The sequence below is a fragment of the Brevibacterium atlanticum genome, assembly GCF_011617245.1.
GTDB lineage: Bacteria > Actinomycetota > Actinomycetes > Actinomycetales > Brevibacteriaceae > Brevibacterium > Brevibacterium atlanticum.
This window is the reverse complement of record NZ_CP050152.1, coordinates 630,577-745,919: the sequence shown is the minus strand read 5'-3', so window position 1 is coordinate 745,919 and position 115,343 is coordinate 630,577. Positions and strand designations below refer to the sequence as shown.

General features: G+C 63.3%; 91 protein-coding genes (2 of these 91 only partly in view). 39 read left to right on the top strand and 52 right to left on the bottom strand.

The genetic code is table 11. The features are described 5' to 3' along the window. Both GUY23_RS03200 and GUY23_RS03195 read left to right on the top strand, forming a co-directional pair. Positions 1 to 1,213, top strand: partial view of a DUF3500 domain-containing protein gene (locus GUY23_RS03200; RefSeq protein ID WP_166969678.1) — the 3' portion only. The gene continues 44 nt to the left of window position 1, outside the view; 1,213 of the gene's 1,257 nt are visible here — the last part of the coding sequence; the start codon falls outside the window, past its left edge; its stop codon occupies positions 1,211 to 1,213. Positions 1,214 to 1,290: 77 nt separating this feature from the next. Then, positions 1,291 to 2,466, top strand: coding sequence for a YbfB/YjiJ family MFS transporter (locus GUY23_RS03195; RefSeq protein ID WP_228282694.1), 1,176 nt, complete (start codon positions 1,291 to 1,293; stop codon positions 2,464 to 2,466). Positions 2,467 to 2,739: 273 nt separating this feature from the next. Here the strand turns inward: GUY23_RS03195 and GUY23_RS03190 are convergent, their stop codons facing one another. Beyond that, positions 2,740 to 4,173: a 2-hydroxycarboxylate transporter family protein gene (locus tag GUY23_RS03190; protein WP_228282692.1), complete on the bottom strand. Its 1,434-nt coding sequence runs from the start codon at positions 4,171 to 4,173 to the stop codon at positions 2,740 to 2,742. A 74-nt stretch (positions 4,174 to 4,247) separates the two neighbouring features. Here GUY23_RS03190 and GUY23_RS03185 point away from each other — a divergent pair, with 74 nt between their 5' ends. The 5 genes from GUY23_RS03185 (at position 4,248) to GUY23_RS03165 (ending at position 9,475) form a co-directional block, all read left to right on the top strand. Beyond that, positions 4,248 to 5,468, top strand: coding sequence for a CaiB/BaiF CoA transferase family protein (locus tag GUY23_RS03185; protein WP_166969676.1), 1,221 nt, complete (start codon positions 4,248 to 4,250; stop codon positions 5,466 to 5,468). Continuing rightward, a complete protein-coding gene (locus tag GUY23_RS03180) occupies positions 5,468 to 6,403 on the top strand; it encodes a hydroxymethylglutaryl-CoA lyase (protein ID WP_166969674.1) in 936 nt (311 codons plus the stop codon). The genes GUY23_RS03185 and GUY23_RS03180 overlap by 1 nt, the downstream gene beginning before the upstream one ends. A 6-nt stretch (positions 6,404 to 6,409) precedes the next feature. Then, positions 6,410 to 7,111 carry a GntR family transcriptional regulator gene (locus GUY23_RS03175; protein ID WP_166969672.1) on the top strand — a complete coding sequence of 234 codons (702 nt, stop codon included), beginning with the start codon at positions 6,410 to 6,412 and terminating at the stop codon, positions 7,109 to 7,111. A 377-nt stretch (positions 7,112 to 7,488) separates the two neighbouring features. Further along, positions 7,489 to 8,427 (top strand): YceI family protein, encoded by a 939-nt coding sequence (locus tag GUY23_RS18805; RefSeq protein ID WP_166969670.1) that lies wholly within the window; start codon positions 7,489 to 7,491, stop codon positions 8,425 to 8,427. 118 nt (positions 8,428 to 8,545) lie between these two features. After that, positions 8,546 to 9,475 carry an LCP family protein gene (locus GUY23_RS03165; protein WP_166969668.1) on the top strand — a complete coding sequence of 310 codons (930 nt, stop codon included), beginning with the start codon at positions 8,546 to 8,548 and terminating at the stop codon, positions 9,473 to 9,475. Here GUY23_RS03165 and GUY23_RS03160 read toward each other — a convergent pair. Then, a complete protein-coding gene (locus tag GUY23_RS03160) occupies positions 9,472 to 10,914 on the bottom strand; it encodes a hypothetical protein (protein ID WP_166969666.1) in 1,443 nt (480 codons plus the stop codon). The two genes, GUY23_RS03165 and GUY23_RS03160, sit on opposite strands and share 4 nt — an antisense overlap. Before the next feature lie 507 nt (positions 10,915 to 11,421). After that, positions 11,422 to 12,975: an IS1634 family transposase gene (locus GUY23_RS03155; protein WP_166969664.1), complete on the bottom strand. Its 1,554-nt coding sequence runs from the start codon at positions 12,973 to 12,975 to the stop codon at positions 11,422 to 11,424. Positions 12,976 to 13,919: 944 nt separating this feature from the next. Between GUY23_RS03155 and GUY23_RS03150 the strand changes: the two genes are divergently transcribed. Together GUY23_RS03150 and GUY23_RS03145 are read left to right on the top strand one after the other, a co-directional pair. Then, positions 13,920 to 15,944 (top strand): CDP-glycerol glycerophosphotransferase family protein, encoded by a 2,025-nt coding sequence (locus GUY23_RS03150; protein ID WP_166969662.1) that lies wholly within the window; start codon positions 13,920 to 13,922, stop codon positions 15,942 to 15,944. Between the two features lie 155 nt (positions 15,945 to 16,099). Next, entirely contained in the window at positions 16,100 to 17,839 is a 1,740-nt protein-coding gene (locus GUY23_RS03145) for a hypothetical protein (RefSeq protein WP_166969660.1), read from the top strand. A gap of 13 nt (positions 17,840 to 17,852) precedes the next feature. On the opposite strand, the gene GUY23_RS03140 is transcribed toward GUY23_RS03145, so the two are convergent. From GUY23_RS03140 to GUY23_RS03110, 7 genes are read right to left on the bottom strand one after another with little or no spacing between them, the layout of a single operon-like run. Continuing rightward, entirely contained in the window at positions 17,853 to 18,713 is an 861-nt protein-coding gene (locus GUY23_RS03140) for a DUF6270 domain-containing protein (protein WP_166969658.1), read from the bottom strand. Then, positions 18,710 to 20,017 carry an ABC transporter ATP-binding protein gene (locus GUY23_RS03135; protein ID WP_166969656.1) on the bottom strand — a complete coding sequence of 436 codons (1,308 nt, stop codon included), beginning with the start codon at positions 20,015 to 20,017 and terminating at the stop codon, positions 18,710 to 18,712. Before GUY23_RS03135 ends, GUY23_RS03140 begins: the two co-directional genes overlap by 4 nt. Next, positions 20,004 to 20,903 carry an ABC transporter permease gene (locus GUY23_RS03130; RefSeq protein WP_166969654.1) on the bottom strand — a complete coding sequence of 300 codons (900 nt, stop codon included), beginning with the start codon at positions 20,901 to 20,903 and terminating at the stop codon, positions 20,004 to 20,006. The genes GUY23_RS03135 and GUY23_RS03130 overlap by 14 nt, the downstream gene beginning before the upstream one ends. Beyond that, entirely contained in the window at positions 20,900 to 22,636 is a 1,737-nt protein-coding gene (locus GUY23_RS03125) for a glycosyltransferase family 4 protein (protein WP_166969652.1), read from the bottom strand. The genes GUY23_RS03130 and GUY23_RS03125 overlap by 4 nt, the downstream gene beginning before the upstream one ends. Then, entirely contained in the window at positions 22,633 to 23,994 is a 1,362-nt protein-coding gene (locus GUY23_RS03120; RefSeq protein WP_166969650.1) for a glycosyltransferase family 4 protein, read from the bottom strand. Before GUY23_RS03120 ends, GUY23_RS03125 begins: the two co-directional genes overlap by 4 nt. Next, positions 23,991 to 25,028: an MraY family glycosyltransferase gene (locus GUY23_RS03115; RefSeq protein WP_166969648.1), complete on the bottom strand. Its 1,038-nt coding sequence runs from the start codon at positions 25,026 to 25,028 to the stop codon at positions 23,991 to 23,993. The genes GUY23_RS03120 and GUY23_RS03115 overlap by 4 nt, the downstream gene beginning before the upstream one ends. Beyond that, a complete protein-coding gene (locus GUY23_RS03110; RefSeq protein WP_166969646.1) occupies positions 25,028 to 26,905 on the bottom strand; it encodes a polysaccharide biosynthesis protein in 1,878 nt (625 codons plus the stop codon). Before GUY23_RS03110 ends, GUY23_RS03115 begins: the two co-directional genes overlap by 1 nt. 411 nt (positions 26,906 to 27,316) lie before the next feature. Here GUY23_RS03110 and GUY23_RS03105 point away from each other — a divergent pair, with 411 nt between their 5' ends. The 7 genes from GUY23_RS03105 (at position 27,317) to GUY23_RS03075 (ending at position 37,923) form a co-directional block, all read left to right on the top strand. Then, positions 27,317 to 29,140, top strand: coding sequence for a glycosyltransferase family protein (locus GUY23_RS03105; protein ID WP_166969644.1), 1,824 nt, complete (start codon positions 27,317 to 27,319; stop codon positions 29,138 to 29,140). 164 nt (positions 29,141 to 29,304) lie between these two features. Next, positions 29,305 to 29,640 (top strand): hypothetical protein, encoded by a 336-nt coding sequence (locus GUY23_RS03100; RefSeq protein ID WP_166969642.1) that lies wholly within the window; start codon positions 29,305 to 29,307, stop codon positions 29,638 to 29,640. Beyond that, a complete protein-coding gene (locus GUY23_RS03095) occupies positions 29,637 to 32,270 on the top strand; it encodes a glycosyltransferase (RefSeq protein ID WP_166969640.1) in 2,634 nt (877 codons plus the stop codon). Before GUY23_RS03100 ends, GUY23_RS03095 begins: the two co-directional genes overlap by 4 nt. After that, positions 32,263 to 33,162 (top strand): hypothetical protein, encoded by a 900-nt coding sequence (locus tag GUY23_RS03090; protein WP_166969638.1) that lies wholly within the window; start codon positions 32,263 to 32,265, stop codon positions 33,160 to 33,162. The genes GUY23_RS03095 and GUY23_RS03090 overlap by 8 nt, the downstream gene beginning before the upstream one ends. Then, a complete protein-coding gene (locus GUY23_RS03085; RefSeq protein WP_166969636.1) occupies positions 33,155 to 35,704 on the top strand; it encodes a glycosyltransferase in 2,550 nt (849 codons plus the stop codon). Before GUY23_RS03090 ends, GUY23_RS03085 begins: the two co-directional genes overlap by 8 nt. Beyond that, positions 35,701 to 37,110: a polysaccharide pyruvyl transferase family protein gene (locus tag GUY23_RS03080; RefSeq protein WP_166969634.1), complete on the top strand. Its 1,410-nt coding sequence runs from the start codon at positions 35,701 to 35,703 to the stop codon at positions 37,108 to 37,110. Before GUY23_RS03085 ends, GUY23_RS03080 begins: the two co-directional genes overlap by 4 nt. A gap of 24 nt (positions 37,111 to 37,134) precedes the next feature. Then, positions 37,135 to 37,923 (top strand): hypothetical protein, encoded by a 789-nt coding sequence (locus tag GUY23_RS03075; RefSeq protein WP_166969632.1) that lies wholly within the window; start codon positions 37,135 to 37,137, stop codon positions 37,921 to 37,923. 10 nt (positions 37,924 to 37,933) lie between these two features. Here GUY23_RS03075 and GUY23_RS03070 read toward each other — a convergent pair whose 3' ends face one another. Both GUY23_RS03070 and wecB read right to left on the bottom strand, forming a co-directional pair. After that, positions 37,934 to 39,103, bottom strand: coding sequence for a glycosyltransferase (locus GUY23_RS03070; protein WP_166969630.1), 1,170 nt, complete (start codon positions 39,101 to 39,103; stop codon positions 37,934 to 37,936). 17 nt (positions 39,104 to 39,120) lie between these two features. Then, complete coding sequence (gene wecB / locus GUY23_RS03065) at positions 39,121 to 40,284, bottom strand: non-hydrolyzing UDP-N-acetylglucosamine 2-epimerase (protein ID WP_228282689.1); 1,164 nt, start codon at positions 40,282 to 40,284, stop codon at positions 39,121 to 39,123. Between the two features lie 299 nt (positions 40,285 to 40,583). Between wecB and wecC the strand changes: the two genes are divergently transcribed. Beyond that, positions 40,584 to 41,843, top strand: coding sequence for a UDP-N-acetyl-D-mannosamine dehydrogenase (gene wecC / locus GUY23_RS03060; protein ID WP_166969627.1), 1,260 nt, complete (start codon positions 40,584 to 40,586; stop codon positions 41,841 to 41,843). 193 nt (positions 41,844 to 42,036) lie between these two features. Continuing rightward, on the top strand, positions 42,037 to 44,010 hold the full coding sequence (locus tag GUY23_RS03055; RefSeq protein ID WP_166969625.1) for an acetoacetate--CoA ligase: 1,974 nt from the start codon (positions 42,037 to 42,039) through the stop codon (positions 44,008 to 44,010). A 1,127-nt stretch (positions 44,011 to 45,137) separates the two neighbouring features. Here GUY23_RS03055 and GUY23_RS03050 read toward each other — a convergent pair. From GUY23_RS03050 to GUY23_RS02980, 15 genes are all read right to left on the bottom strand, one after another. Continuing rightward, positions 45,138 to 46,808 (bottom strand): APC family permease, encoded by a 1,671-nt coding sequence (locus GUY23_RS03050; protein ID WP_208085455.1) that lies wholly within the window; start codon positions 46,806 to 46,808, stop codon positions 45,138 to 45,140. Between the two features lie 193 nt (positions 46,809 to 47,001). After that, positions 47,002 to 48,405 carry an FAD-dependent oxidoreductase gene (locus GUY23_RS03045; protein ID WP_208085454.1) on the bottom strand — a complete coding sequence of 468 codons (1,404 nt, stop codon included), beginning with the start codon at positions 48,403 to 48,405 and terminating at the stop codon, positions 47,002 to 47,004. Between the two features lie 40 nt (positions 48,406 to 48,445). Beyond that, positions 48,446 to 48,772, bottom strand: a complete 327-nt coding sequence (gene fdxA / locus GUY23_RS03040; protein WP_166969623.1) for a ferredoxin — start codon at positions 48,770 to 48,772, stop codon at positions 48,446 to 48,448. Next, positions 48,769 to 49,569, bottom strand: coding sequence for a uroporphyrinogen-III C-methyltransferase (cobA, locus tag GUY23_RS03035; RefSeq protein ID WP_166969621.1), 801 nt, complete (start codon positions 49,567 to 49,569; stop codon positions 48,769 to 48,771). The genes fdxA and cobA overlap by 4 nt, the downstream gene beginning before the upstream one ends. Further along, on the bottom strand, positions 49,566 to 50,909 hold the full coding sequence (locus GUY23_RS03030) for a sulfate adenylyltransferase subunit 1 (protein WP_166969619.1): 1,344 nt from the start codon (positions 50,907 to 50,909) through the stop codon (positions 49,566 to 49,568). Before GUY23_RS03030 ends, cobA begins: the two co-directional genes overlap by 4 nt. Continuing rightward, positions 50,909 to 51,874, bottom strand: coding sequence for a sulfate adenylyltransferase subunit CysD (cysD, locus tag GUY23_RS03025; protein ID WP_166969617.1), 966 nt, complete (start codon positions 51,872 to 51,874; stop codon positions 50,909 to 50,911). Before cysD ends, GUY23_RS03030 begins: the two co-directional genes overlap by 1 nt. Next, the gene (locus GUY23_RS03020) at positions 51,871 to 52,677 is read right to left on the bottom strand and encodes a phosphoadenylyl-sulfate reductase (protein ID WP_166969615.1); all 807 of its coding nucleotides are present in this window, start codon (positions 52,675 to 52,677) and stop codon (positions 51,871 to 51,873) included. The genes cysD and GUY23_RS03020 overlap by 4 nt, the downstream gene beginning before the upstream one ends. After that, complete coding sequence (locus tag GUY23_RS03015) at positions 52,674 to 54,467, bottom strand: nitrite/sulfite reductase (protein WP_166969613.1); 1,794 nt, start codon at positions 54,465 to 54,467, stop codon at positions 52,674 to 52,676. Before GUY23_RS03015 ends, GUY23_RS03020 begins: the two co-directional genes overlap by 4 nt. 192 nt (positions 54,468 to 54,659) lie before the next feature. Continuing rightward, positions 54,660 to 55,610: a sirohydrochlorin chelatase gene (locus tag GUY23_RS03010; protein ID WP_166969611.1), complete on the bottom strand. Its 951-nt coding sequence runs from the start codon at positions 55,608 to 55,610 to the stop codon at positions 54,660 to 54,662. Between the two features lie 536 nt (positions 55,611 to 56,146). Further along, a complete protein-coding gene (locus GUY23_RS03005; RefSeq protein ID WP_166969609.1) occupies positions 56,147 to 57,418 on the bottom strand; it encodes an MFS transporter in 1,272 nt (423 codons plus the stop codon). A 400-nt stretch (positions 57,419 to 57,818) separates the two neighbouring features. Then, entirely contained in the window at positions 57,819 to 58,637 is an 819-nt protein-coding gene (locus GUY23_RS03000; protein WP_166969607.1) for an ABC transporter ATP-binding protein, read from the bottom strand. Then, on the bottom strand, positions 58,630 to 59,487 hold the full coding sequence (locus GUY23_RS02995) for an ABC transporter permease (protein WP_166969605.1): 858 nt from the start codon (positions 59,485 to 59,487) through the stop codon (positions 58,630 to 58,632). The genes GUY23_RS03000 and GUY23_RS02995 overlap by 8 nt, the downstream gene beginning before the upstream one ends. A 73-nt stretch (positions 59,488 to 59,560) precedes the next feature. Then, positions 59,561 to 60,898: an FAD-dependent oxidoreductase gene (locus GUY23_RS02990; protein WP_166969603.1), complete on the bottom strand. Its 1,338-nt coding sequence runs from the start codon at positions 60,896 to 60,898 to the stop codon at positions 59,561 to 59,563. Between the two features lie 33 nt (positions 60,899 to 60,931). Then, the gene (locus GUY23_RS02985) at positions 60,932 to 61,276 is read right to left on the bottom strand and encodes a cupin domain-containing protein (RefSeq protein WP_166969601.1); all 345 of its coding nucleotides are present in this window, start codon (positions 61,274 to 61,276) and stop codon (positions 60,932 to 60,934) included. Next, positions 61,273 to 61,563, bottom strand: a complete 291-nt coding sequence (locus GUY23_RS02980) for a DUF4287 domain-containing protein (RefSeq protein ID WP_166969599.1) — start codon at positions 61,561 to 61,563, stop codon at positions 61,273 to 61,275. The genes GUY23_RS02985 and GUY23_RS02980 overlap by 4 nt, the downstream gene beginning before the upstream one ends. 189 nt (positions 61,564 to 61,752) lie before the next feature. Here GUY23_RS02980 and GUY23_RS02975 point away from each other — a divergent pair, with 189 nt between their 5' ends. Continuing rightward, entirely contained in the window at positions 61,753 to 62,082 is a 330-nt protein-coding gene (locus GUY23_RS02975) for a rhodanese-like domain-containing protein (protein ID WP_166969597.1), read from the top strand. A 149-nt stretch (positions 62,083 to 62,231) separates the two neighbouring features. Here GUY23_RS02975 and GUY23_RS02970 read toward each other — a convergent pair whose 3' ends face one another. Together GUY23_RS02970 and GUY23_RS02965 are read right to left on the bottom strand one after the other, a co-directional pair. Then, positions 62,232 to 62,720, bottom strand: a complete 489-nt coding sequence (locus GUY23_RS02970; protein ID WP_166969595.1) for a pyridoxamine 5'-phosphate oxidase family protein — start codon at positions 62,718 to 62,720, stop codon at positions 62,232 to 62,234. 113 nt (positions 62,721 to 62,833) lie between these two features. Next, the gene (locus GUY23_RS02965) at positions 62,834 to 63,082 is read right to left on the bottom strand and encodes a hypothetical protein (protein ID WP_166969593.1); all 249 of its coding nucleotides are present in this window, start codon (positions 63,080 to 63,082) and stop codon (positions 62,834 to 62,836) included. Positions 63,083 to 63,212: 130 nt separating this feature from the next. Between GUY23_RS02965 and GUY23_RS02960 the strand changes: the two genes are divergently transcribed. Continuing rightward, a protein-coding gene (locus tag GUY23_RS02960; protein WP_228282687.1) for an IS5 family transposase occupies positions 63,213 to 64,125 on the top strand; the annotation gives its coding sequence in 2 pieces (ribosomal slippage) (positions 63,213 to 63,584 and positions 63,586 to 64,125; 912 coding nt in all). A 99-nt stretch (positions 64,126 to 64,224) separates the two neighbouring features. Here GUY23_RS02960 and GUY23_RS02955 read toward each other — a convergent pair. Next, entirely contained in the window at positions 64,225 to 65,847 is a 1,623-nt protein-coding gene (locus GUY23_RS02955) for an MFS transporter (RefSeq protein WP_228282685.1), read from the bottom strand. Further along, entirely contained in the window at positions 65,844 to 66,860 is a 1,017-nt protein-coding gene (gene glsA, locus GUY23_RS02950; protein WP_166969591.1) for a glutaminase A, read from the bottom strand. Before glsA ends, GUY23_RS02955 begins: the two co-directional genes overlap by 4 nt. A 328-nt stretch (positions 66,861 to 67,188) precedes the next feature. Here glsA and GUY23_RS02945 point away from each other — a divergent pair, with 328 nt between their 5' ends. From GUY23_RS02945 to GUY23_RS02935, 3 genes are all read left to right on the top strand, one after another. Next, the gene (locus GUY23_RS02945) at positions 67,189 to 67,500 is read left to right on the top strand and encodes a hypothetical protein (protein ID WP_166969589.1); all 312 of its coding nucleotides are present in this window, start codon (positions 67,189 to 67,191) and stop codon (positions 67,498 to 67,500) included. A gap of 133 nt (positions 67,501 to 67,633) precedes the next feature. Then, a complete protein-coding gene (gene pgm / locus GUY23_RS02940) occupies positions 67,634 to 69,274 on the top strand; it encodes a phosphoglucomutase (alpha-D-glucose-1,6-bisphosphate-dependent) (RefSeq protein ID WP_166969587.1) in 1,641 nt (546 codons plus the stop codon). Positions 69,275 to 69,899: 625 nt separating this feature from the next. Then, positions 69,900 to 70,370, top strand: coding sequence for a hypothetical protein (locus GUY23_RS02935; RefSeq protein WP_166969585.1), 471 nt, complete (start codon positions 69,900 to 69,902; stop codon positions 70,368 to 70,370). A 257-nt stretch (positions 70,371 to 70,627) separates the two neighbouring features. Here GUY23_RS02935 and GUY23_RS02930 read toward each other — a convergent pair whose 3' ends face one another. Beyond that, the gene (locus tag GUY23_RS02930; protein ID WP_166969583.1) at positions 70,628 to 71,671 is read right to left on the bottom strand and encodes an LCP family protein; all 1,044 of its coding nucleotides are present in this window, start codon (positions 71,669 to 71,671) and stop codon (positions 70,628 to 70,630) included. A 321-nt stretch (positions 71,672 to 71,992) separates the two neighbouring features. Here GUY23_RS02930 and GUY23_RS02925 point away from each other — a divergent pair, with 321 nt between their 5' ends. The 3 genes from GUY23_RS02925 (at position 71,993) to GUY23_RS02915 (ending at position 74,260) form a co-directional block, all read left to right on the top strand. Next, on the top strand, positions 71,993 to 73,231 hold the full coding sequence (locus tag GUY23_RS02925) for an MFS transporter (RefSeq protein WP_166969581.1): 1,239 nt from the start codon (positions 71,993 to 71,995) through the stop codon (positions 73,229 to 73,231). A 247-nt stretch (positions 73,232 to 73,478) separates the two neighbouring features. Beyond that, entirely contained in the window at positions 73,479 to 73,691 is a 213-nt protein-coding gene (locus GUY23_RS02920; RefSeq protein WP_166969579.1) for a helix-turn-helix transcriptional regulator, read from the top strand. Continuing rightward, on the top strand, positions 73,688 to 74,260 hold the full coding sequence (locus GUY23_RS02915) for a hypothetical protein (protein WP_166969577.1): 573 nt from the start codon (positions 73,688 to 73,690) through the stop codon (positions 74,258 to 74,260). Before GUY23_RS02920 ends, GUY23_RS02915 begins: the two co-directional genes overlap by 4 nt. A 223-nt stretch (positions 74,261 to 74,483) precedes the next feature. Here GUY23_RS02915 and dld read toward each other — a convergent pair whose 3' ends face one another. The 3 genes from dld to GUY23_RS18895 all read right to left on the bottom strand — a co-directional run bounded on the left by dld (position 74,484) and on the right by GUY23_RS18895 (position 78,451). Further along, positions 74,484 to 76,193, bottom strand: coding sequence for a D-lactate dehydrogenase (gene dld / locus GUY23_RS02910; protein ID WP_166969575.1), 1,710 nt, complete (start codon positions 76,191 to 76,193; stop codon positions 74,484 to 74,486). 101 nt (positions 76,194 to 76,294) lie between these two features. After that, positions 76,295 to 77,635 carry a GntP family permease gene (locus GUY23_RS02905; RefSeq protein WP_166969573.1) on the bottom strand — a complete coding sequence of 447 codons (1,341 nt, stop codon included), beginning with the start codon at positions 77,633 to 77,635 and terminating at the stop codon, positions 76,295 to 76,297. 81 nt (positions 77,636 to 77,716) lie between these two features. Continuing rightward, entirely contained in the window at positions 77,717 to 78,451 is a 735-nt protein-coding gene (locus tag GUY23_RS18895; RefSeq protein ID WP_166969571.1) for a GntR family transcriptional regulator, read from the bottom strand. A gap of 113 nt (positions 78,452 to 78,564) precedes the next feature. On the opposite strand from GUY23_RS18895, the gene GUY23_RS02895 reads away from it, so the two are divergent. Together GUY23_RS02895 and GUY23_RS02890 are read left to right on the top strand one after the other, a co-directional pair. Then, positions 78,565 to 79,785: a CaiB/BaiF CoA transferase family protein gene (locus GUY23_RS02895; protein ID WP_166969569.1), complete on the top strand. Its 1,221-nt coding sequence runs from the start codon at positions 78,565 to 78,567 to the stop codon at positions 79,783 to 79,785. Continuing rightward, complete coding sequence (locus GUY23_RS02890) at positions 79,782 to 80,549, top strand: enoyl-CoA hydratase (RefSeq protein WP_166969567.1); 768 nt, start codon at positions 79,782 to 79,784, stop codon at positions 80,547 to 80,549. Before GUY23_RS02895 ends, GUY23_RS02890 begins: the two co-directional genes overlap by 4 nt. 387 nt (positions 80,550 to 80,936) lie before the next feature. Here the strand turns inward: GUY23_RS02890 and GUY23_RS02885 are convergent, their stop codons facing one another. Together GUY23_RS02885 and GUY23_RS02880 are read right to left on the bottom strand one after the other, a co-directional pair. After that, a complete protein-coding gene (locus GUY23_RS02885; RefSeq protein ID WP_228282822.1) occupies positions 80,937 to 81,563 on the bottom strand; it encodes a GntR family transcriptional regulator in 627 nt (208 codons plus the stop codon). Between the two features lie 297 nt (positions 81,564 to 81,860). Further along, positions 81,861 to 83,252: an MFS transporter gene (locus tag GUY23_RS02880; RefSeq protein ID WP_166969563.1), complete on the bottom strand. Its 1,392-nt coding sequence runs from the start codon at positions 83,250 to 83,252 to the stop codon at positions 81,861 to 81,863. Between the two features lie 371 nt (positions 83,253 to 83,623). Between GUY23_RS02880 and GUY23_RS02875 the strand changes: the two genes are divergently transcribed. The 4 genes from GUY23_RS02875 (at position 83,624) to GUY23_RS02860 (ending at position 87,600) form a co-directional block, all read left to right on the top strand. Continuing rightward, a complete protein-coding gene (locus tag GUY23_RS02875; protein WP_208085453.1) occupies positions 83,624 to 84,796 on the top strand; it encodes an amidohydrolase family protein in 1,173 nt (390 codons plus the stop codon). A gap of 4 nt (positions 84,797 to 84,800) precedes the next feature. Beyond that, entirely contained in the window at positions 84,801 to 85,937 is a 1,137-nt protein-coding gene (locus tag GUY23_RS02870) for an amidohydrolase family protein (protein WP_166969561.1), read from the top strand. Further along, positions 85,934 to 86,455, top strand: coding sequence for a Rieske (2Fe-2S) protein (locus GUY23_RS02865; protein WP_166969559.1), 522 nt, complete (start codon positions 85,934 to 85,936; stop codon positions 86,453 to 86,455). Before GUY23_RS02870 ends, GUY23_RS02865 begins: the two co-directional genes overlap by 4 nt. A gap of 158 nt (positions 86,456 to 86,613) precedes the next feature. After that, positions 86,614 to 87,600, top strand: a complete 987-nt coding sequence (locus GUY23_RS02860) for a PDR/VanB family oxidoreductase (RefSeq protein WP_166969557.1) — start codon at positions 86,614 to 86,616, stop codon at positions 87,598 to 87,600. Between the two features lie 56 nt (positions 87,601 to 87,656). On the opposite strand, the gene GUY23_RS02855 is transcribed toward GUY23_RS02860, so the two are convergent. Beyond that, positions 87,657 to 88,478 carry a GntR family transcriptional regulator gene (locus tag GUY23_RS02855; RefSeq protein WP_166969555.1) on the bottom strand — a complete coding sequence of 274 codons (822 nt, stop codon included), beginning with the start codon at positions 88,476 to 88,478 and terminating at the stop codon, positions 87,657 to 87,659. Positions 88,479 to 88,657: 179 nt separating this feature from the next. Continuing rightward, the gene (locus GUY23_RS02850) at positions 88,658 to 89,596 is read right to left on the bottom strand and encodes a LysR family transcriptional regulator (protein ID WP_228282682.1); all 939 of its coding nucleotides are present in this window, start codon (positions 89,594 to 89,596) and stop codon (positions 88,658 to 88,660) included. A 103-nt stretch (positions 89,597 to 89,699) separates the two neighbouring features. On the opposite strand from GUY23_RS02850, the gene mmsB reads away from it, so the two are divergent. After that, the gene (gene mmsB, locus GUY23_RS02845) at positions 89,700 to 90,587 is read left to right on the top strand and encodes a 3-hydroxyisobutyrate dehydrogenase (protein ID WP_323127147.1); all 888 of its coding nucleotides are present in this window, start codon (positions 89,700 to 89,702) and stop codon (positions 90,585 to 90,587) included. A 105-nt stretch (positions 90,588 to 90,692) separates the two neighbouring features. After that, positions 90,693 to 92,168 (top strand): aldehyde dehydrogenase family protein, encoded by a 1,476-nt coding sequence (locus GUY23_RS02840; RefSeq protein WP_166969552.1) that lies wholly within the window; start codon positions 90,693 to 90,695, stop codon positions 92,166 to 92,168. Between the two features lie 248 nt (positions 92,169 to 92,416). On the opposite strand, the gene GUY23_RS02835 is transcribed toward GUY23_RS02840, so the two are convergent. Together GUY23_RS02835 and GUY23_RS02830 are read right to left on the bottom strand one after the other, a co-directional pair. Further along, complete coding sequence (locus GUY23_RS02835; RefSeq protein ID WP_323127146.1) at positions 92,417 to 92,767, bottom strand: CarD family transcriptional regulator; 351 nt, start codon at positions 92,765 to 92,767, stop codon at positions 92,417 to 92,419. 650 nt (positions 92,768 to 93,417) lie between these two features. Continuing rightward, entirely contained in the window at positions 93,418 to 94,887 is a 1,470-nt protein-coding gene (locus GUY23_RS02830; protein ID WP_166969548.1) for a DHA2 family efflux MFS transporter permease subunit, read from the bottom strand. Between the two features lie 102 nt (positions 94,888 to 94,989). Here GUY23_RS02830 and GUY23_RS02825 point away from each other — a divergent pair, with 102 nt between their 5' ends. Continuing rightward, positions 94,990 to 95,637: a TetR family transcriptional regulator gene (locus GUY23_RS02825; protein WP_166969546.1), complete on the top strand. Its 648-nt coding sequence runs from the start codon at positions 94,990 to 94,992 to the stop codon at positions 95,635 to 95,637. Between the two features lie 412 nt (positions 95,638 to 96,049). On the opposite strand, the gene GUY23_RS02820 is transcribed toward GUY23_RS02825, so the two are convergent. Continuing rightward, entirely contained in the window at positions 96,050 to 96,751 is a 702-nt protein-coding gene (locus tag GUY23_RS02820) for an SDR family oxidoreductase (protein ID WP_166969544.1), read from the bottom strand. A 68-nt stretch (positions 96,752 to 96,819) separates the two neighbouring features. Between GUY23_RS02820 and GUY23_RS18890 the strand changes: the two genes are divergently transcribed. After that, on the top strand, positions 96,820 to 97,212 hold the full coding sequence (locus GUY23_RS18890; RefSeq protein WP_407647376.1) for a TetR family transcriptional regulator: 393 nt from the start codon (positions 96,820 to 96,822) through the stop codon (positions 97,210 to 97,212). Between the two features lie 212 nt (positions 97,213 to 97,424). Here GUY23_RS18890 and GUY23_RS02810 read toward each other — a convergent pair whose 3' ends face one another. The 10 genes from GUY23_RS02810 to GUY23_RS02765 all read right to left on the bottom strand — a co-directional run bounded on the left by GUY23_RS02810 (position 97,425) and on the right by GUY23_RS02765 (position 112,464). Then, complete coding sequence (locus GUY23_RS02810; RefSeq protein WP_228282681.1) at positions 97,425 to 98,729, bottom strand: MFS transporter; 1,305 nt, start codon at positions 98,727 to 98,729, stop codon at positions 97,425 to 97,427. A gap of 73 nt (positions 98,730 to 98,802) precedes the next feature. Further along, positions 98,803 to 99,456 carry a GntR family transcriptional regulator gene (locus GUY23_RS02805; RefSeq protein WP_228282821.1) on the bottom strand — a complete coding sequence of 218 codons (654 nt, stop codon included), beginning with the start codon at positions 99,454 to 99,456 and terminating at the stop codon, positions 98,803 to 98,805. Between the two features lie 145 nt (positions 99,457 to 99,601). Next, positions 99,602 to 100,621, bottom strand: coding sequence for a CNNM domain-containing protein (locus GUY23_RS02800; protein ID WP_166969538.1), 1,020 nt, complete (start codon positions 100,619 to 100,621; stop codon positions 99,602 to 99,604). After that, a complete protein-coding gene (locus tag GUY23_RS02795) occupies positions 100,618 to 102,066 on the bottom strand; it encodes a hemolysin family protein (RefSeq protein WP_166969536.1) in 1,449 nt (482 codons plus the stop codon). The genes GUY23_RS02800 and GUY23_RS02795 overlap by 4 nt, the downstream gene beginning before the upstream one ends. 288 nt (positions 102,067 to 102,354) lie before the next feature. Next, positions 102,355 to 103,035 carry a response regulator gene (locus tag GUY23_RS02790; RefSeq protein ID WP_166969534.1) on the bottom strand — a complete coding sequence of 227 codons (681 nt, stop codon included), beginning with the start codon at positions 103,033 to 103,035 and terminating at the stop codon, positions 102,355 to 102,357. Then, the gene (locus GUY23_RS02785; protein ID WP_166969532.1) at positions 103,032 to 105,803 is read right to left on the bottom strand and encodes a DUF4118 domain-containing protein; all 2,772 of its coding nucleotides are present in this window, start codon (positions 105,801 to 105,803) and stop codon (positions 103,032 to 103,034) included. The genes GUY23_RS02790 and GUY23_RS02785 overlap by 4 nt, the downstream gene beginning before the upstream one ends. Continuing rightward, complete coding sequence (kdpC, locus tag GUY23_RS02780) at positions 105,803 to 106,375, bottom strand: K(+)-transporting ATPase subunit C (protein ID WP_166969530.1); 573 nt, start codon at positions 106,373 to 106,375, stop codon at positions 105,803 to 105,805. The genes GUY23_RS02785 and kdpC overlap by 1 nt, the downstream gene beginning before the upstream one ends. Positions 106,376 to 106,459: 84 nt before the next feature. Next, a complete protein-coding gene (kdpB, locus tag GUY23_RS02775; RefSeq protein ID WP_166969528.1) occupies positions 106,460 to 108,703 on the bottom strand; it encodes a potassium-transporting ATPase subunit KdpB in 2,244 nt (747 codons plus the stop codon). 1 nt (position 108,704) lies between these two features. Beyond that, positions 108,705 to 110,435 carry a potassium-transporting ATPase subunit KdpA gene (gene kdpA / locus GUY23_RS02770; RefSeq protein ID WP_166969526.1) on the bottom strand — a complete coding sequence of 577 codons (1,731 nt, stop codon included), beginning with the start codon at positions 110,433 to 110,435 and terminating at the stop codon, positions 108,705 to 108,707. A 271-nt stretch (positions 110,436 to 110,706) separates the two neighbouring features. Next, on the bottom strand, positions 110,707 to 112,464 hold the full coding sequence (locus GUY23_RS02765) for an FAD-binding protein (RefSeq protein WP_166969525.1): 1,758 nt from the start codon (positions 112,462 to 112,464) through the stop codon (positions 110,707 to 110,709). Between the two features lie 100 nt (positions 112,465 to 112,564). On the opposite strand from GUY23_RS02765, the gene GUY23_RS02760 reads away from it, so the two are divergent. The 3 genes from GUY23_RS02760 to GUY23_RS02750 all read left to right on the top strand — a co-directional run. Next, a complete protein-coding gene (locus tag GUY23_RS02760; RefSeq protein ID WP_166969523.1) occupies positions 112,565 to 113,506 on the top strand; it encodes a LysR family transcriptional regulator in 942 nt (313 codons plus the stop codon). Positions 113,507 to 113,576: 70 nt separating this feature from the next. Next, positions 113,577 to 114,767: a choice-of-anchor A family protein gene (locus GUY23_RS02755; protein ID WP_166969521.1), complete on the top strand. Its 1,191-nt coding sequence runs from the start codon at positions 113,577 to 113,579 to the stop codon at positions 114,765 to 114,767. 432 nt (positions 114,768 to 115,199) lie between these two features. Beyond that, positions 115,200 to 115,343, top strand: partial view of a GOLPH3/VPS74 family protein gene (locus GUY23_RS02750; RefSeq protein ID WP_166969519.1) — the beginning only. Its footprint extends 576 nt past the window's final position; only the first 144 of its 720 coding nucleotides appear in the window; its start codon is at positions 115,200 to 115,202; its stop codon lies off the right edge, out of view.

The window sequence follows — 115,343 nt, the reverse complement described above, 5'->3', positions numbered from 1 at the left end:
GCCGGGACATCCGCGCATCGACGACCTCAAAGGACTCGATGCCTACGAATACCGCGAGGTCGCCAAGACCCCGGGCACGTTCACCGGAGGTCTGATCGCCGGGTGGGAGCCGCTCTACCTCAACGACTTCACCGGCATCACCGCGGACGGGCAGGTCATCGACGGCCTGTATCCGCTGACGCCCGCGGATCCGGGCGAGGAAGCGCCTGTCGCCGACATGCTCAGCGCTGCCGAGGCACTGTTCGCGGCCTGCTCCGCCGACGAGGCGGAGAAGCTGCGTTATCCGGTCGACGCGGTCGAGTGGCAGACCTGGGCCAATCCCGAGTTCATGCAGTTCGACACCGGCCTGCGACTCGAGTTCGCCTCGGAACAGGTGCAGCAGGCTGCGCTCGGCCTCGTTCGGGCCAGCCTGAGCGACGAGGGGTTCGCACTCACCCATTCGATGATGCTCATCAACGGATTCCTCGGCGAGGTCGTGGGACTGGAGAACATCCTCGGCGAGTTCTCCTACAACTTCGCCGTCTACGGCACTCCGGATCTCAGGGCTCCCTGGGGGTGGCAGCTCTACGGTCATCACTGTGCGGTCAACTGCCTCGTCGTCGAGGGGCGGATGACCATCTCGCCCGTCTTCCACGGGGCCGAACCGAACGAGATCGATGCAGGACCGCACGCCGGTCTGCGTTCGTTCGACGATCGTGTCGACGCGGGCACCGACCTCATAGCGTGCATGAGCGAGAGTCAGCGCGCCGAGGCGGTCATCTACGAGCAGATCGTCGATCCGGCAATGCCCGAGGGGCGCATTCATCCCGGCGATGAGCGCCATCTTGCCGGGGCGTTCCAAGACAACCGGGTCATCCCCTATGAAGGGGTGCGGGTGGGCGCGCTGGACGCTCGGGCACAGGAGGCCGTCGTCGATCTTGTCGGAACCTTCCTCAGGATTCTGCCCGAGGGACCGCGGCGTGCGAAGGTGCGCGAGGTGAGAAATCACCTGAACGAGTCGTACTTCAGTTGGATCGGCGGGACCGAGCCGGGGGATGTGTTCTACTACCGCTTCCAGTCGCCGGTCCTCCTCGTCGAACTCGACCACCACTGCGGAGTGTTCCTCGACTATGACGTCCCCCAGCGTTTCCATGTGCATACGCTCATGCGTGTGCCCAATGGCAATGACTATGGCCGTGCCTGGGTCCGTCAGTGGCAGCGATCGAGGACCTGAGGGCGAGTCGGGCATAGAGTGGCCGATGGCGGCTCGACCGCCTCGCCCAGTTGCCACCGACCGAAGGGGTCACATCAGTGAACACGTCTGCCGGTCTCACCCCCATCCGCGGCGCCCTGGGCCTGTCGGTGGCGATGGGCATGGGCCGCTTCTTCTACACCCCGGCCCTGCCGCTCATGGTCGCGGCGCTCCATTGGGGCTCGGCGCCCGGGGCGTGGATCGCGACCCTGAACTATGTCGGCTACTTCATCGGCACCCTCGTCATCGCCCGCGGCTGGGTCGAACCCAACCGCTTCGTCTACCGCCTCAGCCTCATCGTCTCCACCCTCGGATTGGCGGCGGTGGCACTGACACCGGACCTGCTGTGGCAGGGCTGCATCCGCACCATCGCCGGGATCGCCTCGGGGCTGATCTTCGTGTGCGTGACCCAACGGATCCCCGCGAACTCTACCAAGCCCCGCGACGGCGGCATCTCCTACGGCGGAGTGGGCTTCGGCATCCTCGTCTCCGGGACCATCGTGCTCATCGCCGGCAGCGTCGCCGACTGGCGTCAGCTCTGGCTCATCTGCGCGGCCGTGTCCGCCGTGTTCTCCGTCATCGCCTGGACCTGGCCGATCCCGACTCGTGTCCCGGTCGCACCTTCAGCACAGCCGCAGAGCACCGACCCAAACCCCGACACCCCCGCCGAGGCGGTCTCCCCCTTCGACGCCAACCGCCGCCGAGCCATGGCCATCCTTTCGACCGGCTATTTCTTCCAAGGTGGCGGCTACATCATCATCGGCACCTACCTCGTCGTGCTCGCCGGTCCTGTCTTCGGAGCCACCGCAGCCGCCTCGACGTGGCTCATCGCCGGGATCGCCACGGCGGTCTCTCCCCTGACCTGGTCGGCGGTCGTTTCCCGCATCGGCACGGTCAAGGCGCTCACCGCCTGCTACTGCCTCCAGGTTGTCGGCGCCCTGCTCGCCGTCTTCGGCTCGACCCCGATCGTGCTGATCTTCGCCGCGGCACTCTTCGGCTTCACGTTCATCGGGGCGGTGATGATGACGATCGGCGTCGGCACGCAGATGGGAGTCGCGAACGCCTCGGCGAAGCTGACGTCCTGGTACAGCATCGGTCAGATCGTCGGGCCCGCCATCGTCGCCGCCGTCCTGAGCGAGCACATCGCCGCCGCCTTCATCGCCTCGGCGATCGCGTTGGCCGTCGCTATGGCCCTGACCCTCATCGGCGTCCTCACCGCGAACATCGACCGCTGACCGCCCGAACCCAGCGTGATTGGCGACGACGGCAAGCGTGCTGCTTCCCCGCACCGTCGGGCACGCTCGGGCGTTTGCGAGGCGTGTACTTGATGAGTGGCCCACCGGCGCAGATGCCCAATCGCGAACGCCCTGGTACCCGCGGAGAATTTGGATGCGAGGGCTAGTCAGATCGCAGACACGATCGCCGCCATACCGTCCGAGCCGTTCTAGGCTGATCTTGCCTGCCGAACTTCAAACTGACGGTTGCTCCCAACTTCACCACTCCGTGCACTACAGCAGATAGGGAGCCAGCGCGGAGAGCGCGACAAGCACCAACCCACCGCCGATGCGTGAGGAGATCGAGAGAAACGGGAGCAGGTTAAGGCGCTGCGAGGCCTGAAGCACCGCCAAGTCACCGCTCGAGCCGAAGTCGGCTAGGCCCAATCCTGCCGAGATGGCTGATTCGACCCAATAGAGCTTGACCAGCCAACCGACAAATCCGGCCACGACCGTCGCAACCACTACGGTCAGCAGAGTCATCGTCATATATCCCGGGTCGGAGACCAAGGAAAGGACTTCGTCGATGTTGATGGCAATGATGCTGATGGCCACCAGGATCGCTGGAATCATCGCATTGGCGACGAAAACATACCAGAGGTCGACGGACTCCTCCACATATTGCGGCAGCGGAACGAAGATCTTGGCCAGCGCACAGATGAGAATGAGGAAGACATAGGCATGCAGCACCGGGAACAGATCGCTGAGCAGGTTCGACACCGCGAAGAGTGCCCCGGCGATGAAGAAGCCCATCGCAGCCAGCTTGATCGCCGCAGTCGGCGACGAGAGCTTCTCGGCGGTTTCCTCAGGGAGGCGAACTCCCTGCGCGAGGACTCCGTTGCCGTTGAATGCCTTGAACTTGTGCCCGTGCTTTTTGCCCAAGTTGTTGAGTACCGCAGCGATGATGATGCAAAGGATGTTGGCTACCGCGACCGCCGGGACCAGCGCGGTCAGGTACTCCGCCGGCGACTTGTCACCGTTCTGTGCAAGGATCTCCGAGATCGGAATGGCACCCGCAGCGACACCGCCGCCTAAGACCGGGCCAGCGACGAAGAAGATCGCATAGCCGGCACCGACTCCGGTGACCGCGCCGATGAGTCCCAGCAGACCGAAGCACACGACGATCGTCGCAATGATGGGGATGAGGATTCGGGCACCGGCCTTGATGAGCAGTCCGCGCGGCATCCCGAGGATACTGCCCGTGATCAGCGCCGCCACCACGAACTCGCCGAACCCAGAGGTGTCGTAAAAGCTGGTAACCAGCCCCTCGATCGACCCTGGCAGGACTCCGAAGTACTTGAAGACCGCAGGTATGAGTATGCAGAGGATGACTCCCCCGCCGATGACTTTGAAATAGGGGATCGAGTTTCCGACCCACATGAGCACGCCACCCAAAGAGATGACAACAGCGAAGGCCGCGGTCATCCCCGTCCCCTCGGCCGTCAGGCTCACGGCGACGAGGGCGATGATCGCCATTGGGATGAACGCAAGGACCGGCAGCCCCATGATCGTCCGGTCGACTTTACTCGTGCTCTCCTGGGTGGCCTCCGCCTGGACAGAGTCCTCTTTGACTTCTCGGCTCGTCATGATCGTTCCGGTCCTACCTGATAGACAAACATCATTGATTGCATACAGTTCAGTGTATGGTGTTTCCAGAATCCGCTCCATTGCTGGGAACAATTGAAAGCATACAGTACATTCTGAGATAATTGTATGCAACTTAGAGTTTTGGAGGAGAACCAGTGAACGATACGACGACGAAGCCTGCGGGCACGGGACCCCTGCGCGGAGTCCGGGTTGTGGAGATGGGCCAGCTCATCGCCGGGCCTTTCTGCGGACAGCTGCTCGGCGACCTCGGCGCGGAGGTCATCAAGGTCGAGGACCCGAAGAACGGCGACCCGATGCGGCAGTGGGGCCAGGCGAGCGTCAAGGGCTCATCGCTCTGGTGGTCAGTCCTGGCACGCAATAAGAAATCCGTGACGCTGAACCTGCGCACTCCCGAGGGCCAGGCAGCCGCCCGGTCGCTGGCCGAGTCCGCCGACATCGTCGTCGAGAACTTCCGTCCCGGCTCCCTCGAGAAGTGGGGGCTGAGCCATGACGAGCTCAAGCAGACCAACCCCGGTCTCGTAATGCTGCGGGTCTCTGGATTCGGCCAGACCGGCCCCTATTCCACGCAGGCCGGCTACGGTTCGATCGGCGAAGCCATGGGCGGTCTACGCTACGTCGTCGGCGACCCCTCCACTCCCCCGTCGCGGGTCGGAGTCTCGATCGGTGATTCTCTGGCGGCCCTCTTCGGCACCATCGGCGTCCTCGCGGCTCTCCAGGAACGGCACAACAGTGGACTCGGGCAAGTCGTCGACTCCGCCATCTACGAATCCGTCCTGGGCATGATGGAATCCCTTGTCCCCGAATGGGCGGAAGAGGGAGTCCAGAAGGAACGAAGCGGCTCGACCCTGCCGAAGATCGCCCCGAGCAACGTCTACCCCACCGCTGACGGTCAGTGGCTCATCATCGCCGCCAATCAGGACACGGTCTTCCGGCGCCTGGCCCAGGCCATGGGCAATCCAGGTCTGGCCGATGACCCCGAGTACGCCACCCACACTGCCCGAGGCGAGCGCCAAGCCGAACTCGATGAGCTCGTCGCAGAGTTCTCCCTCCAGTTCACCGCCGATGACCTCGTCGCTCGGCTCAATGAGCATTCCGTCCCGGTCGGCAAGATCTTCCGGGTCGAAGACATGCTCTCGGATCCCCAGTACAAGGCCCGACGCTCCGTCATAGAGGTCGAGAGCGACAATTACGGATCAGTGACGATGCAGAACGCCTTTCCTCGCCTCAGCCGCACCGACTCCGCCGTCCGATGGGTCGGCCCCGAACTCGGTCAGGACACCGAGGAAGTGCTCGCCGCGGTCGGCTATGACCAGAACTCCCTCGCCGATCTGAGAGCCAAAGGAGTGATCCGCTGATGTGGAATCTGCCGGAGCACGCAAGCGTCGTCGAGGTCGGGCTGAGGGATGGCCTCCAAGCCATTGAGACACCGCTGTCGACCGAGGCCAAGATCGACATCGTCACCGAGATGATCGCCGCAGGGTTCAAAAGGATCGAGGTCGCGTCCTTTGCCCATCCGAAGGTTCTGCCGCAGTTGGCCGATGCCGAGGCCGTCCTGGCCGGTGTCCCCCGCCCGCCGGATGTGTCTTTCCGCGCCCTCGTTCCGAATACGCGCGGATCCCACCGCGCCGCCGCCTGTCAACTCGACGAGGTGACCTTTGTTGTCCCCGCCGAAAGCGGGATGGCCCTGAAAAACCAGGGAACGACGACCGACGGTCTGCTCGACCAGCTAGCGGAGATCCGCGACGTCACTCGCGCAGCGGGGCAGCGGCTCATCGTGGCTGTCGCTTGCGCATTCTTTTCGCCCTGCTTCGGGCCAGTGTCGAAGGCAGCCCGCGACACGGTCGTGAGAAGAGCACGCGAGGTCGGAGCCGACGGCGTCTACCTCGCCATGACTAGCGGTGAGGAGACTCCGCTGGAGGTCTTCACCGGGATCAGCGAAACCAAAGCCGACTTCCCCGAACTAACCGTCGGCGCCCATCTGCACAATCGCAATGGCTTTGCCCCGGCGAACGCGCTGGCGGCCCTGTCGGCCGGGGCCGATTGGCTCGAATCCTCGGTGGCCGGGCTCGGTGGGGACATGTGGTTCCCCGGTGATCCGACCGTCTTGGGCAACATGGCCACAGAGGATCTCATCCATCTACTCGACGGCATGGGCATTGCCACCGGCATAGACTTAAACCGTGTCAGACACATATCTGAAGGGCTCATCGATGAGACGAAGTTCCCCGTCAGCTCATTCGTTAGCCGGGGCGGCACCCGTGAGGAACTCGCCAACGCCTCCTGGGACTAGTCAGTCATGACTGCAGACGACAACATCATGCCGCCCCAGTTCGGCGAAGCACATTGGAGTGAGGTCAGCTCCCGCATTCTCGGTCTGGTGGTCTCCGGGGATTTGCCACCGGGAGCATGGATCCGGGAGAACGATCTGGCCGGCCGCCTCGGCGTGAGCAGGACCCCTATTCGTGAAGCCTTTCGCGAATTGGTGGGCGTCGGTGTCGTCGAAGTCGTGCCGCGACGAGGGACGCGAGTGCGCAGCTATGACGCAGAGGAGATCGAGCAGATCTATCGGTCACGCGCGGTCATTGAGCCCTATGTCATGTCGGAAAGCGTCGGTCGCCTCACTGAGAAGGATTTCGCCGCCCTGGACGCGCTCACTGAAGAGATGAAGAGTCTGGGCTCGGATGCTGCGACGCGGCATCGTATCGCCACGGTTAACAACGACTTCCACGCCATCTTCATTCGCAACAGCGCGGCTCAGTCGCTTATCTCGACGACGTTCAATCTCATGATCCCCATCGTCGTGGCAAAGCTGTTCTCCTCGTATTCGGGCAGTGATGTGTCCTCGAGCATGAACCACCATGATGAGCTCATCGCCGCGGCACGGGCCGAGGACAAGGAGTGGGTGGCAGCGGTGAGCAAAACCCACATCATCAGCGGGCTTAATCGCTTCAAGGCTATGTTGAGAGATCAAGCGAGCGACGACGAGGGCAAAGCATGACCGTTGCGTACCTGGTCTGGCACGGGCAGGCGTCGTTCGGCACTGGACCGTGTCTCGGCTCTCGGCGAGGATCAGAGTCATATCACCGGCGAATACTTCGCCTATCACGCGGTCAGTCCCGAACGCATCGTTCAAGGTGAGCTGCTGCGTCAGCGTCAGACCGCGGCCAGCGGTCGTGCGGGGTCAAGTCTTTGAAACTCACAAGCCAACTCCGCACCCCACACCCACGAAACACCCCTGGTGAGGTGGCACACAGACACCCGTGCATGTAAGACTACGTAGGCGATTGCTGTTTCACCGATCACATAAACCGGAGCAGCCTCACCGAGAACGACTGCCTCCCATCACGGAGCGCGGAGAAACCGAAGGAGCTACCCATGTCAGCAGCACCCGGGCTCACCGGTCATTGGGACATCGATCCTGCCCACTCCCGGCTGGGCTTCTCCACTCGCCATGCGATGATCTCGCGTGTGCGCGGAGCATTCAACGACGTCACCGGTTCGGCCGAGATCGCCGATGATCTCTCGGCGTCGACCGCCACGGTCGTCATCAAGACCGCGAGCGTCGACACCCGCAGCGAGGACCGGGACAATCACCTGCGCTCGGCGGACTTCTTCGACGTGGAGACCTACCCGGAGATCCGATTCGTCTCCTCGGCCATCGACGAGGTGGACGAGAACTCCTTCATCGTCACCGGTGAGCTGACGATCCGCGACATGACGAAGACCGTGTCGGTTCCGCTCGAGCTCATCGGCATCGAGACCGACCCCTTCGGCAGCCTGCGCGCTGGCCTCGAGGGCACCCGCCGCATCGACCGCAAAGACTGGGGCGTGACCTGGAATACGAAGCTCGATTCCGGCGGCGTGCTCGTCAGCGACAAGATCACCCTGGAGTTCGAACTCTCCCTGATCAAGGAGGCCGACGAGGCCGCCCCCGCCGATTCCGCGGACGATGCTGCCGAATCCTCAGAAGAGACCACCCCGGCCGAGGCCCCGACTGACGAACCGACCCCGGAGCCCGCAGACGAATCCAAGAACGCTGAGTCCGCGGACGCCGAGAAGCCCGCCCCCGAGGCGGCGCCCGATCCGAAGGCCGACCCACAGTCCCCCGAGGCGCCTCCCGCGCCGGAAACGGACGGACCCAAGCCGGCCCCCGAGACTCGGACCGCCCCGAAGGCCGACGACATCCTTCCTCCCCCACCGCCCGTCGCGCCCGCCGAAAAGCAGGTCGGGCAGCCCGTTGACAAGCGGGTCGAGCCGCAGCCCAAGGAACAGTCGTCCGGTAAGCCGCTGGGTAAGCTCTTCGGCCTCCGCTGAGCCGAACAAGCCTCCACAGCAGTCCTCACCGCGGGTGGGATCGGTGTACGTACCGATCCCAACCGCGGCTATTATTGTGATCATCATCGTCTGACCAGACAGAGGAAGTGGGACTGCCATGGCCAAGCTGACGAAGATGGTCTCTGCCATCGGGTCCCTCAAGGACCTCAACTCCGCCCGGGCAGAGTTCGACGATCCCGCGAAGACGATCCCCGCCGAGGCGGCCTTCCCTCCCGACGACATCCGCCCTGCTGCCAGCAAGGCTCGCACCCTCCTGCTGAGGGTGAAGAACAATGAATCCCTCGCCGAGGCGGTCCCGCAGTCGCGTACGAACAGCCAAGGTGACACCTTCGCCGTCCTTCATGTGCCCGGTACTGGTGACTTCGCTGCGGTTCTCGTGTTCAACCCATCGACGCTCATCGAGTCGGGGCAGACCTTCGGCGCTATTGCCGATGAAGGCGGTTGGCCGGTCATCGTCGCTATGGCCGAAGAGTTCCTCGGCATCCGCATCGACCACATTGCCGAGCTCGAATCAGAGGCACTAAGCAAGGTCATCGACGAGCTCGGCGGTCTTCAGGTCTACAGTCGCACAGCCTTCAGCGTGACTGGAACCGAGTTCGTCGAAGGCACGAACAACCTCGACGGAACGGCAACACAGGTCTTCACTGCGGCCGACCCGGTCGATGATGCCGGCCAGACCCGCACCCGCAACCAGCGTGCAGTCCTCCGGGCGCTCATTCAGGCACTCAAGTCCGGCGGACTGGTCAAGGACCCGAACAAGGGCGCGGCCGTCCTCGGGCACTTCGCTGCGGGCATTCGGCACAATGCCGAGTTAACCACGCTCGAGCTCGGCAAGATCGGCAATAACCTCCGCAGCCTGCAGTCAGATGACATCGCTGTGGTCACCGTGCCCTCCAACTCGAGTCGAGAAGACGACGGCAATGTCAAGGTCGATTTCGACCCAGAGGCTGTGCCGGCACTTAAGCAGGCACTTGCCGGTACCGAACTCCAGGACTTCTTCCGATACCTGGTGTCGCTGGGGTATTAGGTTCCGGGCTCCACGGAGTCGCCGTGCAGCGACGATCCGGGAACTGCTGCGGCGCTTGTCGTCGCGTAACCCAGGTTCAAGGGACCTCGTCTCTCCCAGTAGCCAGTTACAGGTTCCATGATGGTGATGAAACACCGAGACGCCCGGGACCATGACTCAGTAGTCACCGTGCGAATAGATGGGACCCCGAGACTCACTGTGTCGCCGGGACGAAGCCCGTACACGACCCAGTAGCTGGTGTCCTGCTCGAACCCGATCTTGTTCCCGACGAGGGTCTTCCCATTGATCACGACCTCAAAACGCATATAGTCGGTGCCCCTGGGATTAACGTAGTTGCTGCGAAGACTGAACGTGAGAACGTTGGATTTCTCGTCCGACCAGGTCATTCTCCTACTAGCGAATGCTCCCACTCCCAACTCGCCTGCCGGAATCTGGATTTCGCTTCGGGGACAGTCGACTAGATGGTCGTTGGACTCCATTGACAGGACCCCGGCCCATAAAGGGTGGTCCAGTACGTCGCTGTCCTGTCCGATCCACGAAGGCACAGCGGCAACCCGAGCTTTCACCTCTGTGAGTGACTTCCGAAGGATAGTGCTCTGTTTGTATAGGTTGTTCCAGTTGTTGATTCCGGGGAAGTTGAGTTCGGGCCAATTGCGCTCGATGAGTTCGGTGAACATGATGCCGGATCGGCGTTCATCCTCCGGACCGGCAAGCCCAAGCTCGACGATGGCTCGCATGTTCATAGGCGAGATCGAGTCGAAAGCCGGATCAGTTTCACTGTAGGTCTCGGCCAGCCATCGCCCCATACGAACTTCCCAGTAAAACATGTCTGAAGCCACGAAGTCGTGCAGTGCACCCGGGTAACCGAAACGTTCCAGGGTCGAATCGAGTTTCTCCGCGTAACCCTTGAACTCCTCGTCCCCGAGGTTGATGCTCTTGAGCCGTGAGTTCATGAGGCGGTTGATCAGATCGATAGGGTCTCTGTGCTTAGTCGACCCGTAGTACGCACGAATCGTCTCTTGGGTATTGCCCTTGAAATGCAGCCCCGTCTTCTCACCGAAGTTCTCGACGTAGCGAGCGACCAGCCATCGTCCGTGTTCGACAAGCGAGTTCTTGTCAGCGATGATTTTATCTTCCTCAGTGACTTTCGCGCCCTGACCATACAAGGTCGGGACATGGTTCACACGCGCGAGCGCAAGGACCTGACCCGCGAGATCTTGGTCCATCTGCATGGCCTGTGCCCAGTTGCTGGTCACATTGTTTGTGAAATAAGTGAATGCATCGACTCTGTCCTTGTACTCGCGCAATGCCGCCAGCACAACCCACGAGTCGAGTCCCCCAGACAAGGACACGAAGAAGCGATCGGTGCTCTCAGCGAATGCACTCATTTGGTCGATCCACAGCCGGTTGATCTCAGTTGCGCGCTCTTCAAAGCTCATATTGGTGAAGCGATTGCGTGCGCGAGGGAGGTACCGGTAAGCGCGCTGCGATTCGCAGCTCGAGCATATGGTTCGGCAGGAGGGCCAGGATCTCTGGATACAGAGTTTCGTCCCAGGCAAACGACAAAGGCAGCGCGGCCCAGGACCTCGCGGCGTTCAGCTCATTCGGATCGCGAGCTTGGGCTCCGATCAAAGATGCAAGTGGATGAGCGTGCGTAGAAACGGCTGCCGTCCAGGAGCGTAATAGATCGTTCGAGTCCCATATGCGTCGTGAAATACCCGGACGCAACCATCCGCCTTTACGATGACCAAGTAGCGACCGCCAATTCGATCGAGTGTTTCGAGAAATCGATCGTAGCTTTCACCCATTTCGGTGCCCAGCATCTCAGCGATGACTGCTAGATCGCTAGTTGGTCTTGTTCCGAAAGAGCACGGAGGCACATAAGCGGCAATGCCATAGATCACCTGAGTTGCACAACTTTAGTTACCCACCGCCGAAGACCGAATTTACGATTTTTCCAGCGCCTTGAGCATGTTCTCGACGGCCTTGGGCACTTCGGGTGTGAACGTGATGTCTTGGCCACTCACGCGGCCGGTGAACTCTCGCAACGGCCGTAGACTCGTGATGATCTTCTTCAACGATGCCCCAGTCGCCTCTTGCATGAACCTCGATACGGCTAAGGAGGTGAACACGAGCGTCAAGTGCGCCTCGATCGCGTCCCTTTTCCGGTGAAAAATCGGCCTGGCTCTCAAGTCGGTCTTCGACATCCGGAAAGACTGCTCGACATGCCACAAGTCGTGATAACTGCCGATCACCTCAGCAGCCGACATAGTCCCGGCTGGAATGTTCGTGACATAGCCTTTGAACCCTGTCAGCTTCATCGCCCGCTCGTAAGCTTTCTCGTCGAAGGATTTCTCCTCCTCGGTGACCTTCACAAACCGGGCCTTCTTCGCCGGCTTATCCCCATCGATGATCGCCAACGCCCGGTTACGCTGCAGGTTCAACGTCTGCTCATCACGCATCGCTCGTTTGCGGCGGTATTGCCACACCACTCGCCACGCATCCGGATGCTCTTCTGCTGACCAGACGGGTTCGCGTCTCTTCTTCACCCGGTCTGGGTCGAGTCGCTTCACTCCCTTCGGGGTGATCGTGTCGATGATCTGCCCATCGGTGGTGTACTCACCATTCCACCGAAAATGGGTAGCCAGATCGTGTGGGGCTTTCGTCTGCCTGGACCCGACGATGAACCGCAAACCGGCATCATCGAGTTCCTTGAGGTTCTTGGCTGAGAGCATCCCGGCATCGGCGGCGACGACCATGTCAGTGACGTGATGCCGTTCTTGGAAGGCTTTGATCACGGGAATGATCGTGTGAGTCTCGGCCTTCGATCCTTCGAAGCACCCGATCTCGAGTGGGAACCCAGTCCGGTCGACGAGGAGCCCGACGACGATCTGCGGGTCGACACGGCGTTCTTTCGAGTACCCGACCTGACGCAGAGCATCTTCCTTCTCAGCCTCAAAATATAAGGTCGTGACGTCATAGAGCAGCAGGCTGATGCCGGTAGTGGCGACACTGTGAGCGAAGCATTTCTCAGCGATCTTCGCCCGGTAGTCGCGTTCGTTGGCCCGCACTAGGCAGTTGAGGAACGTGTTGCGGTGAACAACCTCGACACCGAGCTCGTCGAGGACTCTGACACTGTCAGACTTCGACGTCGGCTCAACCAACCTGGCAGCAACGAGCTGGAAGAACGCTTCATCGTCAATAACGTCGAACCCGAGCCTTTCGTACACGCTGCGGATCGTGTCGATAAGAAGCCCGGACCTGCTGGACTTCACGACTGCCGATGACACCCGCGGTTTGTCCGCGGTATCGAAGTCGAGTGTGGCCTGTCCGGGGTCCCGCAGTTTAGCTTTGCCAGCTTCGACGAGAGCGGCGAGGTCCTCGGGCGTGTGGGCGGACCCGAGGTGCTCGACGATGCGGTACTTCCCGCCGGTCTTATCGGCGATCTGTACTGCCGTGGCGCCCGACGCGGTGGGTACCTTGCGCACGAATGGGCTCATTCCCCCATGATACGGCGAGAATTAGTTACCCAAACCTGAGACCAGCAGCCGCCTGACCAGGGTCGATATGTTCGGGAACCCTGAAAACCTCATCCACTTGTGCAAGTCAGGACAAAGGCAGCGCGGCCCAGGACCTCGCGGCGTTCAGCTCATTCGGATCGCGAGCTTGGGCTCCGATCAAAGATGCAAGTGGATGAGCGTGCGTAGAAACGGCTGCCGTCCAGGAGCGTAATAGATCGTTCGAGTCCCATATGCGTCGTGAAATACCCGGACGCAACCATCCGCCTTTACGATGACCAAGTAGCGACCGCCAATTCGATCGAGTGTTTCGAGAAATCGATCGTAGCTTTCACCCATTTCGGTGCCCAGCATCTCAGCGATGACTGCTAGATCGCTAGTTGGTCTTGTTCCGAAAGAGCACGGAGGCACATAAGCGGCAATGCCATAGATCAGAACCGATACTGAGTTCGAGCGAAATATGCCGGGCATGCACTCACTATCGAACCAGAGATTCATGCCTCCGAAACGGAGATTCCGAAAATGCGGAGGAAAGTCGTACGAGAATGAATTTTCGTTGGTGACTCGAATTCCAATAAGGCCCCGAGGATATAGCGTATTGATGACGACATAGCCCGCCCATAGTTTCTCGAAGCGCAAATTTATTTTCCGACGCCACGACTACTCCATTAGTATACTCGATGAACGTTCGACAACCCCCAAATCAGCGCCGGAGACGAGCCTCCCAACAACTGAGGCTAGCCGAAATGGATCCGCGAATCGCCCGCAGACCGGCTGCAGAGTGACCTAAACACCCGCATCAGACAACGACGGCACCGAAGGCTCCGATCCGCATCAGCGAGTCACGCCAACACCCGCGTTCATGTAAAATCAACCTAAGGTTCACATACAGGATTGTGTACCTGTAGGTACGTCGCAAGGAATGCATGATCGATATAGAACCGCTCCTCACCGTCGTGTTTGAGGCTCCCGAGGATCTAGACAAAGAGTCAACGACATATCGCAGACTAATCGCCGCACGCCTACACTGGGACTCCAAGTTCGAGCTCCGCATCGTGGACCACTTGATCTCCACCAGCGACGTCGTCGACATCTGCGGGACGATATCCAGCGACTATGTCGTCTTCATGCGCCACAACCATCAGATCTCGGCTGACTACCTACAAACACTGCTCAAGCATCTAAACTCTCGGACGGTATTTCTCGCTGAGCCGCACCTGTTCACTGGGGCAATTCCGAAAAATCCTAGTAGCACACGCGTCAATTCCGACTATCACTACCTTCGCGACACTGACATTTACGGAGTCGCTTTCAACACTCAGCGTCTTGCTGATGCGCTGGAGGCCATTGGAGATCTCGACCGAACCGGTCTGTACCTTGGCTACCGATTGTATTGGACGATCAACAACGTTAAGCCCCTTCCTACTGGTTACTCAATCGCCTCAGATACCAAGGCGGCGATCGGCATCCAGCTCGATCCACGCTCCAAGCGACTCGTACCGCTTCTGCCAAATACTTCACTGCAACTTCGTGTGAAGGCCCTTAGGTACTTGGTGCTCTTCCTCCGCGGGATACGCGAGTCGGAGCAAACCGCTGTTACGATCCCTCATCTCCGTGATGTAGTAAGCATATACCGACTGAACGAGATCACCAGTTACTCCGAACACATGCATTCGTTTGAGTGCGCCTGGATCTCATGGCTCGCCGCGCCAGAGGACAACGAGCAGCTCTTTAAAGAATTGTCTACGGAGGATTCATACATCACATTTGGGCCACCGGATCGCGTAGAACCCGGGGACACCGTACTTCACAAAATTCAGTTCAGCGACCGCGTGCTCGCGGTAAGCAAGGCCTATCGTTCGCGAACCATTCGTCCGGAGCTGAACGAACCTGGGTATTTCGACTTCTACCAGACTCCTATTACTCCACAGTCGAAGATTCTATTCTTTGATCGCCCCATGCAGGCTGACGACAACGCAGAGTATCTGTATGCCCACTTCGTCGAGCATTACCCCGAATTCGAAAACGTCTACTTCGCTCTTAACCCAAAGAGTCCCGACTGGAACCGCCTCACCGCACTCGGGTTCAACCTCATCCCGTTCTTTTCCACTGAGTTCTACGAGACCTTCCTCCGTTGCGACCTCGTCGTCGCATCCCAGATCTATAACCTTCGCTACAAGGGAAAGACGCTTTCAAACTCGCGTTTCGTCTATCTTCAACACGGAGTGCAGATCAACGATATGTCCACCTGGGTCGAGTCAAAGCTATATGACATCTTCGTCGCTACCGGCCAGGTGGAGGCCGACTACCTCAAGAAGGTCGCACCCAAAGAAACTCTCAACTCGGGGTTACCTCGACTACAGACTTTAGACAGGGCAGCCGAGAACTCAAACGACTTGCTGTTCATGCCCACTTGGCGATTCAACCTCCATCAGGTGTCTCCGGAATCCTTCAGAAAATCGAACTTCTACCGCGCGGTGAACGCTGTCCTCACTGATCGCGATCTCAACGACTACCTCGAAAGCACCGACCGCCGTCTCCTATTGAAGCTACACCCAAATATAGGCAAGAGAGCCAATCTCTTCTCATTCTCATCGCGAGTTGTCGAATCGAAAGAAAGCTATAGGACAGCGATTTCAGCAGCCGAGTTCGTTTTCACGGACTATAGTTCTGCTGTCCTAGACGCAGCGTATATCGACACCCCAATCGCCTACTACCAATGGGACTCTGAAGAGTTCTTTCTAGAACAACCGTACGAAGCTCGTCTGGACTACCGGAACGATGGTCTCGGGCCGGTATTCACATCCCACAGCGACGTTGTCGACTACATCGTTTCCGGTAGTTATCGGGACGCAGCCGCATTGTACTCAGAACGTAAGCGGCACTTCTTCGAAGGTGTGCAAACCGAACGCATTAATGACACCATCATCGAGAGGATGCTCAAGCTATGAGCCGGGCAAGCGCAAGAATCCGTAACTCGCTCTCATCTTCCGTCAAAGACCTCGCTTACGCACCCAGTCTGAGAAATGCCACGCGGAAGATCCTAAACTCCGAGCGAGCAGAGCCGATCCGCGATACATTGAAAAGGCGTGGCCTAGAGGGTCATATGAATCGCTACACGTCCGAGTCCCTCCCGGCAGGACAATTCTTCGCGAAACTGACAATCGACGATTGGGAACGTTTCAACGGACATTCCTTTCAGCTCCTCCAGGGCGATCGCGTCGTCTACGGCAACGAGATCGAGCCACCTGCCAAGGGGTTCCCGCTGGAATATCGCAACTTCGTGGTCAGCTCCTCGAAGACTTCGGATTTTCACCTGGATATTGACAGCAGTTACACACTGCAGATCGGGCACGGCGCCTTTTCCACTCCACAGCAAAGGGACTACGACAAAAAATATAGAGTCCGCCAACACGGAAAGGTTTTCTATTCACTAAGAGGTAATACCTCCTCGCCCTCAAAGGTCATCGTGACCTTCCCGGGATTCGGACCCTCCACTTCGCGAATCTCCTATGCGGTGAGCTATCTAAAAGATCTCACCGACAGTGAGCTCGCAGACACACTGATGATCTGTTTCCAAGACCGCTATCTCGCCGCGGGCTCCTACATGCTCGTCGATAGCGCTGGGCGATCACTCATCGAAGATGTCAACGCCGTCATTAGCGGCTTCTTGCAGAAGCACGAAATTGACGACAGTGAAATGCTGATGTTCGGTGCGTCGAAAGGTGGGAGCATCGCGATTCAATACGCGGATCGCTTCCCGAATGCCCAACTCCTCCTTGCTGTGCCTCAGATGCAACTTCGATACTATCTGAATAAGCCGTTTTTCCGTGACAATCTATTCAAGCAGGAAGGACTGCACAGCATCCCCCAGCCCGAGACGCTACTTCGGCGGTACTTTTCTGAAGGTCGGGCTATTCATTATTTTTATACACACGAAGATGAGCAGAGCAACTTCTCGCTGATTGAGACTGTCTCTGATGTGGAGAACTTAACGAAATACCGATTCGACGGCAAACATGGTGATGTAGCTAGGAAGGCACTTCCATCGATGCTGGGAATCATCCGTCGATTCCTCGCTAAGGGGCAGGACAGCCGTACGGTCCCTGTACTGTTCGAAAGAATCCACCATGGCGAGCGAGGCGTCGGCTTTCAAGCTCGCATCGACGACGGTCAGACCGCTCAGTTGCCTGCTAACTGGTACCTACAAGGCACGCTTGGCCGTACCCGTTTCATGCAGAGTTTGACCGACCACCTATATCCTTTCGTTAAATACACTAACGAGAAACAGCGCCTCTCGCCTGAAATTGACAATCTTGTAAGTATCGACCGCCTTGTCGCTCTGGATCGCACCGGCATGAGGTGGGAAGGCAACATTGCAAGCTTTTCAGGACTTGCGCCTGAGACTCCGGCGTACGTCACGAATACCGTCCCGCAACTTCGGGTAGATACCAGCGGTCCCCTTACACATACGATCGTTTCGGACGACAGAGTTGAGAGATTCCGATATATTTCGCGTCGCGGAATGGGAGGTGAGGACTGTATCGAAATCTACATCGTCGAGAACTTGGACGATGTAGACATTCCGGATATGTGTCAAAGGTCGTCTGCTCGTTTCATCGCAGCAGTGGAGACCGCCCAAGGTGACGAACTGGTCGACCTCCTAGTCAGCCGACTCCACATCGTCTCTAGTTGCGCGACTGTAGCCGCACATTACGGCCCCGGTCATTTGGCACTGCAGAGTCGGACAGTCTTCGCCTCATCGAGTCAAGTTGACGACAATTCAACTAGTGCCTCACTGTCGTCAACAGGGGACAGAGAAGCGGTTCGGCTGCGTGAGACGTGAGTCTTCGGATACGTCACTTAGCAAGCTGATAAATCTCTTCGACGATCGATTCGTAGTCGGCATTGCGGTAGTGGAAGGGCTGCGGTCCCCACTTATGGTCTCTTGCGATTCGAACGTCACTGCTTGCTCTCACCACGGACGACCTTGTCAGTGACTGTGCTTCTCTACGATACCGGATGTAGTCGGCATTCGCGGACAGGGCACGGTCGGCATATTCCTCTGCTTCGGTCGGTTTCACGGCTCGCAGGCTCTGCCATGCGTCGCCGACACCGCGACCGCTTGAAAGACCACGACCGGCCTCACGTGCTCCGCGTTGGAGCCGCCGCCATCCCCGGCCGAGCCTCGCGAGTCCGTCGTTCTGTGGGTGGGGAGCTCCGTCAACGGCGCCGGCCCACTCGATGTCGAGAAGGATGGTCTTCTCCCACAGTTGCGCAGCTTTGAGCTCCTCGATCAGCATCGTAAAGCCTGATTTCCACCGAGAGAAGTGCTCGTCGGTGCCGAACTCGATCAGTCGAGCTCCCTCGCGACGTGCAACGCGCGCAGCACCACAGGACTCGACCTCAATCGAGTTCGTCATAGTGGAGTCATCGCGGAACTTCCAGAAACCGCGTCGTTCATCGACGAGGTCGAGGAGGACGACATCGAGGTCTTCTGCGTTCTTAAGGATCCTGGCGATGCCGGATCCTTTAAGGTCGCTGGTGACCATCCGCTTCTGGAAAGCCGAGTTCAGATCACTGAGATCAATACCAGCTGTGCCGTGTGGCGACTCCAGACTCGTCACCGAGTGTCTGGCCACGTAGGCCACGACCTCAGCTTCAGGCATGAACTCTGCAGTATCACGGCTCACACAGGAACCGAAGATGGCGATCTTCATCGGTTCGAATCCTGGTGGACGGCAGGCACCTCGTCTTCTTGCCGCAGGCGCTGTCGCTCCTCATAGCGTTGATCAGCGATCTTACGCGCGCGAGATGCCAGCCGCCGACCTGTGAAGTCATCGGCAGCGGCAACCGACGACGCCCGATCGCTCGGATTCGCCGCCCGCAGAACGACCCGCTTCTTACTCGGGTTCAGTCGCAGCGGCGGAGCGTCGGAGATTCGTGGGGCGCTGACGGCCTGAGCGGCAGGTTTGGGCAGTGCTGGGAACTTGGCCTTCGGCATCTCGGAGTCGAAGGATGTGGGCCAGACCTGTTCCTCGGCGGCCGCCAGCATCGGAGTCGGAGTCTCTTCGACTTCCTCGACCTCATGATTCCGCTTCACATGGCGAGCAGCGACGATCTTCTGCTTAGTCGACCGTGCCGCGTGGCGTGGAATCGGATTCCTGATGAGTTCGGGCTCGAGGATGTTGATCTCTTCCTTGACAGCATTGCTCATCACATCTGAAAGGAGTTTGTCGGCAATGTCCTCCTTGCCCTTGGCAACGTTCCATGCCCACCAACGGTACTTCTCGGCCACCGCTTCAGCAGGGCCATTCATGAGGATCTCGCCTCGATGCATCCATACGGCGCGGGTGCACAGCTCCTGGATCACCTTGGCCGCGTGATTGACGAGGAGGACCGTGCCGGCTTCCGCTAAGAGTTCGTCCATCGCCCGCTCGCTGCGCTCGGCGAAGGTCGCGTCTCCCGTCGAGAGTGCTTCATCGATGAGAAGGATCTTGGGTCTCGCGGCCAGGGCGATGGCGAATCTCAGTCGGGCGCCCATACCTGAGGAGTACGTGCCCATGGGCCGGTGTATTGCCGCACCCAGTGCCGAGAGCTCAACGACATAGTCAAAGGCCTCAGCTGCTTCCTCGGGTGAGAGTCCCATCGCCAGACATCCGAGGCGGACGTTCTCACTGCCCGACAGCGCAGGTTGGAGTGCAGCGCTGACTCCGAGGAGCAATGGCTGATAGCGGACGAGGATCCGACCCCTATCGGGCTGTTCGACTCCAGCGACGTTGCGGAGGAATGTCGACTTTCCCGATCCGTTGGCACCGACGATGCCGACCATTTCGCCCTCGCGCGCGACAAAGTTGACGCCGCGCAGGGCGCGAACCGTGGTCTGGCCTTGGCGACCGACGACGGCATTCGTCAAACGGCGCAGGCCCTTGGCCCGTTGGCTCGGGTCATTCGTGTTGACGGTATAGCGAACTTGAACGTTCTCCGCAATGATGTTGGGTTCCTGGAGCTCAGATTCGACCATAGCTCTCCTCCCCTCTCCAGAAGAACAGGAAGCCGACGATGAGCAGTCCGAACGCCCAGAAGATTCCCACGAACCAGAGCCACGGGTCCGTGTCGGCACCGTAGAGCAGAGAATTGCGCACGATCGTGAGGTAGGCGTGCATCGGATTGAACTGCATCGCAGCCAAAAGGGCCGGGTGATCCGACAGCCGGTCTTCGATGGAGAAGAAGACACCAGAGCCATAGAGCCAGAATCGGCTGACGATCGACATGAAGTTCGTAAGGTCAGGAATCTTGTGGCCGATTCGAGCTAACAAGCAGGCGAGTCCGACGTTGAAGATCGTCTGCAGGATGATGACGGGAATGACGAGGACAACTCGCCACGTGATCACTTCTGCGTCTGGAAGGATCAAGATGAGAACGATCATCACGGCGAGAGTCGGAATGAAATCGAGAAAGTTCCGGACAACAACGGAGATCGGCAACGCTGCACGGGGGAATTGGAAACCTTTGATCATCGATGCTCCGGAGCGAATCGCTCCGGTTCCACCCGTCATCGACTTTCCGGTGAATTGGAAGAAGAACACTCCGATGACCAGGTAGCCGAGGAAATTGTCGATACCGCGGGAGGACTGGAGGATGAATCCGAAGATGAACCAGAACGCGAGAACTGACAGGAGCGGGTTGAGGAAGAGCCACCCGTAGCCGAGGAGGTTCTTCCTCGTTGATCCGCTCATCTTGGCCCGCGATTCGGCGAGGATGAAATGCCGGCGACTCCATAGGGCCGCCAGATAGCTGCGCAGGCTGGTGCGTCGGCCGACGGGAACGAGTCCTTCGCTCGAGACCGAAGGGATCGAACTCAGGCCGAGAGGGTTCTTCGCCTCGACCGTTTGCGACTTCTCACTCACTGCGCGGCAACTCCTGTGAGCTGGGAATAGACCTGACCATAGCGGCGACCGATGTCCTTCCATCTCCGTGTCGCGAGAACATGTTCACGTCCATTCTGTCCGAATCTCCTTCTTGCGCCCTCGTCGGAGGCGAGCTCCGACAGCACATCGGCTAATTCTCTCGGATTTTCCGGGCTCACGCACACTCCTGCATAGTCCGGGAGGAGTTCCCGCAGGGCCGGCAGGTCGGAGATGACGATCGGTCGGGCCAGGCCCATGGCTTCAATGGGTTTGATCGGGGTCACCAGTCGGCATACCGGTTCGTCCTTTCGAGGGACAACGATGGCGTCGAGGGCGAGCTGATGTTCGATCGCTTCCGCTTGAGTCACGCGTCCGGCGAATACTGCGTGCTCCCCCAACACACTGGCACGTTCGCGCAGAGAGGGAAGTGCCACACCGTCTCCGGCGATGAGCAGTCTGAGGTCGACCCCCTGGCTGCGCGCGAGAATGACAGCGTCGACGAGGTCGTCGAGTCCTTCGTAGCCGACGATCGAGGCGGCTGTGCCCACCCACGTTCCTGCGTCAGGCAAACCCAGGCCGGCCCGCACCTCGGCGGGGGTCCGGGCGACGTCGGCGTCAACGACGGATTCCGAGACAGAGTTCGGAATGAGAGTGATCGACTCCTCCGACACTCCCCCAGCAATGAGATGCTCACGCATCGTCTCACCAAGAGTGATGACGGCGTCGGCAGCCGAGGCGACCTCGATCTCCTTCGCACGCATGAGGTCGAAGCGCTGGCTCGCCCGACGAGCCTCACGCTCAGCCGGTGTGCCTCCGGCGGCAGCCCAGGTCTCTTCGAGGACGCCGCGGACTTCGTAGACCCATGGCAGTCCGGTCGCCTTGGCTGCGGCACCGGTGGCCAGTCCGTTGACATAGTGCGTGGTCGTGTGGAGAACGTCGGCTCCGCGGCTCTGCGCTTGAGCCGCGAGCCAGCTCGCCTGGTCATCGAGGCGCGCGGTCGGGGTGGACAGCGGGCGGAGGGGAATCTGCCGGAGATAGTCGACACCGTCGACGGTCTCGACCGGTCCCGAGCTCACTCTTCCGATCGTCACCGGGTAGGACGGCCGAGTTGCCGCGGCCACCTCGTGACCGGCATTCCCCAGCGTAGTGAGGATCGCATGTGACCGGTAGGCGTATCCGGAACGGGTGTGCGGCAGCGAGTTCGTCAGCACGAACAGTGCAGAGGGCAGCGGACTCGGTTTCGTCTGCTCAGCCGGGCGTGCCGTGATGTGGCTGTTCACGTCGGGCCACCAGCCGGGCTGCAGACTCCGTCTCTCTTCGATGAGACGGGTTCGGCGTGCGCCTGCAGGCAGCACGGCGATCGCTCCGTCGATGTCGCCCTTGGTCCACCGGATGCGCGAGGACAGTGCTGCCGCTCGGGGAACCGCCTCGGCGATGGTCTCGGCCTCGTCGAGCAGGCCGAGGTTGAGGGCGATCTCGCCGAGCAGTCTGGAAGGTGTTCGCGAGCAGGTGACGAGTTCCTTGGCGGTCGTCTCATGACCGAGCAGCCATGCGGACGCGGCCCGGCCGGCGTCGCCGGGAAGCCGACCGATCGCTCGTCCGACGATTCTCGAAGCCGGCCCCGGCAGGCGGCGGGCGAGCTGCATGCCGAAGAAGACGCGGTCGTCGGTGATGTGTGCAGCCGTCGTCGTGACGACGTTGGTGATCTGGCGGGCGAGGAAGCTGAGGTTCACGAGATGGCCTGCCTGAGGATGCGTTCGTAACCATGGCCCATCGCCGCGGCCGAGGCGTGCCGGACGACCCATTCGCGCGGTTCCATGCCGCCGGGTGCGTTCTGGCCGAAGGCGTCGCTGGACTCGATGCGCTCGCGCATCACTGTCATGGCGGATGCGACGGCATCCACATCGCCGGGGGCGGCGACCTCGCCGGCCGCAGTGCCGATGATGATGTCCGCAGCCTCCCCCGCGACGACTCCGAGGACTGGTATCTGCCGGGCCATGAGCGAATAGAGTTTCGACGGGACCGTGTATTCGTAGGACTCGAGCGGACTGAGGCTGACGAGTCCGGCATCTGCCCACTCCCAGTGGGCGGCGAGCTCTGCTCCCGCGTGCTGAGGGAAGAACTCGACGGGGACGCGATTGATCTCGGCATCGTCCTTGAGCGCTGCCGCGTCCACGCCGTCGCCGACGATGCGCAGACGAACCCCGTCAGTCCGTGCCAGGGCACGGATCGCGGTGGACAGGTCCTGTGAGCGCCCGACGGTGCCGACGTAGAGCAGGTTGAGTCCGCTGCGTCCTCCTCTGCCCTTCTTCGTATCGGAAGAGGGCGCGGAGAGATCCGCGGCTTCGGACGAAATGACGGGAATCGCGCCGGTCGCAGTCAGTCCCGAGGCGCCGGCGAGTTCTGCCGGAGAGACGCCGCTGCGCACCACCTCGGCGGTGACCCCACGGGCCTCGAGCCTCTGCTTGAAGCCATCGGTGGTGACGACGACGACGGCGGCCCGCCGTTGAGCACGGGTGAAGAGATTCGGCAGGACGTCCCGCTCGAGACGACCGGTGATCGAGCTGGGCAGGTACCGACCGAGAGCACCGGTGACCAGGTTCATCTCCGGGATGAGGTCAGGCCAGGCGTCCCGCACTTCGGCGACATGCGGCACCCGCAGCAGTCGTGACAGGGCGTCCCCGGCGATCAGGAACGGCAGGGCCGGGGTCGTCGAGACGATGACATCCGGTTTCATCCGACCGCGCAGCCGGTCGACGACGGCAGACCAGGCACCGGTGGCAGACACCGTCTGGTCGAGCAGCTGTCGGACCATCGACGAACCGCTGTGCAGATACGGCACACGAAGAATGCGCTCACCGTCGACTCCGGTGTCCCACGTGCCGCCGAGACGTATGTCGACTCGCTTCCGTCCCCGACCGACTGTGGAGTCGAAGAACCTGTCCCGGTCAGGGTACGGATAGTGCGGGTGCGGGGCGACGGTGATGACATCGTGTCCGGCCGTGCGCAGGTGATCGTTGAGGATCCGCCACCGACGCTGCGGGGCACCGACTTCCGGGTAGTAGTAGTGACTGAGCAGGACGATCCTCATGCGGGCACCGCCTCGGCGGAAGTGCGCTTGCGCAGCCACAGCGGCACGAGGGCATAGAGCCCGAGCAGGAAGACCCAGAACACATGAGAAGGATACGTCGAAGCCGTGTTGCCGCCCATCAACGTCGGCACGGAGAGAATGCACGCCAGCACGCTCAACGAGGCGTGGAACAGGGAGACGGCGCCGTGCGACCAGCCGGCCTGCTGGATGCGCTGGTAGATGTGTTCGCGGTGCGGCAGAAAGATGTTTTCGCCGCGGAAGAGTCGCAGGACGAGAGTGAGCCCGACGTCGAAGAACACGAAGATCATCGGAGCGATGATGACGACGATCGGCACGCCCTGGACGAACAGCCACACAGCAAGGACGAAGACGGCGGCACCGATCCCGTAGCTTCCGGTGTCGCCGAGGAACGCCTTCGCCCGGCCCAGGTTGAACGGCAGGAACCCGACGGCCGCACCGGCCACCGCCAACGCCAGGAGAGTCAGGTCGTTCTCACCGAGCCATGCGCCGACGAAGGCGAACCACCCGGTGGTGACGATGGTCCACCCGGCGACATAGCCGTTGAGACCGTCGACGAAGTTCACCGCATTGACGGTGCCGACTCCGATGACGGCGAAGGCAAGAGCATGGGCGAGGCCCTGAGTGGAGAACATCGCGATGGTGGCGCTGAAGATCAGTGCCAGAACCACCTGTCCGATGAGACGTCCTGCGGGCCGCAGGGAGTCGAGGTCGTCGCTCATCCCGATCGCCGAATAGCACCAGGTGAGCACCAGGAATCCGATCGGCAGCAGGACGCTGCCGACTCCGAACATCCCGTGTTCGATGATGCTCCAGATCATCGCCACCACCGTAGCGACGGTGATGCCACACCCGATGGCGATCCCGCCGCCGCGCACCGTCGGCTGTGTGTGAGAGGAGCGGTGCGAGGGGACGTCGACGATGCCGGCTCTGCGCAGAAGCGGGAAGGTGATGAGCGCACTGAGCGCCGTGGCCACCGCGGCCACAACGACGATCAGCAGCGGCTGAAGACCCATCAGTGGCCGACTCCGGCGTCCGGGGCATCGGCGGCGAGTTCAGCCGAGGGCGCATCGATGAGTCCGGTCAGGTGTGCTTCGAGCTCTGGACGATGGGTGAAGACACGTGGATCGCGCGACTCGGCCACGAGGTCTCTCAGCGCGGCGAGATCGATCGGGGAGATCGGCACCTGCGTGATCAGAGGATGTTTGGGTCTGTTGTCGACCTCGCCAGGTGACAGCAGTGCCTCGGTGAGTTTCTCGCCCGGACGCAGACCCGTATAGACGATACGGGCATCACTGCGACCCGAGAGTGCGATGACGCGTCTGGCGAGGTCGTCGATCCGGATCGGTTCGCCCATATCGAGCACGAGTGTCTCGCCCGGTTCCCCGATGGCAGCTGCCTGCAGCACGAGTTCGCAGGCCTCATCGGCAGTCATGAAATAGCGGGTCACTTCGGGATCGGTGACCGTGACAGGATCACCGGCGGCCACCTGTGCCACGAACGTCTCGAGGACCGAACCGCGCGAGCCGAGCACATTGCCGAACCGCACAGACATGTACCGCCGACCGGTCTCCGCCGCCACCGCGGCGACCGCCCGTTCGATGGAGAACTTCGTCCGCCCGAGCACGGAGGTTGCGCCTGCCGCCTTGTCCGTCGAAATGTGCACGAAGGAATCGACATCGTTCGCCACAGCGGCGTTGAGGAGATCGAGACTGGCTCCCACATTGGTGCGCACGGCCTGTTCCGGGAAACGTTCGAGGAACGTCAGGTGCTTGAGAGCCGCTGCGTGGAAGATGATCTCTGGTTTCGCCTCGGCGACGAGGGCGTCGATGAATGCCGGATCGCGCAGGTCGCCGAGGACGAGGTCATCGCTGGTCAGCAGCGCGGACCCTTCGAGACCGAGTTCCGTGGCGTGCAGACCGGACTCATCCCGGTCGGTCATGACGAGCCTGGCCGGGGCGAAGCGAGAGACCTGGCGGCACAGTTGGGAGCCGATGGAACCGCCGGCGCCGGTGACGAGGACGACCTTGCCGGTGATCGCTGTGGCGATGTCGTCGATGTTCGTCGAGATCGGTTTGCGCCCGATGAGGTCTTCGAGGCTGACATCGCGGAATCCGCGATGGCGCAGGCCTGCCACAGCATGAGAGTCCGGTTCGTGCCGGGAGACTTGGGTGTCCGAGAGCTTCGGCATGATCTTGATCTCGACCGGACGGGATTCGAGGTTCGAGGCGATCCGAGAGAGCTCTTCGGGCGGAAGGTCGGCGATGGCGATGATGACGACGCCGGCACCCGTGCGATCGACATGGGCGCCGATATCACTGATCGGCCCGAGAACGCGGGTGCCGTTGTAGCGCAGGTGACGTTTCGCCGGATCGTCGTCGAGGATGCCGACGGCGACATATTCGTTCCGGGTGTCCTGCGCGATCATGTCGAGCGCGAGCGTTCCCTGGTTGCCGGCGCCGACGACGAGGGTGGGCCGGGAGGATCCCGAGGAGGTGAGCGTACGCTGCCGCAGGTTGCGGCGCACCCAGTTCTCGAGGCTCTTGGCCACGATCATCATCGCACCGGCTGCGATCGGCACACTGGTGGGAATGAGCAGGCTGCTGGCCAAAGCGAATTCGGCCACCCACATCAGCCCCACGCCGAGGGCGACCGTTCCGACGATGGCCGCGAACTGGTCGGTCGATCCGCGACGGTAACGTCCGCGATAGATCGCCATCGGTCCGCCGATGAGGAAGACGATCAGAGCGATCGCCGAGCAGACGAACATCCCGGGAGCATTGACCAGGTAGGTATGGAAGTCGTATCGCACCAAAGTCATCGCCACCACGAGGAAGGCGAAGACGAATCCGTCGATAAGCGAGAGTGCCAGGACTCTGCCGTGCCGTCTCATCGGGGTCCGTGAGGGAATGGGCTCAGGAGTGCTTCCCACTGTCCTCTTTTCATCCGCTTTCATGACGTGGGGCGGTGCCTGCACCTGACGGTGCGAACTGCACCGTCGGCGCTTCTCCTGCCCACTGCAACGTCACGATTGTACTATTGGCCCTAACAGGATTCACACATCATGGACGATGCGAACATTAAGGATTGATTTCAGTTTCAACTGCCTGAAACAAGGTTCTCTGCCGTTTACCTGCGGGCCTCATTCAGGTCGTTCGACTGTCATATTCTGTGCTTCGCAGCCGCGTTTCTGATCTGATCCCTGGCCCCAGTCTGCCGCCGAGAGGACCCGTTCGTGCCCCGTTCACCGCTTCGCACCGCGAGGACCGCTCTTTGGCATCTGCGCAAGGGCGGTCTGTCGCAGATGGCACAGTGGCGACGTCGCCGATCGATCGCGCAGGGTGCTGCGGAATCCTCTGCCGAGGTGGCAACAGGCAGCCTGTCGGCAGAAGTGCTCGCCGAGCTGTTCCCTGCCCTCCCGAAGCCCCACCGCACGCCCGTCTTCGACACCCTCGAGGTCGGGGTCATCCTCGATGAGTTCTCGGCCGAGAGCTTCGGCTACGAATGGGCGACCAGACCGCTGTCGATCTCGGGCTGGTCGAGCGAGCTCGATGGGCTCGACTTCGTCTTCGTCGAGTCCGCGTGGAACGGGAACAACGGAGAGTGGAAGTTCAAACTCACCGGTCCGTCCGGCCCCGGCCCGGAGATCACGGACCTGCTGGCCGAATGCCGCCGCCGCAGCATCCCGACGGTCTTCTGGAACAAGGAGGATCCTCCGCACTTCGAGGACTTCCTGCCGCTGGCAGAACTCTGCGATGTCGTCTTCACCAGCGATGTCAGACTGGTCCCGGAATACCGTGCCCGGCTGGGCCATGACCGTATTGCGGCACTGCCATTCGCGGCACAGCCCGCGATCCACAACCCGTCCCGGCCCGCCAGGAACGCCGGGGCCAGGGACATCGCCTTCGCCGGAATGTACTTCGCTCACAAGTACCCCGAGCGCAGAGCGCAGATGGACCTGCTGTTGGGCGCTGCCGACGCAGTGTCCGGGCGGATGGAGCACGGCCTCGAGATCTTCTCCCGGTTCCTCGGCGACGATGAGCGCTACCAGTTCCCGGGCGCCCTCGCCGAGAGGGTCGTCGGTTCCCTGCCCTACCGGAATCTGCTCACGGCCTACAAGCACTACAAGGTCTTCCTCAACGTCAACTCCGTCACCGACTCCCCCAGCATGTGCGCCCGCAGGATCTTCGAGATCAACGCCGCCGGCACACCGGTCGTCACCACTCCCAGCGCGGCCACCCGTGAGTTCTTCCCGACCGACGAGGTGCCGCAGCCGGAGACCGCCGAGGACGCGGAGTGGGTGCTTCGCGCCCATGTGCGCAGCCCCGAGCTGCGTGATCGCAGCGTTCACCTCGCCCAGCGCCGCATCTGGGCCGAACACACCTACACCCACCGGGCGATGACGGTGATGGATTCGCTCGGTCTCGACTATGCACGGCCGTTCCCCACGTCGGTGTCGGCGGTCGTCTCCACGAACCGGCCCGACCACCTCGGCGAGGTTCTGACCACACATGCCGAACAGCTGCACCAGGACAAGGAACTCGTCCTTGTCGCACACGGCTTCGAGGTGCCTGCGGATCTGCGGACCCGGGCGACGAATGCTGGCATCGAGCACCTGCAGATCGTCGAAGTCGACTCCTCACAGCCGCTGGGCGTCTGCCTCAACCGCGGCATCGAGGCGGCCTCCGGTGAGGTGATCGCAAAGATGGACGATGATGACGTCTACGGAGCGCACTACCTCGGCGATCAGCTCGCGGCACTGCGCTACTCGAACGCGGAACTCGTCGGCAAGCAGGCGCACTATCTGCATATCCGCGGCCGCGACATCGTGATCCGTCGGTTCCCCGAACGCGAGCATCGCTTCACCGACCTCGTCATGGGCCCGACCCTGATGACCTATCGGTCGACGCTGCTGGACAATCCCTTCGCCGAACGCACCCTGGGCGAGGACACGGAACTTCAGCAGCGGCTCATCGCGGACGGTGCCCGCATCTATTCGGCCGACCGGTTCAACTTCGTCCAGGTCCGCGGTGACCATGCGCATACGTGGAGCGTCGATGACGATCTGCTGCTGGCGAACGGCGACGTCCATGCGTTCGGATACGCCCCGGGGCACTACTGCTTCTGAGCTCGTCTGCGGAACTCTTCGTATGCGGCAGATGAACTGTTGGTGAAATAGGGGAATTCGGCCTCCGGTGCCCAGTAGCGTAACCGTCAAGCTGTGAAGTTTCGGCAGTGGAACGCCCTTGAATCAGAGGGTTCCGCTGTGCACGTTGGACACCTGGAGCCCACTTGACGACCACCCCGACCGGGACCGAGGACATCGGTTCCGTCCGCGACAATGTCTCTCGCGTCATCGATGAGACCGCATCGCTCAATGCCGACCTCGCCCAAGAGCTCATCAGTGCCTATGACCGCGAGTCGAAGCTCCTCGGCGGCATCGGCAGACGCGAGAGGGAGATCGCTCGGCTGAAGAACGAACTCGCGAAGCGGGATGCGAAGCTCGCCTCGGTCAATGAGCGGCTCGAACGCCTGCTCGGTTCCAAGGCGATGCAAGTGCAGCGTGCGTACTGGCGCCTTCGCCGTCCCCAGCGTGGAAGCGCGCAGCAGGCAGGGGGACGCCGATGAAGGACGCTGACATCACCAAGCGGCAGGCCGAGCTCGATTCTCGGATCCGGAAGCTGAAATCGACCCGCACCCGGCAGAAGTCACTGCATGTGCACATGCAGTCGGACTACTTCCTCGACGGGGTTCTCGGGCGGCACCCCTACATCGACCTGGCGGCGGACCGAGACGAATATCTGGAGCGCCAACGAGCCTTCGCTGCTCCGGTCGAGAACAAGATCTCTGCCCTCATGGCAGAAGCCGAGCAGCTGCCCACGAGCTCCGGACAGCATTGGGATCCTCGCCGGAAGCTGCGCATCGGGATCATCGCCGACAGGTTCCTCTTCGATTCACTCAAAGACGCCGCCCACGTGGTGCCGATCGATCCTGAGACCTATGCCGACGACATGGCAGACATCGACCTCCTGCTCATCACGTCTGCCTGGCGCGGTCTCGACGACGAATGGTTCAACGTCGCCCTGTCCGGCTCTCCGGCGCGTGAGAACCTCGAATCGAAGGTCGTGCCGTTCGCCCGTGAGAACGATATTCCGATCGCCTTCTATTCGAAGGAGGATCCGCCGAACTACGTCCAGTTCGCGTCCCTGGCGAAGTTCGCCGACCACGTGTTCACCAGCGCCGTCGAATGCGTGCCGAAATACCGCCAGTATCTCAACGACCGAGTGCCGGTGTCCGTTCTGCCCTTCGCGGTGAACTTCGTTCATCACCACCCGCTCGGGAGCATGCGCCACACCGGATGCGAGTTCGTCTTCGCCGGATCCTGGTTCGAACACAAGTACCCGGAACGGAAGTCATCGGCTCAGCGGATCTTCGACGGACTCCTGTCAGCCGGGGCCGACCTCACGATCGTCGACCGCAACCTCGAGCTCGACACCGCCAAGTTCGCCAAGGCTGAGCGGTATCTGTTCCCCGAACGGTATCTGCCGCATCTGCACCGGCCGATCGATCATGAGGCACTGCTCGATCTGCAGCGGCTCCTTCCCGTGGGCATCAACCTCAACTCAGTGGTGAACTCTCAGTCGATGTATGCCAATCGCATCATCGAGCTGCAGGCGATGGGCACCTTCGTCGTGTCGAACTACAACGCCGGAGTGAACTCCCTCTACCCGCAGGTGTGTATGCCTGACTCGTCTCTCGACATGGAGCAGACGTATCGGGCCCTGACGCAACGCAGCATCCGCGACGCTCAGGTCGCGGGTATTCGCGCCGCTTTCACAGCGAACACGGCCTTCGACCGCATCGACACGATCGCCGAGGCGATGGGGCTCGATTCCGGCGCTCCCGAACACACTGTGCACATCGCCGGACTCACCGAATCCGCGTTCGAGGAGTTCCGTTCGACGCAGACCTACACAGGCCCGATGGTCGCGCTGGAGAGCGGCGGGGACAGCATCGTCGACAGCGACGGCGACGTCGTCATCGATCTCACAGGGCGCTCCGGTTTCGGCCCCAACCTCGTTCAGGACGCGGTGAACGCGTTCCGCTATACCGATGTCGACGAGGTCCGGATCTTGCCGATCGATACCGCTGAGCCTCTCTACGAGTACGTCGATCCGATCGACTCCGACCAGCAGATCACTGCCACATGGCACCCGACCGGCAGCCGCCTCGGTGATGGTGTCGGACCTGGACGAACCACTCTGGCGATCGCCTCCGATCTGGTCCTCGAACGGGTCGAGACGATCGCGGTCACGGCAGAACCCGAGATCAGCGTGGTCGTGCCGGTGTACAACAACGGCCCACATCTGAAGTTCAAGTGCTTCGAATCCCTGCGTCGATCCTCGATCTTCGACCGCAGCGAGATTTTGCTCATCGATGACGGGTCCACCGACATCGCAACGCCGGCGATCCTCGACGAGCTCGACCGCGCCTACCCCAACGTTCGAGTCCATCGATTCCCGGCGGGCGGATCGGGCAGCGCCTCACGTCCGCGGAACAAGGGTCTCGAACTCACGCGAACCCCGTACGTGACCTACCTCGATCCGGACAATGAGCAGACGAACGACGGTTATGCACTGCTGCTTCAGATGGTCGGCGAACGCGGCTTCGACTTCGCCATCGGCAATATGGTGCGGTTCAAACAGAACCGGACCACGGTGAAGAACGCAGGTATTCTGCGTCCCGTCGTCGGCGATGACGGCGTTCTCGAGGACAACGCTCTGTCCCGTGTGAAGTTCCAGCCGATGAGCATCCAGGCGCTCGTGGCGAACACCGAGTGGTTGAAGAGTCTCGGCATCTATCAGCCGATCGGTGCTGTCGGGCAGGACTCGTACTTCTTCCAGCAGATGCTCTTCCATGCTCGGAGGATCGGTCTGACGTCGACGCCGATCCACACCTACTATGCGGCGGTGACGAATTCGACGGTCAATGCGATCGGTCCGCGCTTCTACGAAAAGTATCTGCCTTTGGAAGAGGACCGGTCGGCATGGCTGCGGGAGGTCGGACTGCTTGAGGACTACAACGCGAAACGGTTAGAGCCCTTCGTCAAGGGATGGTTCGTCCAGAAGCTCGCCTTCGCCGCTGCCGAAGACATCGACGAGTGCAAGAACCTCATCCGTCGCCTCACCCAGTTCTACGGCAAGACGTCGTGGACGGACTCGGAGCTCGCCGAACTCCATGCCGTGACGCATGTCTGAGGCTCTGCTGACCGAAGAACCCCAGGGACAGACGGATGGGCATGAGGCCGTCGAGGAGCCGCCGTTCCAGAGATTGGGCACCCTGTTGCCCGGAGACCGCATCGAGCGCCGTCCGGGCCTCTTCCAGCGCTTCGACTTCCACGCGGGCACGGTGACTGTGCCCGCCCTCCTGTGGTCTCGAGAGGAACCGAGCGAGCGACTCGTCATCGCTTTCAACGGAGCTGTCCGACGCACACCAGAGAAGGATCCCCGGGAGATCTTCCAACGGCGGACCTGGGTCGAGGATATCGACGCCGATGTCCTCTTCATCGCCGATCCGACCCTGCGCCACGACAATCGGATCAGCATCGGGTGGGGACAGGGCGCTCCCGGCGGATTCGCGCTGCCGGCGATGGCTCAGACTGCGAGGTTCGTCGCGGAGTGTCTCGAGATCCCGGCGGCGGCGCGACTGTACTACGGAACCAGCGCCGGAGGCTTCCAAGCACTCCAGGCAGCCGCCCGAGACGATGGCTGCCGCGTCCTGGTGAACAACCCTCAGTTCGATTGGACGAAGTACCTCCCGATGCCCGTCGCGACGATCGCCCGCGAGATCTATGCTGGGGCCGCCCCGGAAGCGGTCGCAGAACGATTCCCCGACCGGACATCGACGGCCCACGCGTTCGCCGAGTTCGGGCACGTCCCACGCACACGCTGCCTGCTCAACGCCGCCAGCGAGAACGATGCGCTGGCCCAATTGCCGGCCCTCATCGACACTCTTCCTGCACACTCCGGTGAGCGATCCTGTTTCGACGTATCGCTGTACTCCGATGCCCGGGGCGGCCACAATCCCCTGTCGAGATCGGCCACGGCTGCCGCGATCAACGCGATCCTCAGCGAGGCGACTGATGAGTGAACGGGTCGAAGTCGACGCCCGCGAGTCCGTCGCGACCCGTGCGGTCCTCTCGACTGTCCCCGACGTTGCTTCTTTGAGCGTGGACGGCTCTGCTTCCGGAGACCCACGCCAGGACGCGGTCCTCGACGGCCTGCGTGCCTCCGCCCGGCTGCTGGCCGAGCACTCCGGAGACAGTGAGACGGCCGTGCGGAAGATCTGCACCGAGCTCAACGGCCTCACCGCCTCGGCGACGGTGTGCCGCGTCCTCTTCCACGCTGCGGTGGCCGAAGGGTCGTCGTTGCGGTCCCGGTTCGTCGCTGACCTGCTGGCCAGCCACCACCGCCCGCAGCTGGCGCGCTTTCTCACCGACAATGCGATTGCGACCGGGGCGAAGCCATGGCAGCGCAGACGGCTGCAGCCACTGATGCAGGACGCACCGAACAGCGATTTCGGTGAGGGGACCCGCCGCTCGTTTGATCTCACCGTGGCTGCCGACGGTACGGCGACGCTCGATGCGACTCTGGCATCGGACACGGACTGGCTTGCTGCTCTCGTCCGTCAGCTTGATGAGTCCCCCGTAGGCATCCACCACGACGTCATCCGGATTCGGACTGCTTCTGCCGCGCTCGCACGTGAGTCACTGAGGTCTGTGTTCGAGACCCTTGCTCTTCTGCCTGTCGTGCCTGTGGTCGTCACGGAGTCCATCGACGCTGTTTTGGAGACTTCCGAATCCGTGGGGCCGGCTCTGCTCGATCGCGCAAGGACTATTCTGCTCACGCCGAACCGATCGGGGCAGCAGACCATCATCTCGATTCGCGGTCACGAGCTCCTCGACGCAGGTCCGACTTCGGACCTCGTGCTTCCCTCAGATGCCGACGTCACCGCCCTGGGCGCCGCGCTCGGGTTGACCGAGGTCGTCGAGTCTCCGGCACTGCACAAGCACATCCGCGCCATCGTCGACGCATTCCGCATCGAGTCATCCCGACTGCTGCCCCTGGCTTCGACGACCGGTGCCTTCATCCGTCTGCTGCGGTTCCAGGACACGCGACGCCGGAACGCCCCGATCCGGAATCTGCTGACCGGCCACCTGCTGGCCGCCGGCTTCTACGCCGAAGCCCTGTCCCTCGTCGAGTCCTCGCTTCCCGACGAACGCGGAAAGGTCTACCGAGCTCGTCGCATCCGCGCTCTCTTCGGCACCGGTCGTTTCAACGAGATCGTCGAGACCGCGGATCATGCCACCACATCCACGGCTGACAGGCCGCTCATCAGTGAGGCCACCGCGGCCTCGGCGATGCTGCATGAGCTCGCCTCCGTGTCCGAGCACACTGCGGTCCCGTTCACTGCCGTACCCGGACGGATCCTCACCATCCTCCACGCGAGCGCGCCGGATCAGAGCGGCGGCTATGCCGTCCGGGCACACAGCGTGCTCAAGACCATCGTCGGCAACGGCTACGAGGTCACCGCACTCAACCGCCCCGATTTCCCCGAAGCGACCAACTCCTTGGACCCGGGCGCCACCGCCGAGGTGGTCCACGACGGCATCCGGTACCTGCGAGTAGGCAGCGATTCCGCCCGCGCCGACGGTGAGTTCGCGTACATGCGGGAGGCCATCGACCACTTCGCCGAGGTGATCCGCCGGGAGCGTCCGTCAGCAGTCCATCTGCGCTCGACCTATGTGTCGGCGCTGCCGGGTCTCATCGCGGCCAAACGCTTCGGACTTCCTGTCGTCTACGAGGTCTCGGGGATGTGGGAACTCGTCTACGAGGCCGCGAACACCGCCCGCATGGAAGGGCGTCGAGCACGCACCGTGGTGTTGGAGAACGCAGTGCTCGAGCACTCGGATGCCGTCGTCACGATCACCGAGGCGATGCGCGAGATCATCTCTTCCCGAGTGCAGACGCGCGAACCGATCCGCCTCATGCCCAACGCCGTCGAAGCCACCGAGTTCACGGCAGCGGAGAAGGATCCGGACGTGCTCTCACGTTTCGGCTGGAGCACCTCCGTTCCCGTCATCGGATATATCGGCAGCTTCGTCGGCTACGAGGGACTCGATGTCCTCGTCCGTGCAATCGACCTTGTGCGCCGCCGCGGGATCCCGGTACGAGCACTCCTCGTCGGAGACGGGGCCGAATCAGCACGGATCCGCGCCCTGGCCGACGAACTGGGACTCGACGAATCGACGCTCATCTTCACCGGACGCGTCCCGCATGAGCAGGTCGCCGCGCTCTATTCGGTCATCGATGTCTGTGCCTATCCGCGGCTGCTCACTCCGGCGACCCGCGCCGTCTCTCCGCTCAAGCCGTTCGAGGCGATGGCCGCGAAGAAGGCCGTCGTCGTCTCCGACGTTCCGGCGCTGGCGGAGATCGCCGGGCATGGCGAGCGCGGTCTCGTCGTGCCGAGCGGAGATCCAGAGGCCCTCGCCGAGGCGTTCATGACCGTCATCGCGGATCCGACGGCGACCCAGCACAGGATCGAGGCTGCCGCAGAATGGGTGGAGTCGGAGCGCAGCTGGTCGGCCGTCGGTGCGGTGATGGACTCGGTGCTCGCTAGGCTGACGTCATGACACGGACGATGCTGTTCTATGGGCATGTCGCCTCGAACTGGGGCGACCTCGCCATCAATGCCGGTGCGCTCGAGCTGATGCGGCGGGCAGATATCGATGTCGAGGACTCGACGGCCGTCCTCCTTGGTCCCTCCGACCAGTTCCGCAGACAGTCGAGCTTCACGCTCAAAGGCATGGAGCTGCTCACCGTCCCGACGGATGGAACGCAGCGGGGCGGCCGTGATGAAATCGAACTGCTCATCGACTACGTCGCCCATCCGCAGCGGTTCGCCGACGACACCGGGATGGCCGATACCGACTTCATCGTCCTCAACGCCGGCGAGCACCTCTTCGAATCGGCGACCGGTGAGAACCTCGTCGACCTGGTCTGGCGGGTCCTCCCCGCGCTGGCTGCGCAGTCGGCGGACAAACCAGTCGTTCTGCTCCCGTCGACGATCGGTCCTTTCCGTACGGCGTTCGGGACCGCCCTCGAAGAGTTCCTGCATCACGGATTCGCTGCTGCGGCCTTCCGCGACACCGAGTCCCGACGGCTCGAATCGACGCGGATGAACCCCGAACTCCCGGTCCTGCTCGATCCAGGATTCTTCGTCCCTGGTCTGCGAGCGCAGGCGGAATCGGAACGTGACGAGGACGTTCTCGGAATCGTCCTCCGGCCCGAAGATATGGGCATCCGGCCGGGATCACGACGGTCCGCCTTCGTTCAGAACAAGCTGCGCGAATCCCAGTTCCAGCAGTCCCAGGCTTTCCAGTTGTTTGCGTCGATCGCCGAAGACCATCTCGCTCACGGCGGGCGGGTGAAGATCATCGTGCAGACCCGAGCCGACCGGGAGATCTCCACGGCACTCACCGACTACCTCAGCACGGTCGCCGGTGGTGAGAGGGTCGAACTCATCGATCCGCAGGGGTTCCGAACCTTCGTCGACGAACTCGGCCGCCTCGGCTTCTTGGTGACCTCTCGATTCCACTCGGTCATCCTCGCGTCTGCTCAGGCGGTCCCGAGCGTCGGTGTGTACTCGGAGACTCACGGGCACAAGATGCCCGGCATCTTCGACCTGCTGAAGTTTCCTGACTGTGCCGTGCGATTGGACGATCGGTCCATTGCGACGGTGCGCGAGGAGGTCGACGCAGCGTTGTCCACCGTCCGCGGCTCCATCGACGAGATCCACAACCGGATCCGAGCGAATAGGAGCCTGGTTCGCCGGTGGTTCGACGACGCGATCGCCGCGCAGGACAGGCCGCAGTTCGACTCATCCGCGCTGCAGATCGAAGCGCTGTCATTGCTGTACCGAACGGGTCTGGATCGGGCTCAGAAGGAGTCCCTGTCCCAAGTCCTGCAGGCGATGAGGGACCTGCAGGATCCCGGCGCGGACTCCGTTGACGACACTCCCGGCGCAGAGCCGCGCTGATCGAGATGGCAAGGAGCTGATGAGATGATCGCACGCACCATCCCCGAGGTGGGGCACCACCACTTTGACTCTGTAACGGACTTCGCTGGCCCTCGTCCGGGTGCGTCGACTACGTACACGATCGTGCTCGACGGCATTCCCGTCGATCTGCGCTACGACGACCGCGGATTCGACACCACCATCGTCTTCTTCCACGCGGCGATCACCAAGGCTGTGCGCCGCTACCCGGTGTTCTCCGGTGCCACGTTCTCCGAGGACATTCCAGCGAATCGCCTCTTCATCAGCGACCCGTCGCTCTACGTCGATTCCCGGATCAAGCTCGGCTGGTACGCCGGAAGCAGTCGGCAGCCGACGCTGCAGGAAGCGCTGACCGAGATCCTATCGAAGTTCGAGGGACCGAACCGGCGACTGATCTTCTTCGGTGCTTCCGGGGGCGGATTCGCGTCGCTCTACTTTGCCACATACTTCCCTGGGTCGACGGCCGTTCCCGTCAATCCTCAGACGGCGATCCGTGAGTATGTCCCAGTCATCGTCAACAGGTATCTCAATTATGCGTGGGGCGGACAGTCGGTCGATGCACTGCCGGTGTGCACTGATGTCATCGATCTCTACCGTCGCCCGGTTGGGAACTCAGTGCTCTATGTGCAGAACTCCGGCGACAGTGATCATATGGTTCACCACTATTCGCCGTTCTTCGACGCTCTGCCGGACGACCACCGGGTGAAGTCCCACCTCGTCGATGCGGGCGAGGGACATGTGCCGCCGAAGCGGGCGCTGTTGGGTCAGATCCTCAAAGAGGTCGTCGGCAGCTGAGCTCGCCGACTCAGACGATGTTGAGCTTGAACGGAAGAGTGTTGGCCGCTGTCTGCCCGACGAACTGACGCAGTTCCACCGACCATTTCGCGGCTCGGAAGTTCTGCCTGATCGACCAAGAACCGTCCTCACCGCATTCGGTGGTGCCCATGCTCTTGAACTCGTTCTTTCCCTTCAGCCACAGTTCGATCCGGCTGCCGGGAGTGCCGACCCCGATGAACTCTGTCGCCCCTGCTTTCCGCGATTTCCCCGGCAACGGCGAGCGCAGGTAGAAGAACGGTTCGCTCGCACCGAAGATGTCGGAGTTGATGCGGATGCACTTCTGCTTGAGCGCCCGTGTCCGTCTGTGCAGATCGAGCAGCGCATATTGCTGCGGCTGGGTGCGACGCCAGGTCAGCCCCATGGTCTCCGGGGTCGACTCGTGTTCGACGACGCCGGCGCGAAACGCCTCGAGATCGATGCCGAATGGGCTGAGATCGTCTTGGGTCAGCGGGCGCATCGAGTCACCGAACTGGGCGATCCGCGACTCATAGTCGCCGTCGCCCTGCCGGTGATAGAGGTAGAGCCAATCATCGGTCTCGGTCTCGACCTTGTGAGCCGATCCCCCACGCTGGACCGCAGTGGTCAGCCACTTCCGGTGAGACGAGAGCATGAGGTCACCGACGTCGGCCGCCGAACCATAGAAGGTGGAGTTCGGAACATGGCTGGGGTAGACGAGTTCGCCGCGGTTGCCCCTCGGCGCGTCGATGCCCACGCCCCGTGGGGTCGTCGCCACTTGGGCGCCGTTGACACCGGGTTCGAACGCCTCGAGGTGAGAATCGTGGAGGCGTGCTGAGATCGCATCATCGTCATCGAGCATCTGCGCGTGGATGGGACGCTTCGGATGCGTCTCAGCTCTGATCGCTGCCCTCACGGTGTCGCCGAGGCGTGAATGATCGGGGACGAAGTGGAAGCGGACTGTGTCGGTGAGACCGTGCGCGTCGAAGACGTCGTGGACATCACCGAGGATGGACGGCGGCAGGTCGGAATCGAGCAGCACCGCCCAGACGAGGTCGCGTTCGCCCATGGCCGCCACACTGGCGGCTGTGATGCTGCTGAAGAGCCCGAGCCGGGTTCGCCACCAGACCGGGTCGAAGATACCGACGCCCATGCGGGTCACCAGCACCGTTCGTGAGTGCACTGCCACGATTCTTCCCGTCAGTCGGCGAAGGCCACGTCCGGAGCGAATTCGGCGATGCGATCGCCGACGCCGAGCAGCGATTCGATGGCGGCCACGGACCGTTCGGCGGCACGGCCGTCACCGTAGGGGTTGACCGCCTTCGCCATGTCTTCGTAGGCGAGGGAATCGTCGAAGAGACGGGCCACCTCGGCGACGATCGTGGTCTTGTCGGTTCCGACGAGTTTGACGGATCCCGCGGTGACCGCCTCGGGGCGCTCGGTGTTCTCTCGCATGACGAGGACAGGCTTGCCGAGGCTCGGGGCCTCCTCCTGGATGCCGCCGGAGTCGGTGAGGACGACGTCGGAGGCGGCCATGACGGTGGTGAATTCGCCGTAGGACAGCGGCTCTGTGACGAGCACATTGTCGAACTTCTCAACCCGGGGCAGGACTGCTTCGCGCACGAGCGGATTCCGGTGGGCCGGGAGCAGAATGAGCAGTTCGGGGCGTGCCGCGGCCAGCTCGGCCAGCGCATTGCCGATGTTCTCCATCGACGAGCCGAGGTTCTCTCTGCGGTGAGTCGTTACCAGCAGCTTCGGTCGGTCGGTGGCGACGTAGTCGGCGACGACCGGGTCGGCGGGAGCGACGTTCATGTCGACGGCGATGTGGAGGGCGTCGATGACGGTGTTGCCGGTGACGACGACGTCGGCGGGGTTGATGCTCTCGGCGAGCAGGTTGTCGCGCGAGCGTGCGGTCGGGGCGAGGTGAAGAGCCGAGATCTGGCTGGTGAGCTTTCGGTTGGCTTCTTCGGGGAAGGGGCTGAGCAGGTTGCCCGAGCGCAGTCCTGCCTCGAGATGGATGACAGGAATTGAACGGTTGAAGGCAGCGATGGAGGCACCCATGACTGTCGTGGTGTCTCCTTGGACGAGGACCGCGGCGGGAGTCTCGTCAGCGAGAACTGTGTCGAGCTCTCCGATGACGCGGGTGGCGATGCCGTTGAGCGTCTGCCCCTGCGCCATGATGTTGAGGTCCACGTCGGGGACGATTCCGAAGAGGTCGTTGACCTGGTCGAGCATCTCCCGGTGCTGTGCTGTGACGACGGTGCGGGAGCGCAGGGTCGCGCTCGATTCGATGGCCCGGATGAGAGGGGCCACTTTGATGGCTTCCGGCCTGGTACCGAAAACGGTGAGGACTGTGGGGGTCACGCACATACTCCTGGTCGGGAGAACCGCGGGGCCGCCTCGGCGGGCGGGGTTCTCGCATCAATGCCGATGTGGGTAATGGTATGCAGTTCCGTCGAAGTTGGACATACCGTCTCCGGCCATCTCATCATGGCTGATCTGCAGTCGCCGACCGAATCGGTGAACCTTCACAATTCGTTCACCTGAAGTTGCCGCTGCGGTCACCACAGCAGTCACTTCGTGCGTCATTGTGGTCAGGTTGCCTCGAGTCATCCTCGGGTAACATCAGTAGTCGTTCACCTTCAGTTTGGAGCACCTCGCACATGCCGCCCACCGTCACGTCACAACGCCCTTCGGTCGCCGTCATCGGTCTGGGTTATATCGGTCTTCCGACTGCCGCTGTTCTGGCCAGCTCGGGCGCGGATGTGGTCGGCGTCGACATCAACGCCGATGCGGTGGCGACCATCAACGACGGCAAGGTCCCGTTCGTCGAACCGGACATGGCGACCACGGTAGCCGGTGTCGTGTCACAGGGTTATCTGCGGGCGACGACCGAGACTCCGCATGCGGACAACTACATCGTCGCGGTGCCGACGCCGTTCAAGGACGGTCACGAGCCGGATCTGTCGTACATCGAGGCGGCGGGCAAGCAGATCGCACCTCTGCTCGAGGGCAATGAGCTCATCATTCTCGAGTCGACGTCTCCTCCCGGTGCCACGGAATTCCTCGCTGAGACGATTCTGTCGGCTCGACCGGATCTGACGCTCAAATCGGGCAGCGCGCAGACGATCTACTTCGCCCACTGCCCCGAACGTGTCCTGCCTGGTCGCATCATGATCGAGCTGCGTACGAACGACCGCATCGTCGGCACGCTCAACGGCAATGCCGGCGAACGTGCTCGGGACCTCTACGAGTTGTTCTGTGAGGGCGAGTTCCTCATGACCGATGCTCGCACCGCGGAGATGGCGAAGTTGACGGAGAACGCCTACCGCGACGTCAACATCGCCTTCGCCAATGAGCTGTCGGTGATCTCAGACGGACTCGATATCAACGTATGGGAGCTCATCAAGCTCGCCAACCATCACCCTCGCGTGAACATCCTGCAGCCGGGCCCTGGTGTCGGCGGCCACTGCATCGCCGTCGACCCGTGGTTCATCGTCGCCACCGCGCCGGACCAGTCATCGCTCATCAGGACCGCTCGCGAGGTCAACGACGCGAAGCCCGGTTTCGTGCTCGACAAGCTCCTCCCCCAGGCTCGCCGCATTGCCGACGTGCAGATCGCAGCTCTCGGTCTGGCATTCAAACCGAATATCGATGACCTCCGTGAGAGCCCTGCCCGTCAGATCGTCGGTCAGCTCGCCGACGAGCTCCCTGACGCCAAGATCATGGCTGTCGAACCGAACATCGACCGGCTGCCTGCAGAGCTCGCGGAGCGCTCAAATGTCACCCTCACCGAGGTCAACGAGGCCATTCGCGCCGCCGACATCGTACTGCTGCTGGTCGACCACAACGAGTTCACCCGCATCGACCGGACCCTGCTCACGCAGAAGATCGTCCACGATACGCGGGGTGTGTGGGGGTGAGCCTCTCTCGATCTGCCTGATGACTGCGCCGCTGAGATTTCTCAGCGGCGCAGTTGCATTACGGGCAACAGGGTCGGGCTGCGGCGGTCGCGGCGTAAGGTGGCATGAGAACCTCATCCACAGGACGACACCACCTCGTTCCTGTTGATGAGGCCCCCTACGCTGTTGCCCGCCGATGTGCTGAGGAGAAGAATTGACCGCTGAACCGATCTGGCGTCCCGACCCCGACCAAACGCCACGCCCGCAGATTCTCGACTTCACCGAGTTCGCCAACCAGCGCACCGGCCAGAACATGGTCAGCTACGACGATCTGTGGCGCTGGTCGGTAGACGACCTCGACGGATTCTGGGGTGCCATCTGGGACTTCTTTAACGTCATCGCCGACGAACCGTACACCGAGGTCCTCGCCGATCGATCCATGCCCGGCGCCACCTGGTTCCCCGGCACCCGCATCAACTATGCCGAACACGCACTCCGAGCCGCCCTCGACGACAACCTCGCTGACGAACCCGCGATCATCACCGTCACCGAAGACGGCCGCAGGTCCGAGACCACTTGGCGGGAACTGCGCCGGCAGGTCGGATCCGTCGCTGCCTGGCTGCGCAGCCTCGGCGTGGGTGAGGGCGACCGGGTCGTCGGGTACCTGCCGAACACCCACCACACCCTCATCGCCTTCCTCGCCTCCGCCTCGATCGGTGCCATCTGGTCCGCCTGCGCCCAGGACTACGCCGCCGAAGGAGCCGCCGCCAAACTCGGCCAGCTCGAGCCCACCGTCCTCTTCGCCGCCGACGGCTACCTCTGGAACGGCACCGCCCACGACCGCCGCGACCAGGTCGCGGACCTGGCGTCACGCATCCCGAGCCTGCGGGCAGTCGTGGGGGTCGGCAACCTCGGCGTGGGTGCTCTGGATGAACACCACACGATTGCGAACCTCTCCACCTGGGACGACGTCGCCTCCGGCGATACCCCGCCCGAATTCGTGCGCGTCGATTTCGACACCCCGCTGTGGGTGCTCTACTCCTCGGGCACGACGGGAATCCCCAAGGGGATCGTGCACAGCCACGGCGGGGTGGTCGTCGACCACCTGCGCATGTTCGGCCTGCACATGGACATCAGGCCCGGCGACCGCTTCTTCTGGTACACGAACACGAACTGGATGATGTGGAACTTCGTCGTCTCCGCACTGGTGGCAGGAGGCACCACCGTCTGCTTCGACGGCAGCCCCCTCTGCCCCGGCCCGGGACGGCTGTGGGAGATCGCCGCGGACACGCAGGCCAACGTGCTCGGGCTCAGCCCAGGAATCCTGCTCGCGGGAATGAAGGCCGGGCTCGAACCCGGTCGGGATCTCGACCTTTCGCAGCTGCGGCTCATCGGGGCCACCGGGGCGCCCGTGCCGGCTGCCTGCTTCCCCTGGGTTCGCGACGCCATCGGCGAGCGCGTGCAGTTGGCCTCGACGAGCGGGGGCACGGACGTGGTCAGCGGATTCGCCGGCTCCGCACCGAACCTCGAGGTGTGGGCGGGTGAGCTCTCGGCGCCGAACCTCGGCGTGGCACTCGAATCCTGGGACGACTCTGGCCATCCACTCATCGGCGAGGTCGGGGAGATGGTCATCACCGCACCGATGCCGACGATGCCCGTGAAGTTCTGGAACGACCCCGACGGGCAGCGCTACCGGGAGACGTACTTCTCGATGTTCCCCGGAGTGTGGCGCCACGGTGATTGGATCACCATCACCGACCACGGCAGCGTCATCATCTCCGGGCGCTCGGACGCCACCCTCAACCGGCACGGCGTACGCTTGGGCAGCGCGGACATCTACGACATCGTCGACGACATCGCCGAGGTGGCCGAATCCCTCGTCATCGGTGCCGAGCAGCCGGATGGCGGGTATTGGATGCCGTTGTTTGTGGTGTTGGGTGACGGGGTTTCGTTGGATTCTTCTTTGAAGGAGCGGATTGCTGGGGATCTGCGGTCGAAGGCCTCGCCGCGGCACGTGCCCGATGACATCATCGCTGTTCCTGCGATTCCGCACACTCGGACGGGCAAGAAGCTTGAAGTGCCGGTGAAGCGACTCATCCAGGGCCATCCGTTGGAGAAGGTGGCGAACCCGGATGCCGTGGATTCGTTCGAGGCGTTGGAGTATTTTGCGCGGTTTGCTGAGGGGTGAGGGCTGAGAGGTCGAGCTCCCAGGGATAGTGGATACGCAGATAGGCCAAGCTACCTCGGGATCAACGTTGATTGGACGACTTCCGTACGATCTCGACGCCGACGCGCATGCCGCGGAGTCACAGACCAGGGCGGGCCGAGAGTAGTTCTGGCACCTGCGATGTCGCCTTCAAAAGTGAGAGAAGATCGCGATCCAACATCGCCGCCAATCGCAGAAAATCCTCATAGACAGCCTGCGAGCTCACCCGCCTCCTCTGTCCCGACAGGGGAAGACCGTTCACCAATGGTTCGTGGTGAGCGACCCTATTTCGCAAATCATTGATCCGCGAAACAACGGCCAGGGCGTATTCGCGGTTCCAGCGCTGCTCATCAAGGCGTGCCTGTGCTCGGCCGCCCGGAAATGATCTATCCAGGACTCCCCTCCAGAGGACTTCGTAGTCGCATCTGACACGTCGTGGCTCCCGGCCTGCGTGATCCCCCTTATCAAGCAGTCCCCGCCAGAACCCGAACGTACATTGTGCGACAAGTTTTCCGGGAGTCTTAGGTCCACTGATTCGACGCCATGCGGTGCTGAGCGCAGATGAGGAACGGTCATCGAGAGGAACTTCCGTGTTTGCGTACCACTCAGCACCCCATTCGCGTTCCAGTTGAGTGCTCATAGCATTTCGGAGTGCTACCTCCAATATCGCCAGATCTGCGAGAAAACCGACGGACACGGCACGATCCCATAGATACAGTTCACGTCCAAGATCGACATCTCCTGATGCCGCGGAAAGGTATGTGCTCATACGCGTCGGAGTGATCGACTGGTCGAGAGCTGCAATCTGCTGAGGAGACAACTCCACTGGATTCTCCATCTGGCTTGAACTATCCTAGAAAGGAAGTCCCCGGCATAAGCCTCTGTCGAACCTGAGTCGGCATGCAGCTGGGGTTTTTCTTTTGATCAGTGTAGGCAACTGTACGTTGCATCGGGATATTGCTCGACTATCTCGGGGTATATCACCTGCCTCTTCACCTTCTTCGGATGCCCGCCTCACTGCTAGTCGCCTGCCGAACAAATAGACCCGACCCCGTACTCCACTGATCGTGGATGTACGGGGCCGGGCCGCCTCGGCGAGGATTTGGGTTTCATTCCCCGTCGATGTGTTCGGCGCTGGTCTCCTTCGTGTTCTCGACGTTGGCGACGACGTCCTCCGACTTCAGGCGGAACTTGATGCCGACGTAGAAGACGACGAGGGTGACGATGACGACGGCCAGCTCGCCCCAGCCGAAGGTGAGTACGCCCAGGGCGCCCTCGCCGTAGGTGCCGAGGTAGCTGAGCACGGCCAGGCCGCCGAGCCACAACAGCATCCACCAACCGGACCGGAACTGCAGCGGCGGGATCGTCTTGCGGTCGCTGAACATGTAGTGCAGGCCGAGGACCACGTAGCCGAGCACCATCGCGAGGAACAGCTTCCAGTTCGTGTCCCATCCGGTCCAGAACACGATGAGGTTCGCGGCGAGGAAGCCGAGGAACGGCAGGATGTCTCCGCCGGGGATGCGGAACGGACGCTCCTGATTCGGCAGCTGCCGGCGCAGCGCAGCGACCGTGATCGGGCCCGAGCCGAACGAGATGACGGTTCCGGAGGTGATGAACCCGACCATCTTCGCCCACGACGGGAACGGGAAGAACAGGAAGCAGGCGACGATGAACGTCACCAGCAGACCCAGCCACGGGATTCCGCGCTTGCTCAGCTTCGTCAGCGCCTTCGGGGCGTTGCCGACGCGCGCCTGCGAGTACGACAGGCGGGGGCTGAGCGCGGTGAAGATCAGGCCGGTGTCGGCAGGAGAGACGACGGCGTCGATGTAGAGGATGATCGCCAGCCACATCGCACCGAGCATGATCGCGATCTCCGCCCACGGACCTGCCGAGTTCGAGAACGACAGTCCGCCCCAGCCGTCCTTGAGCAGCTCGGTGGGGATGGCGCCGATGAACGCGACCTGCAGGAGGATGTAGATGATCGCGGTGAGCACGATCGATCCGATGACGGCGAACGGGACGTTCTTCTGCGGGTTCTTCGTCTCACCGGCGAACTCCACGCCCTGGCGGAATCCGAGGTAGGAGAAGATGATGCCCGCCGCCGGCAGGGAGGCGAAGATCGGGGCGATGCCGTTGGGCGCGAATCCGCCGAACTCGGGCATGTGGAAGTGTCCGGGGTTGAACGCCAGCAGTGCGAGACCGATGAAGACGAGGACGATGACGGCGAGCTTCCACCACACCAGCACGTTGTTGAACTGCGCGAAGAACTTCACACCGAACATGTTGATGATGCAGAAGACTCCGACCATCGCGATGGACACGAAGATGCCGGGGATGGTGAGGACGAGCACGCCTTCCTTCGTCTCCATCAGCCACGGCATGTAGCTCGACGCGTACTGGACGGCCGCGAGCACCTCGATGCCGACGGTGCCGGCCGCCGAGAGCCACGTGATCCACCCGCTGGTGTAGCTGGCGAACGAACCGAACGCATAGTGCGGGTAGCGCACGACACCCCCGGCGACGGGGAACATGACCCCGAGTTCGGAGTAGTTGAGTGCGACGAAGATGATGAGGATCGCGCCGACGGCCCAGGACAGGATCGCGGCCGGACCGGCCATGCTCGCGGCGTCGAAGGCACCGAAGAGCCATCCGGAGCCGATGATCGATCCGACTCCGGTGAAGAGCAGGCCGGTCTTGCCGATATCGCGCTTGAGGCCTTTGTCGTGGACGACCTTCACGCTCGTGGGCGTGCCGGACGACAGGGGACTTTGTGAGGGCACCTTGGCCTCCCAGGGTAGACAGCAGTAGTTCCGCGGACAGTCTTCTCCTGAAGATGCGTGATGTCAATCACATAGCTGGGTTATCTATCGAAGGCAAGAACGCAGACGGCCGCGGACACGGCTTTCCGTGTCCGCGGCCGGATGGTGGACCTCAGCCGCCAGGGCTTAGCGCGCAGTGCTCAGTCGGATGTGTTCAGCCCGCGTTCGCCTCCGCGGTCAGATGGGCGCGCGCCTCGGCGAGCATGGCCTCGCGGGTTGCGAGCTTCACGCGCTCTCGTCCCTCGGCCTCGCCGAGTGCCTTCTCTGCGGCCTCGAGACGGTGGTAGCCCTCCCAGTCCGCGTAGTCGACGCCCTTGGACTCGAGGAGTTCGACGATCGACTCCCGTTCCGGATACACCGGTTCGGTGAGCGCACCGGCGGCCTGATCCTCGAGGATGTGCCCGATCGTCTCCAGGGCATCACCCTTCGTGTGCCCGATGAGGCCCACCGGTCCGCGCTTGATCCACCCGGTCGCATACACGCCGGGGATGACGTCCGCCTCGGCGGCCTGCTTCTGATCGTCGGTGTCGACGACGCGACCCTCGTGATTGGGGATGACGCGCTTGGCCTCGTCGAAGGGCAGCTGCGGCAGCTTCGTGCCCGCATAGCCGACCGCCCGGTAGACGGCGTCGATGTCCCAGTCGTGGAAATCTCCTGTGCCGTTGACTCCACCGTTGCCATCGAGCTCCTGCCGTTCCGTGCGCAGCCCCGTCACCCGATCCTCGCCGAGGATGGCGACCGGTGCGTGGAGGAAGTGCAGGTGCAGGCGGCGCTTCGCTCCCGTCTCCTCGCGCATCGCAAAGTCCGTGAGCGTCTTCGTCACCTGCTTGACCTGGTTGCTCGCCTCGATCGCGTCAAGCGAACCCTGATCGAACTCGTAGTCCTCGGGGTAGACGATGATGTCGACATCGGCGACCTGCCCGAGCTCACGCAGCTCCAGCGGGGTGAACTTCGCCTGCGCGGGACCCCGGCGACCGAACACGTGCACGTCGGTGACTTTGGAGGACTTCAGACCCTCATAGACATGGTCGGGGATCTCCGTGGTGTGCAGGTCATCGGCCTGCTTCGCGAGCACTCGGGCCACGTCGAGGGCGACGTTGCCGTTGCCGAGCACGGCGACCTTCTCCGCGTCCAGCGGCCACGTCTGCGGCACATCCGGATGCGAGTCGTACCAGTTGACGAAGTCGGCGGCACCATAGGATCCGGGCAGGTCGATGCCCGGCAGCTCGAGCGGTGCGTCGACGAAGCAGCCGGTGGAGAAGATCACCGCATCGTAGCGATCGGTGAGTTCGCCGAGGCTGATGTCCGCCCCGTACTCGACGTTGCCGAACAGGCGGATGTCCCCGCGGTCGAGGACCTTGATGAGCGCGTTGATGATGCCCTTGATCCGCGGATGGTCGGGCGCGACGCCGTAGCGGACGAGCCCGAAGGGCGAGGGCAGACGCTCGAACAGGTCAATGCTCAAGTCCAGGTCGTGTTCGGCCTTCGTCAGCAGGTCCGCGGCATAGATGCCTGCAGGTCCGGCGCCGATGATGGCCACTCTCAGTGGTGTCGTCATGGGGGTTCCTCGATCAGTCGTCGGTAGTCGTCAGAGTTCGTCAGTCGTCGGTGTTCTGCGGGGGCAGGGCCGCAATGAAGGGATGGTCCTTGTCGATGACCCCGTGCGCGGCGGCCCCGCCCGGGGAGCCGATGTCGTCGAAGAAGTCGACGTTCGCCGCGTGGTAGTCCTCCCACTCATCGGGCACATCGTCTTCGTAGAAGATCGCCTCGACCGGGCACACGGGTTCGCATGCCCCGCAGTCGACGCATTCCTCGGGGTGGATGTACAGGGAACGTTTGCCCTCGTAGATGCAGTCGACCGGGCACTCCTCGATGCAGGCGCGGTCCTTCACGTCGACGCAGGGCTGAGCGATGATGTAGGTCATGGGTTCCTTGCCAGCTTCGGTTCTGGTTTGACCGCGGCGTCGAATGCGCCGGCGGCGTAGGGGCTGTGGGTGACGACATCGCCGATGACGACGATGGCCGGTGAGCGCACGCTTCGGCGGGCGGCGTGGAAGGCAATCGTGCCGAGCGTCCCGATCGTCACTCGCTGGTTCTCACCGTACCCGTCCTCGATGATCGCGACCGGGCAGTCCGCTCCACGTTCACCGCGAGCGAGCACTCCCGCCGAGTGGACGAGGGTGCCGATGCCCATGAGCACGACGACCGTGTGGTCGCGTCCCCCGCCGATCTGCTCGATCTGATCGTGGCCGGTGACCACGGTGTACGCGGTCGCCACGCCCCGGTGGGTCAGGGGAATCCCCGCGAGCGCGGGCACCGAGTTCGCACTCGTCACACCCGGGACGACCTGGACGTCGATGCCGGCCTCGCGGCACGCGAAGACTTCCTCTCCCCCACGTCCGAAGACGAAGGGGTCCCCGCCCTTGAGGCGGACGACGCGACGGCCGAGTCGGGCCTGTTCGATGAGGATCTCGTTGATCCGCGACTGCGGCACTGGGTGATGGCCCGGCTGTTTGCCGACATCGATGATCTCGGCATCCAGGGGTGCGCCCCGATCCTCGGTGAGCTGATCGATGATCGCACGCGCGCCGAGGCGGTCGGCCACGATGACGTCGGCCCGCTCCAGGGCGCGCAGACCGGTGACGGTCAGCAGCCCGAGGTCGCCGGGTCCGGCTCCGACGAGCAGCACGCTGCCCGCCACCTGGGTGGGGAAGAGACTCATGAGTTCGCCTCGGGGGTGTGGATGCCCGCCGCGAGCGTATTTCCCGACTGCGGGTCGATGATGACGAACGCCCCAGCCGAACCGTGGGCGCGGAAGTCCGCGACCGGCAGTTCGGCTGCGAGCTTCACCCTGGCCTGGCCGATGTCGTTGCCGGCGAGCACCTCGGCGGCCTCCGTCTGCGCGGTTGCGAGGTTGCGTTTGGTCTCGATCGTGACGATGCCCTTGACGGTCGTCGTCCCGGTCTTCACCAGCACCCGATCGCCCGTGCGCAGGCCCTCGGAGGTGAAGGGGAACACCTCTGCGGTGAGTTCCCGGCGGGCCGGCGGCAGTGTGCCGGCACCGGCGATGACGGTGCCGCGTGCGGTGTCGATGTCATCGGCCAGCCGCAACGCCACCGACTGCGGGGCACCTGCCGTCTCCAGCGGCCCATCGGCGGTGTCGATGCCGGTGACCGTCGTACGGATCCCGGCCGGGTGGACGTCGATCTCATCGCCGAGGCTGACCCGCCCTGACGTGATCTGACCGGCCACGGCCCGGTAGTCCCGAAAATCATCGGCGTCGAGTCCCGGTGCGAGTCCGCCCTGGGGGCGCAGCACGGTCTGGACGTCGAGGCGGAAGGGTTCGAGATCCGCGGTGGCCTCATCCTTGCTCGGCAGGGTCTCGAGCAGGTCGAGCAGTGCCGGGCCTTGGTACCAGGGGGTGTTCTCCGAGGTGGTCGCGATGTTGTCCCCGGCCAGCGCGGACATCGGGATGATGTGCGGGGAATCGAGCCCCACCTCGGCGGCGAGGTCGGCAACCTCACGTTCGACGGCCTCGATCGCGGTCTGGTCGTAGTCGAGGAGGTCGATCTTGTTCACCGCGATGATGACGTGGCGGATGCCCAGCCGGGAGACCACGGTCAGGTGACGGCGGGTCTGCTCGGTGGGACGGTTGCGCGCGTCGATGAGGACGACGACGGCATCGGCGGTCGTCGCGCCGGTGACCATGTTCCGGGTGTACTGCACGTGCCCGGGGCAGTCGGCGAGGATGAACGAGCGACGATCGGTCGCGAAGTAGCGGTAGGCGACGTCGATGGTGATGCCCTGTTCCCGTTCGGCCCGCAGACCGTCGGTGAGCAGGGCGAAGTCGAATTCGCCGCCGAGGAATCCGCGTTCCCGGCTGGTCGCGGTCACGGCTTCGAGCTGGTCGGCGAGGATCGCCTTCGCATCGTGGAGGAGCCGACCGACGAGGGTGGATTTGCCGTCGTCGACGGATCCGGCGGTGGCGAAACGCAGCAGCGTCTTCGTCTTCGCGTCCACGACGTCGGTGGCCGGTTCTGAGGGGGTGGTCGTTGTCGTCATCAGAAGTATCCGTCCTTCTTGCGGTCCTCCATGGCCGCGGCCGAGATCCGGTCGTCGGCGCGTGTGGCACCGCGTTCGGTCACAGTGGTGGCGGCCACCTCGGCGAGGATCGATTCGTAGTCGGCGGCGTCGGATTCGACGGCGCCGGTGCAGCTCATGTCGCCGACGGTGCGGTAGCGCACGGTGCGGCGGATGACGTCCTCGTCCTCGCGGGGGACGGAGAATTCGCCGGTGGCCCACCACATGTTGTCGCGGTTGAAGACCTCGCGTTCGTGGGCGAAGTAGAGCTCGGGCAGGTCGATGTTCTCTCGCGCGATGTAGCTCCACACGTCGAGTTCGGTGAAGTTCGAGATGGGGAATACGCGCACGTGCTCGCCTGGCAGGTGGCGGCCGTTGTAGATGTTCCACAGTTCGGGGCGCTGGTTGCTCGGGTTCCAGCCGCCGAACTCGTCGCGCAGCGACAGGATGCGTTCCTTCGCCCGGGCCTTGTCCTCATCCCGGCGTGCCCCGCCGAACACGGCGTCGAATCCGCCGTCGGCGATCGCGTCGAGCAGCGGCTGGGTCTGCAGGGTGTTGCGCGTCCCGTCGGGGCGTTCGCGCAGGCGTCCGTCGTCGATGTAGTCCTGGACCTTCGCGACCGTGAGATCGAGACCGAAGCGTTCGGCCGTCTCGTCACGGAAGCGGATGATCTCCGGGAAGTTGTGGCCGGTGTCGACATGGAGGAGCCCGAAGGGGATCTTCGCCGGCCAGAAGGCCTTCGCCGCGAGGTGGAGGACCGTCACGGAGTCCTTGCCGCCGGAGAACAGCAGCACAGGCTTCTCGAATTCGGCGGCGACCTCACGGATGATGTGGATCGCCTCGGATTCCAAGACGTCGAGGGTCGACAGGGTGGCCTGGGTCTGTGTGGTCTGCGTCTGTGGCTGTGACTGTGTGGTCTGTGGCTGTGTGGTCTGGTCGATAGTCATGTGTGGAGTCCGCATTCTGTTTTGTTCGTTCCTGCCCAACGGCCGGCGCGGGGGTCTTCACCTTCGGCGACGGGGCGGGTGCAGGGCTGGCATCCGATCGACGGGTAGCCCTGCGACAGCAGTGGGTTGACGGGCACATCGAAGGCGCGCGCGTAGTCGAGGAGGTCGTCGAATGACCAGGCGGCCAGAGGGTTGACCTTGACCAGGCCGTTCTTCTCATCGAAGGTGATCAGCGGCGTGTTCGCTCGGGTCGGGGCCTCGTCGCGGCGGACCCCGGTGAACCAGAGCTCATAGCCTGCCAGCGACTTCTTCAGCGGGGCGACCTTGCGGCGGGCGCAGCACAGGCCCGGGTCCCGGGCGAAGAGGTCCTTGCCGAATTCGGCATCCTGTTCGGGCACGGTCTGTTCCGGAAGGACGTCGACGATGTGGACATCGACACGGCGGGCCACCTCGTTGCGGGTGGTGTAGGTCTCCGGGAAGTGATAGCCGGTGTCGAGGAAGAGGACGTCGACGCCGGGCAGGTACTGGGCGACGTAGTGCGGCAGGGCGGCATCGGCCATCGAGCAGGCGACGGCGCAGGCGGCGGTGTCGAAGTGTCGCGAGATCCAGCGGATGACGTCGGCAGGGTTGGCTTCGGCCACCCCGTTCTCAGGGTCACCGCCGAGCTCACGAGCCCCCGCCTCGGCGATGGCTTTGAGCTCGTCGATCGGACGCGGTTCGGGACGGTGGCGCTGGGTGTCTGCTGCGGTGGTATTCGCGGTGGTCGCGTTGGTGGCGGTGGTGGCGGTGGTGTGCGTGCTCATGTCAGTTCCTCCTCGTCGACGCGGTGGGCCCATTCGGAGAACGTCTCGGTCTCGGTGCGGCCGGCGAGGAACCGGCGCACGAGTGTCTCGACGTAGTCGCTGAGGTGATCGGCGGTGACCTTGAGGCCGCGGACGGTGCGGCCGAGTCCGGCCTCGTCGCGGTCCTTCGACGCCAGTCCACCGCCGACGTGGACCTGGAACCCGGGGACCTGCTCGCCGTCGTCGGTGGTGACGATCTGGCCCTTGAGCCCGATGTCGGCGGTCTGGATGCGGGCGCAGGAGTTCGGGCAGCCGTTGAGGTGAAGGCTGATCGGGTGGGGCAGGTCGTCGATGTCGGCGAGCCGCTCTTCGAGCTTCGTGATGGTGTCGGCGGCGGTCTGCTTGGTCTCGACGATGGCGAGTTTGCAGTATTCGATGCCGGTGCACGCCATCGTCGAACGGCGGAAGAGGTCCTTGCGGCTGGACAGGCCGAGTTCGTCGAGTTCGGCGACGACGGCGTCGACATCGGATTCCTCGATGTCGAGCAGCAGGAACTTCTGGTGCGGTGTCGTGCGCAGGCGGGTCGAGCCGTATTTGTCGGCGAGGTCGGCGATCTGGCCGAGCAGGGTCCCCGAGACGCGGCCGACGATGGGAGTGACGCCGATGTAGTAGCGGCCGTCCTTCTGCTTGTGCACGCCGACGTGGTCGCCGGCGGTGATCGGTTTGGCAGGGGCCGGTCCGTCTGCGAGCTTGTAGCCGAGGTATTCGGTCTCGAGGACCTCGCGGAACTTCTCCGGACCCCAGTCGGCGAGCAGGAACTTCAGGCGGGCCTTGTTGCGCAGGCGGCGGAAGCCGTAGTCGCGGAAGATCGAGGTGACGCCGAGCCAGGTTTCGACGACCTGCTCGGGGGCGACCCAGGCGCCGAGGCGCTCGGCGAAGCGGGGCACCACGGACAGGGCGCCGCCGACCCACAGGTCGTAGCCGATGCCGTGCTCGGGGTGGTCGACGGCGACGAAGGAGCAGTCGTTGATCTCGTGGACGACGTCCTGGCTGGGGTGGCCGGTGATCGCGGTCTTGTACTTGCGCGGCAGGTTCGACAGTGACTGGTCGCCGATGTAGCGGCGCGAGATCTCTTCGATCGCCGGGGTCGGGTCGATGAGTTCGTCGGCGCCGATGCCGGCCACGGGTGAGCCGAGGATGACGCGGGGGACGTCACCGCAGGCCTCGGTGGTCTGCAGGCCGACGGCTTCGAGGCGGCGCCAGATCTCGGGGACGTTCTCGATCTCGATCCAGTGCAGCTGGATGTTCTGCCGGTCGGTGAGGTCGGCGGAACCGCGAGCGAAGTCGGTGGAGATGTCGGCGATCGTGCGCAGCTGCTCGGTGGTGAGCTTTCCGCCGTCGATGCGGACCCGGAGCATGAAGTATTCGTCTTCGAGCTCATGGGGTTCGAGCTTGGCGGTGCGACCGCCGTCGATGCCGGGCTTGCGCTGGGTGTACAGGCCCCACCAGCGGAAACGGGCGTGGAGGTCGGAGGGGTCGATCGAGGCGAACCCCTGCTTCGAGTAGGTTTCCTCGATGCGCGCGCGGACGTTGAGGCCGTTGTCCTCGGCCTTGTCGATCTCGTTCTTGTTCAACGGTTCGTGGCCGTCGACCTTCCACTGACCGTTGGACTTCTTCGGCCGGGCAGGCTTCTTCGCGCGCGCACGTGAGTCGGATGCGGGCGCGCTGGATGCGGGCGCACCGTCAGCGGGCGCACCGGCTGCGGCCGAGTCGCCTGTGGGGTTTGTGTGCTCTTCCACCTTGGTGGACATGGATCGTCTCCAAACGCTGATGGGAGTCAGTGATAGGCCACGCTACAAGAGGAAGTGATTGCTCAACACTTTGCCTTACCTAAGTTCTGACACATTGCGACACATGACGTCATAGAAAGGCGTGAATTTTGAGATTCACCGCGAGGTTGCGTTAATGGACCGTCATCGGGTGGTCGCGTCTGGACGGTCGGGTCAGAGCGCCGAGACGACTCGGTCGTAGATGATGTCGACGAGCAGGGCAGGGACAGCGAAACCGGACTCGGCGGGGATGCCGGCATCGGCCGCCTGACCCGATTGCGAGGTTGTCGGATCGGTCGGCTGGTGGGATGACTGGGGGTGTTTCTGGGCGTTTCCTTGGGACGTTTCGGTGGTGAGCAGGGGTGAGCTGAGGATGTTCTGTGTATCGGCGATGAGGCCTCGGGCGAGGTCGTCGAAGAAGCCGGGGGCGAGGAGATAGTTGGCCAGAACGAGGCGTTTCACCGCGTGTTCATTCTGCTCAACAAAGCTTTTGAGAGGGGTCCCCGCGCCTGCGAGGAAGCCGACGTCGACGGGCCGTCGGAGTTCGTTTGCCAGCAGCTCGCCCATCTCGCGACAGGAATCGTTGGCGCGTTCGTCACTTGAGCCTGCCGCGGCGAGCACGACCTCGTCGTCATCACGCAGGGCGGGCAGGCGCTCGGCGAGGATGCGGGCCAGCCGCGGGTCGGGACCGAGGGTCTTCGTCAGGCGGATGTCACGGGCGGGAGTTCCGGCGGTACGGGTGGCCGCCTCGGTGGAGTCCGCGGTTCGGGTGGCCACCTCGGCGGGGTTCGCGTCATCGGCACGATCGGACTTCAGCGCAGGATCGATGGTCTGCGCATGATCGACTGCCTCGGCGAGGTCGACGTGGACGTGATAGCCCGGCGAGAGAAGGAGGGGGACGAGAATGACGGGTCGATCGTGCGGAAGGCGGTCGACCACCTCGGCGACGGTGGGCTCCTGTACATCGACGTGTCCGAGCATCACCTCGTCGACGAGCCCTCGCCCGCGGAGATCTCGCGCGACCTCGGCGGCGAGGGCCTCGATGAGGGCCTGCCCCTGGGCCGATGAGGTCCCGTGGGAGATGAGACCGAGCGAGGGAAGCCCCCTCGATGACCTGCCCGTCACCGCAGTCGCCCCTGCGACGACGTGACGCGAGTGCACGACCGGGCGCGGGTGCACGACCAGGCGGGGGCACACGACCAGGCGGGGAACCGGACAGCAGCCGACACGACGCCCCGCCTCGGCGAAGGGCCGACGACCCTAGAGCCGAGGTGAGCACGGGCGACTCCGGTTGCGTTCATCCGAATAGGGTATCCGACCCGCGCCGCTGCCGATGACTGCGGTGTCATCTCCGCCCTCCTCGTCGGGTTCCTCGCTCAAGGCCGCGCGCACATTTCGACCCGTCGACGATTCCACATCCGCGCTGCCGCTTGATCGACGACGTGCGGCCGCCTCCGACACGTCGCTCAAGGCCGCGCTCACATTTCGACCCGCGCCACGCTCCGCCACCCTCGTTCAAGGCGGCGCGCACGTTTCGACCCGTCGACGATTCCACATCCGCGCTAGCGCTTGATCGAGCGGAATCGCAGCGCCACCTCGGCGGGAAAATACCGCGTCGAGCGGGGCGACGATGGCCACGACGCCCCACTCGGCTAGGCGACTCAGCGCCGCTTGTACACCTTTCGGGCCACGATGACGCCGATGAGCGAGAGCAGGGACAGTGCCGCGTAGTAGAAGCCGGGCACGGTCAGTTCGCCCGTCGCACTGAGCAGTGCGGTGAGGATGAGCGGGGCGAAGCCGCCGAAGATCGCGACGCCGAAGCTGTAGGCGATGGTCATGCCCGAGCTGCGGACGCGGACGGGGAACAGCTCGGACAGCAGCGCCGGCATCGGGCCGAAGTAGAAGACCATGAACAGGCCGACGATCGCCTCGCACAGGGTGAGGACGGCGATCGAGGGGTTCGCTGTCAGGAGCATGAACATCGGCCACGCGACGATGATGCCCACGATCGTCGTCGGGATCATCACGGTCGTCGGCCCCACCTTGTCGGCCAGCCTGCCGGCGAACGGTGAGCCGATCAGGGTGATGATGCCGGCGACGACGGCGCCGGGGAACGCCGCCCACGGTTCGAGGCCGAGGTTGTCGACGGCGAACTGCGGCAGGAACGTGATGAGGTAGACCGAGATCGTGGCCATGGCGATGATGAGGAACGCCGAGAACAGGCGACCGAAGTTCTGGCCGAGGAGGACGCGCAGCGGGTTGTCGGTCTTCTCGGCGGCCTTGAACTCGGGGGTGTCGTCCATCTTCGAACGGATATACCAGCCGACGGGGCCGATGAGCAGACCGATCGCGAAGGCCACTCGCCAGCCCCACGAGTGCAGGGCCTCTTCGCTCAGTGCCGAGCTGAAGATCCACGAGATACCTGCGGCCAGGAACATCGAGATGCCCTGCGTCGCGGTCTGGAAGGAGGCGTAGAAGGCCTTGCCGCGCTTGGCGTTCTCGGTGAGGAAGGCGGTGGCCGAACCGAACTCGCCGCCGGCGGAGATGCCCTGGATGATCCGGGCGATGATGAGACCGATCGCCGCCCACACGCCGATGACAGACTCGCCGGGTAGGACGACGATGATGAATACGCCGAGCGTCATCAGACCGATCGTCAGCGACAGGGCTGACTTGCGGCCGTGCTTGTCGGCGTAGCGTCCGATGAGAACGGCACCGAGCGGCCGGACGACGAAGGTGATGGCGAACGTCGCCCAGGTCATCAGCTGCGCCGACAGCCCCTCGCCCGGGTAGAAGACCACAGCAATGGAGGTCGCCATGAATCCGAAGAGGATGATGTCGTACCACTCGAGGGCATTGCCCAGTCCGGCCGCGAGGACGGCCTTCCGCGCCCGCGACTTCTCTTCGCGGGAAACCTCGATCGTCTGACTCATTGCACGCCTCTTCTGGTAGTTCCTATCGATGATGTCGATCAGAGATGCAGGCTCCGTTGCATGTCATCTGAACGCGGTGAATCTGATCCGGCCCCCGCGCTTTCAAAGAGTCACCTTACTGCTGTTTTTGCTCACGCTCACCGATCATCTCAATCGGCGGCCACGCACTCTACGCCATGGCACAAACGTCATTGCCCGTTGCCTCTATCTTTCGGCAGCCTCTCAACAGGCCGATGTTGTCCGCGCCGAGGACTCTGGGAGCTCTGCTTTCCGAGAGAGCCGAAGCGCAGGAGCGGTAGTCCCGAGAGCTCTTTGCCTGACATCCGTGGTCGATAGTCAGTCATACCTCTGTGCGACGCGTGCGAACGACTGAAATGAACGCTTTACCGGGCGGCGGGCCTCAGCCCGGCTCTTCCTCGGCTTCTCTCGCCTTCTCGGCCTTGGTGAACGCCTGGTATTCGCGAATGACCTCGAGTGCCGGGCCGTCGGCGCGCAGTTCGCCCTTCTCGATCCACAGGGCACGATTGCACGTGTCCTTGATCGTGCGCATCGAGTGCGAGACGAGGAAGACCGTACCGGCATTCTCACGGATCGACCGGATGCGACCTTCCGACCGGTCACGGAACTTCTTGTCGCCGACGTTGAGCGCCTCATCGACGATGAGGATCTCATGCTGCACCGAGGTCGCGATCGCGAACTTCAGCCGCTGGGACATACCCGAGGAATAGGTGCGCATCGGCAGATCGATGAAGTCCTCGAGGCCGGTGAATTCGACGATTTCGTCGAACTTCTCATCGATCTCGGGCCGGGTGAGCCCCAAAGCCAGGGAACCGAGGACGATGTTGCGAGCACCGGAGAGATCCGGAATGAGAGCAGCACCGACGCCGAGGAGGTTCGGCCGAGACGTCGCATAGATCGCACCCTCCGACGTCGGGGTCAGCCCTGTGATCGACCGCATGAGCGTGGACTTGCCCGAGCCGTTGCTGCCGATGATGCCGATGGATTCGTTCTTGTGGGCGACGAAGCTCACACCCTTGAGCGCATGGACCTCCCGCAGACCGCGGCGCTTCATCATGACGTCTTTGCTGCCGAGCTTGAGCTTCTTGCCGGTGGCCAGAGTCTTGTACCGGACGTGGACGTTGTCGCAGACGACGACGGGCGGATTGTTCCGAGTCACCTCGGGGAGGCTGCCGGTGTCGAACGAATTCTCGTCACTCATCGCGACCGAACCTTTCCTCGGCCTGCCAGAAGAACACGAAGCCGATGATGAAGATGCCGAACGCCCAGATGGCCAGGTGCCAGAAGTAGTCGAACGGAATGACACCGTCCTTCATAAGGATGCCGCGGGCGATCGCCAGGACGTTGTTGATCGGCTGCCAGTCGGCGAAGGGCTGCAGGGACGGATTGATCTTATCGACCATCACCTTGAGATCGAAGAAGACGCCCGAGGTGTAGAAGATCATCCGGGAGATGAACGGGGTGACCTGGGACAGATCACGGAAGTGGACAGTCGCGCGAGCGAAGATGAAGGCCACACCCTGGTTGAAGATCCAGAACAGGAAGACCAACGGGATGAAGAGGAACCAGTCCCAGCTGGGCTTCGCACCCCACAGCATGACGAGCACAGCCATGAAGATAAAGGTCGGAATGAAGTTGAGCAGGTTCTGGAAGACCGTGGCGATCGGCAGCACGATGCGTGGGAACGGCAGCGATTGGACGAGTGAGGCATTCGAGATGATCGACTTCGCCCCACCATTCATCGAGGTGTTGAAGAACTCGAGGACGAAGACGCCGATGATGACGAACGGAGCGAAGTCTGGCGGACGTGCTGTCGCGCCCTGCATGATGAAGCCGAAGACCGTGCCGTAGATGAGCGCCGAGAAACCGGGACGCAGAAGCACCCAGAGCATACCGAGGCGGTTGCGTTCGTTCTCGGACTGCATCCGATACTTCGCCAACGTGTACGTGAAGTCGCTGCGGTTGATCAGCTGTTTGACGTACTCGGGCAACGACGGCCGTCCACCCACTCTCTCGAGTCCGTGCTCGGCAGCAAGCCTGGCCATATCCATGAACAGAAGATTCTCTCGTCGGCGACTGGGGATTGAACAGATGAAAAGTCTACGTGATGAGACTAGCGCAGACTCACAGTCGGCTGTGAGCCTTGAAGTCGAAGTCGGGGTCCTCGATCTGGGCACGGGTGGGGATGTGGCTACCGCCGAGTACGCGTCGGGCGGCGGCCTGCATCGGCGGCCAGTTGAGTGTCTCGACACCGATGAGCATCGACTCCGGCCCCGGACCGTCGAAGTGGAAGACCTGGAACTTCGCCCCGGACGGGTCATGTCGGATGATCGTGTCGGTGGCGTCCGGGCTGGTCAGGCCCGCAGTGAAGACCTTCTCCGGGCCTTGGAAGCTCCAGTGCCAGGGCACGTCTGACCAGGTTTTTCGTCCTGTTTCTTCGAGTGTCGACGGGACGCCTGCGGCGGTGTCAGCGTCGCTGTCAGGGTCACTGTCGGCCACCTCGGCGGGGGCGTTGGCAGGGGTATCGGTGAGGAGTTCAGCGAGGAACTGACCGTGGCTTTCGGCCACCGGTTCGCACGCCCAGGGGTGATCGAGAGCATAAGGGCCGGCGGTGACGATCGCGCAGTCGCCGGCGGCGAAGATGCCCGGATGGGATGTTGCCAAACTCTCATTCACCTCCCACGCCTCGGCGGGTCGGTCGCCGTCGATGGGGATGAGTCGGGGCCGGGCACCGACGCTGGTGATGAACAGGTCATGAACATCTGCGGGAATATCGTCCGGGCTCGAGGTGTGCGTGACGAACTCGACACCCGCGGCCCGATGTTTCTCAAACAGCGCTCGTCGCACAGGAGCGGAAAGCTGTCTGCGCAGCGGTTCGTCCCCGCGCAGGTACACGGTGGCCCGATGTCCGGCGGCGACCGCCGAGGTGGCGACCTCCATCCCGAGGTAACCGGAGCCCAGGACCCCGATGTCGAGCGGCTCCGTGGCCCGCTCGACGCGGTCGAGGATCCATTCGGCATCGCCGAGGTTGTACACCGGAAGCGCGTCCGGATAGTTCGGGATCCGCGGGCGGTCGGCCTCCATCCCGGTGGCGAGAATGCAGTGGGTGAAGTCGATCGACTCCCCCGACGCCAGCAGGACCGTCCCGGCCGTCGCGTGATGGTCGGCAAGCGGGTGGGGGTGTCGCTGGGTTTCGGCGGTGTAGCGGGAGTCGGGGGCCGCCTCGGCGAGGGTGATCTCCTCTGCCCGGTCACGGACGAAGGTGATGTGCTCGGTGGATTCGAGGTGGTACGGCAGGTGGTGGCGGGCGCCGTCGAAGAGGTGCTTCGACAAGGGCGGACGCTCGCAGGTCTCGCCGGCGCGCGGATCGATGACGGTCACCGCCTGTCCGCGCGCGTTCAGCTCTCGCGCTGCCGTGGTCCCGGCCAGTCCCCCACCGATGATGACGATCCGCTTGCTCATTCCTCCATGCTAATCCTCGCCGAGGTGGCGCACTCAGTCCTCTTCCACGAAGTCCTGAATGATCTCGGGTGAGGCGTGGATGCACACCATTCTGAGGTTCTCGGTTCCGATGCTGCGGAAGCGATGGACCGTTTCGGCTCCGACGGTGACGATCGAACCGGCCTCGGCGGAGAGCGTCTCATCATCGGCGTCGATGCGCACCTGCCCGGACAAGACGACCCATGTCTCGGTGTAGGGTTGCCAGTGCAGGTCGGGCCCTTTTCCGGGTGCGGTGTCGACCCAGAAGAACGAGACGTCAGCACCATGTTCAGCACCCACGAACTTGGCCGTCGGCGATCCGGGCAACAGCAGCCCGCGGCGCTCCGCGACAGTGATCATGCCGGTTTGCTGGCTTTGCCGTCGAGCCGGAGCATGTCGGTCTCGTCGCTGTGGGTGCCGCCGGAACCGACGTGTTTGGCATCGATCTGCGGGCCCTTCTTGATGACATGGACCAGCGCCATGCCATGTCCGCGGCCCAGCCCGTAATCGGACTCGAGCCAGTCGAGGATGACGCCGGCCTTGACGGAGTCGTCATCGAAGCCCTTCTCCTTCGCGAGGCCGATGAACTGGCGCGGGGTGAGTCCGGTCTTGTCTTCGATGGTGTCGAGATAGGCCTGGAACGACATGGGAAACCTTCCAGGCAAGTGAGTCGAGCGACTCTGCTCGGTTGCGGTGCAGGTCAGCGATCTGCACGGACCCAATTTGAATCATAGACCGCGATCGGTCGGGGGTCTATGACAGCCGCGGGGCGCGAGTGCGGCGTCGCCCAGGCGGGACGCGTGCGTGGTGCGGACCGTCGTGTTTAGACTGAAGTCATGGATGAAGAAGCCAACGTCACAGTCAACGACATCCCCGACGGCGCCACGATCGTCGATGTCCGTGAGGACGATGAGTGGGAGGCCGGCCACATCGAGGGCGCGTACCACGTCCCGCTGGGTGAGCTGCCGTCACGCCTCGACGATCTGCCCCTCGACGACGACATGTACGTCATCTGCCGCACCGGCGGCCGGTCGAACCGTGCCGTGGCCTGGCTGAATCAGAACGGATTCGATGCGTTCAACGTCGAAGGCGGCATGGGTTCCTGGAACATCGACAACGGCAAGCCCATCGTCTCGGAGACCGGCGAAGAGCCCTGGGTCAAGTGACAGCTTCGGGTCACTGACGGTGCGCGACTGAGGACGCGCACTCTGCACGAGACACTCTTGATAAGACGGCGAGCGCCGGGCTGCGGATGTGCTGCCCGGCGCTCGTCTGTTTCGTTCCGCGTCAGAGTTCTCGCGTCAGAACTCCGAGGTCAGAGTTCTGTCGTGTCACTGCCTCCGCCAGTGCGCTGACCGGTCACCTTGGACTTGACGATCTGAGCCATGGCCGAGAGCTTTCCGCCGGTCAGGCCCCAGTGCTGCGCGGAGTCGCTGGTGACCTTGATGAGGCCGAGGTTCGGGTCGTTGCGTCCGTGTTCGAACCATGCGGCAACGGAATCGTCCCAGAGTTCGTCGACCTTGGCCGGGTCGTCGACGAATTCGACGCGACCTGCCACCGAGAGCCAGTTCCCCGCCTCGGCGACGGTGATGTTGACGTGCGGATTCGTACGCAGCGCGGTCGCCTGGTCTCCGTGCAGTCCGATGAAGAACCAGACGTCGGCATCCGCGGTGACCTGCTGCGGCACCATCGGGTGCGCGAGCAGCTTGCCGTCATTGAGCGCGGTCGTGAGCATGACGATTCTGCTGTCGTTGAGGATGCTGACGACATCGTTGAGGTCGAGATTCTTCTGGTCGTTGCTCATAGTGCTCTCCCATCGAGGGGTTGGGTGGGGTGTGGGGATCGTGCTGGCTGTCATGATTCGGCCCGGTGTCGTACTTCACGGCTGTCGTCGCACTTCATGCCCGCTGTCGCACGTCAGTCGAGGTCGGATTGCGATTCGTCGACCGCCGTGTGTGATCCGTCGGGATTGCGGTGCAGGGTCACACCGATCTCGTCCGCCACTTCCTGCAGGCGCTCGTCGCTTTCGTCTTCGGCGTAGCCGACCTCGACGCCGGAATCGACGTTCGAGGTGCCGCCGATCTTCTCGGTCGCCTCGTCGAGCTTGGCTGCGGCATCTCTCGCTGCGGATTCTGCCGCTGACTCATCGTCCTTGTTCCTACTCATGATGCTCCTTCCTCACGTGGTGATCACGTGACTGACGGGTGCGCCACCGACGTGCCGGTGTCGAACTCTCCGTCATTTCGCTAGGGCGTGTCTCCTTTATTGACCATTCCAGGACTGGCACGGTGGAGACGTGACTACACAGCAACGACACCGAGTCTTCACTGATGAGCAGTGGGAGAAGATTGAACCACTTCTGCCCTCGAATGTCGGCAAGAGAGCCCGACCATTTGAGAACAATCGCCGAATCGTCGAAGGAATCGTCTACCGCTACCGGGCCGGCATCGCCTGGCGCGACCTGCCACGTGAGCACTTCGGGCCCTGGCAGACAGTATGGAAACGCCACCGCCGCTACGCCGCCGACGGCACCTGGGACCGAGTCTTAGCTCGGGTGCTTTCCGATGCTGATGCTGCCGGTGACATCGATTGGAACATCTCCGTCGATGGCACCATCAATCGTGCTCACCAGCACGCGACGAACACGACCCGCCCTGACCAGGACACAGGGGGCTACGTCGAATTACAAGAATCTGCCTGATTCGGAATGTGAACCCGCCGGGCACGGCATCGGTCGCTCACGTGGTGGGCTGACGACGAAGATCCATCACGCCGTCGACGGCAAGGGTCGACCTTTGGCTGTCGTGGTCACCGGCGGACAGCGTCACGACGGGGTGATCCTGCCGCAGGTCCTGGCTGATATCCGAGTACCGCGGGCTGGCGGTGGTCGTCCTCGCACGTGTCCGGACGCCGTTCTGGCGGATCGCGCTTATGGGTCCAAAGGCAACCGCGACTACCTGCGTTCGCGCGGCATCCGGGCGATGATCCCGGAGAAAAAAGACCAGATCGCGACCAGGAAGAAGCGCGGCAGCAAAGGTGGCCGGCCGCCAGTGTTCGACGCCGGTGTCTACCGGAACCGCAACGTCGTGGAGCGCTCGTTTGCCTACGTCAAGCAATGGCGGGGGTTAGCGACGAGATACGACAAGCTCGCCATCACGTATCGAGCGGCTGTCGTGATCAGCGCGATCCTGACATGGCTCCGCCAATAAAGGAGACATGCCCTAGCTTAGCTTACGATGTAAACATCGAAAACGTCTGTGGACGAAGTCCCTGACCACCTCCCTGTCTGTCTCGCCCGATCGGAGATCTCATCTCGCCGGATCCGGAATCTCGTCCGGCCGATACTTCGGCAGGCGTGAGGCCGGCAGTGCTGCCGCCAGGCTGATCCCGGCGAGGATGAGGAATCCGAGCTTGAGAGTGCGCAGACGCTGCTGCGAGTTCAGGTCCACTGCGTGCTCGATCTGCTCCGGGGTTGCTGTCGTGCCAGAGAGGAGCTCCCGCAGTTCGTCGTTGCTGACGAAGTTGGCATTGTCGAGGTCGACCTGGGCGACGAGCTCCGGCGGGAGATCGGGATGATCATCGGCGGCCGATGCCAGCCCGGTCGACAGCACCGTGACCAGCAGGGCCCCCATCACCGCGGTACCGACGGCCGAAGCGAGATTCTGCGCCGTTCCGCGGATCGACCCGACGTCACCGGCCAGGTGCTTCGGAGCGGCCGTGACCAGGACGTTGAAGACCAAAGTCACCAAGGCACCCTGGCCGATGCCGAAGACGATGAGTCCGAGGATGGTCGGCAGCGTCTCCCAGTTGTTCGTCACGACGAACGCCAACCACACCAGTGCGGCGGTCGTCAGCCCGAACGAGAACAGCGCAATGGTGCGTGGGGCGTAGCGCTTGTAGAAGCGGACGATGAGCGTGGCGGTGACGAAGACCGTGAGGTTGAACGGCAGCATCGCCAGCGAAGTGTCGAAGGGCGTGCGCCCCTGTACGACCTGAATATAGGTCGGGACCGTGAAGTTCACGGCGGCTTCCATCGCGACGATGACGAACATGGCGTAGACGGCCGCACGTTCACTGGGCCGCCCGAGCACGCTGATGTCGACGAGCGGGACCTTCCCAGCTGCCTTCCGTTTCTTCGTCCACATGAAGAACAGCTGTCCGAGCACGATGCCGACGACGATGAACACCGGCGCCGGGGACAGCCCGGCGATCGCGAACAGCGCCGCCTCCTCGGCGCGGATGATGCCCCACCCATTGAGGTTGTTGAACCCCATCGTCAGCAGCACGACGGCCGCACCGATGAGAGCCGAGGCGACGAAGTCGATCCGGATCGAGGCATCACCCCGATCGGACTTGAGTGTGAAGGTCAGGGCGAAGACGACGACGGCAAGGCCCAGCGTGATGAAGAAGATCGGCCGCCACCCCACGAAGGTACCCAGCGTGCCGCCGATGAGGAACGCGCTCATCCCCGAGAACGCCCGCGCCGAGCCCAACGACCCGACGGCAGCCGCCTGTTGGGCACCGCGGTAGTTCTCCGCGATGAGCGCGACCAGCGCCGGGACGATGATCGCAGCCGCAGCGCCGGCGAGCAGCTGCCCGGCGATGACCCAGGTGACGGTGTGCGAGAAGATCATCAGCAGCGAGGAGGCCGCGAAGACGACGAGCACCACCCGGAAGATGAGCACCCATCCGACGCGCTGTCCCAGCTTCGCGCCGGTCATCACGAGTGCAGCGACGGCGAGACCGTAGACGACGATCGTCGACGAGGCGACCGTGGGCGGAACACCGAAGTCCTCGACCATTCCGCCTAAGGAGATCGGCAGCGCCGCGACGTTGAAGGACATGAGGACCTGGGCGAGGAAGAGCCCGACCATCGGGGCCCAGGACCGCCGCTCCTCCGTCTCGTGCACTGCGGACTCGGTGGTCATCATCGTCCTTTCCGTGGGCGTTGCGTGACAGCATCCGAGGCGAAGAGGTTCATCCCCAGCGCACGGGAGATGTGGAAGCAGGCGCGCTGACCGCGCACACTGTTGCCGGCGGAGTCCGACCTCGGCGAATAGGTGCCCAATGCACCCTTGCCCGGGGCGATGGCGACGATGCCGCCGGAGACCCCGGATTTCGCAGGCAGACCGATTTCGAAGAGCCACTCCCCGCTGTTCTCGTACATCCCGCACGAGGCGAGGAGGGCCAACGTGTCGCGGGCGACCTCGGCGGAGACGACGCGAGAGCCGGTCAGCGGGTTGATTCCGCCGTCGGCCAACGTCGCGCCCATCACCGCGAGGTCGTGGGCGGTCACCAGCAGCGAACACTGCCGGGTGTAGATGTCGACGGTGTCGAGCGGGTCGGTGATGATGCGACCGTAGCTCTCGAGCAGCCTGGCCAGAGCTTTATTGCGCTGGTTCGCTTCCATCTCCGACTGGTAGACCCGACCGTCGAGGCGCAGCTGCCGGCCGGCGAACCGAGAGAGACCGGAACGGATATTCTCCCATCTCTCCGCCGAGGTGGCCCCGGGCATGAGTGCGGTCGTGGCGATGGCGCCGGCGTTGACCATCGAGTTCAGCGGTTTGCCGTCGTTGAGTTCGATGGCCATCACCGAGTTGAACGGGAGTCCCGTGTTGTTCACACCCACGCGTTCGTGGACGAGCTCGGTGCTGCGGGACCCGCAGACGAGGGCGAAGACGAAGGCCTTCGAGATCGACTGGATGGAGAACTCGAGGTCGGCATCGCCGATCTCATGCACGGCCCCGGCCGATTCGATGAGGCTGAGACCGAACCGACTCGGGTCAGCCTCGGCGAGGATCGGAATGTAGTCGGCGACCTCTCCGTCGTCGAGTCCGCGGTAGCGCTGGTGGATATCGGCCAAGGTCGCATCGATGAATGCGTCGGTGGGCAGGCCGCCGGTGAATGCACGCTGTCTGATCGATTCCGTCTCGGCCCCGACCATACCTGGACTCCTCACCACATCAGTGCGGGTTGGTGTGGGGCAGGCCTCTCGGCGCCTGTCCGCAGAGTGATTTCACTCTATCCCAGCGTTTTCCACTTGAACAGGGCTTTTCCGGTTGCCCAGACTTTTCCGGTTGCCCCGGCTTTTCCGGTTGGCTGATCATTCTGCCCGGCCCGTCCGATTGCACAGGTTTGTCCTTCATGCCCCCTTGCTCCCCGTGCCCGGTTGGGTCTAGCGTCGAGTCTGCGGATCGCGATATCGCTTTCGCGGATCCGTGCCCACCGTCGAACGCGGTGAGAGTGTTCACCTCCGAAAGGAGCAGAAGTCCATGAGCGACGAGAAGAAGAACCTGCCGGAGAACTCACCAGCACAGGACACCGACGACGAGCAGCAGATCGACAGCTCTGCCGTCGGCGTCAGCGCCGAGACTGACGCAGAAGGCAGTTCCCAGACGCCCGCGCAACGACTCCAGCACATCGCCGAGGAGCATGACGTTCCGGTCGAACGAGATCCTGCGGATGCCAAAGCCGCAGCCGAAGGCTCGACAGCCGGCAACGAAGGCTCATCCTCCGGCGACGGAGATCGCGACCTGCGCGGCGGGGACACGAAGGACGACGACGGTTCGGAGCCGCCGGACTGAGTCAGTGCCCAGGCCGAGTCAGCGCCCGGGCCGACGCGTCTCGATATCTCGTTCTGACATGCCCAGAGTCCACGATGCAAGAACTCCGTGGACTGGACTGTGAGAGGTGGCCGAGGTTTGGCAAGGTAGAAGAATGACTACTCGCGCCGGCCAGTTGGCCCAGGATCGGGATCTCGTGGACATCCCCGCCCTCCTCGACTCGTACCATGATCTGGTTCCCGACCCCACAGTGCCGTCGCAGGCGGTGAGCTTCGGGACCTCGGGCCACCGCGGTTCGAGCTTCAATCGGTCATTCAACGAGGCTCACATCGCCGCGATCACCGCCGCGATCGTCGACTTCCGCCGCGACAAAGGCATCCACGGGCCGATCTTCCTCGGCCGCGACACCCACGCTCTGAGCGAGCCCGCGTTCCTCACCGTTCTCGAGGTGCTCGCCGCCGCCGAGGTGCCCGCCCTCATCGACGAACGCGATGGCTTCACCCCGACCCCCGCCGTCTCCCATGCGATCCTCGGCTTCAACGCCGGGAAGTCGCGAGACGACGCGCAGGCCGACGGAATCATCGTCACCCCCAGCCACAACCCGCCTGCCGACGGCGGCATCAAGTACAACCCGCCGCACGGCGGACCGGCCGGCACCGAGACCACGACATGGATCGCCGAACGCGCGAACGCCTACCTCGCCAACGGGTGGGAGAAGATTCCGCGCACCGCGTTCCAGCGAGCCTTCCACCTGGGGAACACCGAGAACTTCGACTACGTCTCGAACTACGTCGACGACCTCGGGTCCATCATCGATCTCGACATCATCCGCTCGTCCGGGCTGAAGATCGGCGCGGATCCGCTCGGCGGAGCCAGCGTCGACTATTGGGCGGCGATCGCCGAGGATTACGACCTCAACCTCGATGTCGTCCACCCCGATGTCGACCCCACCTGGTCATTCATGACCCTGGACTGGGATGAGAACATCCGCATGGACTGCTCGTCGCCGTTCGCGATGGCCGGACTCATCAACTCCCGCGGGGACTACGACATTGCCACGGGCAACGACGCCGACGCCGACCGCCACGGCATAGTCACCCCCGACGCGGGTCTGATGAACCCCAACCACTATCTGGCCGCCGCCATCGACTATCTGCTCGAGACCCGGACCGACTGGCCCTCAGGCGTCGGAATCGGCAAGACATTGGTCACCTCATCGATCGTCGACCGCATCGTCTCAGCCCATGACAGGACGCTGTTCGAAGTGCCCGTCGGATTCAAATGGTTCGTGCCCGGCCTCCTCGACTCGACGCTGGCCTTCGGCGGCGAGGAATCGGCGGGCGCATCGTTCCTGCGCCGCGACGGACGCGTATGGTCGACGGACAAGGACGGCATCATCCTTGCCCTGCTCGCGGCCGAAATGACGGCGAAGACAGGGCAGACTCCCTCGCAGCGCTACGACGGCCTGGCTGCCAACCACGGCACCAGCGCCTACGCCCGTCAGGACGCCCCCGCCACCCGCGAGCAGAAGGCCCGGCTCGGCGCCCTCGAAGCCGCCCAGGTGAGCGCGAAGACCGTCGGCGGGGAAGCAGTCACCTCGGTGCTCACCTCGGCGCCGGGCAACAACGCCCCCATCGGCGGTCTCAAGGTCACCACGGACAACGCCTGGTTCGCCGTGCGCCCCTCGGGCACGGAGGACGTGTACAAGATCTACGCCGAATCCCTGCGCGACGAGGACCACCTGCGGGCAGTTCAGCACGACGCCCGGACCCTGGTCGACGGGGTTCTGAAGTAGACGGAGTTCTGAAGTAAGGGGTTCTCAAGTAGGGGGTGTCAGGCACTGACGAGGTCGCGCCTGCGCACGCCTCCCGGTCACGCCACTTGAACGCGACTCCTGCTCACGCCTCGCGTGCGCACCTCCTGCTCACTCTCAGCCACCTTCTGCTCACTTATCGGTTCGGTCGAAAAACGCGTCGTGCACGACGCGTTTTTCGACCGAACCGATAAGTGAGCGACGACGACACGGCGCCGACAAGGACGAACCTGGGGCCGCCTCGGCGAGAGAGTCATCGTCGAGGACGAAAGCTGTCACGATCACGTATCGCTGATTGATCGGAATTGTCGTATTGGACTCCGATGTGGAGGCCCGAACCTCCGGCGACGCGCCGCCCGGATGCGCCGCCGTCCCCCTCGGCGACGGACATGTTCCCGCACCTCCACCCGCAATGGTTGCGGTTGTGTTTCACCGCTGTCGTGGAACCGCAATATTGCTGTCTTCATGCTGTGACTCGCTCTGAGTTCGTTCCCAGCGATCGTTGCCGCACCCCCAGATTCGGTCGGAATACTGATCTCCGTCAACGACATGCCACCGAGCCACAACGCACCTCGGTGGCAGCACATGAGAAGAAGGGATCGACACAATGAAGTCCACCATCCGCAATCGTGCAGCAGCCCTGGGAATCGCCACCGTCGCCGGACTCGCCGGCCTCGGGCTCGCCGGCGGACCGGCTCTGGCCGCCGACGCATCCACTGCCGGCGCTTCGAGCGAGGCATCGGACTCAGGCGTCGGCACACAGTCCGTGTACTACCCGACAGACACGGTCAAGTATGCCGATGAACTCGTTCGCGCATGGGGGCAGGGCAACACGGACCGGGTCGAAGCCTTCGCCTCGTCCCAGGTCGCTGAGGAGCTCGCTGAGCATGGCGATGCCAACGGCACCCACTGGGACCGCGTCGGCGCCGAAGGTGCAGCGGGAACGGTCTACGTCGACTACGAGAACACCGTGACCGGCGAGAAGATGAGCCTCGGAGTCGCCAACGAAGCCGTGACCAACCCTGACGACGAGTGGGGCACACCGAACGGAGTCCACAAGGTTCAGTTCGAGGACTGATGTGGCCGCACGAAAAGAGGACTGACGCAGCCCTCACGAAAAGGTGACCCGGCGCTGACGAAGAGTCACCGCCGACCGCTCGAACCAGATGAACCCCGCTCCAGGCGATTCCTGGAGCGGGGTTCGTCACGTCGATCACCGGCGGGCACACTGCCTACGCTCACGGCTGTGGCGGGCAACCTGCGCTCGAATCCGGCTGGTCCGGTCGGCACGCTGCCCACCTGCGCGACCCGGGCGGGGCCACCTCGGCGAGGGTATTACAGGTGCGCCTCCGGGGCGTTCTGCACGTAGTCGGCGACGGTGTCGTTCTTGAACGACTCGCGGAGCTTCTTCAGCTCGCCCTCATCGACGTTGACGATCGACTGACCGTCCGGGGATGTGCCCACGCCCGACACGGGAGCGGTGAAGAACTCGATGTCACCAGGGCGGACGTCGCGCATGTCGAAGGCGGTCGAGGAGATGTACTTCGCGTCCAGGCCCGAATCAACGTACATGTACGGAGCGAAGTTCTTCACCATGTCCTGGATCTTCTTCGGGTTCGACAGGGTGTCGGCGGAGATCATCTCGTTCGTCAGCCCGCGGATGAACGCCTGTTGATTGCGCGCACGCTGGAAGTCGCCGTCCTTGAACGACTTGCGCTCGCGCACGAAGGTCAGCGCCTGATCACCGTCGAGCACGTTCTCGCCCTGGGCGAAGGTGTAGCCGTTCTTCTCGAAGGCCTGCTCGGAGTTCACGGTCACCCCGCCGAGGCTGTCGGTCAGGGCTTTGAACCCCTCGAAGTCGATGATCGCCACGTGATCGAGATCCGTGCCGATGAAGTCCGAGACCGTCGACACGGCCAGCGGCAGACCGCCGTAGGACAGGGCCGCATTGATCTTCGCCTTGCCGTGGCCTTCGATGTCGACGTAGCTGTCGCGCGGGATCGACATGACCTGGACGTTGCCGCCGTCCTTGGGCAGGTGCATGACCATGATCGTGTCCGAGCGCAGGCCGCGCGAATCGTTGACGTCGACCTTGTCCATCGGCTCATCGGAGCCGAGCAGCAGGATGTTCGTGCCGCCGTCCTGTCCGTCGCCCTTCTTCTGCTTGCCGAAGACCTGCTCATCGCTCAGCCGGTTGGCGTTGTCGTCGAACGACCGACCGACGTTCCACACATAGAGTCCGATGCCGAGCACGCCGAGGATGACGATGATGAGCAGGATCACGAGGACCTTGCGCCAGACGCGCTTCTTCTTCCGCGGTCGCTGCTGCTCCTCGGGTTGGTGGTCGAAGAGATCGTCGAAGGTGGTGTTGTCCGTCATCGGCACTCCGGGGTTTCGGGGCGGCGCATCACGCCGGGAAAGTGGGCAATCCCGCTTATTGTATAGCGACCGTGGTGACTCAGTTCTCACCTTTCGACTCATCCCCGCGCCCGACCAGGCGGTCGCACGGGAGGGCGAGCCACCTCGGCGAGGGTGTTCGCCCTTGTCAGGTGCCGTGATCGCGGCCCGACGGCACCGTCGTACGCCGACGATCGCATTGTGATCTGACAGTGATGACACCAGCGCCGAGGTGAGGGGACTCACCAGCAATAACGCAGAATTCACCTGGCCGACGTTCGGGACGGTCGGTAGACTTTCCTGGTGTTCACCAACTATCGGGAGATTCTGTCGCTTCCCGGTGCTCTCAAGTTCTCCTTGGCCGGTCTCGTGGCCCGCATGCCCATCGCAGTTCTCGGGCTGGGAATCGTCCTCTTCATTCAGGGCGTGACCGGGTCCTACGGTCTGGCGGGCATCGTCTCCGCCGTGTACATGATCGTCCAAGCCCTTGCCGGCCCCGGGATCGCGCGACTCGTCGACCGTCACGGGCAGTCGCGGATCATGGCGCCCATCGTCGTCGTCCACCTCGCGGCACTGACGCTGCTCATCGTCTCTGTCTACGGGGACTGGTGGCCGGGCCTGATCTTCCTCTTCGCCGGCATCGGCGGGGCCACCGTCGGCTCCGTCGGATCGCTCGTGCGTTCGCGCTGGTCACACATCGTGGACACGCCGAAGAAGCTGCAGACCGCGTTCTCGTGGGAGTCCGTCGCCGATGAGCTGATGTTCGTGTCCGGGCCGGTGCTGGCCACGGTGCTCTCGACCGCAGTGTGGCCGCCGGCGGGCATCATCCTCTCGATGATCACCGTCGGTGTGGGATCGCTGCTGCTCTACGTTCAGAAGGCGACCGAACCGCCGCCGGTCGAGCGGACGACCGAAGCCAAGGGCCACGTGGTCTCGAACCCGGGCATCCTCGCGATCATCTTTGTCAACATCTTCCTCGGTGTGAACTTCGGTGCGATCGACGTCATCGCCGTCGCCTTCGCCGACGAGCTCGGTGTGAAGTCCACGGCCGGCGTGCTGCTGTCCTGCCTGGCTCTGGGGTCACTGGTGTCCGGCGCTCTGTACGGGGCCCGGAGCTGGAAGGCCGCCGTGCACCACCGCTTCGGTGTCGCGGTGTCCTGCCTGGCCGTCGGCGCGTGCCTGATGCTGCTGGCGAATTCGATGGTCACCTTCGGCATCATCCTCGTCATCGTCGGCTCGGCGATCGCCCCGAGCCTCATCGGAGCGAACTCGGTCATCGAACAGCTCGCCCCGCCTCGTCGCCTGACCGAGGCCTTCGCGTGGCTCGGGACCTCATTGGGCTTCGGCGTCGCGTTCGGGTCGGCGATCGCCGGCAACATCATCGATGCCGCCGATGCGAAGACCGCGATGCTGCTGCCCGCCGGTTGCGCTGTGCTCGGAGCAGTGATTGCGCTGTCGCTGCTCAAACTCCTCAACCCCAAGCGGTCGAGTCACGAGGCGCGACTGGAGAAGGACCGCCGGAGGGTCAAGGTCGAGGAGTAGGGGCGCTGCTGGGGCTGCAGCCGGACTGCGTCTCTCACCTTCAACGCGAAAACACCCCGTTGCGTCGGGGTGTTCTGTCATCTGCGGTGAGGGACGCGCGCGTTCGAGCCCAACTCAGCCTCTACGATGAGCCCGGTCCGCGAGCGAAACCGCGGGGCCACCTCGGCGATGTCAAAGATCATTGACATACAGATGTCAAGCATGTTTTACTTTTAAATGTAAAGAAAAGTTGACATCAAGGAGCCCCATGGAAGTTCAGACCTCGGACCTCAAACAGGTTCGCAAGGCCGCTGGGCTCACTCAGGCCCAGCTGGCACAGCTCACCGGGGTCTCGCGCCAGACGATCATCGCGACCGAACGCGGGGACTACGCCCCGAGCGTCTACCTGGCACTGCGCATCGCCCGCGCACTCGAGACCACCGTCGAAGAGATCTTCTCGCTGAAGGAGGAACCATCATGAACAGCACGAGCGACAAGAAGAAGCCCACCAACGAACTCGCCGACCGGATCGCCGGCTTCGACGACCCCTCGATGGGTGATGAACGCGAACGGGACGTCATCCTGCGGGCCTACACACTCGGCGCTGTCGTCTCGACGTATGTGTTCTTCGCTCTCGCGCTCATCTTCGCCACCCTCGGAGCCGGAATATGGAGTTCGCTCATCGTCCTCGGATCCATGGTCACGAGCGTCGTCATTTCGGCGTACTGCAATCGCGAAAACGTCGATTTCTCGATGGCCATGTCTCGCGTCTCGCCGAGGCGGCTCATCATCGGCAACATCGTAGGTGCCGTATTCGCCATCGTCTGGGTCGGCGCGATCGTCTTCCACATGAGCGAAGGATATCCGCTCATCAATGCCGGAATGGGGGCGACAACGCTCGGTGCCCCTACGAGCGCCTACACCATTGTGTTCGCTGCGGCCTTCGGGTTCATCGCGGCACTCACCCTGATGACGATCTCCCGTGTCCGCAAGATCAAGCAGGCCCGCGCCGAGGCGGCCGCCGCCGCTGACATCGAAGACGAGGACTGAGGCGGGTCGCCAGGATGGTGCGGGTTCCGTCGGTTCCGCAGACGGCCATGGGCAACCAGCACCGTCGTCGGAGTCCCTTCCCCGACAGCATCCGTCACCGTGAGCGATTAATCGCACCGCTCGTGAAGCATCAGGCACTGTTAGCGGCACACCACCTCGTTGCACCGGGGTGGTGTGCCGCTGACTGTGTGGGATGCGTGAGGGCCGTGCTGAGGGGCCGCTCTCACGCCCAGTTCTTGTGCGGGGAGGTCTCGCCGAAGCCGGGGTTGAAGACGTTGCACGGGTCGAGCTCCTTGAAGTGAGCCTCCATCGTCTCCGGCACGTGGTAGAGCCGACCGTAGTTGTGTTCGGCAGGCACGGCCGCGCCCCGGGCCTCGAGGAGTTTCATCATCTGCTTCTTCAGCGCCACCGGATCGACGCCCTTCTTCGCCACATGATCCTGGTGGAGGACGTGGCAGAAGAAGTGACCGTAGTACGAGCTGATGTGCAGCTGATCGGCGATCTCATCGGGCAGCACCTCGAGCCAGTCCTCCTCGTCCCGTCGCAGCGCGACATCGAAGGTGATCATCTCCGAGGAGTCCTCGCGATTGAGGTTGAAGTACCGGGTGGCCGCACTCGCGGCACCGAAGCGATGGAGCATCGCAGACTTCGCCTCATCGGAAGTGCAGATGAAGAAGTCCCCCTCGTGGGCAGCCTCGGCGAAGAAGGAATTGAGGAATTCTTCGGTCGCGGCTTTCTCCTCTCCTGCGACGACGAGGAGAAGGTGATGTTCGAAGCGGTCGCGGAACTCGAGCATCCGCTTCGGCAGCTGCTGCGGCAGGAGGCCGAAGGCACGCTGGGCGATCGTGTCGGCGACGGTCTCGCCGAAGAACGGCATCTTCGCGAACACCCCATTGGCCCAGTTCTTCAGCGCGAAGAGCTTGATCTGCTCGCGGCTGCCCGCATGCTTGACGGACACGAACGTGTCCTTGCCGTACTTCTCCGCGAGGTCGAACGACGGCCTACCCATGTATTCTCCCGAGATCGGCAGCGGCCGATCCGAGGTGAGGATCTTCCGGCGCAGCTCCTCGAGTTCGGCCGGGCTGTTCGTGCCGATGTAGAACGTGGTCGTGTCCTTGACCTTGGGAAACGTGCGGGTGCGCACGGCGAAGACCATGAGCTTGCCCGCCGACCCGGAGGCCTCGTGGAGGAACTTCGGATTCGCGTTGTAGCGGGCCGGGGAGTCGACGATCTCGCGCACGTGGTCGGCGTAGTCGGTCTCAAAGGTGTCCTCGGGCGGTGGGGTGACATCGGAGGGGTCCCAGTGCCCACGCTGGAGCTTGTCGAGGATGTGCGCGGGATCCTCGCCGAGGCTGATGCCCAGATGATTGACGAGTTCGAGTTTGCCGTCGGCGGTGACGCGGGCGAAGATCGCGTGTTCCGTGAAGGCCGGGCCTTTGCGGATCTGGCTGCCGCCGGAGTTGTTCGCGATGCCGCCGATGACCGAGGCACCGATCGAGGACGAGCCGATGACCGAATGCGGCTCACGACCGTGCGCGGCGAGTGCGTCCTCGAGTTCGTAGAGCGTCGATCCGGCCAGGCATACGGCCTCACGAGCGTCGTTGATGAGGTGGATCTGGTTGATGCGCAGGGTGGAGATGATGACGATCTCGCGGTCGTAGTCCTGATCGCCGGGCCCCGATCCCCCGGTCAGGCCGGTGTTCGCCGACTGGGGGATGACGATGAGGTCGTGGTCGACGCATACCTGCAGTGCCCGCCACATATCAACGAGGCTGCCGGGCCGCAGCACCGCGAGCACGTTGCCGCCGCCGAAGCGGTTGCCCTTCGCATAGGGTGCCGTCGCTCGCGCCGAGGTGAGCACGTGGCGTGAACCCATGATGTCGATGAAGGCGCTGACCGCCGGTGATGAATACTTACGCTGACTTCCTAACATTATGTCCTCAAGCTAGATAGCGGTTAATTGTCATCCTAAGCAATGGCAGGGAACAGGAGTAGGTGAAGTCTCACGATTCCTGCTCCGGAACCACGCAGATCTCAGAGAAATATCGACCAGACGTAGACGAGCCCAAGGCCGACGACACTTCCGACGCTCGTCGTCACGCTGACGGATTTCACGGCGCCCTTCGTCGTCTGCCCGAGCATCGTCTTGACCATCCAGAAGAAGTTGCTGTGCACGGTCATGAGAAAGAGCGACCCCGAGGCGGCTGCAAGAGCGATGAGCACCGGGTCGACACCGGTCGACGCCGCCACGGGAGCAAGAAATCCGGCGGCTGTGATCGAGGCAACCGACACGGACCCGATCGCCGTATGCAGGACTACGGCGAGAAGCCATGCGAGGAGGATCGGAGACGCAGCATCCGCTTCGAACATGCTCCCCAAAATGTCCCCCAGACCGATGGACTTCACCATCTCAGCCAAGGATCCTCCCAGCCCGGTGAGGGCCAAGATCTCTCCGCTCGCGGCGAATCCTGATTTCAGAGTCGTCGTCACGCATTCGTTGCCTCTGTGCACGAGAAGCAGAACATAGGCCATAAACGTCGCGCAGAACATGGCGATTGTGGGGGCGCCGAAGAAGTCCATGATCGGAATGTCAATCGACATGTTCGTCAGGATCGATTCTGAGGCAATGAGCACGAGCGCAAGGAACACCGGGCTGATCGTCAGCCACAGGGGAAGACGCCGAGGCGCGTCCTCCTCAGGTGCGGAATCGTCGATCGAGCCGGCGTAAGTTTCCTCATCGGTCGCGGCATTCCAGAATCCGAAACGGAGGAACAGCGTCTTCATGATGCCGATGGTGATGACGATGCCGAGGATTGCTGTGATGATGCCGAAGGCCAAGAAGCGCGGAATCGGGATCTCGAGCAGCGAGCTCAGAGCCAAGGATCCGACGCTGGGGATCATCATCGTCAACCCGAACAGAATGCCCGCGCACATCGCCGCCGAGACTATTCCGGTGCCCGCACGTCCGATGCGCCCGGCGACCGATCGTCCTACTGGAGCTGTGATCACGAAGATCACGTCAGAGAAGATCGACTGCAGCACGGTTCCGCTCGTCACACCCAATGCATAGGGCGCGAACCGCTTGCCGGAGACAGCCATCAGCGCGGCGACCAATCCCTCGATCGCGCCCAGTTTCGCCAACAGTTTGCCGAGTAGCACACCGAAGACGATGAGCAACCCGATTTCGGCCATGATGTTCCCGAAGCCGGTCGCTATGATCTCGGCTGTCGGGCCGAATCCCTGGCCTGTCACAAGCCCCAGGTAGCCGGCTCCGATAAGGAGCGCGAAGAGCGGGTTGATCTTCAGCGCCAGAATCAACACGATGACTCCGGCCACGGTGATGAGGGTGTGCAGTACTGTCAGCCAGTCGGCCATTGTTGGGAACTCCTGATTCTTCGTTGAATCCGAACCGTGGGGCGGGTCCGCGCCTTGTGCTGTGATCTCCGACGTGCTGGCTCAACCTCGAGTATCGAGCCACTGAGCGGAGCGCGCGGTCCCCCCGGGGAGGGTGTCCAGGAATTCCCTGGCGAAAGTGTCATGACCGTGGCCGCTGATAGCCTCGAGCGCCGAGTTGACATCGCCGGACAGTACGGCGCCACGCAGCTCGCGGTGCCTGGCAACGTTTTCGCTCGGACTCTCGACGGTGTTGAGGCGGCGGAGATTCAGCGACATGCAAAGCTTGACCTGCATGGTGATCTGTCTATAGCTAGCGACTATCCGAGTGTTGCCGCAGAGTCTGACCAGCTCAGTGTGGAAGGCGTAACTGGCCTCGATGCGGCCGAACTCATCGTCACCGTTCTCGAACTCATCAGCGAGCTTCTCGAGCGCCGAGTCCAGCTCTGTCGTGTCCACCGAGGCAATGTCGTCGGTGAAACGGTAAAGGTGAGTGACGGCCATCTGCTCCAGGCCCTCGCGGAAGGTGAGGATTTCGAAGACGTCATTCTGACTGAGGCTGGCGACTCGGACGCCGGCACGCGGACGTCGGACTACGAGTCCGGAGCCTTCAAGGATCCTCAGGCCCTCACGGACAGGCGCCCGGGAGACTCCGAGGCGACTGCAGAGATGTTCCTCGACCACGCGATCGTCAGGCCCTATTTCCCCGCGGAATACCAATTCACTGATCTTGACCGCCGCGAGCTCCGCCAAGCTTGGACTGTCGATGAGCGAGTCAGTCGCCTGTGATGGTGCCATCGCCTGCATACCCCTTCAGATTCGCCCACGTGCACGTGCTGACGTGCAAAACATCTACTGATAGCCTATTGTAGACAATCGACAGTGATATGCAACACAGAGAGGTGATAATCATGAGTCAGTCAAACGGAGAAGCAAGGGGCACGTCGAAGAACTCCTCTGGCCCACTCGCAGGGATCACAGTCCTCGAGGTCGGAGTCTTCATCGCAGGACCGTTCGCAACGATGCAGCTGGCCGATATGGGGGCAAGGGTGATCAAGGTAGAATCGCCCGGCACGGGCGATGCGACTCGAGCCTCGGGACCGCACATCGACGGCGAGTCCAGCCCCTTCATGCGGCTGAATAGGAACAAGGAGTCCGTCGTCCTTGACCTCAAATCCGAGGAGGGCAGATCCTCATTCATCGCGCTCCTCAGGACCGCAGACGTTCTCGTCGAAAACCTGCGACCAGGATCGTTGAAGAAGATGGGTCTCGGGTATGAGGACCTCAAGGACGATCATCCGGGTCTCATCTACGCCTCAGCATCCGGCTGGGGGCAGGACGGCCCGCTCGCCCCGCTCGCTGGGCTCGACATCATGGCCCAAGCGCGGTCAGGCCTCATGAGTATCACCGGTTTCCCCGACCAGCCTCCGGTCAAGGTCGGAGTCCCTATCTGCGATCTCACGACCGCCCTCTATATGGCCCTCGGCATCGTGTCAGCGCTTTACGAGCGCAGAATCTCTGGGCACGGGCAGCATCTCGATGTTTCGCTCTTCGAATCAGCGGTCTCGCTGGCGGTGTGGGAGGCCGGCAGCTACTACGGGGCCGGCACAGTCGGTCGCCCCAACGGTTCCGCCCATCAAGCCCAGGCGCCCTACCAGGCAATGTCGGCCAAGGACGGTTATGTGACTATCGGTGCGAACACCCAGGCCACTTGGCTGCGTTTCTGCACGGCGTTCGACTTCGCCTTCCTCGAGGAGAACGAGCTGTTCTCCGAGCCGGCGAAGCGGTTGGAGAACCGAGAGGCGCTCATTGCGATCATCGAGGAGAAGTTTGCCGATCGAAGCGTCGAAGAGATCCTCGAGGAGATGAACAGAGTCGGTGTGCCGGCAGCTCCGATCAACGGCTTCGAGCAGGTTTTCAACGACGACCACCTCAATGCTCGTGACTACTTCTGGGATGCCCCACACCCCAGGGTCGGCCCGGTGAGACAGCTGGGCAACCCCATGCGCTTCTCCCGTTCGCGCCTCACCCATGGCGCCGCGGGTCCGTCGCTGGGAGCCGATACGGACCGAATTCTCGACGAGCTCACACCACAGATCGCAACAGCGCAGAAAGCGGAGGTCCAGCGATGACGACAGTCGACGTGATCACCGAGGTGCGTGACTCCGCGCTTCATGTCACTTTCAACCGCCCCGATGCCCGGAACGCGATGACCTGGGAGATGTACCAGGCTCTCGCCGAGGCAGCGGCAAAGATAGACGCGGATCCGCACCTCCGGGCACTCGTCCTTCGCGGAGCTGGTGGGCGCGCTTTCGTCGCCGGTACGGATATCGCCCAATTCAGAGGCTTCTCGGGTACGGATGGAGTCGCATATGAGAATCGAATCGACGAAGTGCTCAGCCTTCTCGCGGCCGTCAGCAAGCCCGTCATCGCTGTGATCGATGGACATTGCGTCGGGGGCGGTCTGGGAATCGCTGCCTGTGCTGACGTGCGTGTCGCGGCTCCCAAAGCCTCGTTCTCCGTTCCGATCGCCAAAACTCTAGGTAACACCTTGTCGGCGAGTACGCTGCGCAGGCTGGTGCGAGTCTTCGGAGAACCGCGCGTGACATCGATGCTGCTGACCGCACGAAGGGTCAACGCGCAGGAGGCCCTCAGCTGCGGTTTCCTCACGTCAGTCGACGATGACCTCGATACAGTCGCCGAGCAGACTGTCGCGAGCATCACCGGTGGCGCCCCACTCACCCAGTGGTCGATCAAAGAGAACCTCAGACGGCTCAATTCCTCTCGCACCCTCGACGATTCAGATGTCATTTCCAAGGTGTATGGAAGTGCCGACTTCGCCGCGGCAGTCGAGGCATTCCTGTCGAAATCACCCGTGGAATGGCAGGGACGCTGATTCACTGCCGTATGGGTATGGTTCGCGGCCGCGATGGCATCAGGACAGGACAGTGTAGGCAGGAACGCCTGTAATCGTCGGTTTCACCCGCGGCCGCAACACACAGTAACCACCTTAGGTACCGAGCACTGCATTCTGGACATCTGGGTCGACAATCGCGGAAATCCCGCCGGGCGACCATAGGGTTCTGCAACCGAGACCGAAGCTGCGGGGAAACAGTCAATCGCCTGACTCGAATCGATCTCACCTCAGCGCGTCTCGACAAGAAGGTTGCGAGGGGCGGTCACCAGGCCTCCACTCATCGCGAGGGGCATCGGACAGTCCGCCGGCCCGGTTCACACACGCGTTCTCGCGCCACGCCGATCGCACGCTTCAGACTCGGCGAGCTCAGCTCTTCACGGGAATCGCGGAATGCGAGTCCCAGATGTGATCCTTCACAAGCCGTCCGAACCCGAGCGCGTCTCTGCACTCCGCACGCTCGATCAATCGCTCGTGTTCAGCAAGGAGCGAGGGGAGGATCTCCGGGTGATCAAGGACAGCCCGGTACGTCAGCCTCGCCAACCGCGGCCCCATTGTCGCCAGGAGCTCATTGACGACTTCGTTGTTCCCGCTCCCGATGATGCGGGCGTGAAATGAGAAGTCGACGGCCGCGAAGCGAAGCAGATCGCCGGCTTCGTATGCCTGTCGCTGCTCACCGAGGAGATACCGCAGATCCACGGCAAGCCGCTCAAGCTCCGAGCTCGCGAGCGCTGACTGCACGGCGCCGGTTTCAAACATTGTCCGCACAGCGAGCAGGTCATGTCGATCCTTCATGGTCACAGACGTCACGATTGCTCCCTTCTTCGGCACGAGGCGGACCAGCCCCCAACGTTCCAGCTCGAGCATGGCCTCCCGCGCCGGTGTGCGACTAGCTCCGAGTGCCCGCGCAAGATCGGACTCAGTCAGCAGAGAACCCGAATCAATGCGACACTCAATGACCTCCCGCGCCGCCCAGGCCGAAATCTTCGATGCCACCGTCGGCAAACCCTGCTCGCTCACCCAAGGAAGTGTCGGAGTCTCTCTCACGCGACCACCTTCAGCCGCGTATCTGCTATCGGTCTCACAATCTCGCTCCTTTGCGAATCAACAGTCCACATGGGCGCCGTCGCCAGGTCGCGCTCGTCCGCTCCACGGGAGGAAAGCGCGGCCTCGGACCCGCCTTATCATACCGGGCGCCCCACCCAATCATGCCTCGTCGGGCAGGGCGCCTCCGAATCTCGCCGACTAGACATTGCGGAAGAACAGCACCGCAACCTCAGGGAAGGTCGTCGACTAATTTTCAACCGGTTCCATCGTGCGCTCCTTGGTTTCCGGGATGAAGATGACACAGACGACAGAGAGTGCCGAGATGGCTGCAAGCATCACGCCGACCCATACGCTGTCGTTCGTCATGATGATCTGCGCTGCGAGCAGTGGAGGGATCGCTCCGCCGAGGATCCCCGCAAAGTTGTAGACAAGCCCCGCGCCGGTATATCTGAACCGAGAGGCGAACATCTCCGGAAGCATTGCACCAGTGGGTCCATACGCAAGGCCGTACAGCACCAATGTGCCGGTGATTCCTGCCCAGAGCGCGAACGCGGACCCGGTGTCGATCAGGGGGAACAGAAGCAGTGTCCATGGCACAGACAGAACCAGCACTGTGCGGATGATCTTGAGCCGGCCGATCCGATCAGAGAGAATCGCCGCCACAATCGTTGCTGCGCCGAACACCAGAGACGAGATCATCCCCATGCCCAGAAGCGTCGTGCGACTGAATCCGAGGTCCCCTGTGCCGTAGTTGGTCAGGAAGGCCGTACCGATATAGAACAGCGCAAAGAGCGTAGCCATAGCGCCAGAGGCGATGAGCACTTCTTTCCACTGGTCACGGAGGACCTCGACGAAAGGCAGCTTCTGCTCCCTGCGGGACGTGACGCCTGCAGCCTGCTGCGCCTTGAACACGGGCGTCTCATCAACTGCCAACCTCACCCACAGGCCGAAGATGACAAGGACCGACGACGCGATGAAGGGGATTCGCCAACCGTATTCCAAGAAGGCAGTGCTGCTGGCTCCGACTGTGGCAGATGCGATGAAGAAAGTTCCGCTGGAGAGGAAGAACGCGATCGAGGGACCCAATTGCGGATAGATCGCCATTCGTCCGCGCTTGCCGTTCGGAGCGTATTCGGCGGTGAGCAATGTCGCTCCAGCCCATTCGCCGCCGACAGCGAAGCCCTGCAAGAAACGCATAGCCGTCAAAATGATCGGTGCCCAGATCCCAATGCCCCCTTCGAACACCCCGAAGACTCCCACTCCGTACCCTGGCATGAGACCGATTCCGATGGTCGAGACACCCATGACCATGAGCGTCCACACCAGTGTGCGTTTGCGTCCGATCTTGTCTCCGAAGTGACCCAGAAGAACGGCACCGACCGGACGGGCGAAGAAGGCGACCGAGAACGTCGCAAATGAGGCGATGGTTCCCACGGCGGGATCGGCCGCAGGAAAGAACACCGTAGGAAAGACCAGAGCAGCGGCCGTCCCGTAGATGAAGAAGTCATAGTACTCGATTGTGGTTCCGATCAGGCTGGCTGCGGCGACCCGCGCCAGGCCGCGCTTCTTTGCTCCGTTCTTTTGACCATCCTGCGTGCCGACGGGTGTCTTGACTGTTGCTTGACTGAGATCAGGCAAGGGTTCTCAACTCCTATTGGATATGCCCACCTGCATCACACGGCGCCTCTCTGTGCCGTCGAATTGCTGTGGGGCTTGGCGAAGATTCGCCGAATGTGTATCCTGGACTCTGGATCCACGTAGTGATGAGGCTAACAATTTGATCGGAGTGCGTCAATGTCTGATACCTGGCGAACGTCCTTCCGGCAGATGCCCTGCCGACGTCACTCCTACGGATCCCACGGTGTTGCGAACTGCCGAAGATGGCAGCCGGCGATCACCGCCGACTTGGCAACTCCTTGCTGCGGACCGGTCGAGTTTGATCGTCCATCGCAGCTCAATTCCAGAACCCGGCTGCAGACTCCGCTCGGCACCCGGTCGACCGTCTCCTTGTGACAGACCACGAGGCATTCCTAAGAGAGTTAGGTGAAACCGAAATCATGAGTACGAGCATTGCCGATCAAGCGCCTCTCAGCGCGGATACGAACGTCCGGTCAGCGGTTGTGGACTGTGACGTCCATCCGATATTGCCGTCGCCGAACTCCCTGCTCCCCTATTTGGATGAGTATTGGGGCGACCAGATGGTGGCGGCCCTATCCCCCAACTATGAGCCCAACTACCACCCACGTGGATCCGCGATTGCACAGCGCCCGGGCGTCTCCGTCGATGATGATGGGCGCGCGGCCACCTCGGTGGAATCTTTGACCAAAGACGTCTTCGCCGACGGATTCGCCGACTACGCCGTCCTCAATTGTCTCTATGCCGTTCAGCAGATTCATCAGCCGAGACGCGAAGCGGCACATGCGCGGGCGTTGAATGAATGGATCGCACATGAGTGGCTCGACCGCGATCCACGTCTCCGCGCGTCGATCGTCGTCCCCATGGGCACACCACGAGCGGCCGCCGATGAGATCGCCTACTGGGCGGACAGAGATAGCCGTTTCGTCCAAGTGCTCGTCCTCGGCCAGTCGGAAGTGCTGCTCGGGCGAGAAATCAACTGGCCCATCTGGGAAGCCGCTGAGCAGGCCGGCCTGCCCGTAGCCATTCATATCGGAGGAGTCTTTAGACAGGCCCCGACGTCGGTCGGCTGGCCGACGACGTACCTCGAATGGTACGTAGGCCAACAAGCGAATTTCGAAGCTCAGCTCGCGTCAATCGTCTCGGAAGGCGTCCTGCAGAAGTTTCCGAACACCAAGGTCGTCGTGACAGAGGCGGGGTTCAATTGGCTTCCACCGTTCATGTGGAAGTTCGACAAGCTGTGGAAGAGCTACCGGCCCGACATCCCCTGGCTCGACCGAGCGCCGTCCGAGCTCATCCGCGAACATTTCCGCTTCACCACTGCACCCGCTGACGGCGCCGAGGAACCAGGTCGCCTCGACACCATCGTCGATCGAATGGGGTCAGATCGCCTCCTCGTCTATTCGAGCGACTATCCGCACAACCACCGTTCCGCCCCCCGCGGCATCGAGACCGGAACCAACGATTCTTCGCTGCTGGACCGGATCTATCAGCACAATGCCGCAGACCTCTACCGCCTTGTCGTCCCCACTTCAGGAAAGGAATGAAACGATGACTACCATCGATCGAGTAGAAGCCACTGGAATTCTGGGAGCCCCCGTCGTCGACACCGGGGTGATCGATGTCGATATTCACCCGACACCCCAGGAAGGAAAGATCAACACATATCTGCCGGCCAAATGGCGAAAGCACATGGACGAGTACGGGGTCCGAACGACCAATGGTCTGCAGTCCATCGGCGAGTACCCACAGATGTACGGTGGAGCGATGCGGGCGGATGCCTGGCCGGAGAACGGTTTTCCCGGCTCCGACCTCGGCCTGATTCAAGAGCAGCTGCTGGATCTGCACAATGTCCAGCTCGGCGTTCTCCAATGCCTGGCACCCGGCGGCCAGACGCTCAACCCGGCCTCGCAGGCGCTGAATCCGGAACTGGGCGCTGTGCTGTGCTCGGCCATCAACGACTGGCAGCTTGAATGTCTCGTGTACCCGGACCCACGGCTGAGGGCGGCGATTCCCGTCACTCTCGACTGCCCGGAGTTTGCCATCAAGGAGATCAAGCGAGTCGGTGACGACCCCGGAGTGGTGTCCATCCTGGGCCTCAGCAAGACGCTCGAACCGCTGGGCAGCCGTCGGTATTGGCCACTGTACGAAGCTGCGATCGAAGCGGGCCTACCGTTCCAATTCCACCTGTCCACCGGCGGCGGACATGCCAACACCGGCACCGGCTGGACGTCTTACCACACCGAATACCACGTCGGTCATGTCCAGAGCTTCCAGTCACAGATGCTGAGCCTGATCCTGTCCGGAACCTTCGACAGGTACCCAGAACTGAAGATCATGTTCGTCGAAGGAAACGTCGTCCACTTCGCCTCACTTCTTGAGCGATTGGAGTACCACTGGAAGACCCTCAGCAGCGAAGTGGATCTGCAACGCAAGCCAAGCGAATACATCCACGATCACATCTGGGCTTCCACTCAGCCCATTGACGAACCGGAGAAGCCGGCACACCTTGCCGACATGATCGAGGAATTCTGCGCAGACAACGTACTCTACGCCTCGGATTATCCTCATTTCGACTTCGATTCCCCGGAAACCGTCTTTCCGCCGAGCTTCCCCCAGGATCTGCGCGAGAAGATCCTGCGCAAGAACGGCCAGAAGTTCTTCGGACTGGAGGTCACCGAATCATGACCAAATATGTCGTCGCCAATGCAACGGAGATAGCCCCCGGAGAACGCAAAATCGTTGAACTCGAGGGCCGGTCGATCGGCGTATTCAACATCGACGGCGAGTACGTCGCCCTGCTGAACCAATGTCCTCACGCCGGTGCCCAGCTCGCAGCCTACGGCACCATCTTCGGGGTCTCGGAAGCGGAGGGACCCGATGAGAAGATCGACTACCAACGTGGCAAGTCCTTGCGGTGTCCTTGGCACCAATGGGAATTCGATATCCACACCGGCCAGTCGTGGTACGACCCACGCAATACCAAAGTCCGCAAATACGACGTCGAAGTCGTCTCCGGTTCTCCAGAAGACGTCGTCGACCCCGATGGCGGAGTACAGAAGGGTCCGCACGTGATGGAAGGCTACGCAGTCGGCATCGAAGATGAGATGGTCGTGGTCGACACCAGCCGCCGGCGCAAAGGAACTCAGAGCAAGAAGCTGAGAACAGCCCCCTGCGCTGTGGCCACGGCCACATCCACCGACTGAGACCGCTGCCGCAGGGAACTGCGCCGGGCATCAATACAACTTTCTCACCTGTGCGCCCGGCGCAGTTCCTTCCGGCCTCAACACAATTGCTCGGCATCTGCTGAGCGAACGAACGATCACTGCGATCGCAGCGTCCACATCCCATCTGGAGGGCACTTATGAATTCCCCCACCGCGCTGAAGACACGCGCTAACAACATCGACGTCGTCGAGCTCGAGACAACCATCGCTGATATCACAGACGAGGCAGACGGAGTACGCTCGATCGAGTTCGTCCATGCCGAGGGCGACGAGCTTCCACCGTGGGAACCAGGAGCTCACATCGATGTTCTCATCGGCCCCGATCTCGAACGACAGTACTCTCTGTGCGGCAGCACAGAGACTCCTCACAGTTGGAGAATTGCCGTTCTGAAGGAACCCGAAAGCCGCGGCGGCTCACAATGGATGCATGAGGAGCTGAAGGTCGGCGATCGAATAAGAATTCGTGGCCCTCGGAACAACTTCAGCCTTGTCGATGCCGACGAGTACATCTTCATCGCCGGCGGAATCGGGATCACTCCGCTCTTGCCGATGATTGCGCACTGCGAATCGAACGGCAAGCCTTGGCGACTTACCTACGGTGGTCGATCGGAGGCCTCGATGGCCTTCATCGATACACTCGCATTGCACGGCGAGAAGGTGGAGTTCTGGCCACAAGACCGCGCCGGCATCATCGACCTGGACACGCTCCTCGCAAACCCCCGCGACAATGTGGCAGTATTCTGCTGTGGTCCCGGGCCGCTCCTGGACGCGGTCGAGAAGCAATGCGAGCGGTGGCCGAAGGGCACTCTCCATGTCGAACGCTTCCGTCCAAGCAAGAATGCATTGTCAGGTGAGAACACGGCGTTCGAAGTCGAGCTCGACGAGAGTGGGCAAGTCATTGACGTCGCAGCTGATCAGTCTATCGTCGAAGCTCTCGAGGCTGCTGGAATTCACATACCGACTTCCTGCAGGGAAGGAACCTGTGGTACCTGTGAGACCGTCGTTCTCGACGGAGTCCCCGACCATCGAGACTCCTTCCTCACCGACCAGGAGAAAGAATCAAACGAGGTCATGATGCCGTGCTGTTCTCGCGCGAAGTGCCCACGGCTCGTGCTCGACCTCTGACAATCATTCCTGCTGTCCCCTGCGACCGGGTCAGCGGCTGCTTTCAGAGCTGGCCGTCACGTCACCCCGGTCGCAGGGTCTGCAGAATCGACGAGGATCGCCCGGGCAAGTGCCTCTGCGGCGAATTCCAGGTGCTCGCGGGAAGTTGCTTCGACCTCGTCTGCGTCACCCGCGCGGATAGCCCGAGCTATCTGATCGTGCTGCGTCCAAGCCTGCTCAAAGACCTCACTCAGATTGAGCACCTGGACCATGGCACGTTCGACAGTCGACCATACCGGCATGATGGATCGACGGAAGAAAGGGTTTCCCGTCGCATCGAGGATGGCCATATGGAAGTCACGATCGGCCGTGAGCAACTGCGCTGGCGCATACTCGTGGAAATGAGATCTGTGCGCATCGACGATCTTTTCGATCTTCGCAATCCCCCAAGTCGGCTGGTCTACGGCGACAGTTCGAGCCGCGCGAATCTCCAATGCGCCGCGCACCTCGAAAACATTGCGCACGTCGTCTGCGGTCAGCGGACTCACGATGACACCGCCGCCCGGCACGACTTCAAGAATCCCTTCGGTCACCAACTCAGTGATGGCTGTTCGCACCGGCATGCGGCTTACGCCCAACTGCTGCGCCAGCTTCACCTGATTGAGCCGTGATCCGGTTTGAATCTCCCCTAAGACGATGGCAAGGCGCAACCGATCTCGGACGTCTCGGACGAGAGCAGTCGTGTCGCGCGGCGGCAGCTGCCCAAGAACACTCGGCCGGTCGCCGGCGCCGTCAGGCGCGACGCCCTGTGGGACATGAAAAGAGATAGTATCCCTCCGCTGCGGCTCGTCGGCGGCGTCGATGGCTGAAGACTCGGGTAAAGCCTGCACAACGCCCATACTTAGGTTTGCTTTCCTTACGTTACCATCGAGTGGCCACCATGGATCCACGATCCGACACTACGAGAGCATCAACACCGCACACTACGCCGGGCACCCTCGGGCGAGAGATGAGCTCGCCCTTCGACCTTTGCATGGTTCGAACGCCGCCGATCAGCAGATCGTCTCTGCCATGGAGTTCACTCGCGTTCGACGCCTTCCATCGGATCGCCGTATTCGTCTGTGTCGATTGGCGGCACGAGACGACCGGCCTCCGCACGGGCCATCGCAACGAGATGTTCACACACGGCCGACACCCGCTCAGTGTTCGCCAGTCGCGAGGGAACGATCATCCAGAAGCTTCGCCTGGCTCTGACACGAGAATGCAGTACAGGTTGCAGACGGGAGTCATGGTGGGCGAGAAAACACGGCAGAAGACCAAGACCGACGCCACTCGCCGCCGCTTCCACTTGGGCGAAGAGATTCGTCGTTCGGAAGACGATGTTCGCTTTGGTAGCCAGACCCTGAGCGCTTTGCAGTTCAGGAAGATCCAGCAGCGACTCGACGAACCACACGATATCGTGAGCGGAAAGGTCGCGTTCCTCGCTGATCGGCGGATTCTGGTCGAGATACCGAGAGTTTCCATACAGTCGCAGATCGTACTCACACAGGTGCGTCATGCTGAAACCGGGCCGCTCCGGTCGGTGCAGAGTCACGGCAATGTCGAATTCGCCGACTGCGTAACTGAGCAGGTTGCTGGTCGTCACGAGCTCGACATCGATCTCAGGATACTCAGCTCGAAGCCGCCCCAGACTTGGTGCGATCACTCCCCCGCCGAATCCATCTGTGGCGACGATCCGGACAGTTCCCTGGGGGCGATGCTTCCGATCACTGACGGCTGCCTGCGCCGCGTCCGCTTCCTGCTCGATCTTCTGTGCGTGGGGCAGCAGTCGCTGTCCCGCAGCCGTCAAGACCCATCCACTCGGCGTCTTATCGAAAAGGCGGACTCCGAGATCCTTCTCAAGTGCGCTGACACGACGGCGGATCGTAGTGTGCTCCACTTCAAGCCTCTGTGCAGCAATTGAGAGTCTGCCGTAGCGGGTGAGGGCGAGGAAATACCTGAGATCCTGAAAGTTCATATTGTGCATTCTTGCACATCATGGATGCCGATCTTCGTCTTGTTCGTGCACCGATCCATACCCAATAGTGGGTAACGGCATTTGTTACCAATGAAGGCAGGAAATGATGACCACAATTGGATTCATAGGTCTGGGGACGATGGGCGGGCCGATGGCGGCCAATCTCGTCAAAGCCGGTTATGAGGTACAGGGCTTCGACCTTATCGATGAGGCCCGACAGAAGGCGACAGACAGTGGTGTTCACGTCGCGTCGTCTGCGACTGCTGCGGCCGAAGGCGCTAGCGTGCTCATAACGATGCTTCCCAAAGGCGAACATGTACGACAGGCGCTCCTCGGCGAAGACAGCCCCTTATCTGTTCTCCCGCCCGGCAGCATCGTCATCGATTCGTCGACAATCGATGTACCGACGACTCGCGACCTCCATGAACGAGGAGGCTCACTCGGCTTGAAGATCCTCGATGCTCCTGTTTCCGGTGGTCTCGCCGGAGCCGAGGCGGGCACTCTGACTTTCATGATCGGCGGAGAGTCCGAGACTGTCGACGAAGTGCGCGAACTCTTCACCACGATGGGTTCGCGAATCGTCCAAGCCGGGGGACCCGGGTCGGGTCAAGTAGCCAAGGCAGCGAATCAGATGGTCTTCGGCAGCAGCCTTGTCGCACTCTCGGAAGCATTCACTTTCGCAGAGCGGCTCGGTCTCTCGCCGGAGAAGCTCTTCGACGTCCTCAGCACCTCGTCGGGCGACTGCTGGGCACTGCACAATTTCTGCCCGCTCCCTGGACTCGTCGAAGGATCCGCCGCTGATCATGACTATGCGCCCAAATTTGCCGCCAGCCTGCTTGCTAAGGACCTTGGTCTCGCCGCCACTGCCGCCGACAGCGCAGGAGTCGAACTCGTCGTCGGTCTCGGGGCGAAAAGCAAACTCGATGAGCTTTCGGTGAACAGCGGACATCTCGATTCCTCGGCAGTCATCACCACAGTCGGCGTGAAGTAGGCGCCGGAGCCCAGGGTCGGGGTCGTCTCCCCACTCTGGCACGGAACCACTCGGCGACACACAACCTGACCGATACACGCAATACTTCTTGGAGGTACTACACTCATGGCTACAGTTACCGCACAGCTTTCCGATGAATACCTGAATCTGATCGATGGTCAGTGGGTCGCGGCACAAAGCGACGAATGGATCACCGTTGAAAGCCCCAGAGATCGCAATGAGATCGCACGAGTTCCGCGGGGCGGTGAGGCGGATGTCGATGCGGCAGTCTCCGCAGCCGCTCATGCTTTTCCAATGTGGAGGGATACCGCGCCTCGCAGCCGAGGACGCATTCTTCAACAGATCGCTGACGCACTCGAGCCTCACGCGGAACGCATAGCACGCATCATCTCGTTGGAGAACGGCAATGCGCTGCGGACACAATCGAGGGGAGAAGTTGCCTTCGCCGTCGATGTGTTCCGATACTTCGGCTCACTCTCCGGAGAGACCAAAGGTGAAACGATCCCGCTCAAAGCAACAGCTTTGGACTACTCTCGTCGCGAACCGCTGGGAGTGGTCGGAGCGATCACCCCGTGGAACGCACCAGTGCAACTGGCGGTGATGAAGATTGCTTCGGCGATCGCTGCTGGCAACACGGTCGTGCTCAAAGCAGCCCAAGACGCCCCTCTGGCCGTCCTTGAGATCGCCAAAATCGCCAATGAGCACCTTCCACACGGCGTCCTCAACGTTGTCGTCGGTTTCGGCGCCGAGGCCGGAGAGGCGCTCATCGCCCACCCCAATGTGCAGAAGCTGTCATTCACCGGCTCCACCGGAGTGGGCTCACGAGTGATGTCCGTCGCCTCGGACCGGATCCTTCCGGTTTCACTTGAGCTGGGTGGCAAGAACCCTCAGATCGTATATCCGGATGCCGACGAGGATTGGGTTGCCGAGGGCACGATCACCGGAATGCGTTTCGTGCGTCAAGGCCAATCATGTACTGCTGGATCTCGCCTCTTTGTGCACCGGAGCATTCTCGACTCATTCGTCGAAAAGCTCAAGAAGCACCTTGCCAAACTCAAAGTCGGCGACCCTCTCGACGAAGACTCTGACATCGGCGCAATCGTCAACAAGAAGCAGTTCGAACAAGTCTGCAGCTACATCGAAGAGGGGATCAACCGCGAAAGCACTACCGTCGCCATCGGTGGACAACCGCCCACCGAAGGTCCGTTGTCCGAGGGATACTACGTCGAGCCGACCGTGATCGTCGGTGTGGAGAATGACTGGCGCATTGCACAGGAGGAGATCTTCGGCCCCGTCATGTGCGTCATTCCCTGGGATGACGAGGACGAAGTGATCCGGATGGCCAACGACACGCACTACGGGCTGTCGGCATTCATCTGGACACACGACGTCGGCAAGGCGCTGCGTGCCGCTCATTCGATCGAGGCCGGATGGATCCAGGTCAATCAGGGCGGAGGACAAGTTCTCGGACAGTCCTACGGCGGTTACAAGCGCAGCGGAATCGGTCGAGAGTTCTCACTCGAAGGCATGATCGAGAGCTTCACTCAGAGAAAACACGTCTCCATCGACATCACGCATTGATTTCTCGGGTGATCTCACCTTGAGCTGCGCCGAATGATGGCCGTGGGCGGGACATTGACTCAGTGTCCCGCCCACGGATTTTCCTCTCGCAACATACTGCGGGAGCCAGATCACCTGCCCTGTCAGAGCAACTACCAACAATGTCCGCACATCTGCCCTCAGCGGTGAGACGCAAGACTCATCCATGGGTCGCGATGCACGGGAATTCGTTCGCCTTCCCGACCACAGCTCGCAAGAGTGGCCATCACCTATGAAAGCTGTTGATCGATTCGCTCGAGAGCCGCATCGATTGTCATCCCCAAGGCGACGGACAGCTCACCGGCGAGGAGGTCAGAAGCCGCGAGCAGAAGCTTACGCTCGCCTGCTGAAAGCTCACTTTTGGATTTGCGGACGTAGAGGCTCTGTACGACTTCAGCGAGGCGTTCCGGGCGGCCCGATGCCAATTTCTCCTCGTTCGCTTTGAAGCGGCGCGACCAGTTCTCCGGTTCGCTCTGGCTGAGCGCGCCCATCGAATCAAGTATCGATTGGGCCGCCGAACGTCCCAAGGGCTCGCGCAGACCGATCAGGCCCACGTTTTCGACTGGAAACTCGATGGTCAACGCAGGAGCCAGACACCTCGCGATCGCCCATTCTCTGGTCGATCCATTGACGGTCCTCATTGACACGCCAGTGATCGTCAATACACCATGTGCGGGGTGAACCACACGCTTCCCCTCAACCAGTCGCATACCTGGGTCCCTTGCAGTAGGTGGTCCCGAAACATCGCCGCTCGGTAAGACCGCGCACAGGATATAAGTTGTCGCCCGAATTGCAAGTGGGTCAGCCAGTCGTCCCATCACGTGGCCGATGACGGCCCCTCGAGGGCCGATAGCGGCGAGATTCTTACTTTGCACTCAGGAGCGGTTTGCCGCAGAGGCGACGAGTCGGCAGCAGAGCGGAGCGCCTTGTTATGGAATTATGGCGTGCACACTCTATTCGGGGTTGTCAGTCTGACATGTTGATCTGCTGACGACCTGCCGTGGCGCCGGCGGCAGCCGAGCACGAATTGGACTACGGTTTAGGCGACGGCACCGCGGCATCACTCACATCAAGCGGATCGTCACCGAAGAGTTCCTCTACGCCTGCACCTCGACCTCAGAAGACCAACGGCAGGAAGCCGTGTGGATCTGGAACATCCACTGCAACGGCTACCTGGCGGCACCACTATTGCATCCGCCGTCTACGACACCTCATGTCCGAGGGAACGCGATCAGTGCGGAATCGGTGTTCGTGTGCCGCCACCCTCGGGACGTCGCACGAAACACGCAAGCAGAATGCCCACTGATGCCATGGATGCCCCCACTACGAAAGCGGAATGAGTTCCGTGCGCCGTCGACTCCGCAAGGTCCGCCCCCATCTTCCCGGCCGTCGCCGACTGCACGGACATGAGGGTGACGAACAGAGCGGTGCCAGCGGCACCAGCGACCTGCTGGATCGTGCTGAGTGTGGCACTGCCGTGCGAGTAGAGAGCCGCGGGCAAGGCTCCGAGCGCCGATGTGAGCAGCGGAGTGAATACGAACGCGAGCCCCGCGTTGAGAGTCATCTGCACGACGATGATCCACCAGATAGGCGTGTTGAGTCCGAAAGTGGCCATTCCCCACAACGCGAGCGCGGCCACGGTCATCCCGGGAATCACGAGCGGCGTCGGTCCAAAGCGGTCGAACAGCGAGCCGACCAGCGGAGCCGCCGCGCCCATGAGGACACCTCCGGGCAAAAGGATCAGTCCGACGCTGAGCGTGTCGACCCCCAGCACCTGCTGGAGATACATCGGTAACAGGATCAGAGAGCCGAACAGAGCGGCAAAAACCACCGTAACGAGGACGATCGCGAGCGTGAACGAACGCGACCGGAAAGTGCGCAGGTCCAGAAGGGCGCTGTCGGTACGCTGCAGAGCGATCTGGCGGATGACGAATGCCAGCAACGCAGCTGAACCGATGACGATGGGAATCCACGGAGCGATCGGCGCATGCCCGGAAGCTGATTCGCCGATCGAACTGAGGCCGAAGATCAGACCGCCGAAGCCCAACGCCGACAAGACGACGGACAACAGATCGAAACGTGCCTCACGCAGCTCTGTCACGTTGCGCACCCACACGGCGCCCAGTGCCAGCGCGATGAGTGCAATCGGCAGCACAATCCAGAACATCCACCGCCAGTCCAAGACTGCAAGGATTATGCCCGAAACAGTCGGCCCGACCGCCGGTGCGACGGCCATGACAACCGAAATCACGCCCATCATGCGGCCTCTCCGTGACGGCTCGACGACGTTCAGCACAGTCGTAAAGAGCAACGGCATCATGATCGCCGTACCTGATGCCTGCACCACTCGCCCTGCCAGAAGAATTCCGAATCCAGGCGCAAGGGCCGCTACCAGGGTACCGAGTGAAAATGCGGACATCGCCGTGAGAAAGAGCGCACGCAGCGAGAAGCGATCCAGGAGGTAGCCGGTGAGCGGAATCACGACGGCCATCGTCAGTAGGAAGCCAGTCGTGAGCCACTGCGCCGTGCTCGCCGAGATACTCAGGTCGACCATGAGACTCGGCAGCGCCACGCTCATGATCGTCTCGTTGAGGATCACGACGAAAGCCGAACCGACGAGGAGCGCGATGACCGACCTTCCATGCTTACGCGTCGTTGCGGCAGGATCCTCAGTGGCGGGCGGGTGCTCTTGTGTGCTCATGTGTGTCCTTCGTGTGTTCGTCTTCGGGCGGGCAGGCTATCGAGCCTGAGCCAGGATACATGACAGTATCTGCCAATACGGCACATACTGTACTATGACATCATGTGTGATCAACAGGTTCCATCCGAGCCCGCGGTCGGCCTGCGCGAACGAAGACGTCGCGAGACGATGCGGGAGATCGCCGATGCGGCGCTGTTACTGTTCGAATCCCAGGGCGTGCGAGCAACGACAGTCGATGACATCGCTGAACAGGCCGGCGTCGCTCAACGGACGTTCTTCCGGTATGCACCGACCAAAGAGCACGCCGTCTTCTCCGACGACCGAGGCTGGGAAACCGCGATCGCGGTCACTCTTGCCAGAACCGCAGAAGGAGTGCCCCTCGCTGCTGCGCTGGAGCAAGGATGGCTCGCCGAGGTTACTGCGTTCGACGCCAAGCCACGCACCGAGCATGAGCGAGCACTGCGACTACGCCGGCTCGCCCTGAACGAGCCGGACCTGCTGGCGATCACACTGGCGCGGGATGAGACCCATGTCTCCGAACTTGCGGAAGCAGCAGCGCAGATATCCGGAAATGATCTGCTGACGAGCAGGTGCATCGTCGCACTCGTTTCCACACTGGTGCGCCAAGCGTTCGACGAATGGGCTCGACGCGCGGTAAACGGCGACGAGGTCAGCGTGCAGTCGCTGTACCTGGAAGCCCGGACCGGACTCACCGCAGTCCTAGACGGATGGGACATCGCACCTTCTTGAGGCCATTGCAATCGGATGGTTCGAGGGACCGACCGCTTGGGATTCTGCCTGGCGACGACAATATGTAGTGGCCTCGGTAAATGAGCCGGCCATCGCGCTCATCACACCGAACCCGTTTCTCTCATCATCGGGACCGGAACCCTCGAGGTCACGAGCGACGGCGCGTGCAGGGTCTCCGGAGTTGTCATCGCTCAATCGACGGTTGCACCCTGCAACCTTGCCGGCGTCTACTATCGACTGCGCCACACGGACTTCCTCCCGCCCGCCCCCTCGTCACTGCATGCCGCGACATCCGCCCGGCAATCGTTACCGTCCCCGATGCAGCCGCTGACAATCCGTCGGCGATCCCAGGTACTCGGGGTCATGCGCAGCGCTCACATGAGCGCCGCTGCGCCCCTATCGGACGGCGCCATCAGGCGGAGCCGAGGACGAGAGCTTCGACAGGCCCAGAGAGCTGGTTTTTCACGGTCTGACTGATCTCGTCGACCAAAACCTCCGTCGCACCGTTCGCGACGCCGTCGAGGACGGTAGCTGCGACAAAGTCGGGAGCGAGTTTGGGACCAGGGACACCTGCGGTCATGTCCGTGTCCGCGAGTCCGAGATGCACCCCGGTCACAGTCGTTCCTTGCCCAGCCAGCTCGATTCGAAGCTGATTCGAGATCGCCCACAATGCCGCCTTGGACGCACCGTAAGCACCATAACCGGCAATCCAAGAGAGCACAGAGTGCACGTTCACCAGGCGGCTCGGTGATGCTCCCGCCAAGACCGGAGCCATGGCTCGCACGACGCGCAGCGGGCCATATGCATTCGCCTCGAAGTTCCCGATGATGTCCTCCCACGAGGCCTGGAGCAGAGGGGTGGCAACCGAGACGCCTGCACTATTTATCAGCAGGTTCACGTTCGGCGCTGAATCAGGAAGAGCAGCCACCTGCGCGTCATCCGTGACATCGAGCTCCAGGGGCACTATTCGCGTGTCACCCGTAGGCTCTGGATGGCGCGACGTCACATACACCAGAGTTGCACCGCGCCGCAGCAGTTCGTCTGCAAAAGCTCTCCCCAAGCCTCGCTGACCGCCCGTCACCAACGCCACAGACCCGTCAAAACAAGCATTCATACGTATGTTCCTCCGCTCGTGGCAAAATAGATGTTAAAAATAATCTATACGATCAGGACGGAATTGACATGCCCCGAGTCTCGCGAGCTCAAGCTCAGGCACACCGTGATCAAATGATCGAGATCGCTTCGGAGCTCCTGTGCACCGGCGGTGCCGAAGCGATGACGGTAGCCGCTGTGACCGGCGGCGCTGGGCTCACGACCGGCGGCTTCTACAAACAGTTCTCTTCGAGAGCGTCGCTGCTTGTTGAGGCGGCACGATTTGCCATTGCACGACGTCGTGCTGCCCTCGTCCATGACGGCACGGACAAGGTGCAAACAACCCATCACTCGTTCGTCGACAGCTACCTCTCACCTGCTCATCGTGACGACCGAGCCGCCGGATGCCCCGTGAGCGCGCTGGCGGAGCGACGACGCCGATCTCCGCCTCGCATACGAACAAGGTGTTCGAGATCTCTTTGACGCACTGGAGCGGGCCGGCATGAGCAGGGATCATGCCGTCGCCGACGCCGCACGACTGGTTGGGGGCATCGTGCTGGCGCGCGCCGTATCAGACCCGGAGCTTTCGGATGAGATCCTCCGCGCCTCTCGCCGGGTCGCACTCTCGACGCGTGAGCATACAGGGAGCGCGCATGGAACCGATCGATGACCGGAGCGAGGCGCGGCGCCGACTATCAGTTGGTGCGCCGCGACCCCGTCGGCATCGACCCCAGTGACACGGCGCCGAGGCTGAGCAGGCAGATCACCGCGACCCCGCCGAGCGAGATGCTGTAGCCCATGAACGGCAGGAGCGCAGCGAGCACGGTCGGCAGCAGGAATCCCGAGTAGGCGAGCGAGTAGTAGACGCCGGTGATTCCGGCCAGGTCGTCGGGTTCGGCGATTGCCTGGACGATGATGAGGCCGGAGACGACGCAGATGCCGTAGGCGAGGCCGAGGACGATCGCAACGACGAAGGCGAGGACCGGATCGGCGACGAGTGCGGCGATGACCGCGAGAATCATGCCGAGGCTCATCATCGCCAGCCCGACGACGAGTCCGCGACCGCCTGTCCACCGGTTGACCCGCGGGACGAGGTTCTGCACGAGCGCCCCGGCGCCGAGGGTGACGACGGTGAGCACGGTCGCGTACAGGGTCGTCCACTCCCCCAGCTCGTCCTGGACGAGAGCGGGCATGACCGCGTAGGCGATGCCGGCGGCGCCGAAGACCCAGGGGGCTGCGGGGATGATGAGGCGCACGAAGGTGCGGTGCCCGACGAGCGGAATCCGCAGTCCCTGCCACCAGTGCTGCTGCGACCGGCGGTGCTTCGGCAGCGATTCGGGCGCGGCGAGAACGATGATGAGTGCGACGAGGTTGAGCACTCCGTGAACCGCATACGGCGTCACCTCGGGCACCGGCCCCCACTGGGCCAGACACCCGGTGACCAAGGCACCGAGGGCGAATCCCAAGGTCAGGGTGAGTGCTGGGCGACGGGCACCGGCAGTGATGCCGGCCGCGTGGTCGAAGGGCGGTGACGAGAGCTCCTTGATCCAGCTTGTGCCCACCGACATCGCCACACCGACTCCGACGCCGGCAAGCACGCGGCCGACGCACAACAGCCAGAAGAGGTTGAAGCCGAGCGCGAGGAACAGGCTGCCGAGGATCGCAGCGATCGCTCCGGCGATGAGGATCGGTTTGCGTCCGCGTCGATCCGACAGCGCCGAGGCTGCCAGCAGTCCCGGGATGAGTCCGCCCACGTACATGCCCAGCAGGAGGTTCGCCTGCCAGACGGCGTAGCCGCCGTCCTCTTCGTACATGTGCACGAGCGGGGTGAAGTGGTTGCCGCCCCAGGCCAGGAGGAACATCGCGGGAGCCACCCGGAGCCAGGCATGACGCGGTGGGGCGGAGCCGCCTCGGCGGGGGTGGGCGTCGGTGCCGACGGAGGTGTCGGTGTGGGTATCAACGGTCAGGGCGGTGGTGTCTGTGGCTGTCTCTGAAGTCATTGCTGCGATTCCGTGTCGACGGTTCGTGGTTCTCTGTGGTGAGGTGTGCTGGGTGCGCGGTTCAGCGGCGGCGTCAGGCGAAGTGCGTGGCGTCGATGTGACGGCGGACGAGCGTGCCGAAGGCCTCGACGTCGCCGCGCTCGGCGAGGTCGGTGAGTTCGGCGTGTTCGTCGTAGAGGGTGTCGAGTGAACTCGGGCGGTCGATGATGACCTGATAGGTCAGGCGTGCGAGGCGGGGGCCCATGGTCGTGAGCATCTCGTCGATGACGGCGTTGCCGCCGCTGCGGATGATGCGGGCGTGGAAGCTGTAGTCGGCGCTGGCGAAGTCGAGGGTGTCGCCGTCCTTGACCGCCTGCTTCTGTCGGTCGAGGAGGACGCGGAGGTCGGCGGCGACGGGTTCGAGGCCGTCGCTGGTGGTGAGTGATTGGACTGCGTCGACCTCGAACATCGCCCGCACGGCCAGCAGGTCGCGGCGTTCGGCGCTGGTCACGGTGGTGACGATCGCACCCTTCTTCGGGACGAGGCGGACGAGCCGCCAGCGTTCGAGCTGGAGCATCGCCTCCCGTGCCGGGGTGCGGCTGGCCTTGAGCGCCTCGGCGAGGTCGGCCTCGGTGAGCAGCGCGCCGGGTTCGAAGCGCCGCTCGATGATCTCGCGCGCGGCCCAGGCGGCCATTCGCGCGGCGATCGGCGAACCGTCATCGATGTGGTCCCAGGGGAGCGTCAGCATGTCGTTCACACCCTCAGGATAACAGATGCATACATTGATAGATGCATCAGTGGTTCGAAGTCTTAATTGCTACCCGACGGCGGCCCAGCAACCTGGCGCGAGGTTGCTGGGCCGCCGTCGGGTAGCAATTGAGGATCCGGGTGGGTCAGCTGGGGGCCTTTTCAGCGGGGAGGAGGTGGCGGAGGACGTCAGTGACCGTGACGACCGCGTGGCTGCCGTCGGTGCGGGTGACGAGGGCGAGCTGAGTGCCCTCGGCCCGCATCGCGGAAAACGCGGCGACCACGGTCATCGACCCCGGCAGCACCGTGACCGGGCGGGCCGCCTCGGCGATGTCATCCCCCTCCGCGAAACCGAGCACGTCGCGGACGTGGACGACCTCATCAGGCACAACACCCGCCTCGGTGCGCACAAGGATCCGTCGGTGGCGGGTCTGATGTGCAGCAGCGCGCACTTGACCTGCCGTCGCGCCCGGACCGATGACGACCGGCTCGGGACGGTCGGCGACGAGTTCGTCGAGGCTGATCCGGGAGAGCTCGAGCGCCCCGAGCAGCGCATCCGAGGAATCCTGTTCGAGCGTGCCCACCTGCGCCGAATGTCGCAGCAGCTGCCGCAGGTCGTCCGAGGTGTGCCCCTGATCGACCTCGTCGACGGGCTGGACGCCGACGAGGCGCAGGCACGCGTTCGCCGCGGAGTTGAGCACGTGCAGAAGCGGCCGGGTGAGGACCATGAATGCCCGCATCGGCAAAGCGAGCATGATCGCCGAGCGCTCCGGATGGGCCACGGCCCACGATTTCGGCGCCATCTCACCGACGACGAGGTGGAGGAACGTGACGATGATGAGCGCGAGGACGAACCCGGTGAGGTCGGCGATCCACAGCGGAAGCCCGACTGCCTCGGCGAGCGGGGTGATCCAGTGGTGGACCGCCGGTTTCGTGATCGCACCGAGCGCGAGCGTGCACGCCGTGATGCCCAGCTGGGAGCCGGCGAGGAGGACCGAGAGTTCGGTCGAGCTGCGCAGTGCCGCCCGGGCCGAGCGACTGTTCGCCGCTTCGTCCTCAAGCCGGTGCCGTTTGGCGGCGATGAGCGCGAATTCGACGGCGACGAAGAAGGCGCTGAGGCCGATGATGGCGACGGTGACGGCGATGATGACCCACGGATTGCTCATCGGTCCACCTCGATCCCGATCCGCAGCCGCGAGGGCACGTGCGAATCCACGTCGACCACCTCGGCGAGGAGTGTCATTGGGCTCGGCGGTTCGGCGTCGGCGAGCTCGGCGGGGTCGATCGGCAGGGCGATCTCGACCCGATCGCCGACCTCGGGGAAGCCCTTCGCGTGCTCGATGACGAGCCCGGACAGGGTCTGCGCCGAAGTGTCCGGCAGTTCGCGCTGGAGAGTGCGGGCCACCTCGTCGAGGGGGATGGATCCCGGCGCTGACCAGGTCCCGTCACCGTCCTCGACGATGGCTTCGACGTCGGTGTCGTGCTCGTCGACGATGTCGCCGACGAGCTCCTCACCGAGGTCTTCCATCGTCACGATCCCCGCGAACCCGCCGTATTCGTCGACGACGCAGGCCATCTGCGCGCGGTGCTCGATGAGCGTGGCCACCGCGTCCGGCAGGGGCAGGGATTCGGGGACGAAGACCGGCTCGGTGAGCAGGTCGCGGAGGGTGGGGAGGGTATCCGTCGCCGAGGTGGTGGCTCCATCCTTCGCCGAATCGCTCGCCGAGGTGGTCGTGCCCGTGGTCGGGGCAGCGGCCGCGGCCGCGGAGGGTGCGTCTGCAGTCGGGGCCGCGAGGACGTCGAGGAGGTCGATGGTGCCGATCACCGCTCCCCTGGCATCGAGTACGGGGTACCGGGAGTGGCCGGTGGCCATGAGTGTGCGAACCTCGGCGAGGCTCGTGTCCTCGGTGACGACGTCGACCCGTGAGCGCGGCACGGTGGCGTGCTCAACGGTCTGCTGCGGGAAGTCGAGGATCCGGTCGAGGACGAGGGAATCTTCGTCGACGAGGTCGCCGCTCTCACGCGATTCGGCGACGATGTGTTTGAGGTCGCGGGGGGTCGCGGCGTGGTCGACGTCGTGTACCGGTTCGATGCCGAGGATGCGCAGCAGGGCGTTCGAGGCCTTGTCGAAGACGGTGATGAGCCACCCGAAGAGCAGCAGGTAGATCGACGTCGAGCGGGCGAGCCAGGTGGCGAGCGCCTCGGGGCGGGCGATCGCGAGGTTCTTCGGGAAGAGTTCACCGAAGAGCATCTGGATGAGCGTCGAGACCAGGAGGGCGAGCATGGTGCCGATGAGGATGCCGGTGCCCTGCGGGATCGGTGTGCCGCCGAGCGCTTCGCCGACGGCTGTGCCGATGAGCGGTTCAGCGACATAGCCGACGAGGAGGCCCGTGACGGTGATGCCGAGCTGAGCGCCCGAGAGCATGAAGGAGGTGCGGCGGGTGATCGCCAGGGCTCGGTCGGCGGAGCGGTCACCGGCGGCCGAGCGCGCGCCGAGGCGGGACCGGTCGACGGCCATGTACGCGAATTCCTGTGCCACGAAGTAGCCGGTGGCCACGGTGATGAGGAGGACGACGAGCAGTCCGATGAGCAGCGAGAGCAGCCAGGTCAACGGCGATCACCTGCTCGCGTGCGCTGGGCCCACTCGAATTGGGTCCGCTCGAGGTGGGCCCGCGAAGCGTCTGTGCGCGCAATATGAAGTTGGTCAGAGGTGCTGAAAGTGATGTCCCAGCCGGGACTTCGATAGTCGTCCATGGTCCTTCCGAAAGTGATCAAGTGGGCGGCTGATCACGATTATTCCGGTTCGACCTGGAAAGACCCTGTGCCCCTCCCCGTAATTGCTACGTGACGGCGGCCCAGCAACCTGGCGCCAGGTTGCTGGGCCGCCGTCGGGTAGCAATTACGGAGTGAAGCGGTAGCCCATGCCCATCTGCGTGTGCAGGTACTGCGGGCGGGCGGGATCGGCCTCGAGCTTCTGCCGCAGCTGGGACATGTAGACCCGCAGGTAGCCGCGCTCCCCGGCATACTCGGGACCCCACACCTCGGTGAGCAGGGTCGTCGCGTCGACGAGCGCACCCCGGTGCTTGGCGAAGACGGCCAGCATGTTCCATTCGATCGGCGTGAGGTGCACCTCGGCGCCTTCGACCGTGAGGACGTGGGCGGCAAGGTCGATGACGACCCGACCATCGCCGGTGCGCACAACACTCGAATCGGCTGCCGCCCCGGACCGCCGTTCGATCGCGCGCAGGCGGGCAAGGACCTCGCCGAGGGAGAACGGCTTCGTCACGTAGTCATCTGCCCCAGCGTCGAGGGCGGCGATCTTGCCGTGCGCATCATGGCGGGCGGAGATGACGACGATAGGCACCTGACTCCACTTGCGCACCTGCGAGATGAGTTCGATCCCGTCGACGTCGGGCAGCCCGAGGTCGAGGAGGATGACGTCGACGGTCGCCTCGGCGAGTGCCTCATTCATCTGCCGGCCGCTGGCGGCTATCGTCACCTCGTGGCCTTTGCCGCGCAGCCCCACGCTCACGGCGCGGGCGATGTCGGTGTCGTCTTCGACGATGAGCACGTGCTTCACTGCGTCTCGTCCTTCCTCGTCGTTACAGGTTCTGCCGGCGGTTGCGATTCTGCCGGCGGTTGCGGTTCCGCCCCTACCGGTGCCGTCGAGCCCGATCGCGGCGTTGACGGGACTCCGTCGCCCCCGCCTCGGCGCGGAATCGTCAGCACCGCGGTGAAGCCGCCGCCGGGGGTCGGCTCGGCGCTCAGCTCGATGTCCATCGCCCGGCACAGCCCCAGCGCGACGGCCATCCCCAATCCGAGGCCTTTCGTGTTGGACTCATCGAGCCTGGTGAACGGGGTGAAGATGGACTCGAGCGCCTCCTCGGCCACACCGGGGCCGGAGTCGGCGACGCGGAGGTGGACCGCCTCGGTGCCGGTGGAGGCATCGATCGTGATCGGGGCGCCCGCGCCGTACTTCACGGAGTTCTCGATGATGTTCACGAGCACGCGTTCGACGAGCCCCGCATCGACGTCGATCCACGTCTCGGGGTCGACGTCGACGGTGATCGGCGGCTGCGAACCGCGACCGCCGTCGCCATCGATCGCAATCCCCGCCGAGGCCCCGTCGCCCTCGGTCGCGGCCTCCTGCGACTGTCCGTCGAGTTCATCCAGCGCCGAGGCGACGACATCGGCCACGAGCACCGGTGCCGTCGAGATCGTCACCGCCCCGGACTGGATCCTGCTCATGTCGAGGAGGTTGTCGATGAGCTTCTCAAGACGCTGGGCCCCGTGCTCGATGGTCTCGAGCATGAGCCGCTGGTCGTCGTCCGAGAGCTCGATTTCGTCGAGCAGCAGCGTCGACGTCGCCGTGGTGATCGCGCCCAGCGGCGTGCGCAGATCGTGGGAGACCGCGGTGAGCAGAGCCGTGCGCACAGCGTTGCCGGCCGAGAGTTCCTTGGCCTCGGTGCGGCTGCGCTGCAGCGCCGATTCCGTGAGCACCCGCAGCAGCCGGCCGGCGTACGCGTCAAGGATCCGCTGTTCTCCGGCGCTGAGCGGCCGACCTTTCAACGCCAGCGAGGTGTCCTCGTCGAGGTCGATGACCTCGCTCGCCTCCGCCCGTGATGCAATCGGCTCCCCCGCCGAGGCGGCCGCTACGTTCCCGTCGCCCGTGCGGTCACCGTGAACGAAGAGGGTGACCCCGTCGAGGGCGAAGCTCGTGCGGATGCCTGCGACCATCGCCTCGGGGCTGTCGCCCTCAGCGATCATCGATCCGGCGAGTTCGCTGAGCACACCTGCCTCGTGTTCGGCGGCCTGGGCCTGCCTCGAGCGGCGGGCCGCCTGGTCGACGACGGTGGCCACGGCTACGGCGACCGCGACGAAGATGACGAGCGCGAGGATGTTCTCGAGCTGCCTCACCGACAGCGAATTCACCGGGTGGGTGAAGAAGAAGTTGATGAGTCCGGCCCCGAACACGGCCGTCATCACCGCTGGCCACAGCCCGCCGATGAGGGCGACGAGCACGACGACGGTGATGTAGGCGAGGAAGTTCATGCTCAGCGAGGTCGACCCCGGGCCGAGCCCGACGAACAGGGCCGTGAGCAGGAGCGGGGCGAGCGCACCGACGATCCAACCGAGGATGCGGCGAAGGCGTGAGAGCGGATTCTCCCGCGTGCGTTCCCGGTCGATCTTCCAGAACCGGGCGGCCTGGGCGTGGGTGACCATGTGCACGTCGATATCGGCGGCGGCGCTGATGACGCGGTTGGCCACGCCGGGGCCGAACATGCGCCGGTACCACGGGGTGCGCGAGACTCCGAGGACGATCTGCGAGGCGTTGAGGGTGCGGGCGAACTCGATGAGGGCCTTGGCGACATCATCACCGACGACGGTATGCCACACGGCGTGGTTCGCCTCGGCGAGTTCGCGGGCCGACAGCAGGTGCGGGGCACCGGAGCGCCGGGTGCCGTCGGGTTCGATGACGTGGACGACGTGGAGTTCGCGTCCGGCGACTCGGCCGGCGATGCGCAGTCCGCGGCGGATGAGGGTCGTCGATTCCGGGCCACCGGTGACGGCGACAAGGATCCGGTCACGGGCGGCCCAGGTGGCGCGGATGCCCTTCTCGTCGCGGTATTTCTCGAGGCCTTCGTCGACCCGGTCGGCCAGCCACAGCAGGGCGAGTTCGCGCAGAGCGATGAGGTTGCCGAGCCGGAAGTAGTTCGACATTGCGGCGTCGACCTTCTCCGCGGCGTAGATCCGCCCGTCGATCAGTCGGGTGCGCAGGGCGGCGGGGCTGATGTCGATGAGTTCGACCTCGTCAGCGGCGCGGAGGAACGGGTCGGGCACGCGTTCGGCCTGGTTGCGGCCGATGATCGCACCGACAACATCGCCGAGGGATTCGAGATGCTGGATGTTCACCGTCGTGAACACATCGATGCCGGCGGCGAGGATCGCCTCGACGTCCTCCCACCGTTTGGTGCGGGGTGGGGAGGGCGTGGTTCCGCCGCCGAGGTGGGTCTCCGTGCCGTCGCCACCGACCGAATCATCGCTCGGCACATTCGTATGGGCAAGCTCGTCGATGATGACGAGCTCGGGCGCGCGGGTGAGCACCGCCTCGGTGTCGAGTTCGTCAAACGTCCGACCGCGGTAGTCGACCGGGCGGCGGGCGATCGTTTCGAATCCTTCGGCCAGGGACCGGGTGAAGGCACGTCCGTGGTCCTCGACGATGCCGATGACGACGTCACGTCCGTTGTCTGCAGCGGTGGCCGCAGCCTCGAGCATCGCGACGGTCTTGCCGACCCCGGGTGCATAGCCGAGGAAGACCGTGAGCGTGCCTCGCCGAGGTGAGTCCATCAGCGCCCGCTGTTCGCGAGGTCGTTGTTGAGGGTGACGACGTTGACCTGAGGCTCACCGATGAAGCCGAGCAGTGGGTTCTGCGTGTTCGATTGAACCATCGCGGTCACGTCCTTCCTGCTCAGTCCCGTCTCCCGCGCGACGCGAGGGATCTGGAGTCGAGCATACTCAGGGCTGATGTCCGGATCGAGACCGGACGCGGACGCGCTCAGCGCATCCGCAGGAATGCTCGCCGGGTCGACGTGCTCTCGCTCAGCGATCTGGGAACGACGATCGGCGATCTGTTTGAGGAGTTCGGGACTGTTCGCCGCGAGGTTCGACGCGCCGGAGGCGAGTCCGTCATAGTCACCAGCCGAGGGCCGGGGGAAGAACCATTCGTCGCCGCTCACGGGCTGAGCGAGATGGGCATTGCCGACGACCTCGCCGGCGCTGTTGCGGATCGACGCGTCTTGGGCGGGCATGAGGCGGCCGATCGCAACCATCGCCAACGGGTAGGCGAGGCCGAGGACGAGCGTGAGCACGAGAAGCATCCGTGCCCCGGTGAGGATCTGGCGGCCGAAGATGGGGAACATGATGGGTGTCCTTTCAGACTAGTCAGGGTGAACGACGAGGTCAGGCGGGCAGGCCAGAGTTGAGCACCACTCGCAGCAGGCAGCTCAGAGCAGTGGCGCGATGACGAGGTCGATGAGTTTGATGCCGATGAACGGGACGATGAGCCCGCCGAGGCCGAAGATGAGCAGGTTCATCCGCAGCAGCGCGGAGGCCGTCCGCGCCCGGAATCGCACGCCGCGCAGCGCGACCGGGATGAGGGCGACGATGATGAGGGCGTTGAAGATCACCGCGGACAGGATCGCCGAGGCGGGGCTGTGCAGACCCATGATGTTGAGCGCCCCGAGTCCCGGGAAGGCGAGCAGGAACATCGCCGGAATGATTGCGAAGTACTTCGCGACATCGTTAGCGATCGAGAACGTCGTCAGCGCCCCGCGCGTGATGAGCAGCTGCTTGCCGATCGCGACGATGTCGATGAGCTTCGTCGGATCCGAATCGAGGTCGACGAGGTTGCCGGCCTCCTTCGCTGCGGTCGTACCCGTGTTCATCGCGACCCCGACGTCGGCCTGCGCCAGCGCGGGTGCGTCGTTCGTGCCGTCCCCGGTCATCGCGACCATCCGGCCGCCGGCCTGCTCGGTCTTGATGAGGGCGAGCTTGTCCTCGGGCGTGGCCTCGGAGAGGAAGTCGTCAACCCCGGCTTCCCGCGCGATCGCGCGGGCCGTGAGCTCGTTGTCGCCGGTGATCATCACCGTCCGGATCCCCATCTCGCGCAGCGTCGCGAAGCGTTCGGCCATACCCGGTTTGACGATGTCGCGCAGGTCGATGACCCCGAGCACGCGGGCGGTGACATCTGATTCCTTCGCCGAGGCGGCCGCGCGGTCCGCGATCACCCCGTCTGATTCCGTGGCCGGGTCATCGTTCGCCTCTGCGACGAGAAGGGCCGTGCCTCCCCCTGTGTTGATGCGTTCGACCTCGGCAGTGGCGGCCTCGGGGATCTCGGCACCGCGGTCACGGGCCCAGGCGATGACCTCCTTCGCCGCGCCCTTGACGACGGTCCGACGCAGCGTCGCCACTCCGACTGACGACCCCACCGCGGCGGATGACGACGCACTCGCATCGGCACGTTCGGCCACCTCGGCGACGGTCGATCGCTCACCCGCGGATTGATGTGCGCTCACCTCGGCGGGGGACGTCACCTCTTCCTGCCCAGTGACCTCCTGACCAGCGGGCAGGACGATCCCCGACAGCCGGGTCGTCGCCGAGAACGGGATGAACTCCGCCTCGGGGTAGGCCTCGAGGCCGGCAGCGTCGATGCGGAACTCCGCCTCGGCGAGGGTGACGACGGACCGACCCTCGGGGGTGTCATCGGCCAACGAGGACAGCCGGGCCGCCTCGGCGATCTGCTCCGGCGTCGTCGATCCCAGGGGAACGAAGTCGGTGGCCTGCCGGTCGCCCATCGTGATCGTGCCGGTCTTGTCGAGCAGCAGCGTCGACACGTCACCGGCGGCCTCGACGGCACGGCCGGACTTCGCGAGCACGTTCGCAGCGACGAGCCGGTCCATGCCGGCGATGCCGATCGCGGAGAGCAGAGCGCCGATCGTCGTCGGGATGAGGCAGACGAGGAGGGCGATGAGCACGGTCAGCGACTGCGGGGCGCCGGAGAATGCGGCGATCGGGGCGAGGCTGACCACGACGAGGATGAAGATGAGGGTGAGCACGGAGAGGAAGACGCCGAGGGCCACCTCGTTGGGGGTCTTCTGCCGGTTCGCGCCTTCGACCATCGTGATCATCCGGTCGAGGAAGCTCTCGCCGGGACTTGCAGTCACGGTCACGGTGATCGAGTCGGAGAGCACCTTCGTCCCGCCGGTGACGGCGCAGCGGTCGCCGCCGGCCTCACGGATGACGGGCGCGGATTCGCCGGTGATGGCGGATTCGTCGACGGTGGCCGCACCCTCGATGACGTCGCCGTCGCCGGGGATCGTCTCACCTGCGGTGACGAGCACTCGGTCCCCGGCTTGCAGCTGGGAGGCGGGCACGGTTTCGGTCTCACCTTCCGGCAGGACGCGGGTTGCGTCGACGCTGACCCGGCTGGCCCGCAGGGAGTCGGCCTGGGCTTTGCCGCGGCCCTCGGCGAGCGCTTCGGCGGTGTTGGCGAAGACGACGGTCAGCCACAGCCAGATGCTGATCGCCCAGGTGAAACGTGTGGGGTCGGCGATCGCGAGGATGAGGGTGATGGTCGCGCCGATCTCGACGAGGAACATCACGGGGTTGCGCCAGGCGGTGCGCGGGTCGAGCTTCTTCAGCCCGAGCAGGCTCGCCTGGAGGAGTGCGGGAGCGGTGATGGTTCTCATCTCACATGAGTCCTTCGTTGATCGGTCCCAGTGCGAGCACCGGGAGGAAGGTGAGGGCGCTGATGACGAAGCCGATGCCGACGACGACCCCGACGAACAGGGGTCGGTGGGTGGGCAGGGTGCCCGGGCTCGCCTCGGCGGGAGTCTGTTTCGCCAACTCTCCGGCGAGCGCGAGCACGGCGCCGATCGGCACGAGGCGGCCGAGCAGCATCGCGATCGCCAGGGCGATGTTGAAGAACGGGGTGTTCGCGTTCAGGCCCGCGAACGCGGATCCGTTGTTATTCGCCGCCGAGGTGAAGGCGTAGAGGATCTCGGACAGTGCGTGCGGGTTGAGTTGGGTGGCTTGGGCTGCGGTTTGGGCGGATTGGGCGGTTGCGTGGCCGGCGGATTGGATCGCCGAGGTGGTATTGAGGACCGAGTCGAGCGTGCCCGGCCACAGCGTGGCCACCGCGGTGCCGATCAGGGCGAGCGCCGGGGAGACGAGGATGAAGGTGCTGGCCAGGGTGATCTCGGTCCGGCCGATGCGTTTGCCGAGGAATTCGGGCGTGCGGCCGACCATGAGTCCGCAGACGAAGACGGCGATGATCGCGACGATGAGCATGCCATAGAGGCCGGAGCCGACGCCGCCGGGGGCGATCTCGCCGATCATCATGTTGATCATGAGCACCGCTCCCCCGAGTCCCGAGTAGCTCGAGTGGGCCGAGTCGATTGCGCCCGTCGAGGTCAACGTCGTGGCCACGGCGAAGAACGCCGAGGGGATGATGCCGAACCGGGTCTCGCGTCCTTCCATCGCGGCCCCTGCTGCCTGGGACGCCGGGCTGGTTGTCGTCGTTTCGAGGGCGATGACGGCGGCCAAGGAGAGGACGAAGAAGGTGGCCATGGCCGCGAGGATCGCCCATCCTTGTCTGCGACTTCCGACCATGATGCCGAAGGTGCGCGGCAGTGCCGAGGGGATGAGGAGGATGAGGAAGATGTTCGCGAGGTTGACCAGTGCGCTCGGGGCCGAGAGCGGGTGGGCCGAGTTCGCGTTGAAGAAGCCGCCGCCGTTCGTGCCGAGGTGTTTGATGACCTCCTGGCTGGCATCGGGCCCACCGGGGATGGTCTGCACACCTCCGGTGACGGTGTGGACGACCTGGTCAGGGGTGAGGTTGTCGATGACGCCCAGACCCATGTAGATGATTGCGAAGAGCACCGAGATCGGCAGCAGGATGCGCAGGGTCGAGCGGGTGAGGTCGACCCAGAAGTTGCCGATGAACAGGGAGTTCGAGCGCATGAGCCCGCGGATGAGGGCGACGGCCACGGCGATGCCGACGGCCGCTGAGACGAAGTTCTGGACGGCGAGTCCGGCCATCTGGGCGAGGAAGCCCATCGTCGTCTCACCGGAATAGGACTGCCAGTTCGTGTTCGTGACGAACGAGACCGCGGTGTTGATCGCCTGGTCGACCGGCACGCCCGCCTTCCCGTTCGACAGCGGCAGAACGTGCTGGAGGCGAAGCAGGCCGAAGAGGACGACGAGCGAGACGGCTGTGAACCCGAGGACCGAGAGGAAGTAGGTCCGCCACCGCTGCTGCGAGGACGGGTCGACGCCCGTGAGGCGGTAGAGGAGGGCCTCGGCGCGGGTGTCCTTCTCTGAGAGGAACACGCGGGCCATGTAATTGCCGAGCGGAACGTGCGCGGCGGCAAGGAGTGCGAGGACGAGGAGGATCTGCGTGATCCCGGTGAACCAGCTCATGACCGGCCCTCCCGATAGGAAGAGAACTCGGTGCACGCAGGACGGGCCCGCCCCGTACGGAGCTCCGGGCGCGGGCGGCCGGTCGGCCACCTCGGCGATGTAGTGAATGACATGCGTCCATCTCACCGCCACGCGGGCCGGTCCGCGGGCGATCTTAACGCGATCTTCACACCTCCCAACACAACCCCAACACCCCTATTACTACCTGACGGCGGCCCAGCAACCTCGCGCGAGGTTGCTGGGCCGCCGTCAGGTAGTAATAGGGGGAGGTCTATTCGACGAGTTTGCCCTCCTGGCTGATCTCGCCGGTGTGCATGAGTGCCTCGACCTCGGGGTCGACCGGCGGAATCGACTCGCGGACCACCCCGATGCTCGGCGACCATACGAGGTTGACCTGCAGCGCCGGATCGATCTCCGGGTAGTCGCTGCGGTTGTGGCAGCCGCGGGTCTCACGGCGCTCCAACGCGCATTCGATGGTCGCCCGCGCCGCGAGCACCGAGGACTTGAGGTCGAAGGCATGCGCGAGGTCGGAGAATCCGGCGATGTCGGGATGGATCCCGACGAGTCCGAGTCGCGCCTCGATCCCCGCAAGCTTCTCCAGCCCCGCCTGCAGCCCGGCCTCGTCGCGGACGACTCCGGCGTGCTCGGTCATGAGGTTGCGGACCTCGCGCTGCAGGGCCCGGACGTTCTCCGTGCCATCGGAGGACAGCAGATCGTCGATCTCGGCACGCGCCTCGGCGACGGCATCCCGACTCCGCACCTGCGCCTCGAGCCCATCGGAGTACGCAACCGCCGACCGGCCGACGATGCGACCGAAGACGAGGAGTTCGATGAGCGAATTCCCGCCGAGCCTGTTCGCCCCGTGCAGCCCGGACGAGGCCTCGCCGATGGCCCAGAGTCCCTCGACGTCGGTGCTGTGGTCGACCGGGTCGACCCAGACTCCGCCCATCGAGTAGTGCGCGGTCGGGGCGATCTCGATCGGCGAGCGCGTGATGTCGAGCATCTGGGTCTCCATGAGCGTCTGGAACACGCGTGGCAGCCGGCTCATGATCGTCTCCCGGGGCAGGTGGGACACGTCGAGCCAGACGCCGCCGTTCTCCGTTCCACGGCCCTCGGCGATCTCGGTGTAGGCGGCCAGGGCCACCCGGTCGCGGGTGGACAGTTCCATGCGCTGCGGGTCGTAGCGTTCCATGAACCGCTCGCCGAGACCGTTGCGCAGGATCCCGCCCTCGCCGCGGGCCGCCTCGGAGACCAGGGTGCCGGCGGCGTTCTCGGGTTCGATGATGCCCGAGGGGTGGAACTGGACGAGCTCGGCGTCGCGCAGTCGGGCGCCGGCCTCGACGGCCAGGCGGAAGGAGTCGCCGGTGTTCTCGTCCCGGCGTGAGGAGGTGCGTCGCCAGATCCGGTTGTGTCCGCCGGCGGCGAGGATGACGGCGTCGGCGTGGATGCGGTAGCCGGTGCCGTCGATGACGTCGAAGCCGAAGGCGCCGAAGATGCGACCGTCGGCGACGAGCAGCTTCGTGATGTAGACGCGGTCGAGGATGGGGATGTTCAGGGCTTCGGCACGATGAATGAGGGTGCGCTGGATCTCGAGCCCGGTGTAGTCGCCGGCGAAAGCGGTGCGACGCCAGGTGTGGGCACCGAAGAAGCGCTGTGAGATCCGACCGTCGTCCTCCTTCGCGAAGTCCATTCCATATCGCTCCAGGTCGGCGATGCCTTCGGCTGCTCCCTGAGTGACGATTTCGACGGTGCGGGGGTTGGCGAGGTCATAGGATTCCTTGATCGTGTCGGCCGCATGCTGCTGCCACGTGTCCTCGGGGTCGACGGTGGCCAGGGCCGCGTTGATGCCGCCGGCCGCGAGCGAGGTGTGCGCGTCCTCCTTCGGCCGTTTGCCCACGGCGAGGACGTCGGTGCCGGCCTCGGCGACTTCGATCGCGGCGCGCAGCCCCGATCCTCCGATGCCGATGACGAGCACCGAGGTGGAGATTGAGTGTTCTTTCCGGCGGGTTCCGCCCTGTGTGGTGTTCATGGATTCCACGTTAGGTTTGCCTTCTCCATACGTCCAATGCATTGTTTGAGTTGAGTCGATAGCGATAAGCTATTGCCATGAGCGCGCACCGGGAACAGCCATGAACCTCGACCAACTGACCAGCTTCATCGAGGTGGCCGACACCGGCCATTTCACGAGGGCCGCAGCCAGCCTCCACCTTGCGCAGCCGTCCCTGAGCCGGCAGATCTCGACGTTGGAGAAGGAGCTCGGCGCCGAGCTCTTCCACCGTGCCCACGGGCACATCACGCTCACCGACGCGGGGAAGACACTGCTGCCGACGGCCAAGCGAATGCTCGCCGACGCCGAGGCGGTCCGCCGTGACATGGATGAGCTCGCCGGGCTGCGACGCGGACGGGTCCGGCTGGGGGCGACTCCGACGCTGTGCGTGAGCCTCGTCGCCGAGGCGATCAGCAGCTTCCACCGCGAGCACCCCGGCGTCGAGCTCGAACTCATGGAGAAGGGCTCACGCGAGCTCGTCGAGGCGCTGGCCGCGGGCGGACTCGATCTCGCACTCATCACCCGCACCTTCGAGCCGAGTGCGCAGATGCCTCGGCTGCGTATGCAGGGGGTCCTCGCCGAGGATCTCGTGGTCATCGCCGCCGCCGATTCCGACCTGCTCAAGGGCAGGGATCACATCACCCTCGCCGAGGTGGCCGACCTTCCCCAGGTCCTGTTCCATCACGGATACGACCTCCGGGAAGCCACCGAGGCGGCCTTCGAATCAGCGGGACTGAGTCCGATCGTCGTCGTCGAGGGCGCGGAGATGGATGCCGTGCTGCGCTTCGTCGAGCGCGGGCTGGGCATCGCCGTCGTGCCCGCGATGGTGCTCGTCGACCGCCCCAGGCTGTCGTCGGTGCCGCTGGTGGACCCTCACCTGTCGCGCACCGTCAGCCTCGCCACCCGCGCGGACGTGCGGGCGACCAGGGCAGCCTCGGCGATGGAGTCGACGATCCTCGCCACCGCGCGGTCACTCGCCTCCGAGGACACCGGCCTCTCGCAGTTCGTCCGTGTGGTGGAATGAGCGGTCGACCCGGACGCCGACGACCCGCAGTGCTCTATCTTCGCCGGACCAACTGCCTTAGGCTGACGGTATGACGAGATTGAGGACCACGGTGTTGGCAAGCGCGGATGTCGTGGCCCTCGGCGCGGGAACCGTCGCATTCGGGCTGACTCCCGCTTCGGCGGTCGATGACGATTTCGGACCGGGACCCTGCGAAGGATCACGATGTCCGGGCACGTTCCCTCCTCCCGGCAACAATGTCGATGAGGGCTACCGCGATGAGGCTGTCAACGTCTATGCAGGTCAGGGCATCAGCATCTCCGGTGCCGCCGCCGAGATGGAAGGCAGAGTCGTCACCCCCGGAGGTTTCAGCCTGGACAAGGACCCGGCGGGGATCTTCAATGTCGGTCTGGCCGGAGTCGGATCGCGTGTGTCTCCTCCCGAAGGCAGCGACTACCTCACTGTGGGTGGGGATCTGGACGTCGAAGCCTCGAACACGCTCGCCGCCGATGCCGGTGTGATCCGCATCGCCGGATCGCAGACCGGCGGCGGTACCGCTCGGGATGAGGTCGTCGTCGACACCGGAGCCGTCGACGACTATGGCAACGCCGATGATGTCCTGACGAATCGGAGCACGTGCCTGGCGACGGTGGAACCGAATGGAACGGTCGACGTCACTGATTCGATGGTGACGTTCAGCGGCGACGGCGAGGCCGATCTGCAGATCTTCGAGACCGATGCGTCCCTGCAGTCGCCGAGCGGAGGTTCGGTCGGGTTCTCCTTCACAGGAATTCCGGCGGATGCGACCGTCCTCATCAACCTCACCGGCGACGACGTGTCGGTGAACACCTACAGCGGTGACCTGAGCGATCAGGACCCGTGGAACCAGATCCGCGACCGTCTGCTGTGGAACGTCCCGAACGCCGACAGCTTCGCCATGCACGGACCCGCGCAGTTCCAGGGAAGTCTGCTGGCCGGCTCACCGTCGAACACGACGACTATGGCGACGGCAGGATTCAACGGACGCCTCTTCACCGTCGGCACCCTGGTCCAGACCTCCGACGATTCCGGCGGACAGGGCGGCGAAATCCACAGCTATCCCTTCACGGGATCCCTGCCGACCTGCGAGGAACCGCCGACCGACCCACCGACCACGGACCCTCCGACGACCGATCCACCGACGACAGACCCACCGACGACCGATCCACCGACAACGTCGGAACCGCCCACTGATCCTCCGACAACGTCTGAGCCGCCGACGGACCCCCCCGACGACATCTGAGCCTCCGACCGATCCCCCGACGACGGGCCCACCAACGGACCCACCGACGACATCCGAGCCGCCGACGGACCCACCGACGACGTCTGAGCCTCCGACCGATCCCCCGACGACGGGCCCACCAACGGACCCACCGACTTCCTCGGAGGCACCAGCACCTCCGACCACGACAGGTCCCCCGTCGAACCCACCCTCAGATCCGCCGACAGAAGGCCCGCCAACAGCAGGCCCGACACCCCCGGGCGGTCCCGGCGACGACCTTCCGGTCACCGGCTCGAACGTCACCACCACACTGCTGATCAGCGCTGGATTGCTGGCGTTGGGAATCGTCATCATCGTGTCCGCTCGCATCTCTTCGCGCTCGTCGTGACGTGAACACTGCCGAGTCCCACGAACAGACCTCACCGACAGATCCCGACGAATCGCGAGGCCGACATGCCGACAACTTCCCCCACGAACGACGATCTCCTCATCGCCGAGGAGGTCATGCTCCTCATGCTCCCCGACGACGGCAAGACAGGCTCCGCGCTCACGAACGCCCGGTACGCGCTGACTGGTGCGCTTCTCGTCGAACTCGCG

Bases quoted from the DNA above. Each gene is read 5' to 3' on its own strand.
- GUY23_RS03190 (WP_228282692.1), bottom strand. From the start codon at position 4,173: ATGGAGCGGATTCTGGAAACACCATACACTGAACTGTATGCAATCAAT.
- GUY23_RS03180 (WP_166969674.1), top strand. From the start codon at position 5,468: ATGTGGAATCTGCCGGAGCACGCAAGCGTCGTCGAGGTCGGGCTGAGG.
- GUY23_RS03175 (WP_166969672.1), top strand. From the start codon at position 6,410: ATGACTGCAGACGACAACATCATGCCGCCCCAGTTCGGCGAAGCACAT.
- GUY23_RS18805 (WP_166969670.1), top strand. From the start codon at position 7,489: ATGTCAGCAGCACCCGGGCTCACCGGTCATTGGGACATCGATCCTGCC.
- GUY23_RS03165 (WP_166969668.1), top strand. From the start codon at position 8,546: ATGGCCAAGCTGACGAAGATGGTCTCTGCCATCGGGTCCCTCAAGGAC.
- GUY23_RS03160 (WP_166969666.1), bottom strand. From the start codon at position 10,914: ATGAGCTTTGAAGAGCGCGCAACTGAGATCAACCGGCTGTGGATCGAC.
- GUY23_RS03155 (WP_166969664.1), bottom strand. From the start codon at position 12,975: ATGAGCCCATTCGTGCGCAAGGTACCCACCGCGTCGGGCGCCACGGCA.
- GUY23_RS03150 (WP_166969662.1), top strand. From the start codon at position 13,920: ATGATCGATATAGAACCGCTCCTCACCGTCGTGTTTGAGGCTCCCGAG.
- GUY23_RS03145 (WP_166969660.1), top strand. From the start codon at position 16,100: ATGAATCGCTACACGTCCGAGTCCCTCCCGGCAGGACAATTCTTCGCG.
- GUY23_RS03140 (WP_166969658.1), bottom strand. From the start codon at position 18,713: ATGAAGATCGCCATCTTCGGTTCCTGTGTGAGCCGTGATACTGCAGAG.
- GUY23_RS03135 (WP_166969656.1), bottom strand. From the start codon at position 20,017: ATGGTCGAATCTGAGCTCCAGGAACCCAACATCATTGCGGAGAACGTT.
- GUY23_RS03120 (WP_166969650.1), bottom strand. From the start codon at position 23,994: ATGAGGATCGTCCTGCTCAGTCACTACTACTACCCGGAAGTCGGTGCC.
- GUY23_RS03115 (WP_166969648.1), bottom strand. From the start codon at position 25,028: ATGGGTCTTCAGCCGCTGCTGATCGTCGTTGTGGCCGCGGTGGCCACG.
- GUY23_RS03110 (WP_166969646.1), bottom strand. From the start codon at position 26,905: ATGAGACGGCACGGCAGAGTCCTGGCACTCTCGCTTATCGACGGATTC.
- GUY23_RS03105 (WP_166969644.1), top strand. From the start codon at position 27,317: ATGGCACAGTGGCGACGTCGCCGATCGATCGCGCAGGGTGCTGCGGAA.
- GUY23_RS03095 (WP_166969640.1), top strand. From the start codon at position 29,637: ATGAAGGACGCTGACATCACCAAGCGGCAGGCCGAGCTCGATTCTCGG.
- GUY23_RS03090 (WP_166969638.1), top strand. From the start codon at position 32,263: ATGTCTGAGGCTCTGCTGACCGAAGAACCCCAGGGACAGACGGATGGG.
- GUY23_RS03085 (WP_166969636.1), top strand. From the start codon at position 33,155: ATGAGTGAACGGGTCGAAGTCGACGCCCGCGAGTCCGTCGCGACCCGT.
- GUY23_RS03080 (WP_166969634.1), top strand. From the start codon at position 35,701: ATGACACGGACGATGCTGTTCTATGGGCATGTCGCCTCGAACTGGGGC.
- GUY23_RS03075 (WP_166969632.1), top strand. From the start codon at position 37,135: ATGATCGCACGCACCATCCCCGAGGTGGGGCACCACCACTTTGACTCT.
- wecC (WP_166969627.1), top strand. From the start codon at position 40,584: ATGCCGCCCACCGTCACGTCACAACGCCCTTCGGTCGCCGTCATCGGT.
- GUY23_RS03045 (WP_208085454.1), bottom strand. From the start codon at position 48,405: ATGACGACACCACTGAGAGTGGCCATCATCGGCGCCGGACCTGCAGGC.
- fdxA (WP_166969623.1), bottom strand. From the start codon at position 48,772: ATGACCTACATCATCGCTCAGCCCTGCGTCGACGTGAAGGACCGCGCC.
- cobA (WP_166969621.1), bottom strand. From the start codon at position 49,569: ATGAGTCTCTTCCCCACCCAGGTGGCGGGCAGCGTGCTGCTCGTCGGA.
- GUY23_RS03030 (WP_166969619.1), bottom strand. From the start codon at position 50,909: ATGACGACAACGACCACCCCCTCAGAACCGGCCACCGACGTCGTGGAC.
- cysD (WP_166969617.1), bottom strand. From the start codon at position 51,874: ATGACTATCGACCAGACCACACAGCCACAGACCACACAGTCACAGCCA.
- GUY23_RS03020 (WP_166969615.1), bottom strand. From the start codon at position 52,677: ATGAGCACGCACACCACCGCCACCACCGCCACCAACGCGACCACCGCG.
- GUY23_RS03015 (WP_166969613.1), bottom strand. From the start codon at position 54,467: ATGTCCACCAAGGTGGAAGAGCACACAAACCCCACAGGCGACTCGGCC.
- GUY23_RS03005 (WP_166969609.1), bottom strand. From the start codon at position 57,418: ATGAGTCAGACGATCGAGGTTTCCCGCGAAGAGAAGTCGCGGGCGCGG.
- GUY23_RS03000 (WP_166969607.1), bottom strand. From the start codon at position 58,637: ATGAGTGACGAGAATTCGTTCGACACCGGCAGCCTCCCCGAGGTGACT.
- GUY23_RS02995 (WP_166969605.1), bottom strand. From the start codon at position 59,487: ATGGATATGGCCAGGCTTGCTGCCGAGCACGGACTCGAGAGAGTGGGT.
- GUY23_RS02990 (WP_166969603.1), bottom strand. From the start codon at position 60,898: ATGAGCAAGCGGATCGTCATCATCGGTGGGGGACTGGCCGGGACCACG.
- GUY23_RS02985 (WP_166969601.1), bottom strand. From the start codon at position 61,276: ATGATCACTGTCGCGGAGCGCCGCGGGCTGCTGTTGCCCGGATCGCCG.
- GUY23_RS02980 (WP_166969599.1), bottom strand. From the start codon at position 61,563: ATGTCGTTCCAGGCCTATCTCGACACCATCGAAGACAAGACCGGACTC.
- GUY23_RS02975 (WP_166969597.1), top strand. From the start codon at position 61,753: ATGGATGAAGAAGCCAACGTCACAGTCAACGACATCCCCGACGGCGCC.
- GUY23_RS02970 (WP_166969595.1), bottom strand. From the start codon at position 62,720: ATGAGCAACGACCAGAAGAATCTCGACCTCAACGATGTCGTCAGCATC.
- GUY23_RS02965 (WP_166969593.1), bottom strand. From the start codon at position 63,082: ATGAGTAGGAACAAGGACGATGAGTCAGCGGCAGAATCCGCAGCGAGA.
- GUY23_RS02955 (WP_228282685.1), bottom strand. From the start codon at position 65,847: ATGATGACCACCGAGTCCGCAGTGCACGAGACGGAGGAGCGGCGGTCC.
- glsA (WP_166969591.1), bottom strand. From the start codon at position 66,860: ATGGTCGGGGCCGAGACGGAATCGATCAGACAGCGTGCATTCACCGGC.
- GUY23_RS02945 (WP_166969589.1), top strand. From the start codon at position 67,189: ATGAGCGACGAGAAGAAGAACCTGCCGGAGAACTCACCAGCACAGGAC.
- pgm (WP_166969587.1), top strand. From the start codon at position 67,634: ATGACTACTCGCGCCGGCCAGTTGGCCCAGGATCGGGATCTCGTGGAC.
- GUY23_RS02935 (WP_166969585.1), top strand. From the start codon at position 69,900: ATGAAGTCCACCATCCGCAATCGTGCAGCAGCCCTGGGAATCGCCACC.
- GUY23_RS02930 (WP_166969583.1), bottom strand. From the start codon at position 71,671: ATGACGGACAACACCACCTTCGACGATCTCTTCGACCACCAACCCGAG.
- GUY23_RS02920 (WP_166969579.1), top strand. From the start codon at position 73,479: ATGGAAGTTCAGACCTCGGACCTCAAACAGGTTCGCAAGGCCGCTGGG.
- GUY23_RS02915 (WP_166969577.1), top strand. From the start codon at position 73,688: ATGAACAGCACGAGCGACAAGAAGAAGCCCACCAACGAACTCGCCGAC.
- dld (WP_166969575.1), bottom strand. From the start codon at position 76,193: ATGTTAGGAAGTCAGCGTAAGTATTCATCACCGGCGGTCAGCGCCTTC.
- GUY23_RS02905 (WP_166969573.1), bottom strand. From the start codon at position 77,635: ATGGCCGACTGGCTGACAGTACTGCACACCCTCATCACCGTGGCCGGA.
- GUY23_RS18895 (WP_166969571.1), bottom strand. From the start codon at position 78,451: ATGGCACCATCACAGGCGACTGACTCGCTCATCGACAGTCCAAGCTTG.
- GUY23_RS02895 (WP_166969569.1), top strand. From the start codon at position 78,565: ATGAGTCAGTCAAACGGAGAAGCAAGGGGCACGTCGAAGAACTCCTCT.
- GUY23_RS02890 (WP_166969567.1), top strand. From the start codon at position 79,782: ATGACGACAGTCGACGTGATCACCGAGGTGCGTGACTCCGCGCTTCAT.
- GUY23_RS02870 (WP_166969561.1), top strand. From the start codon at position 84,801: ATGACTACCATCGATCGAGTAGAAGCCACTGGAATTCTGGGAGCCCCC.
- GUY23_RS02865 (WP_166969559.1), top strand. From the start codon at position 85,934: ATGACCAAATATGTCGTCGCCAATGCAACGGAGATAGCCCCCGGAGAA.
- GUY23_RS02860 (WP_166969557.1), top strand. From the start codon at position 86,614: ATGAATTCCCCCACCGCGCTGAAGACACGCGCTAACAACATCGACGTC.
- GUY23_RS02855 (WP_166969555.1), bottom strand. From the start codon at position 88,478: ATGGGCGTTGTGCAGGCTTTACCCGAGTCTTCAGCCATCGACGCCGCC.
- GUY23_RS02850 (WP_228282682.1), bottom strand. From the start codon at position 89,596: ATGAACTTTCAGGATCTCAGGTATTTCCTCGCCCTCACCCGCTACGGC.
- mmsB (WP_323127147.1), top strand. From the start codon at position 89,700: ATGATGACCACAATTGGATTCATAGGTCTGGGGACGATGGGCGGGCCG.
- GUY23_RS02840 (WP_166969552.1), top strand. From the start codon at position 90,693: ATGGCTACAGTTACCGCACAGCTTTCCGATGAATACCTGAATCTGATC.
- GUY23_RS02830 (WP_166969548.1), bottom strand. From the start codon at position 94,887: ATGAGCACACAAGAGCACCCGCCCGCCACTGAGGATCCTGCCGCAACG.
- GUY23_RS02825 (WP_166969546.1), top strand. From the start codon at position 94,990: ATGTGTGATCAACAGGTTCCATCCGAGCCCGCGGTCGGCCTGCGCGAA.
- GUY23_RS02820 (WP_166969544.1), bottom strand. From the start codon at position 96,751: ATGAATGCTTGTTTTGACGGGTCTGTGGCGTTGGTGACGGGCGGTCAG.
- GUY23_RS18890 (WP_407647376.1), top strand. From the start codon at position 96,820: ATGCCCCGAGTCTCGCGAGCTCAAGCTCAGGCACACCGTGATCAAATG.
- GUY23_RS02810 (WP_228282681.1), bottom strand. From the start codon at position 98,729: ATGACTTCAGAGACAGCCACAGACACCACCGCCCTGACCGTTGATACC.
- GUY23_RS02805 (WP_228282821.1), bottom strand. From the start codon at position 99,456: ATGCTGACGCTCCCCTGGGACCACATCGATGACGGTTCGCCGATCGCC.
- GUY23_RS02800 (WP_166969538.1), bottom strand. From the start codon at position 100,621: ATGAGCAATCCGTGGGTCATCATCGCCGTCACCGTCGCCATCATCGGC.
- GUY23_RS02785 (WP_166969532.1), bottom strand. From the start codon at position 105,803: ATGGACTCACCTCGGCGAGGCACGCTCACGGTCTTCCTCGGCTATGCA.
- kdpC (WP_166969530.1), bottom strand. From the start codon at position 106,375: ATGTTCCCCATCTTCGGCCGCCAGATCCTCACCGGGGCACGGATGCTT.
- kdpB (WP_166969528.1), bottom strand. From the start codon at position 108,703: ATGAGAACCATCACCGCTCCCGCACTCCTCCAGGCGAGCCTGCTCGGG.
- kdpA (WP_166969526.1), bottom strand. From the start codon at position 110,435: ATGAGCTGGTTCACCGGGATCACGCAGATCCTCCTCGTCCTCGCACTC.
- GUY23_RS02765 (WP_166969525.1), bottom strand. From the start codon at position 112,464: ATGAACACCACACAGGGCGGAACCCGCCGGAAAGAACACTCAATCTCC.
- GUY23_RS02760 (WP_166969523.1), top strand. From the start codon at position 112,565: ATGAACCTCGACCAACTGACCAGCTTCATCGAGGTGGCCGACACCGGC.
- GUY23_RS02755 (WP_166969521.1), top strand. From the start codon at position 113,577: ATGACGAGATTGAGGACCACGGTGTTGGCAAGCGCGGATGTCGTGGCC.